Source organism: Frateuria sp. sgz306004, assembly GCF_057750885.1.
The window spans coordinates 394,079-503,848 of record NZ_JBYLFE010000005.1 but is presented as its reverse complement, the minus strand read 5'-3'; the positions used below and the strand labels follow the sequence as shown (position 1 = coordinate 503,848).

Below are 109,770 nucleotides of genomic sequence, written 5' to 3'. Positions count from 1 at the left end.
TCGTTAGCGAGGATGGCGGCGCCGCTTTCGGTGAGGCTGCCCGCCACGGCGAAGTTGTTGCTGCCGGGGCGGGCAGCGTCCAGCGCCGGCAGCAGGGCGGCGGTGACGGCGCTGTTGTCGGCGTGGGTGGTGGGTTGCGCCTGGCGCAGGTTGAATACATCTGCCGTGGGCACGACGGGCGGGCGCGAGAGGTCGCCCTTGAGGGGCGCCTCCCAATCCGGGTCGGGCGACAGCAGGAAATCCGCCACGGCGCCCGGCAGCACGGAGCGCAGTTCGGCGAGATGCAGCTCGCGTTCATTGCGGCCATCGCCGTTGAGGTCCAGGTACATCGCGGCGATCACCAGGAAGGTATCTTCCGGGCGCCAGGCCTGCGGCTTGGCATTCAGCAGCAGGTATTCCCAGGGCTTGACGTGCAGGTCGTTGAGGCCGGCGTTAACGCCCGCCGCGTACAGATCCAGCGTGTGCTTCTGCTCGGGCGAGAGCGCGGCATAGGCGGCCTCGGCGACGCTGCGCAGGCGCTGGCGGCGATGGTTGAGGTCGGTATCGAGCGCCTTGGCGCCGACCAGCTCGGATAGCTCGCCGGCCGGCAGGCGGCGCATGAGATCCATCGCGAAGAAGCGCTCCTGCGCGTGCACGTAGCCGAGCGCGTAGCTGATGTCATCGCGGCTCTTGCCTTCCAGTGTCACGGTGCCAAGCGCGTCGCGCGTCACGGATACCGGGTTCTTTAGATCGGCCGCGCGCACTTCGCCGTCCAGGCGGGCGCGGCTGCCAGCCAGCAGGAACCAGCCCGTGGCGAACAGGCCCAGCACGAGCACGAGCAAGGTGCCCAGGAGGTAGCGAAGCCAGCGGAAACGTCGTGGTGAAGTCATGGCGCGTGCTGCTCGATCCGTGGTTGGTCAGTAAGAGGGACCAAGGCCGGCGTATTGGCCGGACTTAGAGCGTGGGCTGGGTAAACACCGCGAAAATGCCGGCATAGGGCTTGACCATGAACGTGGGCGCGCCGGCGTAGCCTTCGCCATCCACGTAGAACTGCGAAATGGTGCCGTCCAGGTAGAGCGCGTCGCGACAGCCGAGTTCTTCCTTGAACAAACGCGCAAACGTGTGAAAGTTCACCGGCGCCTCGCTTACCGCGAACACCACCTGGTGCGGCGTTTTGGCGCAAACGCCGCTACGCCATTTGAGGCTGTTGGAGTCGTCGATGAACTGGTCGTTGAGTTTGCCGTCGATCACCAGCATGGGGCCCGACTGGGTGGCCCATTGCGCCGCCTTGCCCGCGGCTTTGAAAGCAGCGCTGGTCTGCACGGCGGCGTGCCCATCGGGGTAGATGGCGAATACGCCGTTGGGCAGCAGCGAAAAATTGCCGGAGGCTGGATTGCCATGGGCGAGGTTGAGCGGCACCACCGTCTTGCCGTTTTCCACGTGCAGGCCCAGCGGCGCGTACTGGCGATCGTAGATGCCTGCATTGGCGGCGAACAGCATGCGCCGGTTGTGGGTCATGCCCCATTGGCGCAGCGCGTTGATGGTGCCGAAGGGTTGGCCGCTTTCTGGGTCTTTCCAATGCAGGCTGAGCGACTCGCGCTTGAGGTCGATGCTCACCACGCGGAAATTCTGGCCTTCGAACACGCGCTCGCTGCCGTCCACCGCCTTGGCTTGGCGCGAACAGCCGGTGACACCGCCCAGTAACAGGAGCGGCGCGAGGAGGAGCCAGAACAGTTGGCCGGGCGGCAAACGGGTAGCCATACCCAGATGGTCGCCGGCCCGGTGCGATGGGCGCAAGCCCACAAAGCTCATGTTTTACACTTGGGTTTTCCCCGGTGCCGCCGATCATGCCCTACACCCCTATCGTCGCCACGCTTGGCTATGTGCTTTCGCCCGATCGCCAGCGCGTGCTGATGATCCATCGCAATGCCCGCTTGGACGACCTGCACCTGGGCAAGTACAACGGCCTGGGCGGCAAGATGGAGCCGGGCGAGGACATCGCTGCCTGCATGCGACGGGAGATCCTGGAAGAGGCGGGCATTACCTGCGAGTCCATGGCGTTGCGCGGTACGCTCAATTGGCCGGGTTTTGGCAAACATGGCGAGGACTGGCTCGGCTTTATCTTTGTGATCGAGCGCTACAGCGGCACGCCGCTTACCGCCAACCCCGAGGGCACGCTGGAGTGGGTGTCCCGAGATCGGCTAATGGAGCTGCCCATGTGGGAGGGGGACCGCCACTTTCTGCCGCTGGTGTTCGACGATGACCCGCGCCCGTTCCACGGCGTGATGCCGTACAAGGACGGGCGCATGCAGTCCTGGGCGTACTCGCGCCTGTGAGCGCGCCACGGCTGATCCGTATTGTGGCGGCGGTGATCCGCGATACGCAGGGGCGCGTGTTGATGGTGCGCAAGCGCGGTGCTCAGGTTTGGCAGCAGCCCGGCGGAAAGCGCGATGCGGAAGATAGTGATGATCTGCATACGCTCGCGCGCGAGTTGCACGAGGAACTGGGTTGCCACATGCGGCGCGAAGGCGCGCGCTGGCTGGGGCGCTTTCGCGCACCGGCAGCGAACGAGCCGGGCTGCGAGGTGGAGGCCGAGGTTTACGAGGTTATGGCCGATGGCCCGTTCGAGCCGCTGGCGGAGATTGAATCGGTGCGCTGGATCGACCCTCACGCCTCGGAGGATCTACCGATCGCGCGCTTAAGCCAGGAGCAGATTCTGCCCCGCCTGCGTTGATCCCCTGCGCGTTGTCGCGCGGTGGCGGGGCGGATCACCCGGCACCTTGCTTTGCGCGTCACTCCCCCGAGAAGAAGGGCGGAAACGGCTTCGGCGCAAAGGCTCGGCATCCCCGCGTTCGCGCGGATGCCGAGCCTGTTCAAGCCATCGTTAGCCGTATCGACGAATGGCGATGACGGCGTTCAAGCCGCCGAAGGCAAACGAGTTGCTGATGGCGGCGTTTACCTTCATCTCGCGCGCCTCGTTCGGGGCGTAATCGAGATCGCAGGCGGGATCGGGGCCGAGGTAGTTCAGCGTGGGCGGCACGATGCCATCGTGGATGGCGCCAATGGCCGCCACCAGCTCCAGCGCACCGCCGGCGCCCAGGGCGTGGCCATGCATGGGTTTGGTGGAGGTCACCACCAGCTCGCGCGCATGCGCGCCGAACACGCGGTGGATGGCGCGCGTTTCCGTGCTGTCGTTAGCCACCGTGCCGGTACCGTGGGCGTTGATGTAGTCCACTTCGCCCGGGGCCATGCCGCTATCGCGCAGGGCGGCGTTCATGGCCGCGGCAGCGCCGATGTCCGACGGCGCGGCGATGTCGCCTGCATCCGCGCTCATGCCGGTGCCAGCCAGTTCGCAGAGGATTTCCGCGCCGCGCTTCTGCGCCGACTCCAGCGTCTCGATCACGTACATGGCGGCGCCTTCACCCAGCACCAGTCCACGACGGCCCTGGCTGAAGGGGCGGCAGGTGTCCGGTGCCAGCACGCGCATGGCCTCCCAGGCGCGCAGTGTGCCCAAGGTAATGCAGGCTTCGGTGCCACCGACCACCGCGGCATCCACCAGACCCGAGCGGATCATCATGGCGGCCTGGGCAAAGGCGTGATTGGAAGAGGCACAAGCGCTGGCCACCACGAAGGAGGGGCCCGTGATGCCGTGCACCATGCTCACCTGGCTGGCCGGCGCGTTCATCATCATGCGCACGATGCCCAGCGGGTGGAACCGGCCCTGATGCTCGCCGTAGAGGCGCTCGTACAGGTCATCGCGGGTGGTCTCGCCGCCCGCGCCCGTGCCGATGACCACGGCGGTACGTGAGCTGGCTTCACCCTCGAACGAAATGCCCGATTGGGTGATGGCTTCGCGCGCGGCGATCAGCGCGTATTCGCTGAAGGGGTCCAGCAGGGTGCGGCGCGCGTCGTCGAAGAAGTTGGCAGGGTCGTAATCGGTCACTTCCGCCGCGATACCGCCGTTGCGCAGTTGGCCGGGCAGAATGTGGTGGATGGGGCCGATGCCGGAGCGCCCCTCGGTCATGGCTTTCCATACCGAGGGTGCGTCGTGGCCGAGCGCGCAGATCGCGCCCATGCCGGTGATCACGATGCGGCGCATGGAGTTACTCGGCCGGCTTCTGGGCGAGCTGACGCTCGATGGCTTGCACCAACTGGCCGACCGTGCCGTTCTCCAGGTCGGTATCCTCGTTGGGCAGGTTGATGTTGAAGTGCTCCTCGATGTCGAAGATCACCTCGATGGCATCCAGCGAGGCGATGCCGAGATCTTTCAGGGTCGACTCCGGCTTGATCGTGTCCAGCTCGATCTTGGCCTGTTTGGCGATGATGTCGAAGGTTTCCTGCTGCACTGTGCTCATGTCTGAGTTCCTGGATTCCATGGCGCCGGGGTCGTAGGCATCGTGACGATGCCATCGCCCAAGACTGACGAACCCACAAGGCAATGTCCAGAATGCGACGCCTTCGGGAGGGCGGGTTCGATCCTCCCCGGCGTGCCTTTCGCGAACCTTATGGGCGCATGAGCCTCGCCTGACCGTGCGGGTTGGGGGCTGTCGGTCGTATCCTATGGCCTTGTGTCTCATGGAAATGCCGCGTGCGGTACCTCAACCAGCTCGAGCCTGATGCGCTGATCGCCCAGTTCGCCGAGCATCCACCGATCGGTTTCAGCGTGACGGAGGCGGCGGGCACGCCGGCCTTCGTGGCGCCGTTCGATCTGCTTACCACCGCCGACGCGGATGTGCGTCAGAAGGTGACACAGGCCCCCGGTTACGGCTGGTGGGGGCGTTTGCTGCGCTGGCGTACCACGTTCGTGGGTACCACGGTGTCCGAGTACGCGCTGTTTCCACGCAATGCGCAGCCGGCCGCCTTGGCTGGAGCGCTGCGCGATGCGCTGGGTCGCCGCACCCGCCTGATGATCATCAAGGACATTCCCCAAGCCTCGCCCTTGTTCGATGCCGCCAGTGGCGCGTGGTGCAAGCAATTCGCCGATGCCTGCGCCGCGCAGGGCTTCGTGCTGCTGGAGGGCCAGGCGCTGGCTTATGTGCCGATCGACTTTGCCAGCGAGGAGGAATACCTTGCACGCCTTTCCTCCGGTCGCCGCAAAGACATCCGCCGCAAGCTGCGCAAGCGCGACGACGTGGCGGTGGAGGTGGTGCCCTGCGGCCACGCCATGTTCAACGACGATGCCGTGGTGGATGCGTATTACGCGCTCTACGAGAACGTCTACGCGCAAAGCGAGATCCATTTCGACAAGCTCAGTCGCGACTTTTTCGCGGCGGTGCTGCGCGACGGTAGCCACGGCGGCGTGGCCTTCGTCTATCGCCACGAAGGCGCCATGATCGGCTGGAACCTGTGTTTTGTGGTGGATGGCAAGTTGATCGACAAGTACGTGGGTTTTGCCTATCCGCAGGCACGCGAACAGAACCTGTACTTCACCAGCTGGTTCCACAACCTGGCCTATGCTCGCGAGCAAGGGCTGACCCATTACGTGGCGGGCTGGACGGACCCCGAGATCAAGTCCTACCTGGGCGCCCAGTTCACGCTCACACGGCACGCCATTTACCTGCGCAACCCGCTGCTGCGCATGCTGGCGCGCCGCCTGGGCAAGTTTTTCGAGAGCGACAGCAAATGGGCCAACCATGACAAGGCGTGATCCTTTCATCCTGGATTTCGATGGTTCGGTGGGCGAGATTCCCGGCGCCACCACACTGCCGTTGGGCGATTGGCAGGAGGCGATCCGCTTCGGCTGCACGCTGCGCACGTTCAATCGCCTGCGTACCTACCTGGATGAACGTATGCCGGCTCAGTACGGCACGGTGCTGATGGGCTCGGGCGACTATCACCACCTCACCTGGCCACTGGTGGAGCGCCAGCGCGCGCGCGGGCCGTTCCAACTGGTGGTGTTCGACAACCATCCGGACAACATGCGTTTCCCGTGGGGCATCCATTGCGGGTCGTGGGTACGCCGGGTGGCGATGCTGCCGTATGTCACGCATGTGCACGTAGTGGGTATTACCTCGGGCGACATCGGTGCCAAACATGCGTGGGAGAACTACCTGCGCCCGTTGCAGGCCGGCAAGCTCACCTACTGGTGCATGGACGTGAACGTGGACTGGGCGGCGCGGCTGGGTATCGCGGATGCGTTTCGCCGCTTCGATGATCCGGAGTCGCTCACCTGCGCCTTTGTGCGTCAACTTCGCCAGGCGCCGCAGCCGACCTATCTGTCGATCGACAAGGATGCCTTCAGCGTCGAAACCGCCCGCACCAATTGGGACCAGGGTCGCCTGGAGGCATCGCACGCCATGGCCATCATCGAAGCCCTGCGCGGCCGCATCATCGCCAGCGACATCAACGGCGAGGTGTCTGCTTATGCTTACCGCACCTGGTGGAAACGCATGCTCAGCGGCATGGATGGGCAGGAGCCGGTACTGCAGAGCGAGCTGGATGCCTGGCAGGCGCAGCAGCGTGCGTTCAATACCCAACTGTTGGCCGCCATCGCGGAAAGCAGCGTGTAAGCAGGTGCCTTGAACATTTACGCCTGATCGAGGGTTAGCGCTCGCTGGCCCGGGCCGGAGGTGACATGACCCGCTTCGCCGAACGTATGCATGTCAGCGCACGCGCCTTGTGGTTTCTGCTGGCGGCCTTCGTCATTACATGGTGCGCTTGGGGCGCTCTCGTCCCTCTTACCCTTGGGCATGCCACGTTCTACGGCGAACCACTCTTCATGGCGTTGTACGTGGTGGGTGGTCTAGGGCCAACCTTGGCGGCCTATTTGGCGGTGCGTATGACGCCGGCAGAGGCCCCCTTGCGCGAGTTCAATGCACGGGTGTTGCGCTGGCGCGTGCCACTACGCTGGTATGTGGTGGCGCTGGGCCTGCCGGTGGCGTTGGGGTTGATGGCCGTGGGTATTGCCGTGGCGTTGCGCCCGGCGGTGTCGACCCTGGTGGCGTTCAAGCGCTGGTACTGGTTTCTGCCCTTGTTCGCCATGACCATTGTTGGCGGTGGGCTGGAGGAGTTCGGTTGGCGCGGCATCCTGCAGGAGGAGTGGGAGGATGCGATGGGGCCAGGTCGGGCGGCCTTGTTGATTGGCCCGCTGTGGGCGCTATGGCACCTGCCGCTGTTCGCTCTGCCGGGCGTGGCGCAGTACCACGCGGCATTTGCGCCGTTCCTGGTGGGCGTGATCGGTAACGCGTTGTTGCTGGGGTGGCTGTACAGCCGCACGCGCAGCATTGCGTTGTGTGTGTTCATGCACGCCGCTGGTAATGCGGCAACGATGCTGGGCATCACGGTGCCGCGGGGGCAAGGCTTGTCGTTGGTCGGGCCTTGCCTGGGCCTCGCGGTGGGGGCGCTGCTGTTTCTGTCGACACCCAAAGCCACCGAGCACGTGTAGTCAGGCCTGCGCGGCTACCACTTCATGAAGGGTGGCGGTGAGAACGGGTGTCGGGCAAACCATCCACCCGCGGCCTTCATCAGCATCTTGTGGAAACCCGCATTCGGAAACTGTCGTTTGAGTTGTTGCATAAAGGCGCGGGGCACGCCGCCCCGGCACAGGCCCAGCGAGAAGTCGGCCAGGTCGGCGCGACGGAATACTTCTAGCAGCGGGTAGCGCGCGGCCTGCTCGCCGCGAATGGCGCGGACCTTGTGGTGCAGATCGATGAGCAGGGTGATCTCTTGTTCCCATACGTCGAGCTGGTGAGCTTTCAGGTAGCTGACCGCTTCGCGAATGGAGGGTGGGAGATAGTCGACGGTATGGTCCGACCACAGGCCGATGTCGTGATGACAGGCAGCGATGATGAGCTTGGTGCGATCTTGATCGCTGCAGGCATGCAAGGCAAAGCAGCAGTGCAGCATGCGGTACACGTGATGCTTGTATCCCGTGTAGTCAGGGCCGATCCGCTCTCGCCACGTTTCCAGAATCTCTTCCACAAGAGGAAGCGTGGGGTAAATCGTCAGATCGGCGGTCATGGTGGCGTTTCCCGAAAACGCGAATGAGTAGGAGCAAGAAGCTTGGCGAGGTGCGCGCGGAGTATGCCGATACGGGATGGCCGAAGCGGCCAGATTACTCCGATAGTGCCAAGGCGATGGTGCCCAGCGATCAGTGCGCCAGTACGCGTCGCAGTGCTTCGACGATGGAGTCGAAGCTCGCCTCGTCGAGCCACGGACTATTGGTGATGGTGAGCGAGCGCGCGGCGAAATCGCGGGCACGCGGCAGCGGCGTGTCGTTGACGATATCGCGCAAGTAGCCGTAGTCGGGCAGGGCGTGGATGAACAGGCGGCTGACGCCAAGGCCCGCTGTCCATAGCGACTTCAACGCGGCATCGCGCGCAGCCTCGTTCGGCAGGGTAAGCAGCAGGAAAGGCCACACGCCTTGCTGGCCGGGGGCGTCATCGAACACGGTTACGCCGGGCAGCTCGCGCAGTCGCGCCACATGCCGCAGCGCTTGCGCGCGGGTGACGTCGAGGAACGCGGGCAGGCGTTGCAGCGCGCGTGCGCCCACGGCTTGGCGCCAATCGCTCACGGTATGCAGCGGAATGTCGGGGCCGAAATCGTCGCCGACGGCGGCGACCGGGTCGTTCTCCGCCAGCGCTTTGCGCAGCGGGCGTCCGTAGGCCAACGTGAGCAGCGAAGGGCGATACACCAGCGCGTAGCCGATCAGCTCGAGTGCGCGTTGCCAGTCCATGCCGCGGTCACGATGGATGGTGTCGCGGTGGCTGGTGGCGAACGCGTCGCGCAGGGTGGCATCGCGCGTCAGCAGCAAGCCACCTTCGAACAGGGTGAGGCCCTTGCCCACGGCGAGGCTGAAAAAGCCCGCATCGCCCATCAGGCCCACGCTGCGGCCATCCTGCTGCGCGCCGAGCGCCTGGGCGGCATCTTCCAGCACGTAGGCACCCGCGCGGCGGGCGATATCGAGCGCCGTCGCCACATCGGCCACGCGGCCCGCCAAGTGCGTGGGCACGATGGCCAGGGTGCGTTCGCCAGCGAGCGCGGCAAGCTGTTGGTGATCGAGATCGAAATGATTGGGCGCCAGATCGCACAGGCGCAGCTTGAGCCCGGCGCGATGGATGGCGAGCGCGACCAGCGGGCAGGTCCACGCGGGCACGATCACTTCGTCGCGCTGCGGCCGCAGCGTGTGCATGGCACGCAGGGCCACCACCATCGCGGCGGTGCCGGAGCATTCCAGTTGCAGTTGCTCTACGCCAAGCCAGGCGGCTACCTGCGCCGCAAAGGGCGCACGGCCGGGCCGCAGGTCGGTGAGGCGAAGCGGCAGACCGGCAGTGGGCGGCAGCTCGCGAGCCATGTCAGTCGCCCGCAGTGACGCCCAGCGCACCCTTCGCTTCGGTGGGCGCGTCGTTCTCCGGATGCGCGCCGGTTTCGGCGAAGGCAAGGCAGATGATGCCGGCGACAATCACCAGCGCGCCGATCACGCGCGACCAGGTGAGCGGTTCGTTGAACAGCCACACGGAGAACAGCATCACGCTCACCACCTCAAGATGCGTCACCGCGAAGGCGGGGCCGATCGGTGCGTGCTTGAGCAAGGTCATCCAGGTGAAGAAATTGCCGACGTAACCAATGACCGCGATGTAGATCCATGGGTGGCCGAACACGCGCACGACCCAGGCCCAGTTGGCCTCGGGCGGAAAAGCGTGGTCGCCAGCGTATTTGAAGCTCAGCTGCACCAGGGTGTCGAACAGCACCAGGATGGTGAAGCCAATGGCGTAGAAACGAGCGTGCTTCATAGGTGTTCCTTCAGCCTGCGCCCGCCGCGCCGACGATGGCGACGCCCGCGGTAACCAGCAGCATGCCGGTGATACGCAAGGGCGTGAGCCGTTCGCGGAAAAGGATGCGGCCGGCGATCATCACCACCACGATATTGATCGAGCCCAGCAACACGCCTTCGGACAGGTCCACCAGCGAGAGGAAGGCGATCCACACCAGGAACTCGGCCACGTACGAAAGCACGCCTACCCAGATCCATGGGCGGGCGAACATGTACTTCCAGCGCGCCACGCCGTCGCCGGCTTCCGGGTCGCCGGCCGCCGCCTTGAAGGACAACTGGCCGACCGTATCGAGGGTGACGTTAAGCAGCCACAGCGCAACAACCAACGGAGTCACGCGGCGACCTCAGGCTGCGGCACGCGCGGCGGGTTCGTAGGTGGCGGCGATCTGCCGGAAAAACTCGGCCGAGCGATCGGTGAGCAAGCGGCGTTCACGATCCACCGTGATCATGTGGTAGCTGTCTTCCAGCCACAGCGTTTCCACCGGGCCGGATACACCGCGTTGCACCAGGTAAGCGTTCTCGATGCTGGCGATGTCGTCTTCGGTGGCGTGCGCGATCAGGCAGGGCGCGGTCACCTTGGGCAGGTCGCGCTTTACCACGGCGGCCATGTTGTACATCTCCGCCAGCGAGGGCCACGGGTTGCCGGGCAGGCCGGCCGCGGCGCTGTCGCCGCTCAGCATGGCGCCGCTGATCTGCGCGCGCAGACGCTCGTCGCGAATGCCGTATGGCTCGCCCTCGTGCACCATGCGGTGCTTGCCGATGCCCAGCTTGTGCAGCAGCGGCAGCAGGAAAGAGAACTTGCCGAACCACGGAATGGCCCAGCCGTCATAGCGGAAGGTGGCGCCGTAGACGCCCACGCCCTTGACCCACTCCGGTCGCTCGGCCGCCAGCTTGAGTGCCAGCACGGCGCCCATGGAGAGGCCCGCCACGAACAGGTGGTCCACTTCGTGGCGGAACTGCTCGGCGGCGCCTTCCACGCTGGCGTACCAATCGCGCCAACCGGTCTTGAGAAGATCATCCACGTCGCCGCAGTGACCGGCCAACTGCATGCCGTAGACGCTATAGCCGGCGCGGTTCAGGCCCTTGCCCAACAGGCGCATCTCGGTGGGCGTGCCGGTAAGGCCGTGAATAAGCAGCACACCGCTGCGACCGCCCTCGAGGCGAAACTCGACGTTCTGGATCACAGGGAGGCTCCGATGCAGCGGGGGGATACGGCGCAGCGCGGCTGGCGCAGGGAATGAGGACAGTTGACCATGCCGCCAGTCTGGCGGCTGAGCCTTTCCAAGAACTTTCGACCCTGCGCAAGGCAATCGGCGCGTTAGTCGCCTGTTCGAAGAAGTTCGCGCCGCCGAGGGCGCTTGAGGAGCTTGGCGGGCGCTAAGGCTTTCGCCCTCGTCTGCCCCGAGCGGCCACCGCATCAGCCGGCAGCGATGGCGATCCCTTGGGGCCGCCCCCATGAGCGATCTGGACTCAGTGGCCGAAATGACTCTGGGTGCCGCTGACCGAGATGCTCATGCCGCCGGTGGGATGCTCGCAGCTGCCGAAGGCCTGGCTCATGGTGACTGCACCGCCTGTGTAGCTGCCGCTGACGTGGTTGCCCGCCATCACGCCCATGCCCACGCTGCCATGCACTTGGGGCTGGTTATACGTGGCGTCATCGCACGCCACGGCTTGGCGACCGGCTAAGGCTTGGTCGTGCTCCGTCGATCCGGTGGTGTCGCCGTAATAGGTGCCCGGCGGGTCTTTGCTGTAGCTGGTGGTATTGCCGGTGGCGCTGGCCGTGGAAGGCGTGGCCTTGGAATCGGCGGGCTTGGTGGCGGTATCGGCGGTGTTCGCAGGTGCGGCAGCGGAGCTGCCAGGGGCCGGCGCGACGCCGGCAGGCAGCCTGAGATTCAACGGCTGCCCAGCGTTTTGCGCGATGGCGCCCGTCGCCACCAGGGCGAGGGCGAGAAAAACGGTGGGGCGGACGATCTTCATGAGAAAACTCCGGGGACGTGCTGCTGATAACGCATCACCGTCGCCGGTGTGCACACGTCCCCTTTGGAGGGCCCGCCGGGCGGCTTAGTTCCCGCCTCAGCCGGTGGTTTCGATACGCTCGACGCGACGCAGTCCCTGCGGCAGCAGACCGCCGCGGGTGGCGCGGTTGCCGCCGTACTCGACCAGGTTGGACCATTTCAGCGTGAGCTTGCGCTGGCCGGCGTAGAGCGTGACTTCGCCCTTGCCCTCGGCCACCACGGCAACACCGACCACCTTGATGCCTGCCGCCAGCTTGGCCTTGGGCACGTCGATGAGCTTGTTGCCCTTGCCCTTGTCCAGTTCGGGCAGCTCGGCCACCGAGAACATCAGCAGATGACCTTCGGAGGTGACCACCACGATGCGGTCGCGGGCCGGGTCGGCGCTTACCTGCGGGGCCAGCACCTTGGCGCCATCGCCGATGGTGAGGATCTGCTTGCCGGCCTTGTTACGCCCGGTGAGCGCCTCGAAGCGGGTCACGAAGCCGTAGCCGTGATCGGTCGCCAGGATGATGCGGGTGTCGTTGTCGCCAGCCACCAGCGCGTCGAAGCTGGCGCCCGACGGCGGGCTGAAGCGTCCGGTGAGCGGGTCGCCATTGCCGCGCGCGGAGGGCAGCGTGTGGGCCGGCGTGGAATAGCTGCGTCCGGTGGAGTCGATGATGGCGATCTGCTGGGTGCTGCGCGCCTTCACGGCCGCGAGCAGGCGATCGCCTTCGCGATAGTTGAGGCCTTCGGCGTCTACTTCGTGGCCCTTGGCCGCGCGAATCCAGCCCTTTTCGCTGAGCACCACGGTTACCGGTTCGCTGGCGACCAGGGCGCTTTCGTCCAGTGCCTGGGCGGCTTCGCGCTTTACCAGCGGCGAGCGGCGCTCGTCGCCGTACTTGGTGGCGTCGGCGCGAAGTTCGTCCTTGATCAGGCCCTTGAGCTTGGCCGGCGACTTGAGCAGCACGTTGATGCGCGCGCGCTCTTCTTCGAGCTGGTCGCGCTCGCCGTTGATCTTCATCTCTTCCAGGCGGGCCAACTGGCGCAGCCGGGTTTCGAGGATGTAGTCGGTCTGTTCCTCGCTGAGGCCAAAGCGCGCCATCAGCACCGACTTGGGTTCTTCCTCGGTGCGGATGATGTGGATCACTTCATCCAGGTTGAGGTAGGCGATGCGCAGGCCTTCCAACAGGTGCAGGCGGCGCTCGACCTTGGCCAGGCGATGGCTGAGGCGGCGCGTAACCGTATCGGTGCGGAACTGCAGCCACTCGGTGAGGATGCGCTTGAGATCCTTCACCTGCGGGCGGCCGTCCAGGCCGATCATGTTGAGGTTGATGCGGAAGCTCTTTTCCAGGTCCGTGGTGGCGAACAGGTGCTGCATCACCTCGGTGGCGTCCACGCGGTTGGAGCGCGGCACGACTACCAGGCGGATCGGGTTTTCGTGATCGGACTCGTCGCGCAGGTCTTCGACCATCGGCAGTTTCTTGGCGCGCATCTGCGCGGCGATCTGCTCGAGGATCTTGGACGGGCTCACCTGGTGCGGCAGCGCGGTGATCACGATGTTGCCTTCGTCCATGTGGTACACGGCGCGGGCTCGCACGGAGCCGGTGCCGTTCTGGTACATGGTCAGCAGTTCGCTGCGCGGCGTGATGATTTCCGCTTCGGTGGGGTAATCCGGGCCCTGGATGTGTTCGCACAGGTCGGCCACGGTGGCGTCCGGGTCATCCAGCAGGCGGATGCACGCGCTCACCACTTCGCGCAGGTTGTGCGGGGGAATGTCGGTGGCCATGCCCACCGCGATGCCCATGGAGCCGTTGAGCAGCACGTGAGGTACGCGCGCGGGCAGCCAGCTGGGTTCTTCCAGCGTGCCGTCGAAGTTGGGTACCCAGTCGACCGTGCCCTGGCCCAGCTCGCCCAGCAACGCCTCGGCGATGGGGCTCAGGCGCGACTCGGTGTAGCGCATCGCGGCGAAGCTCTTGGGGTCGTCGGGCGAGCCGAAGTTGCCCTGGCCATCCACCAGCGGGTAGCGGTACGAGAACGGCTGGGCCATCAGCACCATCGCCTCGTAGCACGAGGTATCGCCGTGCGGATGGAACTTGCCGATCACGTCGCCGATGGTGCGCGCGGATTTCTTGGGCTTGGACGATGCGGCCAGGCCCAGCTCGCTCATGGCGTACACGATGCGTCGCTGAACCGGCTTGAGGCCATCGCCCACAAAGGGCAGGGCGCGGTCGAGCACCACGTACATCGAATAATCGAGGTAGGCCCGCTCGGCATACTCCTTGAGCGGGATCTGTTCGAAATTAGCTTGCAGATTCATGGGGTTGCGTCGATGGACTGCGCGCAAGGGGCGCGCTTAACCGGGGGATGGTGCCAGAAACGGGGGAGTTGGGGCGAGGGGCAGCGCCGTGGGCGTGGTCGCGCGTCAGTGGTTCACGCGGGTGGTTTCGACGCCCAGCTTGCGCAGTTGCTCCTGCAGGCTATCCGGCCCGGCGAGGTGGCCGGCGCCCACGGCTACGAAGCTCACGCCCGGCTGCTGGAGCTGCTCGGCGATGACCTTGGCCCAGGCCTGGTTGCGTTTCACGATCAGGCGTTGATAAAGCAGCGGGCTCTCCTTGCGTAGTTCTTCGTCTTCCAGGTGAGAGATGGCGGCTACGTTGCCATCGCGCCAGGCGTCGACCAGCCCGCGCAACTTGGCGGGGCCATCGGCCACTTCCTTGAACGACTGGCGCAGGAAATCCAACTGCATGGCTTCGGGCAGGTCGGCCAGCATGCGGATCTGCTGCTCGGCGGTTTCCAGGCCTTCCACCGGCTTGCCGGCGCGCTGCATGCGGGCTTTGAGTTGCTTGTCCACGCCCAGATTCGGGTCCATGCCGGCTTGCACCAGCGGCGCCATGGTCAGGGTGAGCGCGGCCAGCCAGGGGCGCATCGGCTGCAAGGCATTGGCGCCGCCGGGGAGCTTGGCGGTGTCGGCGGCCTGTTGCAGGCGGTGCTGATCAGCGGCGTCCAGCTTGCTCGACAGCGGGTGGCCCAGGTCCAGCCCGAACTGCATCACCAGGCCCTGCATGGCGGCGCTGTCGTCATCGACGATCTCGATGCTGAGTCGGCTGCTTTCGTCCAGTGCCTTGTCCAGTTCGGGGGAGTTCCAGTTGGCGTCGGACGGTAGCAGGTGCACGGTGCCGAACAGGTACACAGTGGCATCCCCGTGGCGGGCGACCCACAGGGCGGGCTGCGCCAGCGCGGCCGTGACCAGCAGCAGGTTCAAGGCGAGGGCGGCGCCAAGGCGGGAAAACAGTTTCACTACGACTCCTGATGCGGGAGGGCTGGCGGCGGCGCGGGTGTCATTCACCCGTCATGATCGGCGCATCGTACATCGCTGCGCAGCCCGCATGGGTGTTAGCGCGCCACACGCAAGCCGCCGGGCACGCCCCGCGGGCTGAGCGTGAGTTGCCATAGCTGGTCGCGCCGACTGCGAAACACCGCGGCCGACACCCCCAGGTAGAAATGCCACATGCGGCGGAAGCGGTCGTCGTAGCGCTCGCGCAATTGGGGCCAGGCAGCATCGACATTGGCGCGCCAGGCGGTGAGGGTGCGGTCGTAGTCGGTGCCGAAGTTGTGCCAGTCCTCCACCACGAACAGGTCCTGCAGGGCGAGCGTGACCTGGGCGGCGGATGGAATCATGGAGTTGGGAAAGATGTACTTCTCGATCCATGGATCGGGCCGACTCGGGGCACCGTTGCTGCCGATGCTGTGCAGCAGGAACAGGCCGTCCTCGTGCAGGCAGCGACGCACCACCTCGAAGTACGTCCGGTAGTTGAGCGCGCCCACGTGCTCGAACATGCCGATGGAGAAAATCGCGTCGAACGGTTCATTGAGTTCGCGATAGTCCTGCAAGCGGATATCCACCGGAAGGCCATGGCACAGCGCGCGTGCAAACTCGGCCTGCTCTTGCGACACCGTCACGCCCACGCCTTCCACGCCGTAGGTTTCGGCGGCGTACTTGAGTGCCTCGCCCCAGCCGCAACCGATATCCAGCACGCGCTGGCCGGGTTTGAGTTGCAGCTTGCGGCAAATCAGATCGAGCTTGGCGACCTGCGCGTCGTCGAGGTTGTCGGCATGGGCCCAGTAACCGCACGAGTACACCAGCCGCTTGCCCAGCATGGCCTGGAACAAGTCGTTGCCCAGGTCGTAGTGGGCCTTGCCGATCTCGAAAGCGTTCTCGCCACGCTGCAGGTTGATGAAGCGTGCCTTGAGATGGGCGAGCAGGGTGTCGAGCGTCTTCAGCTCTTCATCCAGACGCGAGCGCAGCAGCAGGGTGAACATGCCGGCGAGGTCTTGGGTATCCCACCAGCCGTCCATGTAGCTTTCGCCCAGGCCCAGGGAGCCGTGGGCGAAGACCCGCGCATACAGGCGCTCGTCATGCACCTGCATGTCGGTAGGGGCGGGGCCGTCGAGCTGGATGCCGGCGTGTTCGAGCAGGGTGGTGGCGCGACCCTTGAGCGAATCCTGACTCATGCATTCCTCGTTTCATGTAGCCATAAAACGGGCGGCCCACACGGGTATCCGCGTGGGGCGCAAAGCCTCCCGCCGCATCCTAAGGCGCGGAGACGGGCTTGCCCAGAACGCCGAAGCTTGCGGGAGCGATTGCATACACCGCGTCGATGCCGCTGGCGCGCACGGCCTCCAGCAGCGTCTGCGCGTGTGCTTCGGATAGCAGAAACTCCACTTTCACAGCCAGGTCGTCCGCCAACTCGAAGAACTGTTCCTCGCGCAGCACACCGTGGCGACCATAGCCGCAGATGGCGCGAAACGCCGAGCCGCCGGCAATACCTTGCCGCTTGGCCAGCTCCAGCAGCCATTCGTAGGCCAGCATGCCGTCGTGACGGGCGCGGGTGTGGCAGTAGAAGGCCAAGTGCACACCCTGTTGAGCGTTGGGGATATTCATGGGCACTCCTAGCTGCGCAGTACGGCACGGGTGAGGGCAATGCCAGAAACGGTCATGGCGATCGAACCCACCAGATGCATGGCCAGGTGGCCGCCGAACCACAGGTATTGCTGGCGCAGCAGCAGGGTGGTCGATTCCGCGGAAAAGGTGGAAAAGGTGGTGAGGCCACCCAGGAAACCCGTGGCCGCGAACAGACGCAATTCGGGTGGCAATGTCTGGAAGTGGTCGAACACGCCCAGTACCACGCCCATCAGCAAGCCGCCGAGCAGGTTAGCGGCCAGCGTGCCCATGGGCACGGTGGGAAACAGCGGGTTGAACAGCACGCCAAGCGTCCAGCGAAGCCAGCAGCCCAGCGCGCCTCCTACGCCAACGGCAACAAATCCGGTAAAGCCCACGTTGTTGGTCTCCTCAAAAGTCGCTCGACTTCCTGGAAACAGGCACGCGCCTGCGCCCCGGAAGCTCCGGTGGTGCAGGCATCATCAACCCGAAGGTGGTTTGTCCAGCCGCCGCGTGCGTGCACGAGACGACGAGAACAGGAGGCATGCCATCTCCTGAATGCATGAATCAGGGAGCAGTGAAGTGGAAAGCGCTGCCGCGCCTGAGCGCCGAGCCTTTGCGACTCCCCATTCCCAAATCCCTACAAAAGCCATGCTAGCCGATGATTGGTCAATCGTCATGGCTCGGGTGGGCCGAGGGCGCCGCTATACTTGGCGTTCCTCGCCGCCGTGTTTTCGCCATGAGCCCATCCCCGCGCCCCGTCCGGCGCAGCCTGCCGTGGCTGCTCGCGGGCCTGTCCATGATCGGCCCGTTCTCCATTGATGCGGTGTTTCCGGCGTTTCCGTTGATCGGCGAGCGCTTTGGCGTGGACAGCACCCAGTTGCAGCAGATGATCAGCATGTACCTGATCACCTATGCGGCGATGAGCCTGTTCCATGGTGCCATTTCCGATGCCATCGGCCGCAAGCCGGTGATCGTGGCGGGCATCCTGGTGTATGCGCTGGCATCCGCTGGCGCGGCGCTATCCACGTCCTACCCCATGCTGCTGGCTTGCCGCGCGCTGCAAGGCGTGTGTGCTGGCGCCGGCCTGGTGGTGGGGCGTGCCATCGTGCGCGATAGCCTGGAGGGTGCAGCGGCCCAGCAGCTGATGTCACGCGTGATGATGATCTTCAGCGTGGCGCCGGTGATCGCGCCCATCGTCGGTGCGCAACTGCTGTTTCTCAACGGCTGGCATGGCATTTTCTGGGTGCTGATGGGCTTTACGCTGCTGCTGGCGCTGGCCTTGATGCTGTTTCTCGACGAAACCCATCCACCGGCGTCGCGAGTGCCGTTTCATCCCGGTAACCTGGTGCGCGGTTACGTGAGCTTTGGGCAGGATCGCCTGTTCTGGCCGCTGCTGATTTCCTGTTCGGTGAATTTCGCCGGCCTGTTCCTCTACATCTCGTCGGCGCCGCACATTGTTCGCGACCTGCTGCATTTGTCTGCGCAGGGCTTTCCCTGGTTGTTCTTGCCGGTGGTGCTCGGTCTCTTGGTGGGCGCGTGGTTCTCCGGCCGCATGGCGAACCGCCGCAGCGTGGCGTTCACCGTGAATGCTGGCTATGCCTCCATGTTGCTGGCCTGCGCACTGCACTTGTTGATGGCGTTGGTGACGCGCGAACCGGTGCTGCCGTGGTCGATGTTGCCGCTGGTGCTGCATGGCATTGGCGTGCAGTTGGCGTTCCCCACGTTGACGCTCTTGCTGCTCGATCGCTTTCCGCACCGTCGTGGCGGCGCCTCCTCGGTGCAGGCGTTCTCCAGCCTGTTGCTATGTGCGTTCGTGGCGGGCGTGATGTCGCCGTTGTTGTCGGGCCACATGCTCTACCTGGCGCTGGGCGCGACCGTGTTGACGGTGATCGGCTGCTTGTCCTGGCAGTGGTATCGACGCCTGCTGCGTCGACCGCCGGCGACGCTGCCGGGGGATGATGTGGCGGATACCGTGGTGCAGGAGGAGATCGCCGAGCGGCGCTGACGGTGTGGTTGGTCGGGGCGTCGACGCGATGCCTCGGGTGCCCTCAGTGAGGAAACCGCGGCAAGCCCTGTGCGTCCAGTAGTCCGTGCTGTTGCAGCCACTCACGCGCGTTCGCTGCATCTTGCTCGAACCACGCGCGGGCCGAGCCCAGTCGAAACGAATAGCCCCAGGCGTCCATATCCGATTGCAGGCGGGCACGCCCCACGCCAGGCAAAGCGTCCGCCAGCACGATCTGCAGGTAGCAGGTGGCGTCTTCTTCATCGATGGAATCGGTGGCGTCCGTGTGCACCTCGGCGCGCCGCTCGGGCGGCAGCACGATCAGGTGACCGGCCTCGTGCAGCAGGGAGTGCACCGGGGTGTCGTCGCGCGCATACACGGTGGTGCCGATAATGCCCGCCTCACTGTCGCCCCAGTAGCTGCCGGGGATGGCTTGCCCGGACTCCACGCGCTCCAGTTGCAGGCCGTAGCGGGCGAGCAGGGCGGCGGGGGCGTCAAAACCCAGTGCGGCCAAGCGCATGACGCTGGCTTCGTCGGGTGTGGGCGTGGTGTCGTACGGCATAGGCAAGAATGGTCGCCGCCGCGTGGCGGCGACCGGATGGTGGGTGGCACGGGCGAGCCGTGCCACCACGTCAGCCGGGCTTGGCCTCGGCGTGGTCGGGCAGCGCTACCGAAAGCTCGAGGATTTCGTGTCCGCTGTCGCGCTCGACGTTGATGTTGATGGCTTCGAGGTCGACGTGGACGTATTTCTTGATCACTTCGAGCAGCTCGTTGCGCAGCAACGGCAGGTAGTCGGGGGCGCCGCGGGTGGAGCGCTCCTGGGCCACAATGATGCGAAGACGCTCCTTGGCGACGGACGCGGTCGGTTCCGGCTTGCGCTTCAGGAAATCAAGAATACCCATCGCGATCAGCCTCCGAACACGCGCTGGAAGAAGCCCTTCTTGGGCGCGTCGAGGAAGCGCAGGGCGCGCTCCTCGCCGAGAATGCGGGCCACGGTATCGCTGTACGCCTGGCCGGCAAAGGAGTTCTCGTCCAGGATCACCGGTACGCCGGCGTTGGACGCCGCCAGCACGTTTTCCGATTCCGGGATGACGCCCACGACGTTGATGCCGAGGATTTCTTCGACGTCCTTGACGCTGAGCATTTCGCCCACGGCCACGCGCGCCGGGTTGTAGCGAGTGAGCAGCAGATGCTGCTTGATGGCGCCGTTGCCGAGTTCGGCGCGGCGCGTTTTGCTGGCGAGCAGGCCGAGGATGCGGTCGGAGTCACGCACCGAGGACACCTCGGGGTTCACCACCACGACGGCGTGATCGGCAAAGTACATGGCCAGGTGCGCGCCCTTTTCGATGCCAGCCGGGGAGTCGCAAATGACGAAGTCGAAACCCTCCTTGCCCAGTTCGTCGAGCACTTTCTCCACGCCTTCCTGGTTCAGCGCGTCTTTGTCGCGCGTCTGGCTGGCGGCGAGCACGTAGAGGTTCTCGTAGCGCTTGTCTTTGATCAGCGCCTGCTTGAGCGTGGCTTCGCCGTGCACGACATTGACGAAGTCGTACACCACGCGTCGCTCGCAGCCCATGATCAGATCGAGGTTGCGCAGGCCGACGTCGAAGTCGATCACTGCGACTTTCTTGCCGGCGATTGCCAGTCCGGTGGCCAGCGATGCGCTGGTAGTGGTCTTGCCGACGCCGCCCTTGCCCGAAGTGACAACGATAATCTCAGCAGTCAAGGCTCATCTCCGCATGATTCTTTGTTGTAGTAATGGTTGATCGTCAAAGCTTGGCGATCAGCAGTTTTTCACCGTCGAGCCAGCATTGCACAGACTGGCCCTCCAGGTCTTTTGGAATTTGTTCAAACACGCGGTAGTGACCAGCGATGGCCACCAGCTCCGCGCGAAAGTCGTGAATATAGATGCGCGCGTTCTCATTGCCCTGTGCGCCAGCCATCGCGCGACCGCGCAGGCTGCCATAGACATGGATGCTGCCGTCGGCGATGACCTCGGCGCCGTTCGCGATGGCGCCGGTGACGACCAGGTCGCGGTCGCGCGCATAAATCTGCTGGCCGGAGCGCACGGTACCGTCGAGGTGTTGCGCGCCCAGCCCGGCGGGAGGCGCGGGTTCGGCAGCGCGCGGCTCCGCACGACGCACGGGCTCGGCCGTTGCCGCGGGTGCAGGCGCCGATGCGGGCGGTGCGATGCTGCCTCCGTCGGCCGGCTCGTAAGCGGCACGAAACTTGGCGATCAGCGGCAGGCCCATGCGGCGAGACAGTGCTTCCACCTCGCTAGTGCCATAGGCCAGGCCCACCGGCAGCATGCCGGCGCTGCGGATGGCTTCCAGCAGGGCGTCCACGGTGCCGTCGTCGGGCAGCGTGAGTAGATGGCTCAGGTCCAGCACCACGGCGGCGCGGGAGAACAATTGCGGGGCGGCGCGCACGCGGCGCTCCAGCTCCTCGCAAAGGGCGGCCGCGTCGACGCGGCGTATGCGTACGTTGGCAATGCCGACCTGGCCGAAGCGCAGGTCGCAAGCGTCTTGAGTATCCATTCGGGCATTCACGGGCGCCGTTCTCCAGCGAGTCGGCGCGGGGTGGCATCGGTATGAAGGGGGCGCGGGCGCTCGGCCAGCCAGGGCTGGTCAGGCAGGCCGCCATGATCGAGATAGGTATCGCGTACATACGCGAAGCTGGGCAGGTCCTTGGCGAGCAGGCTCACCTGCGGGCCTTCATCGCCCATGCGCTGCTGCCCCACCTCTTGGAAACCATAAGTGCCGTGAAACAGCACCACCACGTCGTCGCGCGGCTCCAGGAACACCTCGCAGGTGAGCAGGGGTACGCGAACTTCGGCATAGCTGGTCACATCGCAATAAAAGATGCGGCCAAGACCGTGACGGCGGTAGGCGTTGGCGATAACGATGCGATCGATATAGGCGAACTCGGGATAGTGTTCGCCAAACCATTGGTAATTAGGGCTTTCGTAGCTGCCGCCGTGGCGCAGGGCGATCAGGAACCCCGCAAGGTGTCCGTCGATCTCGGCCACCCGGAAATAGTCCGCGTGGTCATAGAAGTAACGCAGTTGCACGGCGTCGAGGGCGAGGATGGTGCGGCCGGCGGCATTGTTGAGCGCCAGCACGGCATCCAGGTCGTGCTCTCGCACGTCGCGGATGGCAAGGGCCATTCGTTGCTCCGCAGTGTGTGGTTCGAGGACAAGACCGGTCATTCGGCCCCGCGTGACAGGCGGCATTATGACATGCGACCGGCGGCCGCACATATCACGGCGCACCATGTAAAACCTTTGTAAAGCGCCCACTGCCATGGCTTTTGGCATGGGAGGGGGAGTGACTTCTCACGCATTGCACCACGCTGGGGAGTAGCTAATGATGCGCGTATGGCCTGGTCCAACATCAATCACATCCGGCTCATTCGATACGCCGGTCTGTTCACCTACCTGTGCGTCGCGCTGCCGCTGCTGTCCGGTCCTGGCGGGCTGGCGCAGGTCAATGCGTGGTGGAGCAACCCCAATATCTCGGGGTGGATCCTTTCGTACCTGATCTTTGGCGTGACCTACCTGCTGCTGACACGCCGCTCAGGCATGACGCGACAGACCGGGTTCCCGTCCATCGCCCAATTGCTCGGCCTGGTGGTGCTTACCGGGTCGGCGGTGGCGATGGGCTGGTTCAGCCAGAGCGGCCTGTCGGCCATGCTGATGCTGGTGATCGCGGTGGTGCTGCCCTGGCAGTTGCCGGTGGGGGCGGGCCTGCTGTGGATGCTGCTGCAGAACCTGATGCTCATCCCGATCATCGCCAGCTACATGGGCTGGACCATCGTTACGGCCTTCCTCCAGGTATGTATGTACCTGGGCATTTCGGCGCTGGTGTTCTTCACCTCGATGATCGCCAGCCTGCAGGCCGAGGAACGCGAGGTGCAGCGCCGGCTCAACTCCGAGCTGCGCGCCACCCGGGCGCTGTTGGCCGAATCCACGCGTATTGCCGAGCGCATGCGCATCGCCCGCGACCTGCACGACCTGGTGGGGCATCACCTCACCGCGCTCAGCCTGAACCTGGAAGTGGCCAGCCACCTGGTGAATACGCAGGCAGCCGAGCATGTGCAGAAGGCCCAGGTGACCGCCAAGCACCTGTTATCGGATGTGCGCGAGGTGGTGAGTGAGCTGCGCCAGGACGATGCGATCGACCTGACGCAGGCGCTGCGTAGCCTCATCGAGGGTGTGCCAGGGCTGCGCGTGCATGTGGAGACGCCGCCGCGCTTTAGCGTGGAGGACCCGCGCCGGGCCCAGGTGTTGCTGCGTTGCGCGCAGGAGATCATCACCAATACCGCCCGCCATGCCGGCGCGCGCAACCTGTGGCTGCGTTTCGATTACATCAATGCCAATCTGTTGGAATTGTCCGCCCGCGACGATGGCCGCGGCGCCAGCAACTTCAAGCCGGGCAATGGCTTGTCCGGCATGCGCGAGCGCCTGGCCGAGTTCGAGGGCAGCGTGATGGTGGACCCGGCCATGAGCCAGGGCTTCGCGCTCACCGTGCGCTTGCCGCTGGGGGAGGTGCAGGAGCTGGCGCACACACCGTCACGGTTCGAGCCGCCGGCGCTGGGCATGCTGTAAGAATTCACGTGTGATCGATGGCTCATGTCAAAATGCGGTGATTGGATCTCCGCATCGTTCTTCCCGTAGCCTCCGGGCCTTGCCCGCAGGTCACTACTGTTTCGAGGATTCGCGATGATTTCCGTCTGTCTCGTCGACGACCAGAACCTGGTTCGCCAGGGTGTCCGCTCTCTGTTGGACTTGGCGGAGGACATCCGCGTGGTGGCCGAGTGCGCCGATGGCGCCCAGGCCGTGCAGGACATTCCCCGGGTCAAGCCCGATGTGGTGCTGCTGGACCTGCGCATGCCCAACATGAGCGGCCTGGAGGTGTTGCAGGCCCTTTCCGCCCGCAACGAACTGCCGCCGACCATCATCCTCACCACCTTCGATGACGACCAGTTGGTGCTCCAGGGCCTCAAGGCTGGTGCGCGCGGTTATCTGCTGAAAGACGTGTCGCTGGAACAACTGGTGGAGGCGGTGCGCACGGTCGCTGGTGGCGGCTCTCTGGTGGCGCCCATGGTCACCCAGCGCCTGCTGGCCGGTGTGGGTCGCATGCAGAACCAGTTCACCAGCCTGGAGCAGCCCGACCCCCTCACCGAGCGCGAAACCGAGATTCTGCGCCTGCTGTCCGGCGGCTACAGCAACAAGGAAATCGCCAACTCCCTGAAGGTGGCCGAGGGCACGGTCAAGAACCACGTGTCCAACATCCTCTCCAAGCTGGGCGTGCGTGACCGCACCCGCGCCGTGCTCAAGGCCCTGGAATTGGGCATCGTCTAAGCCCCGCGGGGCCTTGCCTGACGCCATTCGCGGGCGTCTGGAAGGCCCCTGTCAGGCCATCTTTACGGCCGGATGGCGTTCAGGCGCGCGAGCAAGTACCATCGGTGGCTTCGGCGCTGGCCGACCCCCGTCATGACGCGATTCTTCGGGAATCTCCCGTGGCGGCCTGGTCTCCGGCGACTGTCTTAGTGCCGTGTACAGAGAGACGTGCGGAGAACCCTGGAATGATGCGTGTTCTAGAATTTATTGTGGCCCTGATCATCGTCGCCGTGGTGGCGGTGGTGGTGGGCTTTGTGATGCCTGGCAGCGGCCATGTGGACCGGTCGTTGGTCGTCGGCAAGGACATGCGTCAGGTCTATGACGTGCTGAGCAACTTCCGTCGCTTCCCGGAATATTCCGTGCAGCGCGAGTTTGACCGCAACATCAAGTATGACCTTTCCGGCAAGGCCTATGGCCCGGGCGCCGAGATCAGCTGGACCAGCCAGGACGAGAAGGTTGGCAGCGGCAAGTTCACCATCGCTTCGGCCGATCCGAGCTTCGACAAGGTCGACTCCACCGCCAAGAAAGCCACCATCGTCTGGAACGTGGACAACGACTGGCGCGGTAACGACAAGCACTTCACGCTGGACCTGGAGCGCCAGGGCAGCCGCGGTCAGCTCACCAAGGTCACCTGGTCGTACGACGTCGACTACGGTATGAACCTGATCAACCGTTACTCGAGCCTGTACATCCATGGCGATCCGGATGCCTTCATCCAGTTCACCCTGAACAATCTGCAGAACGTGTTGGCGTCCGTGCAGAATGTGGACTACACCAAGCTGGTGCCGTCCATCGAGCAGACCCAGCCGACGCCGGTGCTGATGGTGTCCTCGTCGATCGAGCGCAAGGGTGGCCTCGAGGCCCTCAATGACGCTACCGACAAGGCCGTCAGCGAGATCCAGGCTGCCGCCAAGAAGCTGGGCGTGACCACCACCGGTCCGCGCATCATCTACACCACCAACTACGGCGATCAGACCTACACCTTCGACGTCGCCATGCCGATCAGCGCCACCAGCCTGAACGTGGGTGGCCAGACGGTGGAGCTGGCCGCAGCCAAGTCGCCTGACCTGAACGCCGCCGGTGCCAGCACCAGCGCCGCCACGTCGGACAACAACGCCGACACCAGCACCCCGGGTGGTCACGACCGCTTCGGTCGCCTGATCGTCGACAAGGACGTGCGCGCCTTCCTCGCCTTCGGTGGCCCGGCCCTCAAGGCCGTGTGGAACGGCACCGCTGCCGGTGTGCCGCAGACCCGCGATTTGATGAAGGCTTATGCCCAGACGCACGGCTACAAGTACGACGAAGTGGTCAACCGCTTCTACGACATCGAAGCCAAGCCGGAAGTGAAGCAGGGCGACGAAGTGAAGCAGTACGCCGAGTTCGACGTGTACCTGCCGCTGAGCAACGCACCGGACCAGACCCCGGAACAGGCTGCCGGCATCAAGCCGCCGTCGCTGGACGACAACGGTGACCAGGCTCCGGCGTCCTCCGGTACCGCCGCCGCTCCGGCCGCTGCCTCCAGCGCCGCGCAGTAAGCGGGTCGCTCGCAAGACCTCGAAAGGCCCTCCCGCGTGGAGGGCTTTTTTTTGGATGGAGAACACCCGCAGACCGGCAGGGGCGAACTTTTCGGTTACATTGCGGGTCGACCATCGCAACATTCCGGGCCGTGCGTCGCCGTCGATGCCGCCCCTTGCCCCGAGCGGACATGATCGAAACCGAACAGCTCACCCGGCGCTACGGCGCGTTGACCGCGGTCGACTCCCTGAGCATTCGCGCCGAACCCGGGCAGGTGCTTGGCCTGCTGGGGCCCAATGGCGCGGGCAAGACCACGGCGATGCGCATGATCGCGGGCTTTCTCGAACCCAGCTCCGGCACTGCGCGTGTGTGCGGCTATGACGTGCGCAAGGAGCCGCTCAAGGCCAAGCGCGCATTGGGTTACCTGCCGGAAGGCGCGCCAAGCTATGGCGAGCTGACCGTGCGCGAATTCCTCACCTTCATCATGCGCATGCGCGGACTGCAGCGCGACCAGGCGTACAGCCGCTTCGAACGCGTAGTGAGCGGCCTGCAGTTGGAGGGCGTGCTGGATCAGTGCATCGATACCTTGTCCAAAGGCTTGCGACGTCGGGTCGGCTTGGCGCAGGCGATCGTGCACAACCCGCAGGTGCTGATGCTGGACGAGCCTACCGACGGCCTGGACCCCAACCAAAAGCACACCGTGCGTCAGCTCATCGATGCCATGGCGCGCGACCGCACCATCCTCATCTCCACGCACTTGTTGGAAGAAGTGCATGCCCTGTGCAATCGCGTCGTGATCATCGCCAACGGCAAATTACTGGCCGATGCCACGCCGGCGGAGCTGGAAGCGCGTTCGCGCTATCACGGGGCGGTGTCCTTCAGTGCGCCAGGCAGCGGCGTTTCGCAGGAGATGCTCGGTCGCCTGCCGCAGGTGGCCTCGATTGAGGTGGACCCGCTGGATGGTCGCATTACGGTCTTCCCGCGAGCGGGCGAACGCATCCTGGAGCCGGTGGAGGCGCTATTGCGCCAGCAAGGTCTCGAAGTGTCGGAAATTCAGCTGGAACGCGGGCGCCTGGACGAGGTGTTTCGCCATATCACCACCGGCGCGGAGGGTGGCGCATGAGTCCGGTCGCGGCCGTGATGCGGCGCGAGCTGCGCAGTTACTTCGTGACGCCGGTAGCGTACGTTTTCCTGGTGATCTTCCTGGCGCTGGCGGGCATCCTCACCTTCTACGCGGGCGATTTCTACGAACGCGGCCAGGCCGACCTGCAACCATTCTTCGCCATGCACCCCTGGCTGTACCTGGTGCTGGTGCCGGCAGTGTCGATGAGCATGTGGGCGGAAGAGGCCAAGGGGGGCACGCTGGAGTTGCTGCTGAGCCTGCCGCTCAATCTGGCGCAGGCCATGATCGGCAAGTTCCTTGCGGCATGGCTGTTCATCGGGTTAGCACTTGTGCTGACCTTCCCGATCTGGATCACGGTGAACTACCTCGGTTCACCCGACAACGGTGCGATCCTCGCCGGCTATCTCGGTAGCTGGTTGATGGCCGGTGCCTTCCTCGCGATCGGCGCGTGCCTGTCCGCGGTAACCCAGAGCCAGGTGGTGGCCTTCGTGCTGACGCTGGTGGTGTGTTTTCTGCTGATACTGGCGGGCCAGCCGCAGGTGATGGAGTTCTTCCAGGGCACCTTGCCACGCCGGCTGGTGAACGGAGTGGCTCACCTGAGCATGTTGCGTCATTTCGAGGCCATATCGCGTGGCGTGCTGGATCTGCGTGACGTGTTGTACTTCCTGCTCAGCATGGCGGCCTGGCTCACCGCGGGCGTGCTGGTGCTCGACCTCAAGCGGACGCCCTGAACGATGAAGCCCTTTCGTTTCAGTCGTCGCGCCATCCTGTTGACCGCGCTCGCCGTTCTGGCGGTGGGGTACGTTACGCTGACCGTGGGCACCAGCCGCTGGCTGCGTGTTTCGCGCGTCGACCTCACCTCCGATCGTCTGTACACGCTCACCTCGGGCACCACGCACATCGTGGATGGCCTGCACGCGCCGCTCAAGCTCACCCTGTATTTCTCCGATCACGCGGCTCGCGATCTGCCGCAACTGCGCAGCTATCGCCAGCGCGTCAGTGAGATGTTGCAAGAAATGGTGGCGCGAGCGCACGGGCGCCTGCGCCTGCAGATTGTCGACCCGGTGCCTTACTCCGATGACGAGGCCAGCGCCGAAGGCTATGGCCTTACGCCGATCAGTGGTGGAACCAATGGCGAACGGGTGTTCTTTGGCCTGGTGGGCAGCACGCTCGCGCAGAGCGCCGATGGTGATGGGGAGGGCGATGACCGCCTGCCTGGCAAGACGTTGGCGATACCGCTGTTCGATCCCAGTCGCGAGAGCTTTCTGGAATACGACATCGCCAAGTTGGTGTACGAACTGGATCAGCCCGTCAAACCCAAGATCGGGCTGATCAGTAGCTTGCCGGTGGAAGGTAATCCCGTGATCGGCGAAGAGCCATGGACGGTGATGCGCCAGTTGGGTCAGCAGTTCGAGGTGAAAGCGCTCGATCCGTCCAAGCTTTCGCATGTGGGCGAGGACATCAAGGCGTTGCTGTTGATCCACCCCAAACACCTGCCGGCCGATGCGCTTTACGCCATCGATCAGTACGTGCTGCATGGTGGCCACCTGGTGGTGTTCGTCGATCCGGTGGCGGAAATGGATAACACGCCTTTCGTGGATAGCAGCGGCGCCACGGATGATCACAACTCCGACCTGCCCAGGTTGTTTGCAGCCTGGGGCGTGCAGTACGACCCGCAAAAGGTCGTGCTCGACCGCTCCCGAGCGCTGCGCATCGAGCTGGCCGACAGTAGCTCCATGAGTCATCCGGCCATGCTGGGCCTGGGTACGCAGGAGCTGAACCACAACGATGTGATTACGGCCAGCCTGCAGCGCATCAATGTTTCCAGCGCCGGCTTTTTCGATCTGGCGCCGGGCACGGCATCGCGGCTGCAACCGCTGATGCAGTCCTCCAACGATGCCGAAGTGGTGCCCGCGCAGCGGGTGCGTGAATCGATCAACAACCCGGGCGGCCTGCTGGATGGTTATCGACCGGACAACCAGCGCTACGTCATCGCGGCGCGCGTGCGTGGCGTATTCGATAGCGCCTTTCCGGAGCGGGCGAAGCAGGCGGGGCATTTGGCGCACGCGGCCGATGGCGTCGAGGTGATTCTGGTGGCAGACACCGATCTGCTCAGCGATCGCCTCTGGGTGTCCTATACGCAAAGCTTGCTCGGCCAGCCGCAGCTCAGTGCCATTGCCAACAACGGCGACTTGATGACCAACATCGCCGATAACCTCAGCGGCTCGTCGGCGCTGCTTTCGATTCACGGCCGGGTGAGTTCGCAGCGGCCATTCACGCGAGTGCAGGCGCTGCAGAGTGCCGCCGACCAGAAGTTCCTGGCCAAGAAGCAGGAGCTGCAGCGCGAACTGGCGGTGACTCGCTCGCGCCTGAGTGAGCTGCAGCCGGCCAAGGGTGGGCGCGGCGACAGTGTGAGCACGGAGCAGCGCGCCGAGATCGAGCAGTTCCTGCAGCGTCAGTTGTCCATCAACAAGGAGCTGCGCGACGTGCAACACCAGTTCAATGCGGAGATCGATGCATTGGGCTTGCGATTGAAGTTCATCAACATCGTGCTCGTGCCGTCTTTGGTGACGCTGGCCGGTTTGCTGTACGGCTGGCGGCGCTCGCGTCGCAGCCGCCGGCGGGTGTGAGCGGTAGGTGCGGGCGTGACGATGCGTCGCGGTGTCGGCGGCCCTGGCGGTTTCTGCATCAGGGCTATGATGCAGCATCGCTGCCGCGCTGACCGCCCCGGATTCGATCGATGATGGCAAGCCTGCTCAAATGGATCGTGCCCTGGGAGTTCTCCTGGGTATTTCTGCTGACCTTTGTCGCCTGCAGCGTGCTGTATGCGCGTGGCAGTCGCCGGCTGGGCGTGGGCCTGGGGCGTCAGCTGGCCTTTTGGGTCGGCATGGCCATGCTGTACGTATCGCTGCATACCTATCTGGATTACTACTTCGAGCATGAGTTCTTCATGCATCGCATCCAGCAGGTGCTGCTGCATCACCTCGCGCCGCTGTTGATCATGGCGTCCTATCCGGGGTCGGTGCTGCGCAAGGGCATGCCGTTTGCGTTGCGCCTTCGACTGCTTCGGCCCTTGCTTCGCGCCTGGCCATGGCGGCTGGTTCGCGCGGTACTGCTCAACCCGGCGGTGGCGACGGTGTTGTTCGTCGGCATGATCATCATCTGGCTGATACCCAGCATGCAGACGCTGGCCATGCTGGATTGGCGCATTTACCGATTTATGAACTGGTCGATGCTGGTGAGTGGTTTCAGCTATTGGTGGTTGGTGCTCGATCACCGGCCGCGTCCGCCAGGGCGCATGACGCCGGGCATTCGCGTGCTGTCGCCGGCCATCACCATGACGCCGCAAATACTGGCGGGTGCCATCGTCACCTTCTCCAAGACCGACCTCTATCCGATCTTCGAGATCTGTGGGCGTGCGTTTACCTTCGATGTACTCACGGCACAGTTGGTCGGCGGGGTGATCATGTGGGTGCCGGCCGCCATCATCGAATCCATCGGTGGCCTGCTCGCATTGCGCCAATGGCTGAGCCTCTCTCGGCGCGGTCGCATTCGTCGCAAACCTTGGCCGGCCCGCCGTCCCTTGCCAAGCAGGCCAGCGGCACAGGACGCGCAAAGCCCCTCCGCCTAGCGCGGCTCCATTAGCGCTGCGCGACCAACCGTGTCAGGGCGCGGTACCGCCCAGGCTCAACAGCAGGTGCAGGTCATGCACCAGATCGTCTTGAGGGTTCGCCGGTGTGGCCAGCAAGCGGGCGCGCCCATCGCGATCGAACACGTAGATGGCGGAGCTATGGCTCACCTCGTACTGGCCATCACCCCGATCGGGCTCGCGCGTATAGGCCGAACGGTAGCGTTTGCTCAGGCTCTCGATCTGGCGCGGTTCGCCGGTGAGGCCAACGGCGCGCGGGTCGAAGGCGTTGACGTAGGCATGCATGATCGGTGCCGTGTCACGCGCGGGGTCCACGCTCACGAAGAGAATGCGCGCACCATCGGCCAGCGGGCCAAGGCGCTGCATCACCACGTGCAATTGCGCCAGGGTAAGGGGGCATACGTCTGGGCAATGCGTGTACCCGAAGTAGAGCAACACGACCTTTCCGCGATAGTCCTTGCCGCTGACTGCCTTGCCTTGGTCGTCCGTCAGGCGGAAATCGAGATCGGGCATGTGGCCGGTGACGTTGGTGAGGCGCCAGGGAATGTCTTCCCCGCGCTGGCACGCCGCCAGCAGCAGCGTGCTCAAGGCCAGCGCCAACACCAGCGCCAAACGCCAGATGCCACGAAAGGTCATGCGAGAATGGGTGCGGATCATCCGCGCAGCATACGACACCGCTCACGTCGCCGGCACGCGCCGGTGGGAGGAATGACTGGATGCGACAAACCGCCCTCATGCCCGGACTGTGCCTGGGTTTGGCTGGCGCCAGTGCCGTGGCGCTTGGCGCCTTCGGTGCGCATGCGTTGCGCGACGTGTTCGATGCGCGTAGCGCCGAGTTGTGGCACACCGCCGTGAGCTATCACTTCTGGCACGCGTTGGCCTTGGGGCTGGCGATGTTCGCGCTGCCCGGGCGAGCCCGTCGCGTGTCGGCCGTTGCGTTCGGCGTCGGCATCGTGCTGTTCAGCGGCAGCTTGTATGCCCTGGCGCTGGGCGCACCGCGCTGGTTCGGCGCCATCACACCACTGGGCGGCGTCGCCTTCATCGCCGGCTGGATCGCGCTCGGCTTCGCGTTTACATCGCGCCGCGCGGACTAAACGCGATCGACTCGCGCCGCATAGCATCCAAAGCGTGCAAAGTGGATGTGCAGGTATAGAACCTGCGGATCATCGAACAATCGTTCGATAAGCTTCTCCAGCGCGGTACCCGGTGTGACGTCGGCATTGCGCAGCCAGTGCTTTTCATCGAAGCCGCGCACAGATAGCAGCCGGCGCCGTAGCTGGTCCGGCACCGCGTCGCAGGCGTCGTATTGCTGCTCGCCTTGGCGAATATAGATGGCGTGGCTGGAGCGGTAGGGGGAGTCGGCCGGCTGGTGCTCGTAATTGAGCAGGATAACGCTCTCTCCCGGCTCGGCATCGGTAAGGCTGATGCGACAGGGGAAGGCGTTGGGGCGGTCGGCGACCACGCGCGATGCATGGCGGGCGACGAGCTCGTCATCGCTGAGGGTGAACCAATGGGCAAAGTGCTGGGCCGGCAGGCCGCGCAAGCGAAAATTCATGAGTGAGGCTCCGATGTCCTTGGGCCTCATCGTGCGGCGTCAGGTCATCAGTAACCATCCGATTCTTGCGCGCCGTCGAAGGGTCGCCGCGTGCGCCTCAGTCGACGCGAAACACCTGCACGCTTTCGCACTCGGGGCAGCGATAGCTCTGGAGGCCTTCGTCGTCGTGCTTGCGACGGAGCTCCTGGGTCAATTCGTCTTCGGGTTCCATGGACACTTTCTCGCCGGCGCGTGCGCAGGTTTCGCAGAACACGGCACCTTGGGGCAGGGGAGGGAATGCCTGTGTCATGGAAAGGCTCCGCGGAGGCGATGCGATGCATCGCGAAACACCGGGAACTTAGTCCGGCTCGCGTGCAGGGCGCGTCGAAAGTGGGTCAATCTTCGTCATCAGCCACCGGGGCCGCATGTTCGCGCTTCATGCGTCCGTTCTTGCGGAGCGCTTCGCGTAGCACGAATTCGATCTGCGCGTTGACGCTGCGCAGATCGTCGTCGGCCCAGCGCTGCATGGCTTCCAGCACGGCAGCGCTGATGCGTAGCGGGTAGGCTTTTTTATCAGCCGCCATAGAGCGTGCCGGTGTTCACCACCGGTTGGGTGGCGCGATCGCCGCACAGCACCACCAGCAGGTTGCTCACCATGGCGGCCTTGCGCTCCTCGTCCAGTTCCACCACGCCTTGCTCGCGCAGCTTGTCCAGCGCCATGGCAACCATGCCTACGGCGCCTTCCACAATGCGCTCGCGCGCCGCAACGATGGCGTTGGCTTGCTGGCGCTGCAGCATGGCCTGGGCGATTTCCTGGGCGTAAGCGAGGTGGCTGATGCGCGATTCGATGACCTTGACACCCGCCTTGTCCAGGCGCGCCTGGATCTCGTCGCGCAGGTGGTTGTTAATCACCTCGCCATGGCTGCGCAAGGAGGGCTTGGCGTCGTCGTGCGCATCGTAGGGGTAGTTCTGCGCCATCTGGCGCAAGGCGGATTCGCTCTGGATCTGCACGAAGTTCTCGTAGTCGTCCACGCAGAATACGGCTTCGGCGGTGTCGATCACCTGCCACACCACGATGGCGGCGATTTCGATGGGGTTGCCGTCGCTGTCGTTCACCTTGAGCTTGCTGCTCTCGAAGTTGCGCACGCGCAGTGAGACGCGGCGGCGGCTGTAGAACGGGTTGGTCCAGCGCAGGCCTTCCTGACGCACGGTGCCGGCGTACTTGCCGAACAACTGCTGCACCTGGCCCTCATTGGGAGCGACCTGGAACAAACCCTTGAGCAGGAACAGCGTAAAGGCGTGGATGAGGATGCCCACCAGACCCAGCCAGGCATGGCCCTCCTGGCCCATGCCGAGGTAACAGGCGACGCCCAGCAGCGCCAGCAGCAGGCAGAACACGACGGTGGGGATGCCGGCGAGCGAAAAACCCTGACGTTCGTTCATGGTGACTCCTCCCTAGATGGGAAGAGTAGATATCAATTTGATATCAATCTCAAGTGCCACCCTATCGGCCATTGCCATCGCCAGGCGCGGCATCGCGCGCGGCGGATGGGGGCACGTTGCCGGCCAGTTCCGCGGTCGGGGTGATTTCCTCGATATGGATCTGTCCGAACAGGTTGGCGCCGCTGAAAAAGTGCCAGGGGTCGCCGTCGGCCGCGTCGAAAGCAATGTGGGTGCTATCGAAGCGCCGGAGCGCCGCGTCGAAACTCTGCCAGCGCCCGTTGACCCAGGCCTGTACCCAAGCGTGCGGTACGAACACACGCGACTGGCCGGCGAAGCGATCGGCGTAGACCATGCCGGTGACCACGCGGGTGGGAATCTGCTGGGCGCGGGCCAGGGCGGCGAGCAGCACGGCGTACTCGGTGCAGTCCCCTTCGCGCGTGTGCAGCACTTCCAGGGCGGAGGCGTAGCCCACGTCCAGCCCGTGCTGGCTGATGTAGTCACTGACGAAGCTGCGCAGGCGACGCATCTTCTGCAGGTCGTCCGTGGCATCGCCCACGGCCTTGGCCGCCAAGTCGCGGATTTCTGGTGCGTCCGATTGCACCCATGGATTGGGCAGGGTGTCCTCCGGTACGGGGGGAGCCTCGCCACCGGGTGTGGGGTTGCCTACGTCCACCATCCAGTAGCCGTGGCCCAGGTCGGCGACATGTTGTTCGTCAGTGCCGATCAAGGGCTGCGGGCTACCCTCCGGCACGCGGATGCGGTAACGCAGAAAGTCGCTGCGCAGGTGCGCGGGAAGAAGGCGAGGAGAATCGACCATGGCGGCGCGGAACATGTCGACGTTCTGTGCGGGCGCCATGGCGCAGGCCTGGCTGCAGGCGATCATTTCCAGCTCGCGGCCGAGCATGCTGAGCGTGCCTTTCAGTGCAATGCCCTGATTGTCCAGCCATAGATCCATGGTCTGCGTGCCGCGTGTGGTATGCAGCACCTGGCGCTGGTGATTGAGCACCATCCATCCGTCGGGCAGGGCCACGCGCTCGTCGCCGATCACCTGCATATCCACCTTGGCCACCGACTGGCTGGCCGGGTCGAACATCACCATCGTGTATTGCCGACCCTGATGCGCGGCTGCCTGGACCAGGGCCAGGCGCTGCCCTTCGCTGAGCACGGCGCCAGGCGGCCAGCTCAGGGTGATCTCCCGGCTGCTGCCGCCCACGGTCGTGGTAACCGCGAAATTGCCTTCGGAAATGCGCTTGCCCTCCACCGTGCTGTCGGAGTTGGACAGCGTGCTGCGCGCGTAGAAGGCCAGTGGCTGGCCTGTGGCGCTTTCGGTGCTGCGCGTGACCACGCCCATCGGCACGTCACTACCACGACGATTGAGCTCGATCACCAGGGTTTGCGTGGTGGTGACCATGTCGCCGGCTCGTTGGTGCTCCACCTCCAGGTGGCCGATCTTGCGACCGCCCAGCAGCACGGTCATCCAGGTCGTGCCGGTGGGCACGTCCTCGGCCCAGCTTGTGGACAAGGGGCACAGCGAAAACACCAGCAACAGCAGGGCAGTCCGGTTGCGCATGTTCGCTCCGCGGGGACGGTGGCCCCTACAGTCAATGCCGCTCGGGAGCCGCCGTCAATGGGACTTCCGGCAGGTAGGCTTGGGTTGCGGTCGCCGCCGCTTACAATGGCGCTTTGACATCCGCGGAGACCCCCGATGAAGCCGTTTGGCACGCCTTATTCCGACCATGCCCTGAGGGTGTTGCTGCTGGGCTCGGGCGAGCTGGGCAAGGAGGTCGCGATCGAGCTGCAGCGCTACGCGGTCGAGGTGATCGCCGTGGATCGCTACGCCCATGCACCGGCCATGCAGGTGGCACATCGCAGCCATGTGATCGACATGCTCGACGGCCAGGCGCTGCGTGCCCTGATCGAGCAGGAGAAGCCCGACCTGGTGGTGCCGGAAATCGAGGCCATCCACACGCCCACGTTGATCGAGCTGGAGAAGGAAGGCTTGCGCGTGATTCCCACCGCTCGCGCCGCCTGGCTCACCATGGATCGCGAAGGCATTCGCCGCCTGGCTGCCGAAGAGCTGCAGTTGCCGACCTCGCGCTATCGCTTCTGCGAAACGCCGGCGGAGTACCGCGATGCGGTGGCGGCCATCGGCCTGCCGTTCGTCATCAAGCCGGTGATGAGCTCCTCCGGTAAGGGGCAGAGCGTGGTCCGCCAGGAAAGCGAGCTGCAGGCAGCCTGGGACTATGCCCAGTCGGGCGGTCGCGCCGGCAAGGGGCGGGTGATCGTCGAAGGCTTCGTCGATTTCGATTACGAAATCACCCTGCTCACCGTGCGCCACAAGGATGGCGTGAGCTTCTGCGCACCCATCGGCCATCGCCAGGAAGATGGCGACTATCGCGAATCCTGGCAGCCGCAGCCGATGAGCGAGGTGGCGCTGGCCGAGGCGCAGCGTCAGGCGGCAGCAATCACCGGCGCCCTGGGTGGTTGGGGCGTGTTCGGCGTGGAGTTCTTCGTCAAGGGCGACGCGGTGATCTTCTCGGAAGTGAGCCCGCGCCCGCACGACACCGGTCTGGTCACGCTCATTTCGCAGGATCTCTCCGAGTTCGCGCTGCATGCGCGCGCCATCCTGGGGTTGCCGATTCCGGCCACTCGCCAGCTGGGGCCATCGGCGTCGTGCGCAGTGCTGGTGGAAGGCGAGGGCGATGCGCCGCGCTACTTCCACGTGGCCGACGCCCTCGCGCAGCCCGATACGCAGTTGCGTATCTTCGGCAAGCCTACGGTGAAGGGGCGCCGCCGCATGGCGGTGACCCTGGCGCGCGACGAAAGCATCGAGGCGGCCAAGGCCAAGGCCATTCACGCGGCCAAGGCCCTGCGCGTGGAACTGTAAGTAAGCTGCCCGCGCGTCGTGGACGCGCGGGCTCTTCATGACGGCAATCGGAGGAAGCGATGGAATCGTCGGGTTTTGCGCATTGGCTGGTCGTGTTGGTGGAAACCTTCGCTGCCTTGTTCCTGGTATTGCTCGCGCTGCTGGTGGTAGTGGTGTTGGTGGTTTGGCTGGTGGATCGCAACCAGACCACCAACTCGGTGTTGCGCAACTTTCCTGTGATCGGCCACTTCCGCTATTGGTTCCTGCACCTTGGCGAGTTCTTTCGCCAGTACCTGTACTCCAGCGATCGCGAGGAACTGCCGTTCAACCGCGCGCAGCGCACCTGGGTGTATCGCGCGGCCAAGAACGTGGACAACACCAACGCGTTCGGCTCCACCCGCGATCTGCGCGCCGAGGGCGTGCCGTTCTTCGTCAATGCCCCGTTCCCGTCGCTGGGCGAAAAACACGTGGAACCCCGCCCCGTCACCTTGGGGCCGTATGCGCGCGAGCCGTATAGCCACAGCGCGTTCTTCAATATTTCGGCGATGAGCTTTGGTGCGTTGTCGGCGCCGGCGGTGCGTGCGTTGTCTTTTGGCGCAGCCAAGGCCGGCATCTGGCTGGATACCGGTGAAGGTGGCCTGGCGCCGTATCACCTGGAAGGCGGCTGCGACATCATTTTCGAGATCGGCACCGCCAAGTACGGTGTACGCACGCCCGATGGCAAGCTCGACGACGACAAGCTGCTGGCGATCTGCGCGCACCCGGAGGTGAAGATGGTGAGCATCAAGCTGGGGCAGGGCGCCAAGCCCGGCATGGGCGGTTTGTTGCCAGGCGCAAAGGTGACGCCCGAGATCGCGGCCATTCGCGGCATTCCGGTGGGCGAAGATTCGCAAAGCCCCAACCGCCACCTGGACATCGGCAACGTGCAGCAGTTGATGGATGCCATTCATCACATCCGAGAGCTCACCGGCAAGCCCACGGGTTTCAAGGCGGTGCTCGGCGGCGTCGACTGGATCGGTGAGCTGTGCGACGAAGTGCGCAAGCGCGGCATAGAGAGCGCGCCGGATTTCATCATCGTGGATGGCTCCGAAGGTGGCACCGGCGCGGCGCCGCAAACCCTCATGGATGGCGTGGGCCTGCCGTTGCACGAATCGTTGCCGGCGCTGGTGGACATGCTCATCGTCAAGGGCTTGCGCGAGCGCATCAAGGTGATCTGCTCGGGCAAATGCATCACCGCCTACGACGTGGCCTGGGCGTTGTCCATGGGCGCGGATTTCGTCAACTCCGCGCGCGGCTTCATGCTCGCGCTGGGCTGCATCCAGTCGCTGCAATGCAATCGCAACACGTGCCCAACCGGTGTCACCACGCAGAACCCGAAGTTGCAGCGTGGCCTTGTGGTCAGCGACAAGAGCGAACGCGTGGCGCACTACGCCACCAACGTGATGCACGAGGTAGGCATCATCGCGCATAGCTGCGGTGTGGAAGAGCCGCGCCAGCTCAATCGCACGCATTGCCGCGTTACCGGTGACGATGGCATTTCGGTGCCATTGGTGAAACTGCATCCCTATCCGGTGGTACCGCGCGCGACAGCGTCGTCAACGTCGCCATCATCAACGCCGCATTGAATTGATCCTGGTCACTTGCTCATCACGCGATGGGCGGCATCTTCCTAAGGTCACGTTTTGCCTTGCCAGCGGCTCGCGCATCCGCGCGCCGCTGGCGACGTATCGACCCGATAGGAGATCACTGTATGGCCCCCAAAACGATGAAGGCCGCGGTTGCCCACCGCTTCGGCGAACCGCTGCGCATCGAGGAAGTGCCTGTGCCGGCACCCGCGCGTGGCGAGGTGCTGGTGAAAATCGTATGCAGCGGTGTATGCCACACCGACGTGCACGCGGTGGATGGGGATTGGCCGGTCAAGCCGCAGCCACCATTTATTCCCGGTCACGAGGGCGTGGGTGTCGTGGCGGCGCTGGGCGAAGGTGTGGACAACCTCAAGGTGGGTGACCCGGTGGGTATCGCCTGGCTGCACGATGCGTGCGGGCATTGCGAGTACTGCATCACCGGTTGGGAAACGTTGTGCGAAACGCAGCACGACAGCGGTTACAGCGTTAACGGCAGTTTCGCCGAGTACGCCATCGGCAATGCCGCTTACGTTGCCCGATTGCCCAGGGACGTGGACTTCGCCGCGATGGCGCCCATCCTGTGTGCTGGCGTAACCACCTATAAGGGTATTCGCGAAACCGAAGCACGCCCCGGTGAATGGTTGGTGGTGTCGGGCATTGGTGGTCTGGGTCATCTCGCTGTGCAGTACGGCAAGGCGATGGGTTTGCAGGTGGTGGCCGTGGATGTGGCCGAGGACAAGTTGGCGCTCGCACGCAAACTGGGTGCAACGGCAGCGGTGGACGCGCGTCGGCCCAACGCGGTGGAAGAAGTGCTGGATATCACCCGTGGCGGTGCCCACGGTGTGCTGGTGACGGCGGTGTCGCCGCCGGCCTTCTCGCAAGCGCTTCGTTTCACGCGTCGTCGCGGCACCATGAGCCTGGTCGGCTTGCCGCCGGGCGATTTCGCCACGCCGATTTTCGATGTGGTGCTCAAGCGCTTGACCATTCGTGGCTCCATCGTGGGTACGCGCAAGGACTTGGCCGAGGCGGTCGATTTTGCGTCGGCGGGCAAGGTAGTCGCGACCATCGAGCGGCGCACGCTGGACGATGTGAACGGTGTTCTGCAGGGGCTGCGCGAGGGGCATATCCAGGGGCGCGTGGTGCTGGATATCGGTAGTGCTTGAGCGCCACATCAAGGCATGCCGAGATGACTGGTGAGCTTAGTGCCTTGATGTCGCTCCACTCGGCAGGCGCGTCGCGTTGGCGCGACGACCTCATTTGGTGCCCAGGTGACATGCAGGCGGTTTATCTGGTGTTGACCGTGAAGCATGGTTGCCCTCGGGGGCTTGAACACGCCGTGGGGTTTGATCCATTGCAAGTGGTTAGTGCGTTCCTCCCGTTTGGGCGTGCATGAAAGATACTCAGGCCAAGATGTTTCGTTCATCGCTTACCGACGCAGCGCGGGCGCGGCTGCGGCGCCTCAAGCGGCATCCCCTCGAAGGGCTGGGTCCGGGCTGGATCACCGGTGTTGCCGACGACGATCCGAGCGGCATCGCGACCTATTCCCAGGCAGGGGCGCAGTTTGGCCTGAACATGCTGTGGACGATGCCGCTGGCCTTTCCCTTGATGGCCGCGATTCAATCCATGTGCGCGCGCATTGGCCGCGTGACCGGGCAAGGACTGGCGGCCAACATCAAGCATGCGTTTCCGCGCGGCGTGCTACTCGCGGTGGTATGGCTGCTGCTGGTGGCCAATACCCTCAATATCGCGGCGGACGTAGCTGCCATGGGCGAGGTGGCTGAGTTGGTCACCGGTGTCGATCGCCACGCCATGACCGCGCTGTTCGTGTTTCTGACACTGCTGCTTCAGATGTTGGTTCCCTACCACCGTTACGTGTTTTTCCTGAAGTGGCTCACGCTATCGTTGCTGGCCTATGCAGCGGTGTTGTTCATGGTGCACGTTCCTTGGGGCGAGGTGGTCGCGCGCACGGTGTGGCCACGGCTTTCGTGGGACGCGCGGACGGCTGCGGTTGTGGTGGCGGTGTTCGGCACCACCATCAGTCCCTATCTGTTCTTCTGGCAAGCCTCGGAAGAGGTGGAGGATATGAAGGCCACACCCGGTGCCGTTCCGCTGGTGAGCGACCCGGCGGCAGCCGGCGCTGAACTTCGCCGCATTCGATGGGATACCTGGAGCGGCATGCTGTACTCCGATATAGCCGCCTATTTCATCATCCTGGTCACTGCCGTCACGCTTCATGTCCAAGGCATCACCAACATCGAGACGGCGGCGCAAGCAGCCAGCGCATTGAAGCCGCTGGCAGGCGAGTTTGCCTATGTGCTCTTTGCGCTCGGCATTCTTGGCGTGGGCCTTATCGGCGTGCCCGTGCTGGCGGCTTCGGCGGCCTATGCGCTTGCCGAGGCGATGAATTGGGACGCTGGTCTGGAGCGGCGGGTGCGCGATGCGCGGGGCTTCTACAGCATCATCGCGATCAGCGTGCTTGCCGGGTTGGGCATCGAGTACTCACCGCTGAGCCCCATGAAAGCCTTGTTCTGGAGTGCGGTCATCAACGGCGTAGTCGCGGTACCGCTGATGGTGGTGTTGATCCTGCTGGTCACCAAACCATCCGTTATGGGGCGGTTCGTCGCCAACCGGTGGATTGTGATGCTCGGCTGGATAGCAACCGCCGTGATGGGCGCCGCCGCGGTGCGCATGTTCCTTCCCGGCTAGCGGCGATTTGATCCATCGACACGTTGCTCCTCATGCCGGCGAAAGCCGAAGTGCAGAGTTTTGCGCTTCTAAATTCACGCATCACGGGATGACCGGTCTGTGGTCGTTGAATAGCCCCTCCAGCATTCGCAGGAATGACCCTCAACATCAAAGCATCCCAAGAAGAAGGCGGGCGGCTGCGCGCATCCGCAGGTTCCGCTCAATCCTCCGGCATCTCCACCCAGCCCTCGGTGGTGCGGATCTGCAGCGGTCGAAAGCGTTTCTTGTAATCCATCTTCGGATGCCCGGCGATCCAGAAACCCAGGTACACCCACGGCAGGCCACGCCGCTGGGCAAGCGCGACCTGCTGCAGGATGGCGTAGGTGCCGAGGCTGCGCTCGGTTTCGTCCGGGTCGTAGAAGGTATAGACCGCCGACAGCCCTTGCAGGCACACATCCGTCACGGCCACGGCAAGCAGACGCGAGCGATCGCGGATCTCAAGGAACAGCGTAGGGCTCCACGGCGCGGTGAGGAATCGCCGGAAGTCACTGGCATCGGCTTCGTCCATGCCGCCTCCGGGGTGCCGCTGGCGCAGGTAGCGCTCATACAGCGCGTGGCGCTCGGCGTTGTAGCCGGCCATGGACTCCACGACCTGCAGGTCGTCGTTGCGCTTGAGGCAGCGGCGCTGCGAGCGATCCGGCGTGAAGCCAGCCACGTCAATGCGGCATGGCGTGCAGGCACGGCAGCTCGTGCAATACGGGTAATACAGGTGACCACCCGCGCGACGAAAGCCGCGTTCGAGCGCGGGGCCGTACAACTGGTCGAGTTGAGGGGCCGCCGGATCGATCACCAGGTTCTGCGCCGTGCGCTCGGCAAAGTAGCCGCAGGTGTGCGGCAGGGTTTGGAACAGGCGGACGCGGTCGGAGCGCATGGGGCGATTCTATGTCCGCTTTGGCGCTACACGCGAGTAGGTGAAATCCGACAGATAATGTCGGATCAGGGGCCTCGGTCAGACGGGGCCTGGGGTCAGATCACGCCCATGTAGCGGAGCATCAGCACCACGAAGGCGCCGGCCACGGCCAGCATGACGATGCGGCGCACCCGGGTGGCGACACCCTGCCGGCGCGTGTCCGGGCTGGGGTTGCGGGCCAGGGCGAGTTCTTCGGCGTGGCGGATTACCGGCTCGATGCCCAGCTCCTTCAACAGGGTGCGGGCCCGGGCGTAGTCGTCGGCCCGGCTCACCCACACCTGGGGCCAGTTGTCCCGGCTCTCGTTTCGCTGCGAATAGCTAAATCGTTGATAACTAGGGCGATTCCAGTTGGAGCGATTTTCCACTGTGCACTCGATGCCCTGTTCGGTAAGCAGGGAAACGACGCGTTCGATGTTTTCCGGGCGGGGCGAGGTATAGAGCTGGCGCATGGGAAAGCCTGGGTTCGGCGCCGGAACGATGCGATCCGGCGGGACGGCCCACCTGGCCACGAAAGCGCGGCGGGCCCGATGCGGATTTTAGGACGACTCCACCGTCCAGGAGTTCAGCTGCGCAGGCGGATCAGGCCTTCCTGGGCGGTCGATGCCACCAGGCGACCATCGCGGCTGAAGATCTGGCCGCGCGCCAAGCCGCGGGCACCCTGGGCGGTGGGGCTGTCGAAGGAGTACAGCAGCCATTCGTCCACCCGGAACGGGCGGTGGAACCACAGGGCATGGTCCAGGCTCGCCATCTGCACATTGTGCGTGTAGTAGGAGATGCCGTGGGGCAGGGTGGCCGTGCCGATCAGGTTGAAGTCCGAGGCATAGGCCAGCAACGAGCGGTGCAGGGCCGGGGAATCCTCCACCGGCGCCGTCAGGCGGAACCAGATGTGCTGGATCGGCGGGCGCTTCACCGGGTGCAGCTTGTCCTGCGGCCACACATGGCGGAACTCAAAGGGCGCATCCACGCCCAGCCAGCGCTGGAGTTTCTCCGGCAACTTGGCCAGCCGCTCGGGCGGTATCGGGTTCATCGGCTCGATGTCCTCCGGCTTGGGCACCTCGGGCATCGAGGATTGGTGCTCGAACCCGGTTTCCGGTACCTGGAAGGAAATGGAGCCATTGAGGATGGGCTGGCCGTGCTGGATCGCCACCACCCGGCGCGAGGAGAACGTTCCGCCGTCGCGGGTGCGCTCCACGTTGTAGACGATGGGCGCATTGATGTCGCCCGCGCGCAGGAAATACGCGTGCAGCGAATGGGCCTCGCGCCCATCGTCCACCGTGCGCTGGGCCGCGGACAGGGCCTGCCCCAGCACCTGGCCGCCGAACACGAAATGCGTGCCGATATCGCGGCTCTGGCCACGGAACAGGTTGTCCTCCAGGCGCTCGAGTTCGAGCAGGTCGACCAGTTCGCGGACGTTGGTTTCCGTCATGGGGCGGGCTCAGCGGGTAAGTGACCGGCGATTATAGCGGGACTGCCCCAGGCTGCCGTCCGGGGCCTTGGCCCAATGTAGCCGGAGCGGCTATAAGCGAGGTTTGCCGGAGTCGCCCCATGGACGGATTTCCCGCTGCCGAACGGCGGCAATTGCTGGCCCTCAAGGGCGTCGGCCCCACGGTCATCGATCGTCTGGAACAGATTGGCTTCCGCTCGCTGGCGCAGTTGGCCCTCGCCGAGCCAGCCGACCTCTCCGCCCAGATCAGCGCCATGCTGGGCGCCACGTGCTGGCGTAACAGCCCCCAAGCTCGCGCGGCCATGGTCGCCGTGGTGGCTCTGGCCCGCTCTGGGGCAGCCGACTAGCGGCTTGAAGCCCGCTCACGGTCTCAGCGGGCCACGCGGAATGTGTGAACAGGCTCTCAGGGCTGGCTCTGCGTCGTTCGCTCCAGCCCGCTGCCCTCCAGCACCTCGTTCCAGGGGAAAAGGGGGCCGGGGTCGAGCTTGCGCGGCACGTCGACGGATGGGGCATCGGTGGCCGGCAGCCGGGCCGTATCCAGGTCCTCATGGCCGGCAATCCAGTGCAGGTTCGGGAAGGCCTGGCGCAGCTGGGCCAGCAAGGTGCGCAGCGCGGCGATCTGGGCGGCGGTATAGGGCTCGGTCATGGTCTGGCGCTTGGAATTCCACCAGTCCGGATAGCGGCCCAGGTTCACCAGCTCGATGCCGATGGTGTGGGCGTTGTGGCCGCGCACGTGGTTGGCCACCCGTGTGCCGGGCACGTAGCGGTAGATGCTGCCATCCCGGTCGATGTAGTAGTGGCCGCTGGCGCCGGCGCCGCTTTCGTACTGCACACGCTCGCCGTATTCACGGGCGGTGGCCAGATCCGGCAGCTCGGTGCAATGGATCACCACCGTCGTCACGGCGCTGGCCGGGCGCTCGGGCAGCAGGTCGACATAGGGCAGCGGCTGGTCGTGGATGGTGATCGGCATCGGGCCAGTCTCGCATGGGCTCGGGGTCGGGCGGAACGCCGCCTGTTACGATGCGCGGCCTGAGACGTTGTTTTGGAGACCGCGATGCGCGGCCAGATTATTCTTTCGCACGGCTCGGACTCCGGTCCGGACGCCACCAAGGTCAGTGTGCTGGCCGCTTTTGCCCAGAACCTGGGCTGGCAGACCCAGCGCCCCGACTACCGCGAGGACGACCGCAAGGGCCACGCCGGCTCGGTCGACCCGCGCCTCGAACGCCTGGTGGGGGCCATCGATGCCCTGTCGGCGCCGCCCGTACTGGTGGGGTCGAGCATGGGCTCGTTCGTGTCCGGCCTGGCTTCGCTGCAGCGCCCGGTGGCGGGCCTGTTCCTGCTGGCCACGCCCAGCGAGATTCCCGGCTACCGCCAGGCCTTCGATACGGCCGACGGCGTGCCCACCGTGCTCTACCACGGCTGGCGCGACGACGTGTGCCCGGTGGAGGGCGTGTACGCCTTCGCCGGTCGCCGCCGCCTGCCACTGATTGTGGTGGACGACGACCATCGCCTGAGCGACAGCCTCGACCGCATTGTCGAGCAGTTCGGCTTGTTTCTCGCCCAGTGGAACGCGGCATGAGCGCCTTCTTCGCCACTTGCCCGAAGGGCCTGGAATACCTGCTGCGCGACGAATTGGTCGCGCTGGGCGCCGAGGACGTACGCGAATCGCTGGCCGGCGTGCATTTCGCCGGCACGCTGGAAATGGCCTACCGCGCCTGCTTGTGGTCGCGTCTGGCCAGTCGCGTGCTGATGCCCCTGGCCGAGTTCGATGCCGCTACCGACGACGCGCTTTATACGGGCGTGCAATCCATCGACTGGTCGCGTCACCTCGCGCCGCGCGCCACGCTGGCGGTGGACGCCAATGCCTCGCAGAGCAAGCTCACCCATACCCAGTTCATCGCCCAGCGCGTGAAAGACGCGGTGGTGGATCAGTTCCGCCAACGCGATGGCTCGCGTCCGGACGTAGACCCCGATGAGCCGGACGTGCGCATCAACCTGCGCTTGCGCCGCGATCGCGCCACGCTGTCGCTGGACCTGGCTGGCGCGCCGCTGCATCGCCGCGGCTGGCGCGAGCTGCAGGGCGAAGCCCCGCTGAAGGAAAACCTGGCTGCCGCCATGTTGCTGCGTGCGCGCTGGCCGGAGATCTACGCCGAAGGCGGCGCGCTGCTCGATCCCATGTGCGGCTCGGGCACCTTGCTGATCGAAGGTGCCTGGATGGCGGCGGATGTCGCGCCGGGTCTGCATCGTGAGTACTACGGTTTCCTCGGCTGGGCGCAACATGACATCGCCGTGTGGCGCAGCCTGCTGGACGAAGCGCGTCAGCGCGCCGAAACCGGTCTGCGTGCGTTGCGCAGCTGCTTCTTCGGCAGCGACGCCGACCCGCGCATGGTGCAGACGGCCAAGCGCAACGCGCAGGAGGCGGGCGTATCTGGCTTCCTCACGCTGGACAAGCACGACGCCACCCACGTCTCGCCGCCGCCCGGTTTCACGCGCGGCCTGGTCATCACCAATCCGCCGTATGGCGAGCGCCTGGGCGATCGTGTCGAGATGCCGCGCCTGTACCGTGCGCTGGGCGAATCCCTGCGCGAGCGCTTCGCCGGTTGGCGCGCTGCCGTGCTGGCGGGCGATGCCGAGCTGGGTCAGGCCATTCCGTTGCGTGCGGAAAAGAAATACGCGCTCTACAACGGCGCACTCGAAACCCAGTTGCTGATCTTCGAACTGCATACCCGCAGCGAAGCACCGCGTGAAGCCAAGCCACTCTCCGAAGGCGCGCAGATGCTGCGCAATCGCCTGGAGAAGAATCTGCGCCACTTGCGCAAGCGCCTGGAGCGCGAGGGCATTCACTGCTGGCGCGCCTACGATCAGGATTTGCCCGAATACGCCGCCGCCATCGACGTGTACACCACCGTCGCCGGTGTGCCGTGGCTACACATCCAGGAATACCGCGCACCGGCGGAGATTCCCGCCGAGACCGCCCGTCACCGTCTGCGCGAGATCGTGCGCGTGGCCGGTGAAGTACTGGACGTGCCGCGCGAACGCATCGCGCTGAAAACGCGCGAGCGCGGCAAGGGTGGCTCCAAGTACGGCCAGTTCGACCAGCGCGGCGAGTTCATCAACGTGGACGAGGGCGGTCTGACCTTCCAGGTCAATCTCACCGACTACCTCGATACCGGCTTGTTCCTTGACCATCGCCTGGTGCGCGCCAAGTTGCGCGAGCTGGCCAAGGGGCGCCGCTTCCTGAATCTGTTCGCCTATACCGCGACGGCCAGCGTCTATGCCGCCGCTGGCGGCGCGCGTGACACCACCAGCGTGGACTTGTCCGCCACCTATCTGGAATGGGCATCGCGCAACTTGGCTTTGAATGGATTCACCGGCGCCAAGCACCGCCTGGTGCAGGCCGATGCGGTGAGCTTTCTCAAGCAGGATCGCGAACGCTACGGCCTGATCTACGTCGATCCGCCGACGTTCTCCAACTCCAAGCGCGCCGACGACTTCGATGTGCAGCGCGACCACGTGGCGCTGTTGCTGGCCTGTGCCGAACGCCTGGCACCGGGCGGCGTGCTGGTGTTCTCGAACAATTTCCGACGCTTCAAACTGGATCGTGAGGCGCTGAATGAACGGTTCAGGATCGAGGAGTGGACCGTGCCCAGCATTCCCTTCGACTTCACCCGCCGTTCGGACATTCACGGCTGTTGGCTGCTGCACTCCCCCGAGCCCAAGGCACCGCAGGAATCGCCCTGGGGCGGCAGTGTGAACCACGTCCGAAATCAGGGTAGGCGATAGGCCGGTTCACGCGTTTTACTCAGTGCGGATTCAGCGCGAAAGTCACAGCATTGATCCCGGCAAAGAGCGATGGGGGAGCCTACCAACCCGCCATCGGAATCAAGCCTCCCTTGGGAGACAAACTATGAATAAGTCCAAGCTTTCCACCGTCAAGCGCGTTGCGCTGGCTTCCGTCATGCTCGTCGGCTGCGCCGCTGTGGCGCCGGCATTTGCGGGTCATGTGAGCCTGAACGTGGGCATCGGCCTGCCGGTGGTCGGCGTTGGCTATTACGCCCCGGCCCCGGTGGTCTATGCACCGCCGCCGCCGCCGCCGCCGCCGGTCTACTACGCCCCGGCTCCGGTGGTGTACGGCCCGCCGGCTCCCGTGTACTACGGCCCGGCCGTGGGCGCGACCGTCGTGGTGGGTGGCCGTCCGGGTTACTACCATCACGGTGGCTATTACTACCGCGACGGCTATCGTCGTTACGGCCACTAAGCCGCAACGTTCGCAGCAGCGCATTGAAAAAGCCCGGCCTTGGCCGGGCTTTTTCGTTCTCTGTGTGAGCGTTACGGTTGTGTGCCGTGCTGCGTGGCCTTGGCGCCAAGCGCCTGGAATCGCGACTTGTCGATCTTCATGATGGATTGCACGGCGCAAGGCGGCTGGCTGCGTGAAGACACGCTCTCGCCAGCCTCGCCGCATAACGCGCCCATGCCGGCCGCCATATTGGATTGGTTGGCGTGAAAGCGCAGGCTCTGACCTATTCCCAGTTGCGGACATTTGGCCTGGAGCTTCACCTCGTAATGATCGGGGCCCGTGCGTGCGATCACCGTCTGCGCGTCTACCACGTACCACTCATTGATGCGGTCGGGGCGCAGGCACTCGCTGATGGGGCGCAGCGGGGTATAGGCGGGAGTCTGCTCGGCGGCCCATGCGCCGAAGGATGCGGCGGCCAGCGCACCGGCAAGCAGCAGGGAAGTCCTGGTTTTCATACGGTCACCTCACTGTGGGAAGGGACGCCCTTCGGATAACGCGCGGCGAGATATCCGGCGTACAGGCTTGTAAAGACTCTGCCATCGGCGCATCACGCAATGTGAACGGTTGGTTGGGCAAGGTGCGCGAATGTTCCGAACCGATGGTCTGGCGGTGAAGCTTATCTTGAGTCATATGAGCAATAAGCGTGCTTTCGCAGGGAGCGGGAGGCCAACATGACCTTGGCACCGTCGGCCTTGAAAGCCGAGGCCCTTCTACAGCGTTTTCGCCATATTCGCGCACGCAGCGCGGCCTTGTGCGCCCCCTTGAGCGCCGAGGACATGATGGTGCAGTCCATGCCCGACGCCAGCCCGGCCAAGTGGCACCTGGCGCACACAACCTGGTTCTTCGAACAGTTTGTGCTGGAGCGCGAGGGGGATTACCGCTCGCCACACGCGGAGTGGCATTACCTGTTCAATTCCTACTACCAGTCGGTGGGGCCGATGCATGCGCGGCCTCGTCGCGGGCTGCTCTCCCGTCCGAGCGTGCAGCAGATAATGGACTATCGCGAGCACGTGGATGATGCCGTGTGCGAGCGACTGCAGCGCGGCATGGGTAGTGCGTTGCTGGCGGCACTGGAGTTGGGGCTGCATCACGAGCAACAACATCAGGAACTGTTGCTCACCGACATCAAGCATGCGTTCTCGATCAATCCCTTGCAGCCGGCCTATGTGTCGCGTCTGGCTGCGTCCACCAGCGTGTCCGCGACGGCATTGGACTTCGTCGAGGGACAGTGCGGTATCGGTGAGATGGGTCACGATGGTGCGGGTTTTGCCTTTGACAACGAGTCGCCGCGCCATCCGGTGCTGTTGGCACCGCATGCGCTGGCCAACCGGCTGGTGACGAATGCGGAATACGCCGCGTTCGTTCATGACGGCGGTTATCGCGAGCCTTCGTTGTGGCTGTCCGACGGCTGGGACACGGTGTGTCGAGAGCAGTGGTCGCGTCCGCTCTATTGGCATGACGATTTGGCGAGCGAGTTCACTCTCGCTGGTGTTCAGGCCATCGACCCGCACGCGCCGGTCAGTCATGTCAGTTATTACGAGGCGGATGCCTTTGCCCGTTGGGCGGGGGCGCGCCTGCCGACCGAGGCTGAGTGGGAAAGTGCGGCCCAGAAGCTGCCGGTGCGCGGCAATCTGCTCGACGAGCAGTGCTTTCATCCTCGCGCCGCGTCGCCGGAGGGCGGCTTGCTACAGATGTTCGGCGATGTGTGGGAATGGACCGCCTCGCCATACATCAGCTATCCCGGCTTCCGCCCGCTGGCGGGCTCGCTGGGCGAATACAACGGCAAGTTCATGTGCGGCCAATGGGTATTGCGCGGCGGTTCCTGCGTAACGCCACGTGACCATGTGCGCGCGAGCTACCGGAATTTCTTCCCACCCCATGCACGTTGGCAGTTCATGGGCATTCGATTGGGGCAAGACCGATGACCATGCAAGCCTTCGACCTCCGTGACGACGACCGTCGTCCGCCCGTCGACGACCTTACCGGAATCGTGCAGCGTGGTTTGCGCGCGCAGCCCAAGCGATTGCCGTCCTGGCTGTTTTACGACGAGCGAGGCTCGCAGTTGTTCGAAGCCATCTGCGAGCAGCCGGAGTATTACCTGACACGTTGCGAAATCGCGCTGATGCAGGCCCATGCGGCGGAGATGGCCGAGGTGCTGGGCGATAACGTGCGCCTGGTTGAATACGGCAGCGGCCATGCGATCAAAACGCGCATGCTGCTGCAACATCTGCGCTCGCCGGTGTCCTACGTGCCGGTGGAGATTTCGGCCGAGCCGTTGCGTGCCTGTGTGGAGGTGCTTGGGGAGCAATTCCCGGCGCTTCCCGTGCAGCCCCTGTCAGGCGACTTCACCCGTGCCCTGCGCCTGCCGATTCCGCCGAGAGCGCCGCGTCGTACAGTGCTGTACTTCCCGGGCTCCACCATCGGCAATTTCGAAGCACGCGATGCGGCGGACTTGCTGCGCAAGATGCGCAGCGAGATGGGCGACAACGGCGGCATACTCATTGGCGCCGACTTGAAGAAGGACACGGCGACGCTCGAAGCCGCCTATAACGATCGTGCCGGGGTCACCGCCGAGTTCACCCTCAACATGCTGGTGCGGCTCAATCGCGAGATCGGTTGCAACTTCGACCTGGCTGCGTTTCGCCATCGCGCGCACTACAACGCCATGGCGGGGCGCATCGAGACCTTCCTGGTCAGTGCGCGCGAGCAGCGCGTGCGGGTGGGGCGCCAGCAGGTGAATTTTGGCGCTGAAGAGGCCATGCAGGTGGAGTACAGCTGCAAGTACTCACCTGCTGACTTTGCGGCGCTGGCCGCGCGCGCCGGTTTACAGGTAACGCATGCCTGGAACGACCCCCAGCGCATGTTCGCGGTGTACTACCTGGAGCGTGCCAGTGTGGTCGCTCCGGCGCTGGACTGAACACGTTCGATATGGGATCGATCCGGCACGGGGCCTGAAGCCCCGGCCGGGTCGCATTCGTCATCGGCGGGTCTAGGGGCTGAACACCAGCACCAGGAATACCGCGAACATCGACAAGTGCACCGCACCTTCCAGCATGGTGGTTCGCCAGCCAGAGAAGGTGTTGCTGCTGAGGATCAGTGTGGAGGCCAGCAACACGATGCTGGCGGGCGGAAGCCCCAGCACCACGGGTTTGCCGGTGAACAGGCCGATGGCCAATACCGCCGGCACCGTCAGGCCGACTGTGGAAGCTGCGCCGCCCAGGCACAGATTGATCGCTCGGGTGAGCTGGTCGCGTCGGATCGCGATGAGCGCTGAAAGGCCTTCCGGCGTAAACACGAGCATGGCGATGATGATGCCGCCCAGCGAAGGCGGGGCGCCGGTGGCGGCAATGCCGTAGTCCAGCACCTTGGCCAAGCTCTTGGACAGGATGACGATGGGCAGGATGTTCACCAGCAGCAACACCACGTGCATGGCCATCTCGCCCTTGCGCGGCTTGCGTGGTGGCGGCGGCAGCTCTTCCGGCACGTTGGCGTCGGTGTCCGAGCGGGGCGCGACGAAGTAGCCCTTATGGCGACCAGTCTGCAGCCACAGAAACACGCCGTACATGGCGATGGTGAGAATGGAGAAGCTCACCGCCTGGATGGGTGTGAGCGTGCCGTCGGGTGTGGATGCGGTGAAGTTGGGCAGCACCAGCGCGATGGTCGCGAGCGGGATGATCACGGCCAGATACGCGGTGGCGCCATGCAGGTTGAACGCCTGCTCATGGTGGCGCATGCCGCCGATCAGCAGGCCCAGGCCCACCACGCCGTTGAGCACGATCATGAGCACCGCGAACATGGTGTCGCGCGCCAGCGTGGAGGTATCGCCCGCGCCCAGCATCACCGCCGAGATCAACACCACCTCGATAATCACGATGGATAGCGTGAGTACCAGCGTACCCACGGGCTCGCCCAGCAGGCCGGCCAGTTCCTCCGCCTCGTGCACCACGCCGAAGGACACCCACACGATCACGAAGAACAACCACGCGAACAGCGACAGGCCGATCTCGTGGCGGCTCAGGTGCGCCATCCAGTCCGAGCCGAACACCAGGAACAGGGCGACGGTGATCCAGGCGATGGCTGGGCGTATCAGCATCTTGGGGGTGAAGATCGGCGGGTCTTGTCCGGCGAGGGACGCTTCGTGGGCCATGGTGACTCCGGCTCTATGAGTTGTTGTTCGATGTGCCACATTGCCATGAAGGGCGTGTGGCCGGGCGAGCGGCGCAACGCAGGCGTGCCTGCCTCTCTCCCCATGGTATGCCGTTTTACGTTGCCGTTCGCAGCATCGTCAGTCGGTGATGGTCATTTCATGCGCTCAGCCGGCGTCCCGAGCCTGGCCGAGGGATTTCCTTCGGCCACCCATTCGGCCTCCGATTCGCGGCCACGCGCGCGCCAACGCGCCCCGGACAAAGCCGGGGTGCGAGGAAACGAGGGTTGAGGGGGCGGCACCCGAGCGACCGCCCGTAGGAAAGCAAGATCGAGAACGGGCCCTTAGGCCGGACGGCGGGCACCGAGTTGGATAAGCACTTCCTGCGCGGCGCGGATGCGCTCGGTGGCGCCCGGCAACTCCAGGTTCGCCTTGAGCTTGTCCTGGCCGTCGAGCTTGTACACGCGCGGCTGGCCCTGGATCAGGCGGATGATCGCCATGGGGTCCACTTCCGGCTTGTCGCGGAAGGTAATGCGGCCGCCGTTGGCGCCGAAATCCAGCTTGCGGATGCCCAGCGGCGTAGCCATGAGCTTGAGCGTGGCGACTGCAAACAACTGCTTCGCCGCATCGGGCAGCAGGCCGAAGCGGTCGATCATCTCCACCTGCAAGTCGCGCAGGTGCTCGTCGGTGCGTGCGCTGGCGATGCGTTTGTACAGCGTCAGGCGGGTATGCACGTCGGGCAGGTAGTCGTCGGGAATCAGCGCCGGAAGATGCAGCTCCACTTCCGTCTCGTGCTCGCTGCTCAGGTCGAAATCAGGCACCTTGCCGGACTTGAGTGCACGCACCGCGCGCTCCAGCAGTTCGGTGTAGAGGCCAAAACCGATTTCCTGGATCTGGCCGGATTGTTCGTCGCCCAGCAGTTCGCCCGCGCCGCGGATTTCCAGGTCGTGCGTGGCGAGGGTAAAGCCCGCGCCAAGCTCTTCCAGCGAAGCGATAGCCTCCAGGCGCTTTTCCGCGTCGGCCGTCATGGCCTTGCGGTCAGGTACCACGAGGTAGGCATACGCGCGGTGGTGCGATCGACCCACGCGGCCGCGCAACTGGTGCAGCTGCGCCAGGCCGAAGCGGTCGGCGCGGTTGATGACGATGGTGTTGGCGGTGGGAATGTCGATGCCGGTTTCGATGATGGTGGTGCACACCAACACGTTGAAGCGCTGGCGATGGAAGTCGGCCATCACGCGTTCCAACTCGCGCTCGGGCATCTGGCCGTGCGCGATGCCGATGCGCGCCTCGGGAATGAGTTCCTCCACCTCGCGCGCGGCGCGCTCGATGGTGTCCACCTCGTTGTGCAGGAAATACACCTGGCCGCCGCGTTGCAGCTCGCGCTGGAAGGCTTCGCGAATCAGTGCCGGTTCCCACGGTGAAATGAAGGTGCGTACCGCCATGCGATGCGCCGGCGGCGTGGCGATCAGCGACAGGTCGCGCAGGCCGCTCATCGCCATGTTGAGCGTGCGGGGGATCGGCGTGGCCGTCATGGTGAGCAGGTCCACTTCGGCGCGCAGCTTCTTCAGCTGCTCCTTCTGGCGCACGCCGAAGCGTTGTTCTTCGTCCACCACTACCAAGCCAAGGCTCTTGAATTTGATCTCTGGCGCGAGCAGCTTGTGCGTGCCTACGATCACGTCGATCTGTCCTTCGGCCAGGCGCTTGAGTGCCTCGTTCACTTCCTTGGTGGACTTGAAGCGCGAGAGCACGTCCACACGCACCGGCCAGTCGGCAAAGCGGTCGGCGAAGTTGCGGTAATGCTGCTGGGCCAGCAGGGTGGTAGGCACCAGCACGGCCACCTGCCTGCCGGCCGTGGCGGCGGCGAACGCGGCGCGCAGCGCCACCTCGGTCTTGCCGAAGCCTACGTCGCCACAAATCACGCGATCCATGGCGCGCGGAGCGGCCAGGTCGCCGAGCACCGCATCGATGGCCTGCAATTGGTCCGGGGTTTCCTCGAAGGGGAAACTGGCGCCGAATTCCTCCACCAGTTGGCGATCGATCGGCATGGATTCGCCGCCGCGCGCCTCGCGTTGTGCATAGATGGCGAGCAGTTCGGCCGCCACGTCACGCACCTTCTCCGCGGCCTTGCGGCGAGCGCGCTCCCAGGCATCGCCGCCCAGCGAGTGCAGCGGCGCGAGATCGGGCGAGGTGCCGGTGTAGCGACTCACCAGCCCCAGTTGCGCCACCGGCACATAGAGCTTGTCGCCCTTGGCGTATTCGATGGTGAGGAACTCGCCCTCCATGCCGCCCAGTTCCATGGAGACCAGGCCCTGGTACCGGCCCACGCCATGATCGACATGCACGATCGGCGCGCCGATGGTGAGCTCGGTCAGATCGCGGATGATGCTGTCCGGATCGCGCGCGGCGCCACGGCGGCGCTTGCGGTCGGTGCGCACACGCTCGCCGAACAGCTCGCGCTCGGTAAGCACGGTGAGCGCCGGCTCGTTCAGCGCAAAGCCCTGCTCCAGACTGGCGATGGTGATGGCCAGGCGCAGCGTGTCGCGGCCCTGCGCAAAGGCTTGCCAGCCGTCGATGGTGTCGGGTTTAAGACCAGCGCTGGCGAGTTGTTCGATCAGCGCTTCGCGTCGGCCGGCCGAGTCGGCGGCAATCAGCACGCGGCCCGGGTAGTTGGCCAGGAAGTGGCGCAACGAGGTGCCCGGTTCCTCGCCTTTGCGGTTGAGCGGCAGCTCGGGCGCCGGCTGGGTACCGCTGGGCAGCGCATGTTCGTGGCTGCTTTCCACCAGCTCCACGCGCAGGCGTTTGTTGAGTTGCTCGCGGAGTTGTTCGGGTGCCAGGTACAGCTCGGCCGGAGGCAGCACGGGGCGCTCGATGTCGTGCGCGCGCTGATCGTAGCGCTCTCCCGTCTGCGTCCAGAACTGTTCGGCCGCGTCGAGCGCGTTCTCGCCCAACAGGAACACCGCGTTGTCGGCAAGGTAATCGAACAGGGTCGCAGTCTGTTCGAAGAACAGCGGCAGGTAGTACTCGATGCCGCCCGGCGTCACGCCTTCCTTCATGTCCTGATAGAGCGGACAGCGGCGCACGTCGATGGGGAAGCGCTCGCGCAGGCGAGTGCGGAAATCCTTGGCAGCGCCCTCGGTGAGCGGGAACTCGCGTGCGGGCAGCAGCTTGATGTCATCTACCGGCTGCTGGGAGCGCTGGGTTTCCGGGTCGAAGCTGCGGATGGATTCCACCTCGTCATCGAACAGCTCGATGCGATACGGCTCGACGGCGCCCATCGGGAAAATGTCGATCAACGCGCCACGCACGGCGAAATCGCCGGGTTCGGCCACCTGCGGCACGTTGCGGTAGCCGGCCGCCTCCAGGCGGCGCTGCTCGGTGGCCAGGTCCATCTTCTGGCCCTTCTTCACCACCAGCCCGGCGCCCGTGATGTGACTCAGCGGTGCGATGCGCTGCATCAGGGTGGCGATGGGTACCACCAGCACGCCGCGCTGGGTATGCGGGAGCTGGAACAGCGTGGCGATGCGCTGGGAGACGATGTCCGGGTGCGGGCTGAACACGTCGTAGGGCAGGGTTTCCCAGTCGGGGAAATGCAGCACCGGCAGGTTGCCGGCAAAGATGCGCAGCTCGTCCTCCAACGCATGCGCGCGCTGCGTGTCACGAGTCACGGCCACCAGCAGGCCCTGGTGCGAGCGCGCGGCTTCGGCCACCAGCAGGGCGCGCGAGGAGCCTTGCGGCGATGCCCAGAAGCGGCGCTGCTTGGGCGTGGTGGGCAGGGAGGGGTGCGGAATCGTGTTCGCCATGCGTACGCCAAGGTTCGAGGGGCGCCGCCAGCGAGCCGCGCCAGGAAAGCGGGCAAGTGTAACGCGACCGCCCCGGCATGCCGGGGCGGTGCTTCACATCAGGGAGAGTGAGGGATCAGAGCTGCAGGGCGATCTGCGTGGTGCCCGGCTCGTCGGGGCTCAGGCGTCGCACGAAGCCCAGCTCCTTGCACAGCTGCAGCATCGGGCGGTTCTCCAGCAGCACGTAGCCCCAGATCTCGCTCAGGCCGCGGCGGCGGCAATCGTCCACCAGCCGCTGCATGAGCAGGGCGCCCAGGCCCTGGCGGGTCCAGTCGTGCTCCACCAGCACGGAGAACTCCGCGCTGTTGGCGGTTACGTCCACGTAGATGCGGCCCACGCCACGCAGCTCGGCGGGCTTGACCGTCTCGTCCATCAGCACGAAGGCGGTTTCCACTGTGGGGTCGATGCGGCACAGCCGCTGCGCCATGGGGTCGGGCAGCTCGGACATGCAATGCAGGAACCGGCGCCGGATGTCCTCAGGGGACAACCGGCCAAACTGGCGCTTGAGCGCCGCCACGTCGCCTGGCTCGATATCGCGCAGACGCAGTTCGCGGCCATCATGGGTGTGCACTACCTCGCCTTTGGGGGCCGGAACCAACTGCGGGCGGGCGTAGCGGTCACGACTGCGCGGCGGCGGGGTCGCGTGCCGGGGATGGGAAAGGTCGATGGCGGGGCTCATGGCCATACTTTACCGTATTGTGTGCAGTGCAACATGAACAAATTCCCTTCGTCAGCACGTTATTGGGCGGCGCTATGTCGCAGCGCATTGCGTTTTCTGCCGTTGGGATGACGTTGGGCTAGTTCTTCCCCTGCGTCACAATGCGGTATCGGGAACGCCGAGGCGTGGATGGAGAGTGAAGGGCATGGCTGCAGCGAAGAAAGGCATCACCCCGGACCAACTGGAGGCCCTGTGCGGGCACTGGCCGGGCGTCACGCGCGACATCAAGTGGGGCGAGGACTTGGTGTTTAGTGTCGGCGGCAAGATGTTCGTGGTGATGCCGGTATATGGCGGCCGCTTGTCGTTCAAGGTGGAAGACGATCGCTTCCTGGAGTTGAGTGACCAACCAGGTATGATCGCCGCCCCCTACCTGGCGCGCGCGCGCTGGATTTCGGTGGTCGAGCCGCAACGCTTCACCACGGCCGAACTATCCACGTTGATCGGCACGGCTTATGGCCTGATCCGCGCCAAGCTCACCAAAAAGATGCAGGCGGCCCTGGGCCCCTGGCCGCAGGAGTAACCAGTGAAGCAGTATCTCGGAAGCATCGCCCTGGTCGTGGCCGACTACGACGAGGCCATTGCCTGGTACACCCGCGTGCTGGGTTTTCAGTTGCTGGAAGACACCGACATGGGTGGCGGCAAGCGTTGGGTGGTCGTGCAGCCGCCAGGAGCAACCGAAACGCGCCTGCTGTTGGCCAAGGCCAGCACGGATGAGCAGCGCGCCCGCGTGGGCGATCAAACCGGCGGACGCGTATTCCTGCTGTTGCACACCGACGACTTCTGGCGCGATTACCAGCGCATGAGTGCAGCGGGCGCCGTGTTCTGCGAAGAGCCACGCGAAGAGGCTTATGGCACCGTGGTGGTGTTCCAGGACTTGTACGGCAACAAGTGGGATCTCTTGCAGCTCAAGTCGAGCTGAGCGCCACGGCGCCTAGTCCGTCACGTCCGGCTCGAAGAAACTCCAGCGGATATCCGGGAACTGGGCCTTCATGGCGCGCTCCACGTTGTTGATGCCCTCGATCAGCGTGCGTTGGTCGGGCGCGGGCGACATGCGTGCTTTTACCGCCACCATCACGTCCTGGCCCATCTGCAGGGTGATCAGGTTGAGCACCGCGTCTACCTCGGGACGTGCGTTGACGAAGGCGATGATCTGCTCGCGGCGTTTGGGTTCCACGCCTTGGCCGATGAGCAGGTCTTTCACTTCGCTCGCCACAGCAATGGCGACGATCACCAGCAGCACGCCGATAACGATGGTGCCCACCGCGTCATACAGCAGGTTGCCGGTGAGCATGGTGGCGACGACTGCCACCAGCGCCACCATCAGGCCGAGTAGCGCGGCGAGGTCCTCGCCGAAGATCACCAGCAGTTCGCTTGAGCGGGTCTCGCGGAACCAGCGCCACAGGCTGCGACCTTCGCGCGCCTTGTTCACTTCCTTGAGGCATCCGTGCATGGAAATGGACTCGGCCACCACGCCAAAGGCCAGCACGCCGATAGCCAGCCACGGCCATTTCAGCGGTTCCGGTTGGCTGAGCTTATGGATGCCTTCGTAGATGGAAAACATGCCGCCCACGCTGAACAGCAGTATCGCCACCAGGAACGACCAGAAATACAGGGCGCGGCCCCAGCCGAGCGGGTATTCGTCGGAAGGGGGGCGGCCGGCTTGGCGCATGCCGAACAGCAGCAGGCCCTGGTTGCCGCAATCGGCCAGCGAATGCACGGCCTCGGCCAGCATGGCCCCTGAGCCGGTCACCAACGCAGCCACCAACTTGCTGACGAAAATAGCGAAGTTCGCGCCGAGCGCGAGCAAGATAGCCCTGAGCGAATTGGCCTGACTGGACATCGCGCCTTCCCCTGGAACGAAGGCGGCAGTGTACCGGCTGAGAGGCCGGTGTCGATGCGCTTGCCGTGTCTTGTTATCCGAACGGCGCGAGGCCGTTCGGATGATGGTGGATCAGCGGATGCCCACGCCCAGGCCCAGGCCGAAGCTCACGTTGGATCGGCCGCTTTGCATTTCGGCCGCCGTCCAAACATGCGATTGCGCCACGCTCACCAGCGGGAACACATAGTTGGCTTGGCCCACGTTGCCGGCGCGGTTGCCGGTAAGGCGGCCAGCCAGCGTCACCAGCGAGCCGGAAGGATAGTTGTACGGTTCGACGTAGCCCGGCATCACGGCAATGAAGCGGCCCCAGCCACCGTTGTCGTCGACCTTGGGGCGCTGCGAGTTATCCAGTGGATAACCCACAATCTCCACTTCGCTATGGTCGGGCAGGTTGCGCACTTCGACCACGCGGCCACCCCAGATGACATCGGCGTTGGCGTAGCGCTCAGGCGTTTGCGCCACCATGTTGGGCGCCACTGCCACAGTGCTGGTCGTGGGCTTGTAGATAGGCGCCGGTGCACAAGCCGACAGGGCAAGCAGACTGGCCGGAAGGAGACCTTGGCGAATCAGTTTGGCGAGGCGAAGGGACATGGCGGTCTCCGGCAAACGGGTAGCGATATGTCCAGCTTAACGGGCCACACCGGTCGCCGGTAGACAGCCGTGCCTGAGGATGCGGTGGGTTCAGCTGGCGGTGTCTTCCACCAGCCAGTCCAGGCGCCATTGGGCGGGGCGCTCCTGCGACAGCAACTTCGCCATCGCCCTCAGGGGCTCGCGCAGCGCATCGTCCAGCTTCCAAGGCGCGTTGAGTACCACCATGCCCGAGCCGTTGAGCCGCAGCGGCGAGTCGTCGCCATGCACCAGCAACTCGGCGCGAAGCACGCGTCGGGCGCCGCAGCGTTCCAGCCAGCGATGGAAGGGTTGCACCTGACTGCGCAGCTTGATCGGATACCACACCGCGTAGACGCCGGTGGGCCAACGCTCCAACGCCGCTTTCAGTGCCTGCTCGATCACGCGGTACTCCGCCTCCTGGGCTTCATACGGCGGGTCGATCAGCACCAGTCCGCGCTTTTCTTTGGGCGGCAGCAGAGCCTTCAGAGCTTCGTAGCCATTGCGCTGGTGCACGTGCACGCGTTTGTCGTGATGAAAGAGTTCACGCAAGCGCACGGCTTCCTCCGGATGCAGTTCGCACAGATGCGCGCTATCACCCTCGCGCATGGTGCGTGCGGCCTGCAGCGGCGAGCCGGGATACAACTTGAGCCCATGCTCGTTGCCAGGCAGCTTGAGAATGCTGTCCAGCCAGCGGCGCAGCAGCGGCGGTAGCGGCCCGGCATGGCCGTTGCCGGCATGCAGGTCGGGAAACAGCAGTCGCGCGATGCCGTCCTTGTACTCGCCGGTCTTGCCCGCTTCGGCGCTATCCAGTGCATAGCAGCCACTGCCCGCATGCGTGTCGATGTACGCGAGCGGCGTCGCTTTGGCCTGCAGTGACTCGATGAGGGCGAGCTGCACGGTGTGCTTGAGAACGTCGGCAAAGTTGCCGGCGTGATAGGCGTGGCGGTAGTTCATGAAGACGGGACGCGGCGATATGTGATGCTCGAGTATAGGGTAGGGCGAGGCCCGGCTCGTCGGATGCGCCTGGTCAACGGCAGCTTTGAGCGCTTCCCAACCTTGGTGCGGCGCTGGCTTGAGCCACCAGGCCGGTGTGCGACAGGGCCTGCCCGGCGCCGGTGACCGGCTGAGGCCCCGTGGACCCTCCTCAAGAGTTGAGCCACCTCTTTCGCGCGACTATCCTCCGGGCATGACCCGCTCTCCATTCCGCCACCTTCGCCACTGCCGCGCGCTGTTCGCGCTGGCGTTGTGCGCGTGGCTTGCGCTGGCCAGTGCGGTCTGGGCTCAGCAAACCGACTGTTGTGCATCCATGGATTCCGTTGCCGGCATGGTCGGCATGTCGCATGGCACGAGCGGTCACCACCACGACGCAGGGCAGACCGACACGGTCATGCCTGACAACTGCTGCTCGCACGCTGCGCTGTACGCGCCCGTCATCGCGGCGACCAAGCTGCCGCAGGCAGCTCCGGCTCAAGCCATTTGGCGGGTTTATCGCCAGGTGCCGCCGCAGCCCGCCGACGAACCACCTTTGCGACCACCGCTCGTCTAGATCGCCATCCAAGGTAAGCAACCGACCAGTCGGTGGATTCGACGCGCCCTTTGCAAAGGGTGCGAATGACGGAGCAAGAACATGAGCAAGCAAGTCACGCGCGGCTTCGAGCCGTCGCGACGACGTTTCGTGCAGGGTTTGGCGCTGGGCGGCGTAGCTGCCGGGCTGGGGCTATGGCGCACCGATGCGTTGGCCCGGGCCCTGGCACCACGTGCCGAGCTGAGCGGCACGCAATTTGAGTTGGAAGTGGGCGAGTTGCCGGTGAGTTTCACCGGGCGCCGCCGCGTCGCCACCGTGGTGAATGGACAGTTGCCCGCGCCGCTGTTGCGCTGGCGGCAGGGCGATACGGTGACCTTGCGCGTGCGCAATCGCCTCAAGGTATCCAGCTCCATTCATTGGCACGGCATTGTGCTTCCCGCGGATATGGATGGCGTGCCCGGCCTGAGCTTCGACGGCATTCCGGCGGGTGGCGAATACGTCTATCGGTTCACGGTGAACCAGGCGGGCACGTACTGGTATCACAGCCATTCGCGCTTCCAGGAGCAGACCGGCCTGTACGGCCCCATCATCGTGGAGCCACGTGGTGGCGAGCGACATGCGGCGCAGCGCGACTACGTGGTGATGCTCAACGACTGGACCGATCTCGACCCCGAAACCATCTACGGCAACCTCAAGAAGCAGAGCGACTACTACAACGTCGGCAAGCGCACCGTGGGCGATTTTCTGAGCGATACCAGCCGGGAGGGCGTGGCGCGCGCATTGGCCGATCGGCGCATGTGGAACCAGATGCGCATGGACCCGACCGACCTGGCCGACGTGTCTGCGGTTGCCTATACCTACCTGGTCAATGGCCGCACGCCCGCCGGCAACTGGACCGGCTTGTTCGATGCAGGCGACAAGGTGCGCCTGCGCTTCATCAACGGCTCGTCGATGACGTTCTTCGATGTGCGCATTCCGGGGCTGAAAATGACCGTGGTGGCCGCCGACGGGCAGCCGGTGGAGCCGATCAGCGTGGATGAGTTCCGCATTGGCACGGCGGAAACCTATGACGTGATCGTGCAACCCAGCGCCGATCGCGCATGGACCATTTTTGCGCAGAGCATGGACCGCACCGGCTACGCCCGAGCGACCCTGGCACCACGGCCGGGCATGAGCGCCGATGTGCCGTCGCTCGATCCGCGCCCGCTGCTGAGCATGGGCGACATGATGGGCAGCATGGATCATGGTGCGATGGACCACGGCGGGATGAATCACGACAGGCACCACGACATGAGCGGCATGGCGATGGGTGCCATGCCTGGCATGGCTGGCATGTCGATGCCAACGCCAGCGGCATCGGTACCCCTGCCCACCGGGCTGGAGGTGGATATGCGCGTACCCACGCCCCGCAGCAACCTGGACGATCCGGGCGTCGGCTTGCGCGACAACGGCCGGCGCGTGCTGAGCTATGCAGACCTTCATGCCGTCGACGCGCCCATTTCGCCCGCGGTGGATCGGGAGATCCAGCTTCGACTCACGGGCAACATGGAGCGCTATCTGTGGTCGTTCGACGCCACGCGATACTCCAAGGCCGAGCCGCTGCGCCTGCGTCACGGCCAACATGTGCGCATCGTGCTGAACAACGACACCATGATGACGCACCCGATTCACCTGCACGGCATGTGGAGCGAGCTGGAGGCACCGGACGGCAGCTTCCAGGCGCGCAAGCACACGCTGGTGGTGCAGCCCGCGCAGCGCGTGAGCTATCGCGTCAGCGCCGATGCACTGGGGCGCTGGGCTTACCATTGCCATCTGCTCTATCACATGGAAGCGGGCATGTTCCGCGAAGTGGTGGTGGCATGAAGGCGAAGCGTTACATGTGGGGCCTTGTCGCCTGGCTGCCGCTGGCGGCCTGGGCGCAGGACATGCCCACGAATGCCGCGCAGGATGCCCATGCGGCGCACGGCGCGTCGACATCGAGTGATGCAACACCGATGGATCTCAGCACCAAGCAACATGCGGCAGTGAGTCATGACGACATGAATCACGACGACATGAGCCACAGCGACATGAGCCACAGCGACATGAGTCACGCGACGATGGGGCACGACACGCCGAGCAGGGACGCCAGCGCCTTGCCGCCCAACGATCACGTGCCGCCGCCACCGCCGGGGCAGGTCATGCACGACATGTCGCCATCGGCGATGGCCGACATCATGCAGATGGATGACGCGGCGCCCACCGGCATGTGGTTGTTCGATCGCCTGGAACGCACGCGCAGCACCGGAGGCAACTACGCCAACGCCTGGGAGGCGCAAGGCTGGTGGGGTGGCCCCATCGACCGTTTGTGGCTCAAGACGGAAGGCGAGCGAGACGGAGGTGGCACCCAGGATGCTCGAGCAGAAGCGCTGTGGGGCCACGCCTGGACGAGTTTTTGGGATACCCAGCTCGGCGTGCGCCACGACGTTGGCCAAGGCCCCAGTCGCACCTGGCTGGCGGCTGGTGTGCAGGGTCTGGCGCCGTATTGGTTCGATACGCAGGCCACGCTCTATGTGGGCGAGCAGGGCCGCACCGCCTTGCGCGTGGAAACCAGCGACGAGCTGCTGTTCACCCAGCGGCTGATTCTGGAACCCAAGGTGGAGGTGAACTTCTACGGCAAGGACGATCCGCAGCGTGGCGTGTCGTCCGGTCTATCGAACCTGGAAGCCGGGTTGCGGTTGCGCTACGAGTTCAGCCGCAAGTTCGCGCCCTATGTAGGCGTGAACTGGACGCGCCGTTTCGGCTCGCTTTCGGGCTTACCCGGTGAATCCGCGTGGCATGCCCGCGAAACCACGTGGGTCGCGGGCGTGCGGATGTGGTTCTGAGCGCGGGGCGGCGCATGCCGCCCTGCGTTATCCGTCAGTAGGCCACGGTAATGCGCTGGCGGCGCACGTCGTTCTTCTCGATGCGATCGAGCAGGGCCACCGCGTAGTCAGCCACTGTGATGTGGCTCTTGCCGTTGGCGTCCAACAGCAGCTGGTCGCCGCCCACGCGGTAGTGACCCGTGCGGGCGCCGTCGTCGATCAGTGCGGCCGGGCTCACGTAGGTCCAGTCCACATCGGACTGGCTGGCGCGGAAGGTGTCGAGCGCCTCGCCCTGCACGGTGGCTTCGGTCTTCCAGGCCGCGGGGAAGTTGGGGTCGTCCATCACGCGCACGCCCGGCGCGGTTTCCAGCGAACCCGCGCCACCCACCCACAACAGGCGCTTCACGCCAGCGCGCGGCAGGTTGTCCAGCAGCACGGCGGCATGGGCCGGAATGCTTTGGGGGTTGCTGTCGCGACGCGGCGACAGGCTCGCCACCACGGCGTCGGCACCGCGCACGGCATCCAGCCAGGTGTCGGGCTTGGCGACGTCGCCCGTCACCACGGTGAGCTTGGCGTTCTGGGTGGAGAGGCGCGAGGCATCACGCACGATGGCAGTGACCTGGTAGCCACGGGAAAGCGCTTCATCGAGGATGCCGTGGCCGATATGACCGGTGGCGCCGAACAGGGCGATCTTCATGCGGTAATGCTCCAAAAGGGGATGGGGAAAGCCGCCAGACCATGACGCGCTCGGTGTGAACGCACCGCCTTGGCGACCGGCGAGGTGCATGATGCGCCGCTGGACCGTCCAGATAAACGCACCAACGTGGAATTCACTGTAAAGTTTGACTTGACAGTGAGGTGCACCATGGCGGGCGACATCAATCTCAATCGACTGGCGGTGTTCGTGGCGCTGGTGCGCGCGGGCTCATTTACCGCTGCCGCCGAAGTGTTGGGGATGACCAAGGCCATGGTCAGCCAGCACATCGCGCGGCTGGAGCAGGAACTGGGTGTCACGCTGCTGCTGCGCAGCACCCGGCGGATGACCCTCACCGAAGCCGGTGTCGCCTTTCATGCCGATTGCGCGCGCATTCTGGAAGAGACGGAGGCGGCCATTGCCCAGGTGGGTCGCAGCCAGGACAAACCCAGTGGCACCTTGCGCCTCACCGCCACCGGCGACTACGGCACGGCGGTGGTGGCACCGGCGCTTGCCGAATTCATGCGCGCCAACCCGCAGCTTCAGGTAGACCTGGCCCTGGCCGATCACGTGAGCGACTTGATTGCCGAACGCTTCGACCTCGCCATCCGCATGGGACGCCTGCGCGATTCCAACCTGCGTTCCGCGCGGCTGGATGGGTTTCGTCAGCTGGTGGTGGCCTCGCCCGCTTATCTCGCCCGCATGGGCGAGCCGCGTACCTTGCAGGAGCTGTCGGCGCTGGATTGGGTGGCGCTGGCGCTGTTGTCCTCGCCGCTACGCTGGACCTTTACCGCACCCGATGGCTCGCGCCGCACGGTGCGCATGCGCCAGGCCGCGCAGGCCAATAACGTGGCCGCCGCGCACGCATTGGTGATGCATGGCGCGGGCGTCAGCATCCTGCCCGATTACCTTGTCACCGACGATGTACGCGAAGGCCGCCTGGTGGTGTTGCTGGCGCAATACACGCTGCCCGAATGCGGCATCTATGCGGTCTACCCGGGGCGCCAACCGCCCGCCAAGGTGCGCGCTTTCATCGATCACCTGCGCGCCTGGCTGAGCAAGGTCGGCGCTTAAGGAAACGCTGATTTTGATCGTCATCCCAGCGAAGCTGGAAGCGCCTTTCAACAGCCGAAGGGCTGGTCATCCAGTGCCTGTAAATCGCTGAATGTAACGGCACTGGATTCCTGCTTCCGCAGGAATGACGGACAAGAAGTCGATTTCCGCAGGAATGACGGACAAGAAGTCGATTAATCAGACCTTCCTTAAGCGGTTTACCCTTGGAAGATAAAGAACAGATAGGCCGCGAACAGGATCAGGTGCACCGCGCCTTGCAGCACGTTGGTGTGGCCGCTGGAGAAGGTCACCAGGCACAGCATGAGGGTGAGCACGAACAGGGCAAGATCGGTGTGCTGCAGGCCCAGTACGATCGGATGGGCCGTGAGGTGGCTGATCAGGAGGATGGCCGGAATGGTCAGGCCGATGGTGGAAAGCACCGAGCCCAGGAAAATGTTCACCGAGCGCTGCATGTGATTGCGCCGGGCGGCGCGCACGGCGCCCACGGCTTCGGGCGTGGCAACCAGTACCGCCATGCTCAAGCCGGCCAGCGCGGCGGGCTTGCGCAAGGTCTCCACCACGTAATCCACCGGGTGGGCGAGCTTCTCCGCCAGGTACACCACCGGCACCATGTAGGCGATCAGCAGGGCCGCATGCATCAGCGTGGCGGCCACACCCCGCGAGCGCGGCTCGGATGGGTCGTGATCGTGCAGCGTGCCGGCAAAGTACGAGCGATGACGCCGTGTCTGCAGGCCAAGAAAGGCGACATAGAGGCCGACCGAAACCACGGCGACGAATGTTTCCTGCGCAAACGAAAGCGTCGGGCCGGGCGTAGTGGTGGTGAAGTTCGGCATCACCAGGGCGAGCACGCCCAGCGGAATCACCACGCCGAGGTAAGCATTGGCGCCTTGCAGGTTGTAGTGCTGTTCGCGGTGCCGCCAGCCGCCGGTCAACAAGGATAGCCCCACCATGCCGTTGAGGATGATCATGGTGACGGCGAACAAGGTGTCACGCGCGAGGGTGGGGTTGTTGTCCCCGTGCAGCATGATCGCGGTGATGCTGATGACCTCGATCGCGGTGATGGACAGCGTGAGTACGAGCGTGCCGTAGGGTTCGCCCAGCAGTTCGCCCAAGTGTTCGGCATGACGCACCACGGCGAGCGCGGAACCCAGGATCACCGCGAACAGCCAGGCGAAGATCACGACCAGCCAAGCCGGTCGATCCAGCCCCGCGAGCAGGCGCGGCCCGTACAGCAGGAACGCCGCCATGGTGGCGGCGCTGATCGCAAGAAACCACTCGACCCGCCACCGGGTCGACCAACGGCTGGCTGTCATCGCTGGCCCCCTCGGCCACCTGGAACGCGCCCGAACAACCCCTGAGCGCAGGCTAGCCCAGTCAGGTTCAACGCGAGGTGTTTTGGAGGGCTGGCGTGCCCTGCGCCAGTCGCTAGTCGACCATGCCGTGGCTTTCGGCCGTGCCAACCAACTCCGGTTGGCTGGGCGGATTCTGGCGGCGGGTCAGCAGCGGGTGGATGAACACGGCCGCGAGGATCACCGCCACGCCGGCATAGAACCAGCCATCCAGTTCGCGTTGCTCACCCAGCAGAAGGATGGCGAGCACGATGGCGTAGACCGGCTCCAGGTTGGTCACCATCTGGGTTCCGAAGGCGCTCATGTGGCGCAGCGCCACCAGGGCCAGCGCGAAGGGCAGCAAGGTGCAGCCGAACGCAAGCAGGGTGAGCAGGGCACCGTCGTGCAGGCTGGGCAGCACGAAGGCGGGTCCGGCATGCGGCAGCAGCGGCGCCAGTGCGGTGAGGAACAAGGTGCCCGTGCCCAGCTCAAGGCAGGTGACGGTGAGCGGATCACCGTGCTCCACCAGCCGCTTGTTGAAGGCGCCGAACAGCGCCACCAGCAGTGCGGACAGGGCGCCCACCGCGATGCCGGCGCGCATGTCCACCGGCACGCCGCCCACCACCATCGCCACGCCGGGCACCACCGCGACGCCGATCAGCAGCTCGCGCGGGTCGAACTTGCGCTTGGCGATCCATGGCTCCACCAGCGAGAGGAACACCGGCCCCAGCGCGATGCAGGTGGCGCCTACCGAGGCGTTCGCCAGTTTGATGGCGGCGTAGAAGGTCAGCCAATGCAAGGACACCAGCACGCCAATGCCCGCATAGGCCCAGCGCAGGCGCGTCGGCATCGCCTTGAGCCCACGCCACACCTTGGGCACCAGCAGCAGGGCGGCGGTGACCATCAGCATGCGCCACCACACGAGCGGCAACGCCGGCAGGGTGATGAGCTTGCCGAGGATGGCGGTGAAGCCCCAGAGCAGAACGCAGAAGTGAATCTGCCAGCGGGCCTTGGTAACGGGTTGCATGTACGGACATCGGCGGGGAACGGGGAGGGCCGCATTTTAGGCGAGCCCGCGGGGCCCGTCATGCGCGCGAACGTTGTCGCCTTCGGTCGGGTGACGGATGGCCGGCCGCGCCGCGGTGGTTGAATGGTTCAACGCGATGACGGATATCGAGCGGCGCTGCCTGCCGGGCAGTGGAGCTTTGCACTGGCGGTCAGCGGCGTGTCGCCTTGGGAACAGGCTTGGCCTTGGCCGGGCTGCGCATCTCCTCCAGCACGCCCGCGCAAGCGTTGTCGGGCGCGGAGCGGCTGGTCGCCACCAGGGGCAGCAAGGCAGCGGCAGGCGCGGCGAACACGCCCAGCGCCAGTGCGCCGCCGCCGCGCAGGATCAGCGGGCCGGGCTGCACACCCACGTCGGGGTTCTTGAGCGTGCCCTTGACGTAAAGCGGCGAACGCAGGGAAAGAATGCGCACACCCTTGGAGTCCGGTCGCACGTCCAGGTCCAGTTTCTCGTCGGCAAAGTTCACCGATCCATTGACGCGGATGACCGCATCCTCGGTGTCGAACACAAACAGTCGCGTCTGGAACAAGCCGTTGCTAGCGGCCAGGTCAGCGGCCGCACAGTTGATCTTCACGGTCTTGTCGCCGAACAGCTTGCCAATGACGATGTTGCCCACGTTGAGGCCAGCCGTTTCCAGCAGCGTCTTGCTGATCGCGCCATCGTTCATCAGCAACTTCACTTCACCCGTGGAGGTACCCAGCAGCGCGCTCACCGAGTTGCCGCGTGCATCCAGTGCCACGTCGCCGTTGATCTCGCCGAAGCTGGTGCGCATGGGGTCGAAGGTGGGGAACAGTTGCTTGAGTTTGAGATGGCGCGCGCCGAGGCGGATCACGCCGTTCATGGGTGTGGCGCTGCCATCGAGTTTCAGGCGGCCGTTGATCTGGCCGCCGGCTATGCCAAAGGTGAGCGGGTCCAGTTGAAGCACACCGTCGTCCATCACGACATGCGTGGAGAGCGCGTCGATGGGTAACTCCGCGTCGCGCTCGATGCGCGCGGCGCTAAAGATGACATCCGCGTCCATCGCGCGCCATCGGTCCGTGCGGAACGGTTCTACCGGCAACACCTTGTCGGTTGGTTGCGGCGTGGTATCGCCGCGTTGCTGACGAGTGGGTCCGCTGTCGGCGCCGATCAGCGGTGCCAAGTCGCTGAAGCGCAGCCATTGCGAATTCACTTTGCCGCTCAGTTTGTGGCGCGGCGCGCCGGTATCGAAAGCGAGATCGCCGGCAAGATCGCTACCACCCACGCGTCCGCGAAAGTCCTGATAGCTGAAATGACTGCGTCCGCGTTGCAGGTTGGCTTGCAGATGTCCCTCGGTGGCATAGGGCGGCGTATCGGGCAGCGTCACGCCGGTGAGCGGATAGAGCTTGGCCATGCTGCTGCCGGAGAACCACAGGCGAATGTCGAGCGCCGCCAGGTGCAGTGGATCGGTCAGCGTGCCCACGAAAGCGATGCGCGTATCGCCAAACGCCACCTTGGCCTGCACCGGAAACGGCGTGTCGGTTTGCTGCAAGGCCAGCACCGCGCCAATCTTTCCCTGGCCCTGTGCCGGCACGCCTTGGTACTTGCCCTCGGCCTGCCAGGCGAACTGATAGCTGGCGCGCGTGGCGCGCGGCTGCGCCTGTGCAGCGGCGGAGGCCTTGGCCAGCGCCTTGCTGCCCGCGGCGCCCACGGTATGCCCGGCCTGCTCGCGTGCCTCGGCCGATTGCTGAGCCACGATGTCGTCGTAGGCGACGGCCTTTTCCAGCGGCTCCACCGCGATCTGCAACTGCGTCTTGTTGATGGCATCGTCCAGGGCGATGTGGCCGCGATCAAAACCGATGGCGCCCAGTTGAAGCGACCAGGGTGAGGGTTCGCCCGTGCTGGCCAGGGTCAGCTCCCAATTGGCGCGGTTCTGCACGTCGCGTTCGAGATCGATGCGCGGATGGATCAGATAAAGCGTGGGAATGTCCACGTGGTGAGTCAGCAAGGGCAGTGGCGCAAGGCGAAAGCGCACGCCATCGAGCTGCGCAAACTGCGGTTGCTGGGCCCAGTCGGGGTTGCCGATGCTGATGTCGTGCGCCTCGAACGTCGGCCAGGGTATCCAGTGCGCCAGCCCGCCGGCCTCGAGTTCGCGCGTCCAGTGCACGCTCAAGTCGCCGTTGATCGCGAAGGGACGACCGATGCTGGCGCTGACGCGCTGATTGATGGTGGGCTTGAAGCGATTCCAGTCGAGCGTAGCCACCACCACCAGCAACAGCACGAACAGAAGTAGCACCGCGCCGAGTGGCACGTACACGAACCAGGTCAGCTTGCTTCGGCGCCATGCCATCGCGTGCTCCCGTCATGGCCACGGTGGTGGCCGGGGTGTCAGTGATAGCGGTGCGGGCGGCAAATTTTCGTTGTTGCCCGCTTGTCGCGCTCAGCGGGAGTTCATCGCTTTCACTCTTCCTCTACGCTGCCCGGGGCCTTCCAGTAACCCGTGGCGCGAATCCACTCCTTGGGCACGCCCAGTTCATCGGTGAGGTATTGGCGCATCCGCCGCGCGCGCGAGGATTCGGCGGCGATCCACCAGAAGGTGTCGCCGCGCGGTTCGGGCAGGCGTCGCAGCGCGTCCTCCAGCAAGCCGCTGGCGGCCGGATCGAGGTTGTCGCGCTCCAGCCAGGTCAGCTCGATCTGGGCGCGGGAGCTCAGTGCCTGGCGATCGGCGCTTCCAGGGATTTCCACCAGCACCGTGGCCTGCGCACCGTAGGGCAGCTCCTCCAGCCAGCGGCCGATCGCGGGCAGGGCGGTTTCGTCGCCGATCATCACGTACTGGTCGAAATCATTGGCGACGATGAATGAGCCGCGCGGCCCGCCTGCACCGATGCGCTGGCCGGGCTGCGCCTGTGCCGCCCAGGTGGCAGCGGGGCCATCGCCATGCAGTACGAAGTCGACAGTGAGTTCGTTGAACTCGTCGTCGTAGCGGCGTGGTGTGTAATCGCGCATCGGCGAGGGCTCGTGGCCTTCGGGAAATTCCAGGCGTCCACCGCCGGCGCTGGGCAGTACCAGCTCGCCGGCGCTGTTGGGAAAGAACAGCTTGACGTGATCGTCCGGCGAGGCACTGAGAAAGCCGCGCAGGGCAGGGCCGCCCAGTATCACCCGCTGCATGTGCGGGGTGAGGCGCTCCACGCGAAGCACTTCCAGCTCGCGCATGACGACGGTGTGGCGCTGCATCTGATGGGCATGTCGGGTCATGGAAGTACTCGATGGCGTGGGGTCAGGATTGGGATGGGTCGGTGATGTCTGCCGCGGCGCGCTCCAGCAGAGCGGCCACGCGCCGCGCTTCGGTGGCATTCCATGCCTTGCCATGCGTGATCAACGCGTGTTTCACCGCTTCCATGGCCTGTCGCACGGCGGGCGGCAGGGTCATCTTGGCGGCGGTGCGGGCAGCATGGCGTGTGCGCAGCCACATGGCCTCCACCGCGTCGGCGTGATCGGCCAGGAAACGCTTGCCGGCCGCCGCGAGCGCATAACTCTTGCGGCCACCCGGCTCCTCGGTTGCCCGCAGCAGCGACTGTTCTTCCAGCAGGGTGAGCGTGGGATAGATGGCACCCGGGCTCGGCGTGTAGTGGCCATGGAACATGTCGGTGATGAGCCGGATCAGCTCATAGCCGTGCCGTGGCTGCTGTTCAATCAGTACCAGCAGCAGCAGGCGGAGATCGCCGTGGCCGAGCAGGCGGCCGGGGGAGGAAGTGGCACGCATCGTTTAGTCCGATATATCGAAATAAAACGATATATCGAATCATGACGTCACACAAGTGACCCCATGCCAGGGCGAAAAGCAAAACGCCGGCAAATGCCGGCGTTTGCTGGGGTGGCGATGCCTTAGCACCTAGAGGGGTGACTGAGCGCCATTTAGCTCGTCATTCCTGCGAAAGTAGGAATCGAGCGTCCTTTTGCTCCATACCTTAAAAACGCTGGATGACCGACCCTTCGGCTGTTGAAGAGCAACTCCAGCTTTCGCTGGGGTGACGATCAAGACGAGTGCATCTTTAGTGGGCCGCCTTTGCCTCGCGCACCGGAATAGTGATGCTGCACAAGTCGATCTTGCCCGCGGGGTTGCGATAGAAGTCGTCGCGGCGGTTGCGCTTGGCGTCGATCAGTGCGGCGAAGGTGGCGCTATCGGTGCGCAGCACTTCGAGCTTGGGGCGCTGGGCGGGCGGCAGCTCCGATGCTAGTTGCACCGTGCCGATGGCCAGGCGCTGCTCGGGCTTTTCATAAAAGCCGAGCGGGCCGGTGCCGCGCGGCAGGCCCGACAGATACTCCATGCCTTGCAGCACACGGCCGGCGATGGCGAGGTTGCGATCCAGTCCGCGCGGCGCCTGGCCAATCACGGCGTAGAGCGAGCTGCCGCTGCCGGTTTCCGGATCGATGTCGCGCGCCACGCCCACCATGCCGTAGCAATGGGTGAGCCATTGCTGGCCGCTGGCCTTATCGCGAGCCACCGGAAAGCCTTCGGAAAAGCCGACTTCCGGCGCGTAGACGTCGCCATCGGGCAGTGGCGTAAACGGCAGCTTGGCATCGATGGGGCGGGTGTACTCGGGCGGCAGCTTGGCCTTGGCCGATCCCAGCGGCTTGAGCTTGGCCTTGTCGCCCTTGTCGTCGTCTTCCGGGTCGCCCCATTGGGTGACGAAGTTGTCCTGCACGCGCACCACGGCGAGGTTGTCGAAATAGTGCTCGCGCACCAGCGTGCGAATGTTGGCCGCGTGCAGCGGTGTGAAGTCGGGTGCCAGCTCGATCACCACCTTGCCCTGCGGCAGCTGCATCACCAGCAGGTTCTGCGGGTCGGGCGCGCGCCATTCCTGTGCCGTGGACTTGTCCAGCAACTCCTTGGGCGTGGGCGTGTGGGCCGGTGTGTCGGCATGCAACGCGGGCGCGCCGAGCAGGGTGAGGCCAAACAGGGCGGCGGCAAGACGGGTCGGTCGTTCCATGGGCGTCCGTTCGAGGCAAAGGAAGGGGCAACTTAGCAGAGCCGCCGCCGTCCTGGCGTGGGCCCATCGACAGGGGCGGGCATTCGCGGGCGGGGTTCTCTACAATGCCCGGCCCCGTTCCACCCTGGCTGTGCAGAAAGACCCCATGGACATCGTCGTCAACGAAGAACTTAAGGCCTATATCGACCCGCTGACCCCGGACGAACACGACGCGTTGGAGCGCAGTCTGTTGGCCGAAGGCTGCCGCGATGCGCTGGTGCTGTGGGGCAATATCCTGGTGGACGGCCACAACCGCTATGGCATCTGCAAGAAGCACGACCTGCCCTTCCAGACGGTGCAGAACACGCGCTTCAAATCCATGGAAGACGTGCACCTGTGGATGATCGAGCAGCACCTGGGGCGGCGTAGCGTCTCCGACTTCCAGCGCGGCGTGCTGGCGCTGCGCAAGCGGGAGATCCTCGCCTCGCGTCGTGAGCGTGCCAAGGCGGAGAAGGTGGTTGAGCCTGCGCCCGCCGATGTCGTGGACACAGCAAGTGATGCCGAGGCCGTCACCGATGCGCCGGCACCGGCCGCGACCAAGCGCAAGGAACCGTTGCCCAGCCGCCAGGATCTCGCGCGCGAGGCGCGCCTGAGCAGCAGCCAGGTCACCGCGATCGAAAAGATCCAGAAGCAGGCCGCGCCCGAAGTGGTGGCCGCGGTGAAGTCGGGCACGTTGTCGATCAACGCGGCAGCGGCCGTGGCCATGCTGCCGGAAGACGAGCAACGTGCCGCCGCGAAGGCCGGTGGCGATGAGCTCAAGCAGGCCGCCAAGCGCGTGCGTGAGGCAAAGCGCAAGGTGCCCAAGGCACAGGAAGTCGGCGCCGAAGGTGGCGAGGACGATCTACCGACGTTGCGCCGCCGCGTTGCCGAGCTCACTCACGAAGTGGCCGAGCTCAAGGCCGAGAACGATGCGCTGCAACAACAGTTGGAACGTTGGCAGCGCTCGGCGTCGTAAACCGCTCCACTGCGTTGCGTCACTTCAACGCGAGTTGTGACGCTGTGCTCCATCACCTCACGCGCAAGCACGTCGTATCAATGAATACGTATGCAGCCGCTGGTTGCTGCATTGCGATGCTTCCTACCATGCGCCGCACTGTCGGTCTCGATGTCGCGGCGCATGGGGAAGCATGCGCGCGTGGCGCAGATAACGTCTCCGCAGTTCACGTTGGTCCCGCCAGTGGCGGCAGGGAAGCGCTTGTTGGCGTCAATGCTGTTCGACCTGATCGTTCACGAAGCAGGATGGAGGCTGACCCCGATGAAGTGCCCGAAGATTCTTGCGGTGCTGCTGGCCTGTGCAGGCCTTGCCATGGCACCGCTCACGCCCACGCACGCCGCTATCAACAGTATGAGCCTGGGTGCGAGCTATGACGCCCAACAGGCCAACATCACCTTTCGCGTGTACTCGTCGCAGGCCACACGCATGGTGCTTTACCTCTACGCGAGTGGTTACGGTGCTCAGGAATCGGCCACCTATGTGTTGAGCCCGGCGGGTAGTGGCGTATGGGCGGTGACCGTGCCTGTGTCGGCGATCAAGGCCGCGGGTATCACCGGCTCGGTGTACTACGGCTATCGCGCGTGGGGCCCGAACTGGCCGTACAACGCCAGTTGGGGCAAGGGCTCGCAGTCCGGTTTCGTGTCGGACGTGGACGCCAACGGCAATCGCTTCAACCCAAACAAACTGCTGCTTGACCCCTATGCGCAGGAAGTGAGTCAGGACCCGCTCAACCCTTCCAACCAGAACGGCAACGTGTTCGCCTCAGGCGCGAGCTATCGAACCATCGACAGTGGCACGTATGCGCCCAAGGGCATCGTGTTGCTGCCCAGCTCCCAAAGCACGGGTACCAAGCCCACGCGTGCGCAGAAAGACGACGTGATCTATGAAGTGCACGTGCGCGGCTTTACGGAACAGGACACGAGCATTCCCGCGCAATACCGCGGCACCTATTACGGCGCTGGGCTCAAGGCGTCGTACCTGGCGAGCCTGGGCGTGACGGCCGTGGAGTTCCTGCCGGTGCAGGAAACGCAGAACGATGCGAACGACGTGGTGCCCAACTCCGATGCCAACCAGAACTACTGGGGCTACATGACGGAGAACTACTTCTCGCCGGATCGCCGCTACGCGTACAACAAGGCGCCGGGTGGCCCCACCGCCGAGTTCCAGGCGATGGTGCAGGCGTTCCACAACGCCGGCATCAAGGTATACATGGACGTGGTGTACAACCACACGGCCGAAGGTGGCACCTGGACCAGCAACGACCCGACCACGGCCACCATTTACTCCTGGCGTGGCCTGGACAACGCCACCTATTACGAGCTCACCTCCGGCAACCAGTACTTCTACGACAACACTGGCACGGGCGCGAACTTCAACACGTACAACCCCGTCGCGCAGAACCTGATTGTCGATTCGCTGGCCTATTGGACCAATACGATGGGCGTGGACGGGTTCCGCTTTGACCTGGCCTCGGTGCTCGGCAACAGCTGCCTCAACGGCGCATACACTTCGGCGGCACCCAATTGCCCCTCGGGTGGTTTCAATTTCAACGCGTCGGACGCCAACGTGGCGATCAACCGCATCCTGCGCGAGTTCACGGTGCGTCCGGCCGCGGGTGGCAGTGGGCTCGATCTGTTCGCCGAACCATGGGCCATCGGCGGCAACTCCTATCAGCTTGGTGGTTTTCCGGTGGGCTGGTCGGAGTGGAATGGCTTGTTCCGCGACAGCATGCGCCAAGCCCAGAACGAACTGGGGAACATGACCATCTACATCACCCAGGACGCGAACGACTTCAGCGGCTCGTCCAACCTGTTCCAGGCCAATGGCCGTTCGCCCTGGAACTCGGTGAACTTCATCGATGTGCACGACGGCATGACGCTCAAGGACGTCTATTCCTGCAACGGCTCCAGCAACAACCAGGCGTGGCCGTGGGGGCCATCCGATGGCGGCACCAGCACCAACTACAGTTGGGATCAGGGCATGTCGGCCGGTACCGGTACGGCCTTTGACCAGCGCCGCGCGGCACGCACGGGCATGGCCTTCGAGATGCTATCGGCGGGTACGCCGCTGATGCAGGGCGGCGATGAGTTCCTGCGCACGCTTCAGTGCAACAACAACGCCTACAACCTCGATTCCAGCGGCAACTGGCTCAACTACAGCTGGAGCACCGACCAGTCCAACTTCTACACTTTTGCGCAGCGCCTTATTGCGTTCCGCAAGGCGCATCCGGCGTTGCGCCCGGCAAGCTGGTACAGCGGCAGCCAGCTGGTGTGGTACCAGCCCAGCGGCGCGGTGGCCAACAGCAGTTACTGGAACAACACCAGCAACTACGCCATTGCCTACACCATCAACGGGCCCAGCCTGGGCGATGCCAACTCGATCTACGTGGCATATAACGGTTGGTCGGGCAGTGTCACCTTTACGCTGCCGGCGCCGCCCTCGGGCACCAACTGGTATCGCGTCACTGATACCTGCAACTGGAACGATGGCGCCAATACGTTCGTCACGCCAGGCAACGAAACCCTGATCGGCGGGGCGGGCACGACCTACGGGCAGTGCGGCCAGTCGTTGCTGTTGCTGATTTCCAAGTGAGAAACCACGATGCCCCGGCGTTCGCCGGGGCATCGTCTTTCCGAAGGCATTCAGTCCAGCGTGCCGGCGCCGAGTCTGTCGTCGTCGGTACGGGACACGGCAACTCTCAGTGCGGCGAGCAGTCCACGGATCACATCGTCACGGGCCATGCTCGGCGCTTGCGGCAACGCGGCGGCCTGTGCCGGCAGGTAAGGTATGTGGACAAAACCGGCGCGTGCGCCCACGCGCTTTGCGGCGTGGTGCAGCATGAGATAGGCCACGTGATTGCATACATAGGTGCCCGCCGTGTTGGAAATCTCAACGGGGACACCTTCGGCCTGCACGGCGGCCAGCATGGCCTTGATGGGCAGCGTGCTGAAGTAAGCCGCCGGGCCACCACTCAGCACGGGTTCGTCGATGGGCTGTGCGCCGGCATTGTCAGGAATGCGTGCATCCTGCACGTTGATGGCCACGCGTTCGATCGACAACTTGCTGCGTCCACCGGCCTGGCCCACTCCGAGCAGGATGTCGGGAGCCAGTTCCCTTTCGAGTCGAGCCAGTTCGGTACGCGCATCGTCGAAAGCGGTCGGCAATACACGAGCTGCGATGACATGGTCACCGATGCGCTGCCCATCGAGGGTACGCACGGCCTCCCATGAAGGGTTGACGATCTCGTTGCCAAACGGCGTGAAGCCGGTGAGCAGGATGTGGTGTTGCTTGCGCATGCGGTACGACCCGGCGGAGACGGTCAACGAAACAGCAATAGCCACATCATGGTGAACGTGGCAATGAAGATACCCACGGCACTCCACAGTTGGGCGCGGATAACACCGTAAGGGTTGCGCAGTTCCAGCAGCGCGGCGGGAACCAGGTTGTAATCGGCGGCCATGGGCGTGAGCAAGGTGCCACAGTAGCCGCACAGCATGCCCATGGCACCCAGAATGGTGGGGTGAGCGCCGTACTGCTGCACCAGCAGCGGCAGGCCGATACCGGCCATCATCACCGGGAAGGCCGCAAAGGCATTGCCCATGATCACGGTGAACAGCACCATGCCCAGCGCGAATACCAGCAGGCCCGCGAAGGCGCTGCCGCTGGGCAGCACCGCATTGGCGAGCGCCGCCACCGCCGCGCCGACACCGCTCTGCGTGAACACTTCGCCCAGCGCGGCGAGGAGCAGAGGCAGCAAGGCGGCCCAGCCAATGGCATCCAGTAGACGGCTACCCTGGGCCAAGCCTTCGTGCGGCGTCTGGCGCGTGATGCGCGCGGCGACGAGCCAAGCCAGCACGCAAGCCAGTACCAGACCCATCAAGGTGATTTGCGTGCCAACGAACAGCGGGCGCCCGGCGATCGCGAGGTGTTCGCCCGCCAACGCGATAACCAGCGTGATCAGGGGAATCAGCAAGGCCGGAACAAACAGGCGATGGCCCAGGCGCGTGGCGGACGCCACGCGTTGCTGGGCATTGGCGCTTTCCGCGTGAGGCAAGCGACGCAGGCGCGGCGCCAGCAGGGCCAGCATGATCACGCCCACGCCCGCGAGTTGTGCGGGTAACACGTGCCCCATCTTCTGTTGGGCAAGCACGTAGTCGCCGCTGGCAAACAATAGCCCCAACAGTAGCCAGAAGGCGCCACGCTCGTAGTGGCGCACTCGCAGGTTGCTCCATGCGGTGTAGAGCAGAAACGCCGCGATCAACCAGTAACCATATTCGATACGCAGCATGCTCAGCGGCCCTCCGCCACGCGTGTAGCTGCGCGGCGCAGCAGGCGGCGCTGGTAGAGCCAGATGCGAGTGGAATGGATGATGAAGGCAGCCACCGCCGTGGGTGCGGCCCACAGTGCGATGGAAAGCGGCGTCAACTCGATGCCGTGTTGCGCATAGAAGTTCTGGATCAATAGCACCGCGCCCATGGCGAGGAATACGTCTTCGCCGAAAAATCGCCCGATGTTGTCGGTGGCGGCAGCCATGGCGCGCAATTCGTCGCGATCCTGTGCGGTGAGGGCGGGCAGCATCTTCTCGGCGGCCGCCTCACTCATGGGGGCGAGCAAGGGGCGCACGGTCTGAGCGTGCCCAGCCACGCCGTAAAGGCCCACGGTCGCCAGTGCCTCGCGCACGAACAGATAGCCAATCAGCAGGCGCGCCAGCGTGAAGCCGCGTAGTCGCGACATCCATTGCTGCGCGTGCTCGCGCAGGCCCACATGTTCCAGCAGGCCGATGGCCGGCAGGGTCAGCACGAACAGCAACAGCATACGGCTGGAGACAAAGCTCTTGCCGAGGAGAGTGAGCAGGTCGGGTACGGTGAACCCGGCCAGCAGGCCACTTACCAAAGCTGCGCCTACCACGACGGGCACGGCGTTGAAGCGCAGCGCAAAGCCGACCACGATCACCGCCACACCGAGCAATGGCCAGTAGTTCATGCGTCGGCTCCCGGCGCGGCAATGCCGATGTCAGCCGCTTCCAGCGCGGCGCGAAGATTTCGTGCAAAGGCCACCGCGTGTGCGCCGTCGCCATGCACGCACAAGGTGTCGGCGACCAGTTCGACCACGCTGCCATCCACGGCGCGTACCTTGCCTTCGCGCGCCATGGCCATCGCCTGCGCGATGGCAAGATCGTTCTCGGTGATGACCGCACCGGGTTCGCGGCGAGGTTGCAGGGAGCCGTCGGCGCGATAGCCGCGATCGGCGAACGCTTCCGAAGCCACCGGCAGGCCGGCGGCACGCCCGGCCTCGATCAACTGCGAGTTGGCGAGGCCGAACAGGCGCAGCGCGGGGTCGAAATCGCGCATCGCGGCGGCGATGGCATCGGCCAGTGCGCGATCGCGCGCAGCCATGTTGTAGAGCGCGCCGTGCGGCTTTACGTGGCGCAGTCGCGCGCCGGCGGCCTGTGCGAAGGCGTGCAGGGCACCGACCTGGTACAGCGTCATCGCATAGGCTTCGTTCGCGGTGACGGCGAATTCGCGGCGGCCGAAACCTTGTAGATCCGGCAGCGATACGTGTGCGCCAATCGCGACACCGTGAGCGACGGCAAGCGTTACAGTGCGGCGCATGATGTCCGGGTCACCGGCATGAAACCCGCAGGCGATATTGGCCGAACTCACCACGGCGAGCAGGGCCTCGTCGTCACCCATACGCCAGGCACCGAACGATTCGCCCAGGTCGCTGTTGATATCGATGGTCTTGGTAGCGGTCATGCGTGTTCCAGTCGTTGCGCAAGGGCGTGGAGCAAGCGTTGCAGGCGTTGCCGGTGTTGCATCAGGCGATCGAAGGCGGCGTCCAGCGAGGTTTCGACGAAGCATACGGCATGCCCCGGCGCGCGCTGGGCGAGCCGGGGAAGATCCACGGCGGCCACCTGGCCGATGCGCGGATAGCCGCCGGTAACCGGCGCCTCCACCTGAAGCACGATGGGTTGGCCCGAAGGCGGCAACTGCACGGTGCCGGGCAAGGTGGCTTCGGAAATCAGCTCCATCGGCGCGCGCAGCGCCAGGCGGATGCCGTCGAGTCGGCTGGCAGTGCGGTTGCTATCCGTGCTCACCACCAGGTGCGATTGCAAAAGGGCGTGCTGGGATACCGGTTCCAGAGCATCAAAATGATGGCCTCGCATCAGGGCGATGGGCGATTCCTGAAAGTCGAACCATGGGCGTGGGTCCAGCCCCCAGGGTAGGTGGCGGATTGTCGTTGTCGAGGGCACGCCGCTGGGGTGCTCGCCAACGCGCAGCATGTCGCCCGCCCGCAGCGCTCGACCGTCGTTGGGCCCGATGTGGGCGTGCAGATCGGTACTGCGACTGCCCATGACCACTTCAACCTCGAACCCGCCGCGCACCGCGAGATAACCACGGCAGCCCTGGGGCATGCCGCCCACCTGCAACACGGTTCCGGCGGGCAGCAGACATTGTGTCCAGGTGGGCAGGCGTTGTCCGTCCGCGCGTGCGTCGACGGGAGCGCCGGCAAGGGCAATGACAGCCGCTCGTTCGAAACGCAGCGTCGGGCCGATCAGCGTGAACTCCAGCGCGGCTTCGTCATGCGTGTTGCCGACGAGCGCGTTGGCGAGTTGCCATGCAGGCAGGTCGATGGCCCCCGCGCGGCCCACGCCGAGCGCGGCGTAACCGGGCCGCCCGCCATCCTGCAGGCTGGTCAGCAGGCCGGGCTTGAGCACGGTGATGCTCATGGGCGCGCTCCCCGCGAGGCCGCCAGGCGCGCAAACGTTTCGGCATCAATGGGTCGAAAGCGCACACGATCGCCGGCGCGAAGCAGTGAAGGTTCCTGTGCGTGCACGTCGAATAAGGCCAGTGGCGTGCGGCCAATAAGATGCCAGCCACCCGGCAGGGCTTGGGGATACACGCCGGTCTGTTGTCCGCCGATAGCGACACTGCCGGCCGGCACGCTGAGTCGTGGATCGGCGCGTCGAGGCATGGCGAGGCCGGAAGGCAGGCCCAGCAAGTAAGGAAAGCCGGGCGCGAAGCCCAGCATCGCCACGCGGTAGCAGGCCTGGCTATGAAGCGCGATCACTTCCGCCTCGTCGAGGCCGGCATGGGCGGCAACATGGGCGAGATCCGGCCCGGCCTCGCCACCGTAGAGCACGGGCAGTTCCACTTCCCGAGCCACGGTTTGTCGCTGTGTGGTGGCCCGCAGCGCGGTGAGCGCGGCCTCGGCGGCCCGCTGCCAAGGTCTGGCCTCATGCGTGCCCGGCCACATGGCCAGATCCAGCCGCAGCAGCAGGCTGGCGTAGGCGGGAACCACTTCCACGCCAACAAGATGGCGTTTCACCACGGCTGCCGCCGCGTGCACTTGATCGTTCAAGGCGGCGTCGATGTGGTCGCCAAAGCGCAGCAGCACGGCGTCTTCGGCCAAGGGCTCCACGCGGGGCAGTGGCGGCATCGACGTCATGCCGAAAGTCTCGTTGGCGTGCCATGCGCCAAGGCAGGGGAGGTGGCGTGCATGAAGACAATTCGTGGGGGCGTGCCGCCCCATCATGCACCGGCCCCGTCGTTTACCGCCAGCAGGCATGCGAAGATCGCCTGGCCACGGCGTTCGCGTACAACAAGGGGTTGTGCTCGCCGCTGTTCGGACAAGCCAGGGAGGGAGTAGTGCATGCGTGCGACCAAAGGGCCTCTGGAGGACACGCCGGTGCCGATCAAGTTCAAGCTTTCGGCGCTGTGGGCCAGCCTGATGTTTTGCTACATCTACGGTGACTATTTCGGTTTGTATCGGCCTGGCACCCTGAAGGACATGCTCGCCGGGCAGATGGGGCCACTGGGCCCGACCACGCAAGGCGTTTTGGTGGGCACGTCCATCCTCATGGCCGTGCCGAGCTTGATGGTGTTCCTGTGCCTGGTGTTGCCGCCTCGGATCAATCGCGTGGCCAATATCGTGCTCGGCCTGGCTTACACCGCGATCATGGCGATGTCCATGCCGGGCGCCTGGCAGTTCTATCGGCTGCTTGGCGCTATCGAGATAGCGCTCTCCCTGTTGACTGTGTGGTACGCGGTGCGCTGGCCCAGGTCGGGCCTGCCCTGAGGGGCCTGGTCTGTAGTCCCGGCGTCTAAGCCGTGTCGCTAAAGGCCCGCGTGGCGGTACTGGGTGCGCCCACATTCAGGCAAGTGCTCTGTTGATTGTCGGCGGAGGCCGGTGATGCGGAGACTTGTCGAATAGTTCGCACAGGTGGGAAGGTCGTTGTATGAAGCGGCATGCGTTACGGGTAAGGGTCTGGCTAGCGCTGGGCCTATTCGTCATGGCCGCGGTGTTGCTGGCGAGGACGTGGGATACGCCGCCGCCGCCGATTGTTCAGGATTCCGGAAATTTTGTGCCGCTTCCGCTGGAAGAAACGGCCGTCGTGCAGCGCTTCGCGGGAGCGGTGCGGCTACCTACCGTATCGATGAGAGGGCTCCCGCCTTCGATTGACGAGCTTCACGCGCTCCACCAGTACCTGGCGGATCAGTTTCCACGCGTACACCGCTCGCTGGTCAGGGAGGAGATGGGGCATGGCGCCTTGTTGTACACCTGGAAGGGCAGTGATGAGACGCTCGCGCCGATCATCCTGCTGGCACACCAGGATACGGCCCCCGTCGATCCGGCCGACCTCGCGCGCTGGACCCGCGACCCGTGGTCGGGCGAGGTCGCGGACGGCACGGTCTGGGGGCGAGGCGCGTTGGACAACAAGGCCGGCCTGATGGCCATCATGGAGGCGACGGAGCATTTGTTGCAGAAGGGCTTCGTACCTCGCCGTACCTTGTACTTCGCGTTTGGGTCCGATGAAGAGGTGGGCGGCAAGCAGGGCGCACGCGTGCTTGCAGGCGCGCTTCGAGAGCGTGGCGTGCATGCATGGTTGGTACTCGGCGAAGGCGGCGAGATTTCCCACGGGCTGCTGCCCACGGTAAAGCGCGAGGTGGCCCTGGTAGGCATGGCAGAGAAAGGCTATGCGAGCGTGCACCTCGCCGTTGAGTCGCCCGGTGGGCATTCCTCGCAGCCGGACGGCGAGTCGGCCATCGGCATTCTGAGCCGCGCCATCGTTACGCTCGAGGCCAATCAGATGCGGGCGCGCCTTACGCCGCTTACCTCCTCGTCGCTGGATTTGGCCACTCCGTTGCTGCCGTTCTCCACGCGAATGATCAACCGCAATCGCTGGCTCCTGGAGCCGATGCTGATCAACAGGATGATCAAGACGCCCATGGGTAACGCTTATGTGCGTACAACCGCCGTCGCCACGAACTTCCACGGTGGCGTGACGGACAATGTACTCGCTGCGCGGGCTTCGGCTACGGTGAACTATCGCGTGCTGCCGGGCGACACGGTGGCGGACGTGATGGCGCACGTGCGCAGCGCGATCACCAACCCAAGGGTGGAGATATCGTTGGCGCCTGAGGTGGACGAGCCTACTCCGGTATCCCCCGTGCAAGGTTATGGCCAGCGCTTGCTCATGCGTACCATCGACCAGCTCTTTCCTGGCATGCCGGTGCTCCCGTCGCTTGTGGTGTCGAGCACGGATGCGCGCCACTACGTTCCCATCTCCGACGAGCAACTGCGTTTTCTTCCCTATCGCATGACGCCTGGGCGCGTACGCCGCATTCATGGTGTCGACGAAGGCATTCCCGTTTCCGACTACCTCGACTGCGTGCAATTCATGGCGCAGTTCATGCGTAACTCCGCTGAATAGTCAGCGATGCACGGATGAATGGCGGTGGGTGCCCTGGGGTTTGAGCGTTGCCATGGATGCCCAGGGAAGGCCGGATTCAACGGTTTCCTGCTCGTCGTTCGAGCGGTCGCCGGGTTGGCGAGCAACATCGGAACATCCCTAGGGTGCGTCGGCGGCGAGGGCGGCACTCACGGCGCGCAGGCTGTCCTCGCCGACATTGATGAAACCCGACACCGGAGAGCTGAGATCGGACAACAGGCTAAAGGCCGTGGCGATCATCAGCACGGGTATGAAGGTCACCAACGCCATGCGGCGCTCCTGCCCGTAACCCACGAGTCCGGTCACCATGATGGCGAGCACGGACAACAGCATCCAGATATCCGTGGGCACGCGGTCGTCGTTGGCGGAGGCTTGCTCGGCTTCTTTGGCAACGATCTGACCTAGTGCGTCGGTGTAGCTGGTGAGCACGGGCGATGGGGTGGTGGCGGCTTCGGCGCTGGCTTGCTTCCAAAGGGTGCGTTGCAGTGTCTTGGTGTGCAGAACGGCCTGGTCGCGTGCGGTGTTGGCATGCTGCCGCTCAAGCACGGCAATTCGGGCGTTCACGTACTCGCGCAGCACGGGTGGTGCGGACGTGCGGACATCCCCGGTCTGCAAGCCCGCGCGGAGATAAGCCAGTTGAATGGCATTGGCCTCGTCCACGATCAGTTGGCCGCGTTGGGTGTACATCGACAGGGCCATCGACATGGCAAAGCCAAGTAGCAGGCTAAGCAGTAGACCGATCTGGTTGCGGGTGTCGCGGATCAGGCGCTCCCACGACTCTGTTTTGTGCTCTTTGGTGAAAGCGCGCGCGCGATAGCCAAGCTCGTGCACGAGTAACAGCGCGGCTATGCAGCAAAAGAACAGCGCTACCGGATAATCGAAAAGCGACACGGTATTCCCCCTGGGCAGCCGCCAACTCGCCAGGGCTGCCTACGCATGGCAAGGCGGCATGGGCCGCCTTGGTGGCTACGCTGAGACGGGCGAGGTGAATGCACCGTCAAGCCGGTGCGTCTACGGCTCAGGCAAGCGGCGCGCTTTCCACGCGATCGCGGCCACCTTCCTTGGCCTGGTAGAGCAGGGTGTCGGCGTGGCGCAACAGTGCTTCGAGTTCGGGCTGGCCCGCGTGCGGTGCGTAGCTCACCCCAAAGCTCACGGTCATGGAGAACACCTGTCCGTCAATGGCCGTAATGTGTTCCTGGTGCAGGCGTACCCGTAAGCGTTCGGCGGACACCGCCGCTTCGTCCGGGCTGGCAACCACCGTGAGCGTGGCGAATTCCTCGCCGCCGATGCGACCGACCACGTCGCCCCCGCGCCAGGTTTCCCGGCACAGTTCCGCCAGGCGTTGCAGCGCACGGTCGCCCGTTTCATGGCCGTAGGTATCGTTGATGCGTTTGAACCGGTCGATGTCAAAGGCAATCAGCGCCACCGTAGCGGGTGGATTTCGGCGCTCGGCCAGCAACGCGGAGGCCTTGGCCTCGAACGAGCGACGATTGTTCAGGCCGGTAAGCGGGTCGGTATTGGCCATGGTCTGGAGTTCGGCGATCAAGTGGTCGCGTTCCTTCTCCAGCTTGAGTCGTTCCTCCTTGCTCTGCCTCAACACGAACAGTGCGGCGAATAACTCCTTGATCTCGCCTTGGTAGTCGCGTCGCGGCGGTTCGTGGGCAAAATCGCCTGCAGCGATGGCGGCGACGAAAGCTCGCGCCTCGACGAAGGGGCGAATGACGCGGCGGTGAAACTGGCGGACCATCGCCAAAACCACCAGCGTGAGTATCGAGCCAATCAAGATCGTGCCGATCAGCGCTGCCCGCCGTTGCACCAGATTGCTCTGCAGCCCTTGTTCGGCAAGGTGTAGCGACTGGTCCCGCAGGCTGGTCACCGCTTGCATGGGCGGCAGCATGCGGTCGATGAACTCGCCAACGGTGACGCCCGGGTCGCCTTGCTGTTTGGCCTTGCCGAGCATGTCGTTGATCAGACGAACGCCGTCGTCGAAATAGTTGGTCTGCGCGTCGCTGGGTGCATTATTGGAAAGGCTGCGCAAGCGCAACACTGAGGCGTGCACCAGCGTCTGGAGCTGATCCACATTGCCCAGCGCGCGCTCGATCGCGAGCGTCTCCGTGTGGTTCAGCGGCCGGTGAGCGGTGAGCGCGGGAGTGAAATAAGTGGCAGCCAGGCCGGCGCGCTCGCGCAGCATGGTGGCAAAGGCCGCGGTATAGAGATAGGTGACCACCTTGGGGTTGCCTTCCAGCGCACCGATCACGCTGGTGACGGCAATGGATTGAAGGCTGGGGATCATGCTCCCCGCGCGCTGGATGGCAGCGTCGATGCGTTCGTCGCCACGCTCGACGCGGGGCATGGCGGCCAGGGCATCCACCTCTCGGCGAGCGCCATCCAACTGGGCGCGGACGACGCCGAGTGCGTGCAGCTCGTCGGTGCATCGGTCGCAGTGCGACGATTCAAGCTGCGCTTGCAGCTGTTGCAGGCTCGCGTCCGTCACGTGGCGGGCCTGGGTGAGTGCGGTCTCGCGATGGGGCGGCAGCGGAAGCTCTTCACCCAGCACGGCGCCCGTAGGGCCACGTTCGGCGGACAGCTGAGTGACCGTATCCAGCGCGGAGCGATACGTGTCGAAGTTGCTCAGGGCCGAAACGGCGGCGCTATAGGCCTGCCATTGATGGAGGAAGATCCATACCACGAGCGCCAGAATCGATACGTAGACAGCCGCAATGATGGAGCGGAACCGAGCTTCTACCGAAACGTCCGGCAAGGTTCGCGGCATGGGGTGTCCGTAGGTGGCCAGTTGCCCCGCATTATGGCTTAGCCGCCGTAGCCTTCAACGGGGAAAGGCCTGTAACAGAACTGCATCACCGATGGCGCCTGGCGGCGCTGACGTCATGCTGACGAGCCGGCCAGGTATTCCTCGTCGGTGACTTTTTCGAGCCACTCCACCGCCTTGCCGTCCAGTGCTTCCTGGATGGCGATATGCGTCATGGCCGTGGTCGGTGTGGCGCCGTGCCAGTGCTTGTGCCCTGGTGGGCACCACAGGATGTCGCCTGCGTTGATCTCCACGATCGGCCCGCCTTCGCATTGGGTCCAGCCCTTGCCGGCGGTGACGATGAGGGTTTGCCCCAGCGGATGCGTATGCCACGCGCTGCGAGCGCCGGGCTCGAAAGTGACGATGGCGCCGCCCACGCGGGAGGTGCCGGAACGCTGGAAGCCCATGTCGATGCGCACGTTGCCGGTAAAGAATTCCGCGGGTCCCTTGATGGAGGGCTGCGAGCCGTTGCGGGAAATTTGCATGTTGTTGTCCTTTCGCCGGAGGGGTGTTGCGCTGTCAGCAGCGCATACCGCCAGTGTGGCCTGGATGGTAGGCCTGGATTAGATGTCGCGACGTGAATGCTTCATTGAATAAAATTCATCAAATGGGGCGGCCCATGGCGCGTGAGAACTACAACGAATTGCTCGCTTTTTTGGTGGTGGCGCGCGAGCGCAGTTTTACTCTCGCGGCAGCGCAACTAGGTGTGTCCCCATCGGTGCTCAGTCATGGCATGCGGGGTCTGGAGGAAAGACTCGGCTTGCGTCTTTCGCCTGCGTTCTCGTTGCTGCGGGAGGCCTTGCGCTATCGCTGAGGGGATGCTGATCGCAGCAATGGCGTCACCACCTCTTCCAGACGATCACGCGTGAATTCCGGTTGCTTGTCGTGCCAACCGTCATGCACGAGTCGACCTTCGCGGTCGATGACGAAGGTGACGGGCAGGCGCCAGATGCGTCCGTAACCGGGCAGGTGAGGGTTGCCGAGCAATCCCACGGGAAAGCTCAAATCACTGGCGACACGACGGACCTCGGGAAGGGTGTCGGGCGTATCCAGGCTGAAGGAAAGCACCGCGACGCCTTGCTCGCGGTGTGCCTGCTCGTAGCGGGAAAGCAGGGGAAGTTCTTCCTGGCAGGGTGCACACCAGGTCGCCCAGAACGTCAGGATCACGACCTTGCCGCGCAGTTGTTCCAGCGTAATGTGCTGGCCATCCAGCGTGTCCAGGGCGATAGGCGGCGCAGGTTGGCCAAGCCGCAGTTCGTTGGCAAAGGCATGGGCTATGGGTAACGCCAGCAAGGCCATGGCGAGCGCGTAGCGATGCAGTGAGTGAAGGCGAAACATGTAGGCCTCTCTTGGGAGTCCCGCGCCGCATGCGCGTGCGGCGCGGGGCGGGGGTTACAACTTCATGCTGATGCCGACGGTGCCGGTCCAGTGTGGAAACAGTTGATAACCATCGAGATGGCTATACACCGGCACCTGCACGAAGGCGTACATCTGTACGTTGCTGCTGAAGCTGGCGCTGATACCTGGGCTGAGATAAACCACGGTGCCGGCGGTGTCCGGCGTATCGGCGAACGCGCCCTGGTCGGCGCTGCGATGGATCAGGTTGAGCTGCAATTGCGGCACCCAGTTGGCGTGCGCCTCGTAACGAAGGCCCAGGCTGGCCGAAGCTTGGTTACCGGGGCGGAAGTTGGCGCCGGGCCGATCCATGCGTTCGTTGATGGCTGCCTGGAATTGCCCGTTGGCAAACATGTCGAAATTCTGGCTGACGGGTTGGTAATAGTACGCGCCGACGATCAGGTCGGTACTGCCGGTGCCGGCTTGCAGGCTGCTGTCCAGTGATTGCCCGAGTCCCGGGCCGGAATGGAACGTGGTGGGGTGGCCGACAAAGTCGCCATCGTCCGTTTGCCCGCCGTAATGACCGGTGGGCAGTTTGACGCCGAACTGGATGCCCAGGTTGTGCTGCGGCAGAAACCCCTGATAGCTGCCGATTAACTTTACGTCGCCCAGCCCAGCTACGTGTGCATTGCTCACCTGGTCCGCCGCGGTGGCGGCAGACGTGTAGGGAGCCAGTTGCGTGCCGTAGGTGTCGTGGTCGCGAATCACGTAGGGCACGACAAAGCTCAGGCCCCAGTCGGCGTTGAAGCGATACGTGGCCGCCAGGTTGATATAGCGGTTGACGGTTTGTTTCTCGATTTCGCCACCACCCAGTGACGGGTCGGAGGGTTGGTTTACGACTTGGGCCGGCGATGCCTTGCTGGTGCCATGGCGTAGTTGGTTCTGGTCGATGAATGTGTAGTCGAGGTTGATGCGCCAGCCACTGGCGGTGGAGTAGCCGGTGGCCGCATCGGTACTGAGCGTGCAGCCGCAGGTAGCGCATGCCTGGGCGGCCTGGGGCGTGGCAACGAGGGTCAGCAGGATAGCGGTGGCTGTTGCGGTATACCGTCGGCGTTGGCGTGCGGTCGTAAAGGTTTGCAAAGGCATGACGTCGTCGCTTGTGACGAGGGCGAGCCCAAACGGGCGCGCAGGAAAAGGGGCACATGCACGCGAGCTCCCCACCAGCGGATGCGTGCGGATGGAGGCGGCGGATGACCGGGGCAGTGGGTGCGCGTGGATGGATCGCGCGTGTTAAACGAGCGAAGGTGGTCCGCGCGGGGTTGCGCTGAGCAGGGGCGTGCTCGCCATCGCGGGCGGCCGCACCAGCGGCGCGATCGGCGCTGTCGGCAGCCATGGCAACTGCATGGGTACGCCGGCCGACTGCAGCAGTGACTGCTGATCCAGCAGTACGCAGTAGCCGCAGCGGTCGGTGGCGTCAGGTGGCTGATCCGGATGACCGCCGTGCTCAACCATCGCCATGGCGTGGGGGCAGTCGCCGCCCATGGCCATCATGGCGTGCATCGATGCCGGCATCGGCATCACGCGTGAAATGGCAGGCGCCACCACGATCAGCGCGATGGCCAGCCAAGCCAGCCAGGCAGCGTATCGTTGGTGATGGGGCCTGTGTCGCAACACGCAATCGACCGAAGCGGCGAATGAAGGCTGTAAATTTAGCACGCACCTCTCGCGGCCTCACGGTACGTGACGCCGCAGTCGGTTCGCAAGAACATGCGGCCCGACCCGGGGCGCCGGCCGGGTCGGGTCGCTCGGGCTCAGAACGTGGCGTCCAACTTGATCCAGAGCGTGCGGCCGGGTTCATTCACTCGCAGCGTATTCACATAGCCCGCCAGGCCCACGACGGCGGCATTCACGTGCTCGGCATAGGTCTTGTCGAATACGTTATCCACGCCCGCGCTGAGACTCAGGCGCGGGTCGAGGCGATAGGCCGCGTTGAGCGAGAACACGCCAAAGCCGGCGCTGGGGCCCAGATCCTGCCCCACGATGTTGCCTTCGCCCTTGGCCACGCGTCGTTGCGCCGTGACCAGACGCCACAGAGCGCCGGCAGACCATTGCGAGGACTCGTACGAGAGGCCAAGTCGAGCGTCCCAGGGCGGCATCTGCGGGAGTGCACGGTGTTCCGTGCGGTTCTCTCCCCATGCGTAGGACAACGTGACATCGGTTTTCCAGTGCGCATCGATGGCGTAGCTGGCACCGGCCTCGCCGCCCGCGATGCGCGCCTGCACGTTGTTGGCATAGCCGGTTTCCATGGCGCTCGACGGGTAGTGCATCAGGATGAAATCGTTGACGACACCCGCGTATGCCGATACCCAGGCCTTGAGACGATCACTGCGGTATTGCATACCCATGTCCCATTGCGTGGTGCGCTCAGGCTGCAGTGCGTTGAAGCTCGCCAGCGTGCCCTGTACGTGCTGGCCGAACAGTTCCCAGTAATCGGGAAAGCGCTCAACATGGCCGATACCGGCATAGAACGTGGCCGGCAGGTTGCTCATATCCCGCTCGTAGCGCACGAAACCAGAGGGCAAGGTATCGCTGCGATTGGCGGCCACCTGGGGCGTACTCATGTTCATGCCCATGGAGCCCATGCCGCTGCCGCTGTCCAATGCGTAGCCGCGTGCTTGCGCGCGATCGGCACGCGCGCCGGCGACCACACGCTGGGCCGGGGCAAAGGTCCAGCGCGCCTCGCCGAACATGCCGATGTCCTGCATGCGCGCATCACGCACGCGTGGCTCGTCCTTGTAGTAGCCCATCATGCTGCCCGGCGGGCCACCCATGCGGCTGGTGTGCACACTGGTGGAGCCGTCCACACCGGCCTTGAGCTCCCATGCATCGTCCCAGCGCCAGGTGCCCACGGCGCGCCCGCCGGAAGTGCGCCTATCCACGTCGGCAGCCATGGCCATCGGCATCATGCTGTTGGGATCGGGGTGGCGCAGGGTGTAGTTGTCCATCACATGGTCGGCGTAGTTGGTGTACGCCTGAACTTCCAACGTGTCCCAGTGTGCGGTGAGGTGTTCCTGCGTCCATTTGAGCGCGGTGCTTTCGCGCAGGAACTGTGCGCCGTCCATGCCGCTGAAAGCATAGGCCGCCGTGCCATTGCCCTTGCCGGCGGTCAGCTCGACACGCGTGTCGTCGTTGGGCGTCCAGCCCACCGTGGCATCGGCATTCCAGCGGTCATAGCGCGAATGCACACGATGGCCGTCACCGTCCTCGTAATCCTGTGCATGGGTATGATTGGCGCTCACACCGACGTAACCCGCGCTGTCGCCGGCGCGCAAGTCCAGATTCTGATCGTTGCGTCCTGCCGAACCGAACAGTGCGCTGGCACTCCCTTCCAGCGTGGGCTTGGCGTAACGCGCGTACTCGCGATCGAACAGTACGACGCCGGCCGAATTTCCCGGTCCATACAGAACGGTCTCCGGCCCCTTGATGATCGTGACGCGGTCGAACAGCTGCGGCGCAATGTATGCGGTGGGCGGGTCCATGCGCGATGGGCAGCCACCTGCGATCTGCCCGCCATCGATGAGTATGTTGAGGCGCGAACCGCTCATGCCGCGTAACAACGGGTCGCCGTTGCTGCCGCCTTTGCGGATGGTGGAGAAGCCTGGAATGCTCTTGAGGAAATCCGCGCCATCGCTGGCCGGTACAGGTTGGCGTGGCTGCTTGGGATCGGTGACGACAGTAAGCGGGCTGTCCTGCATGGTGGCGGTAACCACCACGGGCGTGAGTGTTTTGGAGTCGGTGATGCTGGACGCGTCAGCCAGGGCGGTACCGGCCAAGGCAAGGCTCACCGCCATGGCGAGCGTGCGCCGGGCGGTAGTGGAGTGGAGGGCAGTGGTCATGGATGTGTTCCTTGAAAAGGGCAGCGCAAGTGCGCTGCGCCGCGCAGCCGCATGCAGCGCGTTCGCACCGTGGGCACGCGCAGGCACCGGACTGCCGGTAGCGTCAAAGGGCTGGGAAATGAATGCGCGAGGCAACGCCGGCCGAAGGGCGAGCGCGTGCTAGTTCAATGGAGGGCCGCGTGCCGGCGGCCGATGCAGAATCGCCACGGCGTCTTGGCGTGGGCTGGGCGATACCAGGGCTGGAGCGGAGGGGAGGGCGGCAACGACGAAAGTGACGCCGCTGTCGAGCGCCGGATGGTGCGCGGCGAAGGCGCAGTATCCGCAGGCGTTGAGCGAATCGCCATGGTGCGGATCACCTCCGTGGTCGGCGCCGGCATGGTGGCCGCACATGGCGCCCATGTCCGCGGCCATGCTTGTTGCCATGGCGATGCGCGACACATTGGGCGATACCGCCAACAGGCACCATGCAAGCATGGCGAGCCAGGCGATCGCTCTGGTTTGATGGCGGGCGCGTCGCATGCCTGTCTCGAGCAAAAACTTGCGAAATGGTGCCATGCCGAGAAGGGCCGCAGACATTCTTCGTGCTGTGACAAATCGACGCGTCCACCATCGTCGCTGGCGTTCGCTACCGACGGCTGCATGTGCCGCGGCATCAAGGTGGTTTTAGAATGGCGCTTACCCTCTATGTCAACCTGGCGTGTCGCATGAAGAGCGAAGGCAAGTATTGGTTCGGACGCAAGCGCATCGGCTTCGGCTTTGGTCCGCGAACGTGGCAGGGCTGGTTGGTCACGTTGGTGTATGCGTTGGCGATGCTCACGATTCCGCGCTTGATGGCGCCGGCCGGTCATCACGATGTGTATGTTGCCAGTATGGTTGGCTTGACCGTGGTGTTCTTCGTGATCTTCTTCTGGAAGCTCGATACCCGCAGTGGTGCCTGATCAGGCCACGCAGGTCGCCAAGGGCGAACCTTGGCGATTTGATCGTCATCGACAAGGAGTTGTGCCATGGGTTCCAGCTATGACGGCATCAACCTGGACGCGGAACCCAGCGGTTCGGGTTGCGTGGAATGTCTCAAGACGGGCGGCTGGTGGTTTCATCTGCGCCGTTGTGCGCAATGCGGCCATATCGGATGCTGTGACAGTTCGCCCAATCAACACGCCTCCCGACATTTCCACGATACCGGGCATCCGGTGATCAGCAATTTCGAGCCTGACGAGCGCTGGTTCTACGACTTCCGCACTGACGCGCTGTTCGATGGGCCGGCCTTGAAGCCACCGTTGTTCCACCCGCTCGATCAACCCGTGCCGGGCCCCAGCGGCCACGTGCCGCCCAACTGGGAGTTGCTGCTGCACGACTGAGCCGCGGTGATCCCATACCGATTTGCGCGAACACGTCGGTTGTTGGGTAGAGCATGGGTGCGCATGGCGCGGGTGTCTGCAGGCAAGGGCGTCTCTTGGCCCTGGCGCCACATGGGGTGCCTGGTGTTAAGTAACGGCTCTGTCCACCTGCTCGTCGGAGCCCTTCATGTCCCGTGTGTCGTTCGCCGCCTTGCCGCCTGTCGCGCATCGCAGGTTCTCGCGCCTTGCACTCGCCATTGCCTTGTCGTGCGCGGGTGGCGCATACGCGCAGGATGCCGTGCCCGAGCCCAAGGACACGCCCTACGTTGGCACTGTCACCATCAAGGTGGATGCGAGCGACAAGGTACAGGGCATCTTCCGCGTGCACGAAAGCATTCCCGTGCAGGAGGGTGAGCTCACGCTGCTGTATCCGCAGTGGATTCCCGGCGACCACTCACCGACGGGCCCGATCAACATGCTGGCCGGGCTCACGCTCAGCGCTAACGGAAAGCCGCTGGCGTGGAAGCGCGACAAGTACAACGTCTATGCGTTTCATGTGGATGTGCCGCCGGGCGTGACCACGCTGGAGGCTGAGTTCCAGTATCTGTCGGGACGCACCGAGAGCGAAGGCTACGAGATCACCGACACCATGATGGACATGGAGTGGAGCAAGGTGACGCTCTATCCTGCCGGCCATTTCTCGCGCCGCATCACGTTCGCGCCAACGGTTACCTTTCCCAAGGGTTGGCAGTTCGGTACCGCGCTGGAGACGGCCGCTACCTCGGGCGATACCGTCACCTTCAAGCCGGTGACACTGAACAACCTGATTGATTCGCCCATCTATGCGGGCCAGTACTTCAAGCGCGTGGAACTGAGCCAGGGTAGTGAAGCGCCGGTATACCTGGACGTGTTCGCCGATGCGCCCAAGTATCTGGAGATGACTCAGGAGCAGTTGCGCGTACACCGCAACCTGGTCACGCAGGCAACCACGTTGTTTGGTTCGCACCATTACGATCACTACGACTTTCTGTTCTCCCTGTCGGAGCAAATGGGCGGCAATGGCACCGAGCACCATCAGTCCAGCGAAGACGGCCTGGGTGCGGATTATTTCACCGCGTGGGACGAAGCCGCGCCGGACCGCGACCTGCTTGCGCATGAGTACGTTCACTCGTGGAACGGCAAGTTCCGTCGCCCCGCGGATTTGTGGACGCCCAACTTCAACGTGCCCATGGGCGATTCGCTGCTGTGGGTCTACGAAGGGCAGACCCAATATTGGGGGTTTGTGCTCACGGCGCGGTCAGGTATGTGGACGCCCCAGCAGTTCCGCGATGCGCTGGCCATGGTGGCCGCCAACTACGATCGCAACCGCGGCGGCTTCCAGTGGCGCACGCTGGAGGACACCACGAATGATCCTACCGTGGCGCGTCGCTCCAGCTTGCCATATCGCAGTTGGCAGATGAGCGAGGAGTACTACAGTGCCGGCCAGATGATGTGGCTGGAGGTGGATGGCAAGCTGCGTGAGCTGACCAAGAATCGTAAGTCGCTGGACGATTTCGCGCGCGGCTTTTTCGGGGTGGATAACGGCAGCTACGTCACCAAGACGTACACCTTCGATGATGTCGTAGCCGCGCTCAATGCCGTAGCGCCGTTCGATTGGGCTGGTTTCCTGCGCCACCGTGTCGACACGCTCAATCCTCCGCTGCTCGAAGGGTTGGCCGCCACCGGCTGGAAGCTGGTCTACACCGATCAGGAGAGCGCTTATGAAAAGCAGTACAACACGCGTCCGCAGCCTTCGCGTCACCTGTACAACTTTGCCTGGTCTATCGGCCTGACCATGAACGACAAGGGTCAGGTCAACGACGTTCGCTGGAATGGCCCCGCCTTCAAGGCCGGCGTGACCACGGGGGCAACCCTGGTGGCGGTGAACGGGCAGAACTATTCCGCCGATGCGCTCAAGGGTGCCATCAGCGCTGCCAAAACCAGCAAGGCGCCCATCCAGCTGCTGCTGCAGTACCAAGGGGCGTTCCGTACGGTAAACGTCGATTATCACGACGGTTTGCAATACCCGCACCTGGTGCGCGTGGAAGGCACGCCCGACTACTTGAGCGACATCATCGCCGCGCGCAAGTAGTGGGTGACAACGGGCTCTCGCGCTATTTGGCCGATCAATAAAGGCCGTTTCGTCCTTCGCCGCCCGGCGCTATGCCGCCGGGCGCAGCGCCTCATCGCTGGCCGCTACCGCCAAGCCGGACACCACGCCGAGCGATGGGTCGCCATGCACGAGAGGAACATCGGGGAAGCACGCGGCCACGCGTGCTTTGACCTGCGGTGAGCGCGACGTGCCGCCGGTGAGAAAGACACTGGCCGGTAGCGCCGCAAGGTCGCCGCGTACCGTGCCCAGCGTGCGTTCCAGTTGCAGCAGGAAGGGCTCGATGGCCGCATCCAGGTCGTCGCGGGCCGCCTGCACGGCGAGGCCCGGCTCGATGAAGTCCAGCTCGGCGCTGTGCTTGTCGGCGTCGCTCAGCATGATCTTGGTGCGCTCGGCGGCCTGATTGAGGCGCGTCGTGGCGCCCAGTTCCTGCAAAGCGCGCAGGCGCGGTCCATAGGGCGCGGCAACCAGGCGATAGTTCTGTTTGCGGAACTCGCGTTGCTTGGGCAGGTTGTACACGCTGGCAGCTTCCACAAACTGGTGCTGCGGTACGCGCACGATGTCCTTGCCCAGCAGCGGCATGAAACTGTGCAAACTCACGCCCACGTCGAGATCCGTGCCACCTTTGGGCAAGCCCCAGTTACGCGCGATGGACGGCAGCGCATTGCCGCCCAGCTCCGCGTGCGTCACGTCGGTGGTGCCACCGCCGATATCGACGATCAGGGCGTGCTGCCGTTGGGCGAGACTCCGGTGGTAGTGCATTGCAGCCGCCGCAGGCTCCTCGAGAAAACTCACCTCGTCGAAGCCTGCCGTCGCCGCCGCCTCGCGCAGAATCGCGATGGCCTGCTCGGAGCCGGCTGCGCCCATGGAGCTGCGGAACTCGACCGGACGACCAATCACCGCGCCGCGCACCGGCGTGCCGAACTGGCGGCTGGCAGTAAGCCGAATGTGTTCGAGGATGTGCGTGGCGATATGCACAATCACCTTGCGCACTTGCGGATCGAGTCGGTAACCGAACAGGGACTTGGGCGATTCGATCAGGTTGCCGCCGCCGCTTTCCAGGTAGCCCTCCACCGCATCCTCGCCGAACAGCGCATGCTGCACGCTGGCGACCGAGGTGGTGGTGGCGCGGGCTTGCTCTTCCATCCACTGGCGACGCACCACGCGCAGGGCGTCCCGGCGGAGTTCTTCGTCGCTGCGGGTAACAGGTGCCTGTCCGCGCGCGGTCGCCGCCGCGGCCTGTTGGCGCAGGTCGTTGCGGGCCGAGCGAATGTGCGTTTCCAACTGGGCTTCCAGTTCCGGGGTCAGCGTAAAGTCGCTGGGATCGGGTACCAGTTCGGGAAAGTACACGGCCGTGCGGAACTGCTCCGCGTTGCCGAAGCGGACCAGGGTGAGCTCACCGTCGATGATGGCGGCCGCAGCCGAATAGCTGGTGCCGAAGTCGATGCCGATATGCATGGGAGGCGCGCGTGCGAAAGGGCAATCGGCGATTATCTCAGGTCTGGCCCTGGCGTGCTTGGGGCGGGTGCATGAGTGGTGCGTGGCGATGCGCCCGCCTGCTGGTCAGGCCAGGCCGCGCGCCTACCTTCAATGGGCTCAGAGCTCCCGCTGGCACACCCGGTTGCGGCCCGCGCGCTTGGCCTCGTACAGCGCCGCGTCGGCAGCGTCCACTAGCGCCTGCGGCTCCCGCCCCGAGGGTGCCGCTACCCTTGCCAGGCCGATGCTTGCGGTCAGCGTGCCAAGCGGTGGGGGCATGGGCAGTCGGCGTTCGGCGATGGCGGCACGAACGGCTTCGGCGAGGCTGGCGGCGCCCTCCGTCGTGGTGGCGGGAAGCAGCACCGCGAACTCCTCGCCGCCGTAGCGGGCCACCAGGTCATCGTTGCGCCGGATCGTCGTTGCGATCGTGTCCGCCACGGCGCGCAGGTAGGCATCACCTGCCGGGTGCCCCAGGCCATCGTTCAATTGCTTGAAGTGATCCACGTCGATCAGCAGCAGGGCAATGCCTTGTGCGTGCCGGGAGGCGAGTGCCCACTCGCGTGTCAGCGTTTCGTCGAACTGGCGGCGATTGGCAATGCCCGTGAGCGGATCGCTACGCGACAACTTGGCGAGCTGATCGCGCACTTCCAGGCTGCGCACCTGCGTCAGCACGCTGCGCACGCCGTATCCGAGCATGGCCATGACAAAGCCCGCCAAGGCCAGCGTAGGGTGCGCGCGCAGGATCAGCCCGGAGATCACCAGCAAGGTCACTGGCATCATCAAAGGGCTGGCGGCCAGCACGACGTGACTAAGGCGTCGTGGCGGCTCCACGGCGCCGCCACGGCTCCACGCACTCAGTGCCATCGACACCAGCAGCAGGAACGGCACGTCGATCGCCAGATCGGTGCTGCCGCCGTAGTCGGTGTTCTGTGCGAAATGATTGATGTAGCCAGCCGCCACCAGGTAGGTGGCCGCGAAAAACGTGAGCGTGCGAAAGAACGCGCGCCGCTCGGCGTCGCCGGTCGCCACCCAGCGCAACAGCGCAAAGCTGGCGATGAACACATTCTCGATGTCGAACATCATGCGCAGGTGTGCGACCCCTTCATCGCTGGCATTGTCGATGGAGGCGAACGAAAACGTGTGCACGAAGAACAGACACCCAATGGCGAGCGCTAGCAAGGCGTCGATACTCTGTACGATGCGGCTCTCGCGCGTGGGGGTGGCCATGGCGTAGGTGAGCGGTACACCGTAGAGCACGTAGCACAGCATGCTCAGGCCAGGCGTGGCGTTGTCGTTGTGCAGCATGATCTCCATCACCATGCTGGAGGCCATGCCCGCCGCCCACAGGAACATGCCCAGGGCCAGCGCGCGCCAACCGCTGGCCGCCGGGTCGTTGCGGCCACGCCATAGGCACGCCAACCCGGCGCTCAACGGCGCCCCGACGAGGAAGGCGTACGAGATCGTCAGCGCGTGCCGTGGCAGCAGCCACAACGCCAAGGCGTGGCAGATGAGAAACGCGATCGCCGGCAACACCTGCACGAAGCTGTCTCTCCTCGGGGAACCGCCCCGACGATACGGGAGTATTTCAACGCCAGGCAAGCGCGGCGGGTACACGTTTTCGGCGACCCTTCGCCACGCGATGGCGATACGTTCAAGCCTCCATGTCTGCCGGCACTTGTTTTGTGCGGTCGATCACGCCGTGCCTGCGGCGCGCCGTGTCATGGGCTTGGTCGGGTCGCGGCAATAGGCAGAACGGCAGGTGCGGCGTCTTCACGGCATCTCCATGATCGCTCGATCATCGCCGCCAAGGACTGCCATGCGTCACCGCCACGTACTCTCCCTCGCGCTGGTCGCGCTGCTTTCGGCGTGCGCTGCGCCTGTGGCCAAGGTGCCCGCGAACGATTCCGCGCCGCGCGTGTTGTTGGTGTCCATTGACGGCTTTCGTGCCGACTATGCCGATCGTGGCTACAGCCCCACACTCTCTGCATTGGCGGCCGAGGGCGTGCAGGCGCAGGGTATGCAGCCGTCCTTTCCTTCGCTGACGTTCCCCAATCACTACACGCTGGTCACCGGCAAATACCCCGACCATCACGGTTTGGTCGATAACGCCATGTTCGTGCCGGAGTTGGGTCGCTTCACACTGAGCAAGCGCGATGCGGTGGGCGATGGACGCTGGTGGGAGCAGGCCGATCCGATCTGGGTCACCGCCGAACGGCAGGGTGTGCGCACGGCCACGTTGTTCTGGCCAGGCTCCGAGGCCAGCATCCACGGTGTACGCCCGAGCGAATGGCGCCTCTACGATGGTGACCTGAGCTACGACGCCCGGGTGGATCAAGTGTTGCAGTGGCTGGATCGACCGGCGGAGCAGCGACCGCGTTTCATGACGTTGTATTTCGAAGCAGTGGATACGGCCGGTCACTACGACGGGCCCGACTCACCGGAGACCAACCAGGCCATTGCCCAGGTGGATGCCGCGCTGGCGCGGCTGGTGGCGGGCATGAAGGCGCATGGGCAGTACGACAACGTGAACCTGATTGTTCTGGCCGATCACGGTATGGCGAGCACGCCGGCGGAGCAGCGCATTCTGCTCGACAAGCTGTTCGATCCCGCCTACGCCAACATCGTCTCCACCGGGGCCATCAGCGGCATCATTCCAGCGCCGGGGCACGAGCGCGACGTGGAAAAGGCGCTGCTCCGCACGCACGAGCACATGCAGTGCTGGCGCAAGCAGGCATTGCCCGCCGCGTTGCACTACGGTGGCAACGATCGCGTGCCGCCGCTGTTCTGCATGGCGCAGGTGGGTTGGTTGATCGAGCGCAATGCCGCCTCCGCGCTGCACCATGGCAAGCCGCTGCTGGGCGAGCATGGCTTTGACAATGCCGACCCCGCCATGCGTGCGCTATTCGTGGCGCATGGGCCCGCGTTCAAGCGAGGCGTAACGGTTCCCGTGTTCCCCAACGTCGATGTCTATCCGCTGATGACCCACGTGCTGGGCATTCAGGGCGAGCCCGGCGATGGCCGGTTGGACGACGTGAAAGACATGCTCCGGCGCTAAGCGCCGGAGTAGAGGTCAGCGCGCGCCACCCACGGCAGCGCGCAAGCGTGTGGCGATGCGGGGCAGGGCACGCCATTGCTGCGACCACCAACCTTCACCGTAGTTGCGTGCTAGTCCTTGCGGGGCAGGCAGCTGGTCGCGAATGCCGGTGGGCTCCGGCGTCGCGTCCCAGGAGGCGGTGCGGAACAACATGTCCCACCACGGCAACAGCACGCCAAAGTTGCAGCCATAGCGGGTGCCTTCGTGGCCATAGCCGATGGCGTGATGGCGGCGGTGGAAGCTTGGGCTCACCACCAGGCGCTCCAGCACCGGGCCGAAGGGCAGGCGCGCGTTGACGTGCTGCACGCTCTGCATCAGGTTGCTCACCGCCACCAACACCACGTACTGGCCCGGCTCCACGCCGATCAGCAGTGACAGCGTCGCGAAAAACGCTGCCTCGATCACCGTATCCAGCACATGGTTGCGGTCATCCGTCCACAGCGACATCTGGCGCTGGCTATGGTGCACCGCATGCAGCTCCCACCACGCGCCAAAGCGGTGCTGCCAGCGGTGGTACCAGTAGCCGGCGAAATCCAGCACCACCAGGTAGATCAGAAAGGACACCAGCGGCCGGTCGGTCACGCCTGGCCATAGCGCATCCACTTCCAGGTTGGGAATGCCATGGAGCGCCATCAGGCTCTGCAGATGATTGAACCAAGGTTGCAGCAGCACGAAGAACAGCACGTTGAACAGACCGAGCTTCGCGATCCAGGTGTAGATTACGTCCACGCGCGTGGCTTTGCGGTTCTGCCACTGCTCCACCGGGCGTAGTGCTTCCAGCGGCCGCAGCACGGCGTACATCACCACGATTTGCAGCAGGCCGATGATCACCCAGTAGAGGGCGTCGTAGGTTTCCTCGTCATAGCCCATCAGGCCGAGGGCGTAGAGCAGAGGCTGGGCGACATCGACGTACAGCCACGTTTGCAGCTGCGCGATACCGTCCTGGAGCAGGTCGATGAGGTTGATCATGGAGAGTAGCCGGCCCGATCAGTCCGGGTTCGGGCCGAGTACCGGCGCGCGGTTGGCGAAATAGATGCCGTGCGGCGAGCGACCGACGCGAATGGTGTCCACCAGCTTGTAGGTCTGCATGTCGATCACGCCGACGTTGCGCGCAAAGCGGAAGGTAACCCACAGATAACGACCGTCGGCGGTCAGCTCCATGTCGTCCGGGCCTGGCAGCAAGCCGGTGATGTCGCGCGTCTTGGTGAGTGTGGTGTAGTCGATGATGCTGATGGTGTTGGATACGCGGTTGCTGGCGGCCACATGGCGGCCGTCGCTGAGTGCGCGGAAGTTGTGCGCTCCACGCCCGGTGGGAATGCGCTTGATCACCTTTTGCTTGCGCCAGTCCACCACGGCCACGTTGTCTTCGCCGGTCATACCGACCAGCAGGTACTGGTCGTTGGGCGTCATCCACAGGCCGGCTGGCGCATTGCCCACGGGCATGCGCCAGGCGATGGTTTGAGTGGAAAGGTCGATGGCCGCCAGTTCACCCGTGTCCTGCAGGGTGACGAACACGTATTTGCTGTCGGACGTGAAGTTCAGGTGGCTGGGCGTCTTGCCGATGGGTATGCGCTTGGCCACGGTGAAGTTCTTGCCGTCGAAACGGTAGATGTCCACGCGATTCAGGCGCAGCGCGGCGGTTACGAACCAATGGCGATCGGGGGAGAAGCCCAGTTGATAAGGATCGTCCACGCCTTCCAGCTTGCGTTGCAGCTGGCCGGTGCGCGGGTCCACGAACAACAGGCTGTTGGAGACCGAATTGGCCACGATCAGCGAATTGCGATCGGGCGTGATCATCAAGTGGTGCGGTTCCTTGCCGGTGGGCATGGTGCCCACCACCTTGCGCGTGACCGGATCGATCAGGCTCAACTGTGCCTCGGCGGAATCGAGCACGATCACGCGCTCGGCGGCACGGGCCAGACAGGGCACCGCCATCACGGCGGCGAGAATAAGCGCGGCCCAGGCGCGTGGTCGGCGCGGGGAAGGGGTGGGGCCAACAGCGGAATGTTTCATGTACGTAACCTGGTGTTGCAGTAAATAAGGGCAGGCGCGGATCAATGCGCCGTGCGTGAATGCGTGGTGGTGCCGAGCAGGCCTAGCGGCACGGCCTCGGCCATGGCGGCATAGCCGGCGTCGCTGGGGTGAATATGGTCGCCGCTGTCGTAGTTCTTGCGCAGGCTGGCGGGGCGCGCAGGATCGCGCAGCGCCGCGTCGAAATCCACGACGCCGTCGCTTTCCCGGGTGCTGCGAATCCACTGGTTCACGGCGGTGCGCAACGCTTCGCGTGCCGGTGGCAGGCCGGCCGGGGTCAAGGTGCCCAACAGTACACGTACGTGGTGGCGGCGCGCGGTGTCGATCACACGTCGATAGCCTGCGATGAGGCTGTCGGCGCTCACCGCAGTATGCGGTTCGTCGCAATCGAGCCCGCTGTGCGGCGGCATGGCGGCAAAGTTGATGTCGTTGATGCCGATGAGCACGATCACGGTGTGCACGCCAGGTTGGTTCTCCAACTCGTGCTCAACGCGAGTCACCAGTCGCTCGCCGTAGCAGGGCGAATCCGACAGCAGTCGGTTACCGCTGATACCGGCGTTGAGCACCGCCGGCGGCTGCGCTACCGACGTGCCGAGCCGGCGCGACAACGCGTCGGGCCAACGTCGATTGCTGCCCGGCGTGGAGCGCATGCCGTCCGTGATCGAGTCGCCGATGGCCAGTACGGCGCCCGCACTGGTTTGCGGAACGGCCAGCGACGTCACCCAGGCGAACTGGGTAAAGCGCGTGCGGAAGGCGTCTGCCGCGGTGTCCTGTGTGTGGTCGCCGGGCGCGGATACATAGCTCGTCTGGCTGGCCACGCGATGCCAGGCCTGCAAACGCTGCTGCGGCCCCATCTGCGTGCTGATCGCGTACGGTTGGTGCGCGGTGACCGCCAGCGAGATGGGGTCGCTGTCCGCCTCGCCGCCGGGCGGCAGGCGCAGTTGAGCGTGGCCGGCGAACGTGACGGCAATGCCTGCGCCAGTGGTGGCGCCGGTTGTCCCACGCGCCGGCGCCACGCGCATATGCGTGATGTCCAGCGGCGTGGTGGCATACCGGTTGCTCACATGCAGGCGCACCGTGCCGCCGCTCAGCGTGGGGTACACGATCTGGCGCACGGTGCGGCCGCCCACCTCGGGCGCCTGGTACAGCGGCGGCAGCACGGCTCGCTGGGGAATGGCCTGCAATGAAGTCATCCACGCGGACGTCCACGGTGCAGACTGCGCCTGGGCCAGGCAGGGGAGTAATGCGAGGGCGGCGAGGCGCATGCCATGCAGGGCTGCGCGACGCGGATCGAACAAAGACGACAAACGCACGAATTAACCTTTAATCCAGCAACGACAAAGCATGCCTGTGGTCGGCTTTCGCCAGCCTGTACCGCAGCACGATGCCAAGCAAAAGAACCATATACGCACTGGCCCAGCCTTGGGCTAGCAGGTTGATGGCAGGAATCGGGGGCATAACGGGCAATCTCCGGGCGAGTTTAGTTCTGAGGTCCCAGCGCATTCGCCGGGCGCACCACGAAATCGCCACTTATGGCGCTGCCGTCGCCGAACTCCACGCGCACTGGCACTTTGTCGCCAACCGTCAGCGCGCCCTGCACGCCACCGAACATGATGTGGTTGCCGCCGGGCGCAAGGAGCACCTGGCCGTGCGCAGGCACCACCAGTTGATCGAGCATGCTCATGCGGCTCATGCCGCCCGCGCTGCTGCTCTGGTGCAGCATGCTGCTGGCAAAGCGCGGCGAACTCACGGCGCGGATCACGGCGGGCTGGTCGCCGTCATTGCGGATGCTGGCATAGCCGCCCGCCGGCAGGTCGCCGGGCAGCAGACGAATCCAGCCCTGCTGGACATGGACATGGTCGGCGGCGCTGGCGAGCGCCGCATCGAGTGGAACGATGGAGAACAGCAAAGCGAGAAGCACAGTGCGAAACATGGTGACGATCTCCCCTCGGGCGGTTGTTCAACGTGTCGATGAGCTGGGCCGAAAGCCCCGCGGGTGACCCTGGTTGGGCCACATCGCGACGCGTCGTGCATGGCGTAATGAAAGCCCCGGGGCGCATGGCCGGCATAGGCCTTGGCCCCGTGAGCGGGCGAATGGCGCGGCGCCGAACACCCGTTTGGCGCGTGCCCGAGATTGCCGTCAGGCGATGGGCGGGCCGCGAGGATGGTGTGGCAGCGTGCTGCCGTAGACGGCGGAGATTGGCGGCGATGCCTGGTGCGTCGCCGATGGCGGACGAGGTAAGAGCAACATCGCGGCCGTCGAGGTCAGCGCGGGGCTATGACCCAGCAACGCGCAGTAACCGCAGGTGTCGCCGGTGTCGGCGTGCCCGGGCGAGGCTGGCGCGCCATGCGAGTGACCATAGCCATGCCCCGTGCACCAGGCGCCCAGGTCCAGCGTTGGGGTCATGGCGGTGAGCGTGCGCGACACCGTCGGGGCGGCCAACATCAGGCCCATGGCAACCAGGGCCAGCCAGTGAGTGAACCGGCGGCGGACACTTCGGCGATGCAAGAGGGAACCTGGCGGCTAAGACCTTGAGCAAACTGGGGAGATCATGCCACAACCGCCCCCGCCTAGGGCACGGTGCGATGAGGCATAACGCCGCCCTGCCACCCGGGCTATGCACGGATCGCGAACAGGCTCTCAGGCCTCCACCAGGCCGTCGCTCTCCATTTCGGTGACCACGCAGTTGCGGCCGCTGCGCTTGGCGCGATAGAGCGCAGCATCCGCGTCGCGGCAAAGGCGCTTCAGGTCGTAGCCGGCGCGGCTGGCGGTGGCCAGGCCCACGCTGGCGGAGAACGACACCATGCCCTCGTCGATCTCGATGGAGGTGGCCTCGATAGCGCGGCGGATGCGATTGGCCACCACTAGGCCCTGGTCGCGCGTGCAATCGAACAAAAGGATCGCGAACTCCTCGCCACCGAGGCGACCGAACAGATCCGTGGGGCGCAGATGCAGCTGACAAATGGCTACGGTGCGGCGGAGTACCGCGTCGCCCGTGGCATGACCGTGTGTGTCGTTGACCTGCTTGAAGTGATCCAGGTCGATGAACACCAGACAAGCGTTGCCCGACTTGCGTTCCAGGTGACGCACGGCCCGATCCGCGGCACCGATGAAATGCTGGTGATTGAGGATGCCGGTGAGGCCATCCAGCGACGACAGTTTCTTGAACCGCAATTGCGAGCGTTTCAGGCGCAGCAGCCAGAACACCGCCGATGCCAGGATCACCAGCAACAGCGCGATGTACAGGCGGCTGGTTTCCACGGCCTTGGTATCCAGGGCGCGTTGCAGCTTGAGAATATTGTTTTGCCGGCTGAGCTTTTCCGTTTCCAGCTTCTGCGCCAGCACGTGCTGCTGGGCCACCGCATAGGCGAGCGCGCGGGCGCGTACGTCGTCGAGATAGCCCACGTCCTGGGCGACGTACTTTTCGTGATGCGCCAGCGCCGACGCCATGTCGCCGCGCTTCTTGTCCAGGCGATACAGCAGCAGATAGGTATCGCGCAGGGTTTCGTTGAGGTCGTCCGGGTCGCTCAGCGCAATGGTGGCAAGGGCCTCCTTGCGCGCGGCAACGTCATCGCCCAGCTTCCAATAGGCTTCGGCCAACTCGGCGTGCGCCGCCAGTGTGTTGGAGTAGTACTGGCCCGCCAGGATGCTCGGCAGAATGCGTTGCACCAGGGCCAGCGCCCTGGCAGGCTGGTTCTCGTCCAGATAGAGGCTGCCCCGGGTGAGCTCGATGGTGTTGGTGAACACCGACTCGCCAGCGGCCTGGCAATCGTCGATACCCTGCTGGAGCAGCGGGCTGTTGGAGGTGATCTTGCGCCCTTCGTACAGCGCGCTCAGCAATATCGTCTGCGGCTTGCACGCGGTTTCGCCCGGCGGCAGATCCTGCGCCATGTCGTGCGCGTACTGCGCGGCAAGGTCGTATTGGCCGGCCGAGCGCAGCAACTGGGCAAGATAAGAGAGCGCCATGAAGCGCGCGAGCCGATCATCGGCGCGGGGCAGTTCCGCCACCAGCCGGTTCGCGAGTTCAAAAGCATCGCCATAGCGCTTGTTGCGCGCCATGTCGCCCATCAGCACGGCCGTCGCCTTGGTTGCGAGGGCGGGGCTGCCGGAGTGGTCGATCACGTCGAGGAAACGCGGTTCGGCATTGGCGTAATCGGCCTGGAAGGAGGCTTCCCAGGCTTCCAGATAACGCAGGTGCCAATACTGGCGGGGCACCATGGTGGATGCGTGCCGGCGCAGATCCTGCAGCTCGTCGAGAAAGCGCGAGTGATCGGCAGTGCGCAGGCTTTCGACGTGGTTGAGTCGAGCGGCGAGATCGGGCTCCTGCGCCCACGCATGCGTGGGCAGCAGGAGCACGCAAACGGCCATGGCCGCGACAGCGGGCCATGGCGAGTGCCGGCGCCACCAACGCAGCTGCATGCCGAAAAGCCGGTCAGGTGAGCAAGGTATCGCTTGGCGCGGGGGACGAGGGCTGGCGTGGCTCGTCCTGGTCGTCCTGGTGATCGGGCTCTTCTTCTTCGTGGCCGCCCGTATGCGAGTCGTGGTTCACGCGCATGGGCTTATGGCCAAGCTCGGCGGCCAACAGCGAGCTATCGCCGGCCTTCACGGCCGCTTGCAATGCGTCGGAGGCCTGAGCCTGCGCCAGTACCTGGGCCAGGTCTTCGGCATTGGCGTGACGCAGCGACGCGTCCTTGCCGATGGCTTCCAGCAAATCGATCGTATCAGTCATGTTTTCCCCCTGTTTCCATTGAAATACTCGCATCCGCCAGATGCTTTCCTCTCGCGGATACTAAGCGCTAACACACCTTATAAGACACTAATACGACAGCTATTAGTGCCTATTTTTCTGGTCTTTCCCGGGTGTTGCCTGATGGCTGGCTGAGTAACGCGAGGCCCGCCAGCGAGGGCCCTTGCTGGCTATTACGCCTGCGTCTGGCCTTTGTCCAGCATTTCCAGGCGCTTACGGATCGCCACATTGGGCTTGAGGGGGCCTGCCGGGGGCAACACCAGCGTGTCCTCCGCTGTCATGGCGGTATGGGGCAGGTCGCGCAGGGGCACCCGGCGAATCTGCGGCTTGTCGATGGGCAAGGTGGCCGCGCGGTACACGATCACCTCGTGATCGAGGGGGTAGCTTTCGCCGAGCACGTCCACCAGCACCTGGCGATACGCCGGCCCTGTCTCAAAACGGGTCAGCGACCAATCGCCCACCAGCGCGGCCTGCCACAGCACCAGGTAGCCCGCGGCGTCGATGCGACGTTCGTAGAACAGCAGCTGGCTAGCCTCGAAGTGCTGGCAGCCATAGCGGCCGGGGTCGATGCCCAGGTCGGCATACAGGCAATCCTCGGCGGAAATGCCCGGTTCAAGGTGAGCCTCGTAGCCCTCCGCGCGAGCCTGCTCCACCGCATTGCGAGGCGACCAGGCGAAGATGCACGGGTGTCCATAAAACACGCCGCACACCCGCTTGCCGGCGCGCACCTCGGTGAGCATCAGTTCGACCCACTCGCGGTAGGTTTTCTGTCGCGATTTACCCTCGGCGTAGTAGGGCTGCAGGCTGTGCACATTCGCGTTCATCCGGCGCAGCCACATTTCGCTGGCGCCGGTGGAGAGTGCCGCGAAAACCACGTCGGCCTGCTCGATATGGCTACGCGCCAGCGGGGTGAGGTGGGAGCCCAGGGTCATGCCCAGGCCGACACAGGCCAGGGTGCCACGGGGTGCGGTAGGTGAAAGATGTGCGAGTGAAATGGTCATCGCCCGATAGTAGGGCAAGCCACGTGGCGAATGTACGCGCTCAACGGGAGACCTGACGAAGCGTCGTTTCACGCGTCAATCCTACGAAAGCAGGACGCGCTTTTTTGCCGCCGAGGGGTGGCTCAACCGGCGCCTTTACGTTCAACGATTTATTGGCGATGGATGACCAGCCCTTCGGCTGTTGAAAGGCGACTCCGGCGCTTGCCCGTCGTTGGGGGCGCCGGGACGACGATCAACACCGGAGCATCCCTAGAGATAGGATGCCGCCGACCCCGGCGGAACCCTCGCACGCCACTGGGTCAACTGGTCCGCGATGGCCGCGCGATAGTCGAAATCGGGTTGCTCACGCTCGGTTTCCGTATGCAGCACCTCGAACACGAACTGCGCCTCGCCCAAGGCGCGCCAATCATCCATCAACGCCTTGTTGCGATGCGTACCAAGGCGCAGCTCGGTTCGGTGGCGATTGATGCTGCCTTCAAGGTGCAGGCTCTGGTCGATCAGCGCCTTGCCGGTTACCAGGTTGCGTATCGCATAGATGCCCATCGCCGGAAACGCCAGGCGATAGCTTTGTTTGAGCGCCTTGCGCGTCGCGCGATCCATCACGGCGACTCCGTTGCTGCGCCCATGCCACCGCCATCAAGCAGTTCGCGCACACGCGCTTGAATGTGCATGGGCCATGCGGCGATCTCGCCTTGCAGGCGTGAGGCGTCGTCGGCGAACAGGGCGCGCACGGCTTCTTCAAAGTGCGGGCGATCGCCAGCGGCGTCACGCATATAGAGGTAGCAGGCTTCCTTGGCGGCGGCTCGGCGATAGAGGCCGTGCTTGTCGCGACAGGCCTCCTCCACCAACGCACGCAGGCTGGCGCTGGCGCTTCGGGGTTGGGCATCGAGCCAGGCCCAATGGCGATCCAGCAAGCGGATGTGGCGCTCGCCTTGGCGCGTGGGCGGTGTGTGTGCGGGCGTTGTATTGAACTCACTCATGGCAGGCACTCTGGCGCAGCAGCGCCGTGCAGTCGGTAATGGGCAGTAATCGCGCGTCTTCCAGCGCGGCAAGGCGGTGCCCCAGGCCGGCGAGGTAAGGGGCATGCGAGGCAAATCCGAGAAACGTGGCTGCGTCGCGATGGCGGATCAGCATGGTCATGTCCCAGCGCTCCTCGGCCGGGCCAACCAGCAGCGCATCGCCTTCGCCCGCAAACAGCAACTCGCCGCCCGATGCGTGGAGAAAGGGCAGCGTGTGCGCCACATACCGCTCAAAGGCGGCCCTGCCGCTAATAGGCGACGGCGGCGCCAGCTCGGGCCATGCGCTGTAGTCAGCCAGCGCGCGAAAGCGCAGCAGGTTGAGCATGACCACCGGGCCAGCCCACTGCCGTGCCACGAACGCACGGCCGGCTGCCTGGCTGGGTTCCAGAAAGCGTGGTGATGACGATGGGTGAGGCATGACGCCGGGTCCTGTGACTTGAGCGGGTGCGATGTGCGCTCGCTACATATACCCGGATAAAAATATTCAGGTCAATAACACCCGGGTAAATATATCGACCAAGGCAATTCGCCCAGGAGTGCGCTCTTGCGCTTGGTTACTTTTTGAAAAAAATATGCATGCATATTAAGTAGGGCATCAACATGTGGACCGTTGAAGTTTCGGGAGAGTGCGCCGCGACACCCGCTCAGGTGTTCAGCGTGTTGGCGGTGCCGGAGAAGTGGCACGAGTGGAACAAGGGCGTACTGCGTATCGACATGAACGGGCCATTCAAGGCGGGCACCACTGCCGTGATGGTCTTGCCCGACGCGACTACGTTGCCGTTCCACTTCGCGTGGGTAGAGGCCGCCAAAGGCTTCGAAGACGTCACGCGGGTGACCGACATGGGCGTGGTCGTTCGCGTGCGTCACGAGCTAGCGCCGAGCGCGCGTGGTACACGGATCACCTATCGCTGTGAGGTCGACGGCCCCGACTCGATCGCCAGCGAAGTCGGCGCTGCCGTTACGTCGGATTTCGCCGAAGTGATTGCTGCGCTCGGCGAGCGTGCGGAGCAGTGCGGTGAGTGAGTCGCCCAAACCCGGCAAAAGCCCTGGGCTGCTCTTATGGCGCGCGACGCTTGCCTGGCAGCGTCGCGTTACTGCGGCACTCAAACCACTGGATCTCACGCATGTTCAGTTCGTACTACTGGTCAGTACGTGGTGGATGACGCGTGTTGCCGGGGAAACGCCGAGTCAACGTCGCATCGCTGAGCACGCCAATACCGATCCGATGATGACCTCGCAGGTTCTCCGTGTGCTCGCTGAGCGAGGGCTGCTGACGCGAACCCAGGATCCGCTCGATTCGCGAGCGTTGCTTATCGACGTAACCCCCGAAGGGGCGGATATTGCTGTCCGTGCGGTAAAGATAGTCGAAGACACCGACCGCACGTTCTTCAAGGTTGTTGAGGACCAGCGAGCGCTGATGTCCGTGCTAAGCGCGCTGAGTCAGTAAACCCCGTCGACGTGGCCGGCCATGCCATCGCAAGGTGTCCGTGGGCGCGTGTTGTCCATGGAGAACCGGGTACACCCGCCTGAGTCTCAGGCGCTACCGTTCGCCTTGAGCGCATCGCCAATCGCATAGAACTGTCCGCCGGCGATGTAGTGCAAGCTGCGCCACGCCGCGTCCGCGTGCTCGAACTGCCAGTGGCCGTTGGCAAACGCGCGCGTGTCCGCCCAGGCGCCAACCACCTCGCCAATAAACAGGTCGTAGGCCTCCTGGTTATGCGCCTCGGGCAGCAAGCGGCAGGCCAGCCAGCCCGCGCAGCCACTGACAAAGGGCAAATCCATGCCGTCGATGCCGAACCACGACACCGCGGTGCGTTCGAGTTTGTCGGGGGTATCGCTGCGACTGATCGAACCGACCTCGTAAGTAAGTTGCAGTTGCGCCGCCGTGGGCACCTGGATCACAAAGCGGCCGCTGTGTTCGATAAGCGCACGCGTGCGCGTAGCCTTGTCCAGCACCACCGTGAGCTTGGGCGGGTTGAAGTCCAGCGCGCAACACCACGCGGCGGCCATCACATTGTCCTCGCCGTTGTGACGCGCCGACACCAACACGGTAGGCCCGTGATTGATCAGCCGATAGGCCTTTTCCAGTGGAACGGGGGCAACGTGGCTATCCATGGCGAACTCATGTGCGTGGCAAGGGGCGCATTCTGCCAGTTCCTTGGGGCGCTTGAACCTTCGCCGCGCACAGCGAGCGTCGCGTGCCCGG

General features: G+C 64.7%; 112 protein-coding genes, 1 pseudogene and 1 riboswitch (1 of these 114 running past the window's edge). Of the genes and pseudogenes, 41 read left to right on the top strand and 72 right to left on the bottom strand.

From position 1 onward, the window contains the following. Positions 1 to 869, bottom strand: the start of a protein-coding gene (locus AC3G2C_RS13745; protein ID WP_488385183.1) for a penicillin acylase family protein. 1,552 nt of this gene lie to the left of the window's left edge; 869 of the gene's 2,421 nt are visible here — the first part of the coding sequence; the start codon lies at positions 867 to 869; its stop codon lies beyond the left edge, outside the window. Positions 870 to 933: 64 nt separating this feature from the next. Next, positions 934 to 1,740, bottom strand: coding sequence for a phosphodiester glycosidase family protein (locus AC3G2C_RS13740; protein ID WP_488385182.1), 807 nt, complete (start codon positions 1,738 to 1,740; stop codon positions 934 to 936). An 86-nt stretch (positions 1,741 to 1,826) separates the two neighbouring features. Between AC3G2C_RS13740 and AC3G2C_RS13735 the strand changes: the two genes are divergently transcribed. Together AC3G2C_RS13735 and AC3G2C_RS13730 are read left to right on the top strand one after the other, a co-directional pair. Continuing rightward, a complete protein-coding gene (locus AC3G2C_RS13735) occupies positions 1,827 to 2,315 on the top strand; it encodes an NUDIX hydrolase (protein WP_488385181.1) in 489 nt (162 codons plus the stop codon). Further along, positions 2,312 to 2,713: an NUDIX hydrolase gene (locus AC3G2C_RS13730; RefSeq protein ID WP_488385180.1), complete on the top strand. Its 402-nt coding sequence runs from the start codon at positions 2,312 to 2,314 to the stop codon at positions 2,711 to 2,713. Before AC3G2C_RS13735 ends, AC3G2C_RS13730 begins: the two co-directional genes overlap by 4 nt. 150 nt (positions 2,714 to 2,863) lie before the next feature. Here AC3G2C_RS13730 and AC3G2C_RS13725 read toward each other — a convergent pair whose 3' ends face one another. Continuing rightward, positions 2,864 to 4,078 carry a beta-ketoacyl-[acyl-carrier-protein] synthase family protein gene (locus tag AC3G2C_RS13725; RefSeq protein WP_488385179.1) on the bottom strand — a complete coding sequence of 405 codons (1,215 nt, stop codon included), beginning with the start codon at positions 4,076 to 4,078 and terminating at the stop codon, positions 2,864 to 2,866. A 4-nt stretch (positions 4,079 to 4,082) separates the two neighbouring features. Continuing rightward, positions 4,083 to 4,334 carry an acyl carrier protein gene (locus AC3G2C_RS13720; protein ID WP_488385178.1) on the bottom strand — a complete coding sequence of 84 codons (252 nt, stop codon included), beginning with the start codon at positions 4,332 to 4,334 and terminating at the stop codon, positions 4,083 to 4,085. Between the two features lie 233 nt (positions 4,335 to 4,567). Between AC3G2C_RS13720 and AC3G2C_RS13715 the strand changes: the two genes are divergently transcribed. The 3 genes from AC3G2C_RS13715 (at position 4,568) to AC3G2C_RS13705 (ending at position 7,363) form a co-directional block, all read left to right on the top strand. Next, positions 4,568 to 5,626, top strand: a complete 1,059-nt coding sequence (locus AC3G2C_RS13715) for a GNAT family N-acetyltransferase (RefSeq protein WP_488385177.1) — start codon at positions 4,568 to 4,570, stop codon at positions 5,624 to 5,626. Continuing rightward, a complete protein-coding gene (locus AC3G2C_RS13710; RefSeq protein ID WP_488385176.1) occupies positions 5,613 to 6,488 on the top strand; it encodes an arginase family protein in 876 nt (291 codons plus the stop codon). The genes AC3G2C_RS13715 and AC3G2C_RS13710 overlap by 14 nt, the downstream gene beginning before the upstream one ends. Positions 6,489 to 6,553: 65 nt before the next feature. Continuing rightward, entirely contained in the window at positions 6,554 to 7,363 is an 810-nt protein-coding gene (locus AC3G2C_RS13705; protein WP_488385175.1) for a CPBP family glutamic-type intramembrane protease, read from the top strand. 14 nt (positions 7,364 to 7,377) lie between these two features. Here the strand turns inward: AC3G2C_RS13705 and AC3G2C_RS13700 are convergent, their stop codons facing one another. The 11 genes from AC3G2C_RS13700 to crcB all read right to left on the bottom strand — a co-directional run bounded on the left by AC3G2C_RS13700 (position 7,378) and on the right by crcB (position 17,082). Next, positions 7,378 to 7,938, bottom strand: coding sequence for a hypothetical protein (locus tag AC3G2C_RS13700; RefSeq protein ID WP_488385174.1), 561 nt, complete (start codon positions 7,936 to 7,938; stop codon positions 7,378 to 7,380). A gap of 130 nt (positions 7,939 to 8,068) precedes the next feature. Beyond that, positions 8,069 to 9,271 carry a DegT/DnrJ/EryC1/StrS family aminotransferase gene (locus AC3G2C_RS13695; protein WP_488385173.1) on the bottom strand — a complete coding sequence of 401 codons (1,203 nt, stop codon included), beginning with the start codon at positions 9,269 to 9,271 and terminating at the stop codon, positions 8,069 to 8,071. Between the two features lies 1 nt (position 9,272). Beyond that, positions 9,273 to 9,710, bottom strand: a complete 438-nt coding sequence (locus AC3G2C_RS13690) for a DMT family transporter (protein WP_488385172.1) — start codon at positions 9,708 to 9,710, stop codon at positions 9,273 to 9,275. 10 nt (positions 9,711 to 9,720) lie between these two features. Further along, positions 9,721 to 10,086 (bottom strand): EamA family transporter, encoded by a 366-nt coding sequence (locus AC3G2C_RS13685; RefSeq protein WP_488385171.1) that lies wholly within the window; start codon positions 10,084 to 10,086, stop codon positions 9,721 to 9,723. Between the two features lie 9 nt (positions 10,087 to 10,095). Beyond that, the gene (locus AC3G2C_RS13680; protein ID WP_488385170.1) at positions 10,096 to 10,935 is read right to left on the bottom strand and encodes an alpha/beta hydrolase; all 840 of its coding nucleotides are present in this window, start codon (positions 10,933 to 10,935) and stop codon (positions 10,096 to 10,098) included. A gap of 286 nt (positions 10,936 to 11,221) precedes the next feature. Beyond that, complete coding sequence (locus AC3G2C_RS13675) at positions 11,222 to 11,728, bottom strand: hypothetical protein (protein WP_488385169.1); 507 nt, start codon at positions 11,726 to 11,728, stop codon at positions 11,222 to 11,224. Positions 11,729 to 11,824: 96 nt separating this feature from the next. After that, positions 11,825 to 14,062, bottom strand: a complete 2,238-nt coding sequence (gene parC, locus AC3G2C_RS13670) for a DNA topoisomerase IV subunit A (RefSeq protein WP_488385168.1) — start codon at positions 14,060 to 14,062, stop codon at positions 11,825 to 11,827. Between the two features lie 105 nt (positions 14,063 to 14,167). Continuing rightward, positions 14,168 to 15,043: a TraB/GumN family protein gene (locus AC3G2C_RS13665; RefSeq protein WP_488385167.1), complete on the bottom strand. Its 876-nt coding sequence runs from the start codon at positions 15,041 to 15,043 to the stop codon at positions 14,168 to 14,170. Positions 15,044 to 15,138: 95 nt separating this feature from the next. Continuing rightward, positions 15,139 to 16,257 carry a cyclopropane fatty acyl phospholipid synthase gene (cfa, locus tag AC3G2C_RS13660; protein ID WP_488385166.1) on the bottom strand — a complete coding sequence of 373 codons (1,119 nt, stop codon included), beginning with the start codon at positions 16,255 to 16,257 and terminating at the stop codon, positions 15,139 to 15,141. A gap of 79 nt (positions 16,258 to 16,336) precedes the next feature. Beyond that, positions 16,337 to 16,687: a DUF190 domain-containing protein gene (locus AC3G2C_RS13655; protein WP_488385165.1), complete on the bottom strand. Its 351-nt coding sequence runs from the start codon at positions 16,685 to 16,687 to the stop codon at positions 16,337 to 16,339. A gap of 8 nt (positions 16,688 to 16,695) precedes the next feature. Beyond that, entirely contained in the window at positions 16,696 to 17,082 is a 387-nt protein-coding gene (gene crcB / locus AC3G2C_RS13650) for a fluoride efflux transporter CrcB (protein ID WP_488385164.1), read from the bottom strand. Between the two features lie 68 nt (positions 17,083 to 17,150). Continuing rightward, positions 17,151 to 17,248: riboswitch (Fluoride riboswitch) on the bottom strand. 175 nt (positions 17,249 to 17,423) lie between these two features. Between crcB and AC3G2C_RS13645 the strand changes: the two genes are divergently transcribed. Next, complete coding sequence (locus AC3G2C_RS13645) at positions 17,424 to 18,692, top strand: multidrug effflux MFS transporter (RefSeq protein ID WP_488385163.1); 1,269 nt, start codon at positions 17,424 to 17,426, stop codon at positions 18,690 to 18,692. A gap of 43 nt (positions 18,693 to 18,735) precedes the next feature. On the opposite strand, the gene AC3G2C_RS13640 is transcribed toward AC3G2C_RS13645, so the two are convergent. The 5 genes from AC3G2C_RS13640 to AC3G2C_RS13620 all read right to left on the bottom strand — a co-directional run bounded on the left by AC3G2C_RS13640 (position 18,736) and on the right by AC3G2C_RS13620 (position 21,852). Beyond that, positions 18,736 to 19,251, bottom strand: a complete 516-nt coding sequence (locus AC3G2C_RS13640) for a hypothetical protein (RefSeq protein WP_488385162.1) — start codon at positions 19,249 to 19,251, stop codon at positions 18,736 to 18,738. Positions 19,252 to 19,321: 70 nt separating this feature from the next. Further along, positions 19,322 to 19,591 carry a cell division topological specificity factor MinE gene (gene minE, locus AC3G2C_RS13635; RefSeq protein WP_488385161.1) on the bottom strand — a complete coding sequence of 90 codons (270 nt, stop codon included), beginning with the start codon at positions 19,589 to 19,591 and terminating at the stop codon, positions 19,322 to 19,324. Positions 19,592 to 19,596: 5 nt separating this feature from the next. Then, complete coding sequence (gene minD / locus AC3G2C_RS13630) at positions 19,597 to 20,412, bottom strand: septum site-determining protein MinD (RefSeq protein ID WP_488385160.1); 816 nt, start codon at positions 20,410 to 20,412, stop codon at positions 19,597 to 19,599. Between the two features lie 43 nt (positions 20,413 to 20,455). Further along, positions 20,456 to 21,223: a septum site-determining protein MinC gene (gene minC, locus AC3G2C_RS13625; protein ID WP_488385159.1), complete on the bottom strand. Its 768-nt coding sequence runs from the start codon at positions 21,221 to 21,223 to the stop codon at positions 20,456 to 20,458. An 8-nt stretch (positions 21,224 to 21,231) separates the two neighbouring features. Beyond that, positions 21,232 to 21,852 carry a GNAT family N-acetyltransferase gene (locus AC3G2C_RS13620; protein WP_488385158.1) on the bottom strand — a complete coding sequence of 207 codons (621 nt, stop codon included), beginning with the start codon at positions 21,850 to 21,852 and terminating at the stop codon, positions 21,232 to 21,234. A 210-nt stretch (positions 21,853 to 22,062) separates the two neighbouring features. Between AC3G2C_RS13620 and AC3G2C_RS13615 the strand changes: the two genes are divergently transcribed. The 7 genes from AC3G2C_RS13615 (at position 22,063) to AC3G2C_RS13585 (ending at position 30,356) form a co-directional block, all read left to right on the top strand. Continuing rightward, positions 22,063 to 23,292, top strand: coding sequence for a sensor histidine kinase (locus AC3G2C_RS13615; RefSeq protein WP_488385157.1), 1,230 nt, complete (start codon positions 22,063 to 22,065; stop codon positions 23,290 to 23,292). Positions 23,293 to 23,406: 114 nt separating this feature from the next. Beyond that, a complete protein-coding gene (locus AC3G2C_RS13610; RefSeq protein WP_488385156.1) occupies positions 23,407 to 24,048 on the top strand; it encodes a response regulator in 642 nt (213 codons plus the stop codon). Positions 24,049 to 24,272: 224 nt separating this feature from the next. Beyond that, positions 24,273 to 25,622 carry an SRPBCC family protein gene (locus tag AC3G2C_RS13605; RefSeq protein WP_488385155.1) on the top strand — a complete coding sequence of 450 codons (1,350 nt, stop codon included), beginning with the start codon at positions 24,273 to 24,275 and terminating at the stop codon, positions 25,620 to 25,622. A 170-nt stretch (positions 25,623 to 25,792) separates the two neighbouring features. Continuing rightward, on the top strand, positions 25,793 to 26,725 hold the full coding sequence (locus AC3G2C_RS13600) for an ABC transporter ATP-binding protein (RefSeq protein ID WP_488385154.1): 933 nt from the start codon (positions 25,793 to 25,795) through the stop codon (positions 26,723 to 26,725). Then, entirely contained in the window at positions 26,722 to 27,456 is a 735-nt protein-coding gene (locus tag AC3G2C_RS13595) for an ABC transporter permease subunit (protein WP_488385153.1), read from the top strand. Before AC3G2C_RS13600 ends, AC3G2C_RS13595 begins: the two co-directional genes overlap by 4 nt. A gap of 3 nt (positions 27,457 to 27,459) precedes the next feature. Next, on the top strand, positions 27,460 to 29,355 hold the full coding sequence (locus AC3G2C_RS13590; RefSeq protein ID WP_488385152.1) for a GldG family protein: 1,896 nt from the start codon (positions 27,460 to 27,462) through the stop codon (positions 29,353 to 29,355). A gap of 110 nt (positions 29,356 to 29,465) precedes the next feature. After that, positions 29,466 to 30,356, top strand: a complete 891-nt coding sequence (locus AC3G2C_RS13585) for a cytochrome c oxidase assembly protein (protein WP_488385151.1) — start codon at positions 29,466 to 29,468, stop codon at positions 30,354 to 30,356. Between the two features lie 33 nt (positions 30,357 to 30,389). Here the strand turns inward: AC3G2C_RS13585 and AC3G2C_RS13580 are convergent, their stop codons facing one another. Next, positions 30,390 to 31,010: an SCO family protein gene (locus AC3G2C_RS13580; RefSeq protein ID WP_488385150.1), complete on the bottom strand. Its 621-nt coding sequence runs from the start codon at positions 31,008 to 31,010 to the stop codon at positions 30,390 to 30,392. An 80-nt stretch (positions 31,011 to 31,090) separates the two neighbouring features. Between AC3G2C_RS13580 and AC3G2C_RS13575 the strand changes: the two genes are divergently transcribed. Continuing rightward, complete coding sequence (locus AC3G2C_RS13575; RefSeq protein ID WP_488385149.1) at positions 31,091 to 31,468, top strand: DUF423 domain-containing protein; 378 nt, start codon at positions 31,091 to 31,093, stop codon at positions 31,466 to 31,468. On the opposite strand, the gene AC3G2C_RS13570 is transcribed toward AC3G2C_RS13575, so the two are convergent. From AC3G2C_RS13570 to AC3G2C_RS13550, 5 genes are all read right to left on the bottom strand, one after another. Beyond that, positions 31,465 to 31,929, bottom strand: coding sequence for a DUF1203 domain-containing protein (locus tag AC3G2C_RS13570; RefSeq protein WP_488385148.1), 465 nt, complete (start codon positions 31,927 to 31,929; stop codon positions 31,465 to 31,467). The two genes, AC3G2C_RS13575 and AC3G2C_RS13570, sit on opposite strands and share 4 nt — an antisense overlap. A gap of 97 nt (positions 31,930 to 32,026) precedes the next feature. Beyond that, positions 32,027 to 32,218 carry a hypothetical protein gene (locus AC3G2C_RS13565; protein WP_488385147.1) on the bottom strand — a complete coding sequence of 64 codons (192 nt, stop codon included), beginning with the start codon at positions 32,216 to 32,218 and terminating at the stop codon, positions 32,027 to 32,029. An 85-nt stretch (positions 32,219 to 32,303) separates the two neighbouring features. Continuing rightward, the gene (locus AC3G2C_RS13560; protein WP_488385146.1) at positions 32,304 to 32,492 is read right to left on the bottom strand and encodes a type II toxin-antitoxin system antitoxin; all 189 of its coding nucleotides are present in this window, start codon (positions 32,490 to 32,492) and stop codon (positions 32,304 to 32,306) included. Beyond that, positions 32,482 to 33,351 (bottom strand): SPFH domain-containing protein, encoded by an 870-nt coding sequence (locus tag AC3G2C_RS13555; RefSeq protein ID WP_488385145.1) that lies wholly within the window; start codon positions 33,349 to 33,351, stop codon positions 32,482 to 32,484. The genes AC3G2C_RS13560 and AC3G2C_RS13555 overlap by 11 nt, the downstream gene beginning before the upstream one ends. Before the next feature lie 61 nt (positions 33,352 to 33,412). After that, on the bottom strand, positions 33,413 to 34,921 hold the full coding sequence (locus AC3G2C_RS13550; RefSeq protein ID WP_488385144.1) for a transglutaminase-like domain-containing protein: 1,509 nt from the start codon (positions 34,919 to 34,921) through the stop codon (positions 33,413 to 33,415). Between the two features lie 135 nt (positions 34,922 to 35,056). Here AC3G2C_RS13550 and purT point away from each other — a divergent pair, with 135 nt between their 5' ends. The 4 genes from purT (at position 35,057) to AC3G2C_RS13530 (ending at position 40,548) form a co-directional block, all read left to right on the top strand. Then, a complete protein-coding gene (purT, locus tag AC3G2C_RS13545; RefSeq protein ID WP_488385143.1) occupies positions 35,057 to 36,238 on the top strand; it encodes a formate-dependent phosphoribosylglycinamide formyltransferase in 1,182 nt (393 codons plus the stop codon). A gap of 59 nt (positions 36,239 to 36,297) precedes the next feature. After that, positions 36,298 to 37,842 (top strand): FMN-binding glutamate synthase family protein, encoded by a 1,545-nt coding sequence (locus tag AC3G2C_RS13540; RefSeq protein ID WP_488385142.1) that lies wholly within the window; start codon positions 36,298 to 36,300, stop codon positions 37,840 to 37,842. A gap of 125 nt (positions 37,843 to 37,967) precedes the next feature. Beyond that, positions 37,968 to 39,005, top strand: a complete 1,038-nt coding sequence (gene adhP / locus AC3G2C_RS13535) for an alcohol dehydrogenase AdhP (protein ID WP_488385141.1) — start codon at positions 37,968 to 37,970, stop codon at positions 39,003 to 39,005. A gap of 226 nt (positions 39,006 to 39,231) precedes the next feature. After that, positions 39,232 to 40,548 carry an NRAMP family divalent metal transporter gene (locus AC3G2C_RS13530; protein WP_488385140.1) on the top strand — a complete coding sequence of 439 codons (1,317 nt, stop codon included), beginning with the start codon at positions 39,232 to 39,234 and terminating at the stop codon, positions 40,546 to 40,548. A gap of 199 nt (positions 40,549 to 40,747) precedes the next feature. Here the strand turns inward: AC3G2C_RS13530 and AC3G2C_RS13525 are convergent, their stop codons facing one another. The 3 genes from AC3G2C_RS13525 to tesB form a co-directional block, all read right to left on the bottom strand. Then, the gene (locus AC3G2C_RS13525; RefSeq protein ID WP_488385139.1) at positions 40,748 to 41,458 is read right to left on the bottom strand and encodes an arginyltransferase; all 711 of its coding nucleotides are present in this window, start codon (positions 41,456 to 41,458) and stop codon (positions 40,748 to 40,750) included. A 95-nt stretch (positions 41,459 to 41,553) separates the two neighbouring features. Further along, a complete protein-coding gene (locus AC3G2C_RS13520; protein WP_488385138.1) occupies positions 41,554 to 41,946 on the bottom strand; it encodes a putative signal transducing protein in 393 nt (130 codons plus the stop codon). A 113-nt stretch (positions 41,947 to 42,059) separates the two neighbouring features. Continuing rightward, positions 42,060 to 42,923 (bottom strand): acyl-CoA thioesterase II, encoded by an 864-nt coding sequence (tesB, locus tag AC3G2C_RS13515; protein WP_488385137.1) that lies wholly within the window; start codon positions 42,921 to 42,923, stop codon positions 42,060 to 42,062. Between the two features lie 119 nt (positions 42,924 to 43,042). Here tesB and AC3G2C_RS13510 point away from each other — a divergent pair, with 119 nt between their 5' ends. Further along, the gene (locus AC3G2C_RS13510; protein WP_488385136.1) at positions 43,043 to 43,288 is read left to right on the top strand and encodes a helix-hairpin-helix domain-containing protein; all 246 of its coding nucleotides are present in this window, start codon (positions 43,043 to 43,045) and stop codon (positions 43,286 to 43,288) included. A 56-nt stretch (positions 43,289 to 43,344) separates the two neighbouring features. Here AC3G2C_RS13510 and AC3G2C_RS13505 read toward each other — a convergent pair whose 3' ends face one another. Beyond that, positions 43,345 to 43,911 (bottom strand): N-acetylmuramoyl-L-alanine amidase, encoded by a 567-nt coding sequence (locus AC3G2C_RS13505; RefSeq protein WP_488385135.1) that lies wholly within the window; start codon positions 43,909 to 43,911, stop codon positions 43,345 to 43,347. 84 nt (positions 43,912 to 43,995) lie between these two features. Between AC3G2C_RS13505 and AC3G2C_RS13500 the strand changes: the two genes are divergently transcribed. The 3 genes from AC3G2C_RS13500 (at position 43,996) to AC3G2C_RS13490 (ending at position 47,199) form a co-directional block, all read left to right on the top strand. Further along, complete coding sequence (locus AC3G2C_RS13500) at positions 43,996 to 44,520, top strand: alpha/beta hydrolase (protein ID WP_488385134.1); 525 nt, start codon at positions 43,996 to 43,998, stop codon at positions 44,518 to 44,520. Further along, positions 44,517 to 46,724: a bifunctional 23S rRNA (guanine(2069)-N(7))-methyltransferase RlmK/23S rRNA (guanine(2445)-N(2))-methyltransferase RlmL gene (rlmKL, locus tag AC3G2C_RS13495; RefSeq protein ID WP_488385133.1), complete on the top strand. Its 2,208-nt coding sequence runs from the start codon at positions 44,517 to 44,519 to the stop codon at positions 46,722 to 46,724. Before AC3G2C_RS13500 ends, rlmKL begins: the two co-directional genes overlap by 4 nt. Before the next feature lie 124 nt (positions 46,725 to 46,848). Then, the gene (locus AC3G2C_RS13490) at positions 46,849 to 47,199 is read left to right on the top strand and encodes a hypothetical protein (protein WP_488385132.1); all 351 of its coding nucleotides are present in this window, start codon (positions 46,849 to 46,851) and stop codon (positions 47,197 to 47,199) included. 71 nt (positions 47,200 to 47,270) lie between these two features. Here AC3G2C_RS13490 and AC3G2C_RS13485 read toward each other — a convergent pair whose 3' ends face one another. Beyond that, the gene (locus tag AC3G2C_RS13485; protein WP_488385131.1) at positions 47,271 to 47,693 is read right to left on the bottom strand and encodes a DUF6491 family protein; all 423 of its coding nucleotides are present in this window, start codon (positions 47,691 to 47,693) and stop codon (positions 47,271 to 47,273) included. A gap of 216 nt (positions 47,694 to 47,909) precedes the next feature. Here AC3G2C_RS13485 and egtB point away from each other — a divergent pair, with 216 nt between their 5' ends. Beyond that, positions 47,910 to 49,163: an ergothioneine biosynthesis protein EgtB gene (gene egtB / locus AC3G2C_RS13480; protein WP_488385130.1), complete on the top strand. Its 1,254-nt coding sequence runs from the start codon at positions 47,910 to 47,912 to the stop codon at positions 49,161 to 49,163. After that, positions 49,160 to 50,155, top strand: a complete 996-nt coding sequence (gene egtD / locus AC3G2C_RS13475; RefSeq protein ID WP_488385129.1) for an L-histidine N(alpha)-methyltransferase — start codon at positions 49,160 to 49,162, stop codon at positions 50,153 to 50,155. Before egtB ends, egtD begins: the two co-directional genes overlap by 4 nt. A 72-nt stretch (positions 50,156 to 50,227) precedes the next feature. Here egtD and AC3G2C_RS13470 read toward each other — a convergent pair whose 3' ends face one another. From AC3G2C_RS13470 to AC3G2C_RS13460, 3 genes are all read right to left on the bottom strand, one after another. Next, positions 50,228 to 51,385, bottom strand: a complete 1,158-nt coding sequence (locus tag AC3G2C_RS13470) for a calcium:cation antiporter (protein WP_488385128.1) — start codon at positions 51,383 to 51,385, stop codon at positions 50,228 to 50,230. Positions 51,386 to 51,726: 341 nt separating this feature from the next. Beyond that, positions 51,727 to 55,182, bottom strand: coding sequence for a transcription-repair coupling factor (gene mfd / locus AC3G2C_RS13465; protein WP_488385127.1), 3,456 nt, complete (start codon positions 55,180 to 55,182; stop codon positions 51,727 to 51,729). A 115-nt stretch (positions 55,183 to 55,297) separates the two neighbouring features. Continuing rightward, positions 55,298 to 55,900 carry a GNAT family N-acetyltransferase gene (locus tag AC3G2C_RS13460; protein WP_488385126.1) on the bottom strand — a complete coding sequence of 201 codons (603 nt, stop codon included), beginning with the start codon at positions 55,898 to 55,900 and terminating at the stop codon, positions 55,298 to 55,300. Positions 55,901 to 56,084: 184 nt separating this feature from the next. On the opposite strand from AC3G2C_RS13460, the gene AC3G2C_RS13455 reads away from it, so the two are divergent. Both AC3G2C_RS13455 and AC3G2C_RS13450 read left to right on the top strand, forming a co-directional pair. Next, positions 56,085 to 56,459, top strand: a complete 375-nt coding sequence (locus AC3G2C_RS13455) for an MmcQ/YjbR family DNA-binding protein (protein WP_488385125.1) — start codon at positions 56,085 to 56,087, stop codon at positions 56,457 to 56,459. 3 nt (positions 56,460 to 56,462) lie between these two features. Then, the gene (locus tag AC3G2C_RS13450; RefSeq protein WP_488385124.1) at positions 56,463 to 56,858 is read left to right on the top strand and encodes a VOC family protein; all 396 of its coding nucleotides are present in this window, start codon (positions 56,463 to 56,465) and stop codon (positions 56,856 to 56,858) included. A 12-nt stretch (positions 56,859 to 56,870) separates the two neighbouring features. Here the strand turns inward: AC3G2C_RS13450 and AC3G2C_RS13445 are convergent, their stop codons facing one another. The 3 genes from AC3G2C_RS13445 to AC3G2C_RS13435 form a co-directional block, all read right to left on the bottom strand. After that, positions 56,871 to 57,779, bottom strand: coding sequence for a cation diffusion facilitator family transporter (locus tag AC3G2C_RS13445; protein WP_488385123.1), 909 nt, complete (start codon positions 57,777 to 57,779; stop codon positions 56,871 to 56,873). A 111-nt stretch (positions 57,780 to 57,890) separates the two neighbouring features. After that, positions 57,891 to 58,409, bottom strand: coding sequence for a Slp family lipoprotein (locus AC3G2C_RS13440; protein ID WP_488385122.1), 519 nt, complete (start codon positions 58,407 to 58,409; stop codon positions 57,891 to 57,893). A gap of 90 nt (positions 58,410 to 58,499) precedes the next feature. After that, the gene (locus AC3G2C_RS13435; RefSeq protein ID WP_488385121.1) at positions 58,500 to 59,381 is read right to left on the bottom strand and encodes a 23S rRNA (adenine(2030)-N(6))-methyltransferase RlmJ; all 882 of its coding nucleotides are present in this window, start codon (positions 59,379 to 59,381) and stop codon (positions 58,500 to 58,502) included. A 352-nt stretch (positions 59,382 to 59,733) separates the two neighbouring features. On the opposite strand from AC3G2C_RS13435, the gene AC3G2C_RS13430 reads away from it, so the two are divergent. From AC3G2C_RS13430 to AC3G2C_RS13420, 3 genes are all read left to right on the top strand, one after another. Further along, on the top strand, positions 59,734 to 59,973 hold the full coding sequence (locus AC3G2C_RS13430) for a hypothetical protein (RefSeq protein WP_488385120.1): 240 nt from the start codon (positions 59,734 to 59,736) through the stop codon (positions 59,971 to 59,973). Between the two features lie 81 nt (positions 59,974 to 60,054). Beyond that, the gene (locus tag AC3G2C_RS13425) at positions 60,055 to 61,815 is read left to right on the top strand and encodes a copper resistance system multicopper oxidase (RefSeq protein ID WP_488385119.1); all 1,761 of its coding nucleotides are present in this window, start codon (positions 60,055 to 60,057) and stop codon (positions 61,813 to 61,815) included. Continuing rightward, on the top strand, positions 61,812 to 62,816 hold the full coding sequence (locus AC3G2C_RS13420) for a copper resistance protein B (protein WP_488385118.1): 1,005 nt from the start codon (positions 61,812 to 61,814) through the stop codon (positions 62,814 to 62,816). Before AC3G2C_RS13425 ends, AC3G2C_RS13420 begins: the two co-directional genes overlap by 4 nt. A gap of 34 nt (positions 62,817 to 62,850) precedes the next feature. On the opposite strand, the gene AC3G2C_RS13415 is transcribed toward AC3G2C_RS13420, so the two are convergent. Next, positions 62,851 to 63,492, bottom strand: a complete 642-nt coding sequence (locus AC3G2C_RS13415) for an NAD(P)-dependent oxidoreductase (protein ID WP_488385117.1) — start codon at positions 63,490 to 63,492, stop codon at positions 62,851 to 62,853. Positions 63,493 to 63,660: 168 nt separating this feature from the next. Between AC3G2C_RS13415 and AC3G2C_RS13410 the strand changes: the two genes are divergently transcribed. Next, positions 63,661 to 64,563 carry a LysR family transcriptional regulator gene (locus AC3G2C_RS13410; protein WP_488385116.1) on the top strand — a complete coding sequence of 301 codons (903 nt, stop codon included), beginning with the start codon at positions 63,661 to 63,663 and terminating at the stop codon, positions 64,561 to 64,563. 197 nt (positions 64,564 to 64,760) lie between these two features. On the opposite strand, the gene AC3G2C_RS13405 is transcribed toward AC3G2C_RS13410, so the two are convergent. The 6 genes from AC3G2C_RS13405 to AC3G2C_RS13380 all read right to left on the bottom strand — a co-directional run bounded on the left by AC3G2C_RS13405 (position 64,761) and on the right by AC3G2C_RS13380 (position 71,903). Beyond that, positions 64,761 to 65,876, bottom strand: coding sequence for a calcium:cation antiporter (locus AC3G2C_RS13405; RefSeq protein WP_488385115.1), 1,116 nt, complete (start codon positions 65,874 to 65,876; stop codon positions 64,761 to 64,763). 112 nt (positions 65,877 to 65,988) lie between these two features. Continuing rightward, entirely contained in the window at positions 65,989 to 66,918 is a 930-nt protein-coding gene (locus AC3G2C_RS13400) for a DMT family transporter (RefSeq protein WP_488385114.1), read from the bottom strand. A gap of 190 nt (positions 66,919 to 67,108) precedes the next feature. Continuing rightward, positions 67,109 to 69,262: an AsmA family protein gene (locus AC3G2C_RS13395; protein ID WP_488385113.1), complete on the bottom strand. Its 2,154-nt coding sequence runs from the start codon at positions 69,260 to 69,262 to the stop codon at positions 67,109 to 67,111. Positions 69,263 to 69,372: 110 nt separating this feature from the next. Beyond that, positions 69,373 to 70,167: a siderophore-interacting protein gene (locus AC3G2C_RS13390; protein WP_488385112.1), complete on the bottom strand. Its 795-nt coding sequence runs from the start codon at positions 70,165 to 70,167 to the stop codon at positions 69,373 to 69,375. Between the two features lie 22 nt (positions 70,168 to 70,189). Beyond that, a complete protein-coding gene (locus tag AC3G2C_RS13385; protein WP_488385111.1) occupies positions 70,190 to 70,675 on the bottom strand; it encodes a PadR family transcriptional regulator in 486 nt (161 codons plus the stop codon). Positions 70,676 to 70,964: 289 nt separating this feature from the next. Continuing rightward, positions 70,965 to 71,903, bottom strand: coding sequence for a peptidylprolyl isomerase (locus tag AC3G2C_RS13380; protein ID WP_488385110.1), 939 nt, complete (start codon positions 71,901 to 71,903; stop codon positions 70,965 to 70,967). Positions 71,904 to 72,048: 145 nt separating this feature from the next. Between AC3G2C_RS13380 and AC3G2C_RS13375 the strand changes: the two genes are divergently transcribed. After that, the gene (locus AC3G2C_RS13375) at positions 72,049 to 72,897 is read left to right on the top strand and encodes a plasmid replication/partition related protein (RefSeq protein WP_488385109.1); all 849 of its coding nucleotides are present in this window, start codon (positions 72,049 to 72,051) and stop codon (positions 72,895 to 72,897) included. 300 nt (positions 72,898 to 73,197) lie between these two features. Further along, positions 73,198 to 75,528, top strand: coding sequence for an alpha-amylase family glycosyl hydrolase (locus tag AC3G2C_RS13370; protein WP_488385108.1), 2,331 nt, complete (start codon positions 73,198 to 73,200; stop codon positions 75,526 to 75,528). 50 nt (positions 75,529 to 75,578) lie between these two features. Here the strand turns inward: AC3G2C_RS13370 and pcp are convergent, their stop codons facing one another. The 6 genes from pcp to pxpB are packed head-to-tail and all read right to left on the bottom strand — an operon-like array spanning position 75,579 to position 80,385. After that, positions 75,579 to 76,232 carry a pyroglutamyl-peptidase I gene (gene pcp, locus AC3G2C_RS13365; protein ID WP_488385107.1) on the bottom strand — a complete coding sequence of 218 codons (654 nt, stop codon included), beginning with the start codon at positions 76,230 to 76,232 and terminating at the stop codon, positions 75,579 to 75,581. A gap of 23 nt (positions 76,233 to 76,255) precedes the next feature. Next, positions 76,256 to 77,224 (bottom strand): 5-oxoproline transporter, DUF979 family subunit, encoded by a 969-nt coding sequence (locus AC3G2C_RS13360; protein ID WP_488385106.1) that lies wholly within the window; start codon positions 77,222 to 77,224, stop codon positions 76,256 to 76,258. A gap of 2 nt (positions 77,225 to 77,226) precedes the next feature. After that, a complete protein-coding gene (locus AC3G2C_RS13355) occupies positions 77,227 to 77,919 on the bottom strand; it encodes a DUF969 domain-containing protein (protein ID WP_488385105.1) in 693 nt (230 codons plus the stop codon). Next, the gene (locus tag AC3G2C_RS13350; protein ID WP_488385104.1) at positions 77,916 to 78,692 is read right to left on the bottom strand and encodes a LamB/YcsF family protein; all 777 of its coding nucleotides are present in this window, start codon (positions 78,690 to 78,692) and stop codon (positions 77,916 to 77,918) included. Before AC3G2C_RS13350 ends, AC3G2C_RS13355 begins: the two co-directional genes overlap by 4 nt. Further along, positions 78,689 to 79,666, bottom strand: a complete 978-nt coding sequence (locus AC3G2C_RS13345) for a 5-oxoprolinase subunit C family protein (protein ID WP_488385103.1) — start codon at positions 79,664 to 79,666, stop codon at positions 78,689 to 78,691. Before AC3G2C_RS13345 ends, AC3G2C_RS13350 begins: the two co-directional genes overlap by 4 nt. Then, positions 79,663 to 80,385, bottom strand: coding sequence for a 5-oxoprolinase subunit PxpB (pxpB, locus tag AC3G2C_RS13340; RefSeq protein ID WP_488385102.1), 723 nt, complete (start codon positions 80,383 to 80,385; stop codon positions 79,663 to 79,665). Before pxpB ends, AC3G2C_RS13345 begins: the two co-directional genes overlap by 4 nt. 204 nt (positions 80,386 to 80,589) lie before the next feature. Here pxpB and AC3G2C_RS13335 point away from each other — a divergent pair, with 204 nt between their 5' ends. Both AC3G2C_RS13335 and AC3G2C_RS13330 read left to right on the top strand, forming a co-directional pair. Beyond that, complete coding sequence (locus AC3G2C_RS13335; protein WP_488385101.1) at positions 80,590 to 81,015, top strand: DUF6326 family protein; 426 nt, start codon at positions 80,590 to 80,592, stop codon at positions 81,013 to 81,015. 160 nt (positions 81,016 to 81,175) lie between these two features. Further along, entirely contained in the window at positions 81,176 to 82,651 is a 1,476-nt protein-coding gene (locus AC3G2C_RS13330) for a M20/M25/M40 family metallo-hydrolase (RefSeq protein ID WP_488385100.1), read from the top strand. A 138-nt stretch (positions 82,652 to 82,789) separates the two neighbouring features. Here the strand turns inward: AC3G2C_RS13330 and AC3G2C_RS13325 are convergent, their stop codons facing one another. The 3 genes from AC3G2C_RS13325 to AC3G2C_RS13315 form a co-directional block, all read right to left on the bottom strand. After that, complete coding sequence (locus AC3G2C_RS13325) at positions 82,790 to 83,560, bottom strand: bestrophin-like domain (RefSeq protein ID WP_488385099.1); 771 nt, start codon at positions 83,558 to 83,560, stop codon at positions 82,790 to 82,792. Between the two features lie 127 nt (positions 83,561 to 83,687). Beyond that, positions 83,688 to 85,442 carry a GGDEF domain-containing protein gene (locus tag AC3G2C_RS13320; protein ID WP_488385098.1) on the bottom strand — a complete coding sequence of 585 codons (1,755 nt, stop codon included), beginning with the start codon at positions 85,440 to 85,442 and terminating at the stop codon, positions 83,688 to 83,690. Between the two features lie 113 nt (positions 85,443 to 85,555). Beyond that, positions 85,556 to 85,963 (bottom strand): (R)-mandelonitrile lyase, encoded by a 408-nt coding sequence (locus tag AC3G2C_RS13315; protein WP_488385097.1) that lies wholly within the window; start codon positions 85,961 to 85,963, stop codon positions 85,556 to 85,558. Positions 85,964 to 86,097: 134 nt separating this feature from the next. Between AC3G2C_RS13315 and AC3G2C_RS13310 the strand changes: the two are divergent. After that, a pseudogene (locus AC3G2C_RS13310) lies at positions 86,098 to 86,247 on the top strand (helix-turn-helix domain-containing protein); the annotation flags it as partial. Positions 86,248 to 86,282: 35 nt separating this feature from the next. Here AC3G2C_RS13310 and AC3G2C_RS13305 read toward each other — a convergent pair. The 5 genes from AC3G2C_RS13305 to AC3G2C_RS13285 all read right to left on the bottom strand — a co-directional run bounded on the left by AC3G2C_RS13305 (position 86,283) and on the right by AC3G2C_RS13285 (position 91,228). Further along, complete coding sequence (locus AC3G2C_RS13305; protein WP_488385096.1) at positions 86,283 to 86,816, bottom strand: TlpA family protein disulfide reductase; 534 nt, start codon at positions 86,814 to 86,816, stop codon at positions 86,283 to 86,285. Positions 86,817 to 86,870: 54 nt separating this feature from the next. After that, on the bottom strand, positions 86,871 to 87,959 hold the full coding sequence (locus AC3G2C_RS13300; RefSeq protein ID WP_488385095.1) for a transporter: 1,089 nt from the start codon (positions 87,957 to 87,959) through the stop codon (positions 86,871 to 86,873). A gap of 144 nt (positions 87,960 to 88,103) precedes the next feature. After that, positions 88,104 to 88,484, bottom strand: coding sequence for a DUF2946 family protein (locus tag AC3G2C_RS13295; protein ID WP_488385094.1), 381 nt, complete (start codon positions 88,482 to 88,484; stop codon positions 88,104 to 88,106). Positions 88,485 to 88,624: 140 nt separating this feature from the next. Next, entirely contained in the window at positions 88,625 to 90,709 is a 2,085-nt protein-coding gene (locus AC3G2C_RS13290) for a TonB-dependent copper receptor (protein ID WP_488385093.1), read from the bottom strand. 159 nt (positions 90,710 to 90,868) lie between these two features. Next, positions 90,869 to 91,228, bottom strand: coding sequence for a DUF2946 domain-containing protein (locus tag AC3G2C_RS13285; RefSeq protein ID WP_488385092.1), 360 nt, complete (start codon positions 91,226 to 91,228; stop codon positions 90,869 to 90,871). A gap of 149 nt (positions 91,229 to 91,377) precedes the next feature. On the opposite strand from AC3G2C_RS13285, the gene AC3G2C_RS13280 reads away from it, so the two are divergent. From AC3G2C_RS13280 to AC3G2C_RS13270, 3 genes are all read left to right on the top strand, one after another. Continuing rightward, the gene (locus tag AC3G2C_RS13280) at positions 91,378 to 91,647 is read left to right on the top strand and encodes a hypothetical protein (protein ID WP_488385091.1); all 270 of its coding nucleotides are present in this window, start codon (positions 91,378 to 91,380) and stop codon (positions 91,645 to 91,647) included. A gap of 66 nt (positions 91,648 to 91,713) precedes the next feature. Then, positions 91,714 to 92,067, top strand: a complete 354-nt coding sequence (locus AC3G2C_RS13275; protein ID WP_488385090.1) for a UBP-type zinc finger domain-containing protein — start codon at positions 91,714 to 91,716, stop codon at positions 92,065 to 92,067. Between the two features lie 166 nt (positions 92,068 to 92,233). After that, positions 92,234 to 94,177 (top strand): M61 family metallopeptidase, encoded by a 1,944-nt coding sequence (locus tag AC3G2C_RS13270; protein ID WP_488385089.1) that lies wholly within the window; start codon positions 92,234 to 92,236, stop codon positions 94,175 to 94,177. A 69-nt stretch (positions 94,178 to 94,246) separates the two neighbouring features. On the opposite strand, the gene AC3G2C_RS13265 is transcribed toward AC3G2C_RS13270, so the two are convergent. Further along, complete coding sequence (locus AC3G2C_RS13265) at positions 94,247 to 95,653, bottom strand: Hsp70 family protein (RefSeq protein WP_488385088.1); 1,407 nt, start codon at positions 95,651 to 95,653, stop codon at positions 94,247 to 94,249. A 138-nt stretch (positions 95,654 to 95,791) separates the two neighbouring features. Further along, entirely contained in the window at positions 95,792 to 97,210 is a 1,419-nt protein-coding gene (locus tag AC3G2C_RS13260; RefSeq protein ID WP_488385087.1) for a GGDEF domain-containing protein, read from the bottom strand. Positions 97,211 to 97,487: 277 nt separating this feature from the next. Between AC3G2C_RS13260 and AC3G2C_RS13255 the strand changes: the two genes are divergently transcribed. Then, on the top strand, positions 97,488 to 98,726 hold the full coding sequence (locus tag AC3G2C_RS13255; protein ID WP_488385086.1) for an alkaline phosphatase family protein: 1,239 nt from the start codon (positions 97,488 to 97,490) through the stop codon (positions 98,724 to 98,726). Positions 98,727 to 98,741: 15 nt separating this feature from the next. Here AC3G2C_RS13255 and AC3G2C_RS13250 read toward each other — a convergent pair whose 3' ends face one another. The 11 genes from AC3G2C_RS13250 to AC3G2C_RS13200 form a co-directional block, all read right to left on the bottom strand. Beyond that, entirely contained in the window at positions 98,742 to 99,734 is a 993-nt protein-coding gene (locus tag AC3G2C_RS13250; RefSeq protein WP_488385085.1) for a sterol desaturase family protein, read from the bottom strand. Positions 99,735 to 99,752: 18 nt separating this feature from the next. Then, positions 99,753 to 100,778, bottom strand: a complete 1,026-nt coding sequence (locus tag AC3G2C_RS13245) for a YVTN family beta-propeller repeat protein (RefSeq protein ID WP_488385084.1) — start codon at positions 100,776 to 100,778, stop codon at positions 99,753 to 99,755. Positions 100,779 to 100,819: 41 nt separating this feature from the next. Then, a complete protein-coding gene (locus AC3G2C_RS13240; protein ID WP_488385083.1) occupies positions 100,820 to 102,109 on the bottom strand; it encodes an SGNH/GDSL hydrolase family protein in 1,290 nt (429 codons plus the stop codon). Between the two features lie 167 nt (positions 102,110 to 102,276). Next, a complete protein-coding gene (locus AC3G2C_RS13235) occupies positions 102,277 to 102,729 on the bottom strand; it encodes a copper chaperone PCu(A)C (RefSeq protein WP_488385082.1) in 453 nt (150 codons plus the stop codon). A gap of 207 nt (positions 102,730 to 102,936) precedes the next feature. Beyond that, the gene (locus AC3G2C_RS13230; protein ID WP_488385081.1) at positions 102,937 to 103,305 is read right to left on the bottom strand and encodes a DUF2946 domain-containing protein; all 369 of its coding nucleotides are present in this window, start codon (positions 103,303 to 103,305) and stop codon (positions 102,937 to 102,939) included. 132 nt (positions 103,306 to 103,437) lie between these two features. Further along, positions 103,438 to 105,216 carry a tetratricopeptide repeat-containing diguanylate cyclase gene (locus AC3G2C_RS13225; protein ID WP_488385080.1) on the bottom strand — a complete coding sequence of 593 codons (1,779 nt, stop codon included), beginning with the start codon at positions 105,214 to 105,216 and terminating at the stop codon, positions 103,438 to 103,440. A gap of 13 nt (positions 105,217 to 105,229) precedes the next feature. Further along, on the bottom strand, positions 105,230 to 105,526 hold the full coding sequence (locus tag AC3G2C_RS13220) for a hypothetical protein (RefSeq protein ID WP_488385079.1): 297 nt from the start codon (positions 105,524 to 105,526) through the stop codon (positions 105,230 to 105,232). 191 nt (positions 105,527 to 105,717) lie between these two features. Then, entirely contained in the window at positions 105,718 to 106,545 is an 828-nt protein-coding gene (locus tag AC3G2C_RS13215; RefSeq protein ID WP_488385078.1) for an SAM-dependent methyltransferase, read from the bottom strand. A 249-nt stretch (positions 106,546 to 106,794) separates the two neighbouring features. After that, positions 106,795 to 107,145 carry a GIY-YIG nuclease family protein gene (locus tag AC3G2C_RS13210; protein ID WP_488385077.1) on the bottom strand — a complete coding sequence of 117 codons (351 nt, stop codon included), beginning with the start codon at positions 107,143 to 107,145 and terminating at the stop codon, positions 106,795 to 106,797. Next, entirely contained in the window at positions 107,145 to 107,525 is a 381-nt protein-coding gene (locus AC3G2C_RS13205; protein ID WP_488385076.1) for a DUF2239 family protein, read from the bottom strand. Before AC3G2C_RS13205 ends, AC3G2C_RS13210 begins: the two co-directional genes overlap by 1 nt. Further along, a complete protein-coding gene (locus tag AC3G2C_RS13200) occupies positions 107,518 to 107,982 on the bottom strand; it encodes a DUF1330 domain-containing protein (RefSeq protein WP_488385075.1) in 465 nt (154 codons plus the stop codon). The genes AC3G2C_RS13205 and AC3G2C_RS13200 overlap by 8 nt, the downstream gene beginning before the upstream one ends. 182 nt (positions 107,983 to 108,164) lie before the next feature. Here AC3G2C_RS13200 and AC3G2C_RS13195 point away from each other — a divergent pair, with 182 nt between their 5' ends. Both AC3G2C_RS13195 and AC3G2C_RS13190 read left to right on the top strand, forming a co-directional pair. After that, entirely contained in the window at positions 108,165 to 108,587 is a 423-nt protein-coding gene (locus AC3G2C_RS13195) for an SRPBCC family protein (protein ID WP_488385074.1), read from the top strand. Continuing rightward, entirely contained in the window at positions 108,580 to 109,011 is a 432-nt protein-coding gene (locus AC3G2C_RS13190) for a MarR family winged helix-turn-helix transcriptional regulator (RefSeq protein WP_488385073.1), read from the top strand. Before AC3G2C_RS13195 ends, AC3G2C_RS13190 begins: the two co-directional genes overlap by 8 nt. 86 nt (positions 109,012 to 109,097) lie before the next feature. Here AC3G2C_RS13190 and AC3G2C_RS13185 read toward each other — a convergent pair whose 3' ends face one another. After that, a complete protein-coding gene (locus AC3G2C_RS13185; protein ID WP_488385072.1) occupies positions 109,098 to 109,679 on the bottom strand; it encodes a flavin reductase family protein in 582 nt (193 codons plus the stop codon). Positions 109,680 to 109,770: the final 91 nt, after the last annotated feature.

Excerpts from the sequence above, each read along its gene's own strand:
- AC3G2C_RS13740 (WP_488385182.1), bottom strand. The coding sequence starts at position 1,740 with ATGGCTACCCGTTTGCCGCCCGGCCAACTGTTCTGGCTCCTCCTCGCG.
- AC3G2C_RS13735 (WP_488385181.1), top strand. The coding sequence starts at position 1,827 with ATGCCCTACACCCCTATCGTCGCCACGCTTGGCTATGTGCTTTCGCCC.
- AC3G2C_RS13725 (WP_488385179.1), bottom strand. The coding sequence starts at position 4,078 with ATGCGCCGCATCGTGATCACCGGCATGGGCGCGATCTGCGCGCTCGGC.
- AC3G2C_RS13720 (WP_488385178.1), bottom strand. The coding sequence starts at position 4,334 with ATGAGCACAGTGCAGCAGGAAACCTTCGACATCATCGCCAAACAGGCC.
- AC3G2C_RS13710 (WP_488385176.1), top strand. The coding sequence starts at position 5,613 with ATGACAAGGCGTGATCCTTTCATCCTGGATTTCGATGGTTCGGTGGGC.
- AC3G2C_RS13705 (WP_488385175.1), top strand. The coding sequence starts at position 6,554 with ATGACCCGCTTCGCCGAACGTATGCATGTCAGCGCACGCGCCTTGTGG.
- AC3G2C_RS13700 (WP_488385174.1), bottom strand. The coding sequence starts at position 7,938 with ATGACCGCCGATCTGACGATTTACCCCACGCTTCCTCTTGTGGAAGAG.
- AC3G2C_RS13695 (WP_488385173.1), bottom strand. The coding sequence starts at position 9,271 with ATGGCTCGCGAGCTGCCGCCCACTGCCGGTCTGCCGCTTCGCCTCACC.
- AC3G2C_RS13690 (WP_488385172.1), bottom strand. The coding sequence starts at position 9,710 with ATGAAGCACGCTCGTTTCTACGCCATTGGCTTCACCATCCTGGTGCTG.
- AC3G2C_RS13675 (WP_488385169.1), bottom strand. The coding sequence starts at position 11,728 with ATGAAGATCGTCCGCCCCACCGTTTTTCTCGCCCTCGCCCTGGTGGCG.
- parC (WP_488385168.1), bottom strand. The coding sequence starts at position 14,062 with ATGAATCTGCAAGCTAATTTCGAACAGATCCCGCTCAAGGAGTATGCC.
- cfa (WP_488385166.1), bottom strand. The coding sequence starts at position 16,257 with ATGAGTCAGGATTCGCTCAAGGGTCGCGCCACCACCCTGCTCGAACAC.
- AC3G2C_RS13655 (WP_488385165.1), bottom strand. The coding sequence starts at position 16,687 with ATGAATATCCCCAACGCTCAACAGGGTGTGCACTTGGCCTTCTACTGC.
- AC3G2C_RS13645 (WP_488385163.1), top strand. The coding sequence starts at position 17,424 with ATGAGCCCATCCCCGCGCCCCGTCCGGCGCAGCCTGCCGTGGCTGCTC.
- AC3G2C_RS13640 (WP_488385162.1), bottom strand. The coding sequence starts at position 19,251 with ATGCCGTACGACACCACGCCCACACCCGACGAAGCCAGCGTCATGCGC.
- minE (WP_488385161.1), bottom strand. The coding sequence starts at position 19,591 with ATGGGTATTCTTGATTTCCTGAAGCGCAAGCCGGAACCGACCGCGTCC.
- minC (WP_488385159.1), bottom strand. The coding sequence starts at position 21,223 with ATGGATACTCAAGACGCTTGCGACCTGCGCTTCGGCCAGGTCGGCATT.
- AC3G2C_RS13620 (WP_488385158.1), bottom strand. The coding sequence starts at position 21,852 with ATGGCCCTTGCCATCCGCGACGTGCGAGAGCACGACCTGGATGCCGTG.
- AC3G2C_RS13615 (WP_488385157.1), top strand. The coding sequence starts at position 22,063 with ATGGCCTGGTCCAACATCAATCACATCCGGCTCATTCGATACGCCGGT.
- AC3G2C_RS13610 (WP_488385156.1), top strand. The coding sequence starts at position 23,407 with ATGATTTCCGTCTGTCTCGTCGACGACCAGAACCTGGTTCGCCAGGGT.
- AC3G2C_RS13605 (WP_488385155.1), top strand. The coding sequence starts at position 24,273 with ATGATGCGTGTTCTAGAATTTATTGTGGCCCTGATCATCGTCGCCGTG.
- AC3G2C_RS13600 (WP_488385154.1), top strand. The coding sequence starts at position 25,793 with ATGATCGAAACCGAACAGCTCACCCGGCGCTACGGCGCGTTGACCGCG.
- AC3G2C_RS13595 (WP_488385153.1), top strand. The coding sequence starts at position 26,722 with ATGAGTCCGGTCGCGGCCGTGATGCGGCGCGAGCTGCGCAGTTACTTC.
- AC3G2C_RS13590 (WP_488385152.1), top strand. The coding sequence starts at position 27,460 with ATGAAGCCCTTTCGTTTCAGTCGTCGCGCCATCCTGTTGACCGCGCTC.
- AC3G2C_RS13585 (WP_488385151.1), top strand. The coding sequence starts at position 29,466 with ATGATGGCAAGCCTGCTCAAATGGATCGTGCCCTGGGAGTTCTCCTGG.
- AC3G2C_RS13580 (WP_488385150.1), bottom strand. The coding sequence starts at position 31,010 with ATGACCTTTCGTGGCATCTGGCGTTTGGCGCTGGTGTTGGCGCTGGCC.
- AC3G2C_RS13575 (WP_488385149.1), top strand. The coding sequence starts at position 31,091 with ATGCGACAAACCGCCCTCATGCCCGGACTGTGCCTGGGTTTGGCTGGC.
- AC3G2C_RS13570 (WP_488385148.1), bottom strand. The coding sequence starts at position 31,929 with ATGAATTTTCGCTTGCGCGGCCTGCCGGCCCAGCACTTTGCCCATTGG.
- AC3G2C_RS13565 (WP_488385147.1), bottom strand. The coding sequence starts at position 32,218 with ATGACACAGGCATTCCCTCCCCTGCCCCAAGGTGCCGTGTTCTGCGAA.
- AC3G2C_RS13560 (WP_488385146.1), bottom strand. The coding sequence starts at position 32,492 with ATGGCGGCTGATAAAAAAGCCTACCCGCTACGCATCAGCGCTGCCGTG.
- AC3G2C_RS13555 (WP_488385145.1), bottom strand. The coding sequence starts at position 33,351 with ATGAACGAACGTCAGGGTTTTTCGCTCGCCGGCATCCCCACCGTCGTG.
- AC3G2C_RS13550 (WP_488385144.1), bottom strand. The coding sequence starts at position 34,921 with ATGCGCAACCGGACTGCCCTGCTGTTGCTGGTGTTTTCGCTGTGCCCC.
- purT (WP_488385143.1), top strand. The coding sequence starts at position 35,057 with ATGAAGCCGTTTGGCACGCCTTATTCCGACCATGCCCTGAGGGTGTTG.
- AC3G2C_RS13540 (WP_488385142.1), top strand. The coding sequence starts at position 36,298 with ATGGAATCGTCGGGTTTTGCGCATTGGCTGGTCGTGTTGGTGGAAACC.
- adhP (WP_488385141.1), top strand. The coding sequence starts at position 37,968 with ATGGCCCCCAAAACGATGAAGGCCGCGGTTGCCCACCGCTTCGGCGAA.
- AC3G2C_RS13530 (WP_488385140.1), top strand. The coding sequence starts at position 39,232 with ATGAAAGATACTCAGGCCAAGATGTTTCGTTCATCGCTTACCGACGCA.
- AC3G2C_RS13525 (WP_488385139.1), bottom strand. The coding sequence starts at position 41,458 with ATGCGCTCCGACCGCGTCCGCCTGTTCCAAACCCTGCCGCACACCTGC.
- AC3G2C_RS13520 (WP_488385138.1), bottom strand. The coding sequence starts at position 41,946 with ATGCGCCAGCTCTATACCTCGCCCCGCCCGGAAAACATCGAACGCGTC.
- tesB (WP_488385137.1), bottom strand. The coding sequence starts at position 42,923 with ATGACGGAAACCAACGTCCGCGAACTGGTCGACCTGCTCGAACTCGAG.
- AC3G2C_RS13510 (WP_488385136.1), top strand. The coding sequence starts at position 43,043 with ATGGACGGATTTCCCGCTGCCGAACGGCGGCAATTGCTGGCCCTCAAG.
- AC3G2C_RS13505 (WP_488385135.1), bottom strand. The coding sequence starts at position 43,911 with ATGCCGATCACCATCCACGACCAGCCGCTGCCCTATGTCGACCTGCTG.
- AC3G2C_RS13500 (WP_488385134.1), top strand. The coding sequence starts at position 43,996 with ATGCGCGGCCAGATTATTCTTTCGCACGGCTCGGACTCCGGTCCGGAC.
- rlmKL (WP_488385133.1), top strand. The coding sequence starts at position 44,517 with ATGAGCGCCTTCTTCGCCACTTGCCCGAAGGGCCTGGAATACCTGCTG.
- AC3G2C_RS13490 (WP_488385132.1), top strand. The coding sequence starts at position 46,849 with ATGAATAAGTCCAAGCTTTCCACCGTCAAGCGCGTTGCGCTGGCTTCC.
- AC3G2C_RS13485 (WP_488385131.1), bottom strand. The coding sequence starts at position 47,693 with ATGAAAACCAGGACTTCCCTGCTGCTTGCCGGTGCGCTGGCCGCCGCA.
- egtB (WP_488385130.1), top strand. The coding sequence starts at position 47,910 with ATGACCTTGGCACCGTCGGCCTTGAAAGCCGAGGCCCTTCTACAGCGT.
- egtD (WP_488385129.1), top strand. The coding sequence starts at position 49,160 with ATGACCATGCAAGCCTTCGACCTCCGTGACGACGACCGTCGTCCGCCC.
- AC3G2C_RS13470 (WP_488385128.1), bottom strand. The coding sequence starts at position 51,385 with ATGGCCCACGAAGCGTCCCTCGCCGGACAAGACCCGCCGATCTTCACC.
- mfd (WP_488385127.1), bottom strand. The coding sequence starts at position 55,182 with ATGGCGAACACGATTCCGCACCCCTCCCTGCCCACCACGCCCAAGCAG.
- AC3G2C_RS13460 (WP_488385126.1), bottom strand. The coding sequence starts at position 55,900 with ATGAGCCCCGCCATCGACCTTTCCCATCCCCGGCACGCGACCCCGCCG.
- AC3G2C_RS13455 (WP_488385125.1), top strand. The coding sequence starts at position 56,085 with ATGGCTGCAGCGAAGAAAGGCATCACCCCGGACCAACTGGAGGCCCTG.
- AC3G2C_RS13445 (WP_488385123.1), bottom strand. The coding sequence starts at position 57,779 with ATGTCCAGTCAGGCCAATTCGCTCAGGGCTATCTTGCTCGCGCTCGGC.
- AC3G2C_RS13440 (WP_488385122.1), bottom strand. The coding sequence starts at position 58,409 with ATGTCCCTTCGCCTCGCCAAACTGATTCGCCAAGGTCTCCTTCCGGCC.
- AC3G2C_RS13435 (WP_488385121.1), bottom strand. The coding sequence starts at position 59,381 with ATGAACTACCGCCACGCCTATCACGCCGGCAACTTTGCCGACGTTCTC.
- AC3G2C_RS13430 (WP_488385120.1), top strand. The coding sequence starts at position 59,734 with ATGGATTCCGTTGCCGGCATGGTCGGCATGTCGCATGGCACGAGCGGT.
- AC3G2C_RS13425 (WP_488385119.1), top strand. The coding sequence starts at position 60,055 with ATGAGCAAGCAAGTCACGCGCGGCTTCGAGCCGTCGCGACGACGTTTC.
- AC3G2C_RS13420 (WP_488385118.1), top strand. The coding sequence starts at position 61,812 with ATGAAGGCGAAGCGTTACATGTGGGGCCTTGTCGCCTGGCTGCCGCTG.
- AC3G2C_RS13415 (WP_488385117.1), bottom strand. The coding sequence starts at position 63,492 with ATGAAGATCGCCCTGTTCGGCGCCACCGGTCATATCGGCCACGGCATC.
- AC3G2C_RS13410 (WP_488385116.1), top strand. The coding sequence starts at position 63,661 with ATGGCGGGCGACATCAATCTCAATCGACTGGCGGTGTTCGTGGCGCTG.
- AC3G2C_RS13405 (WP_488385115.1), bottom strand. The coding sequence starts at position 65,876 with ATGACAGCCAGCCGTTGGTCGACCCGGTGGCGGGTCGAGTGGTTTCTT.
- AC3G2C_RS13400 (WP_488385114.1), bottom strand. The coding sequence starts at position 66,918 with ATGCAACCCGTTACCAAGGCCCGCTGGCAGATTCACTTCTGCGTTCTG.
- AC3G2C_RS13395 (WP_488385113.1), bottom strand. The coding sequence starts at position 69,262 with ATGGCATGGCGCCGAAGCAAGCTGACCTGGTTCGTGTACGTGCCACTC.
- AC3G2C_RS13390 (WP_488385112.1), bottom strand. The coding sequence starts at position 70,167 with ATGACCCGACATGCCCATCAGATGCAGCGCCACACCGTCGTCATGCGC.
- AC3G2C_RS13385 (WP_488385111.1), bottom strand. The coding sequence starts at position 70,675 with ATGCGTGCCACTTCCTCCCCCGGCCGCCTGCTCGGCCACGGCGATCTC.
- AC3G2C_RS13380 (WP_488385110.1), bottom strand. The coding sequence starts at position 71,903 with ATGGAACGACCGACCCGTCTTGCCGCCGCCCTGTTTGGCCTCACCCTG.
- AC3G2C_RS13375 (WP_488385109.1), top strand. The coding sequence starts at position 72,049 with ATGGACATCGTCGTCAACGAAGAACTTAAGGCCTATATCGACCCGCTG.
- AC3G2C_RS13370 (WP_488385108.1), top strand. The coding sequence starts at position 73,198 with ATGAAGTGCCCGAAGATTCTTGCGGTGCTGCTGGCCTGTGCAGGCCTT.
- pcp (WP_488385107.1), bottom strand. The coding sequence starts at position 76,232 with ATGCGCAAGCAACACCACATCCTGCTCACCGGCTTCACGCCGTTTGGC.
- AC3G2C_RS13360 (WP_488385106.1), bottom strand. The coding sequence starts at position 77,224 with ATGCTGCGTATCGAATATGGTTACTGGTTGATCGCGGCGTTTCTGCTC.
- AC3G2C_RS13355 (WP_488385105.1), bottom strand. The coding sequence starts at position 77,919 with ATGAACTACTGGCCATTGCTCGGTGTGGCGGTGATCGTGGTCGGCTTT.
- AC3G2C_RS13350 (WP_488385104.1), bottom strand. The coding sequence starts at position 78,692 with ATGACCGCTACCAAGACCATCGATATCAACAGCGACCTGGGCGAATCG.
- AC3G2C_RS13345 (WP_488385103.1), bottom strand. The coding sequence starts at position 79,666 with ATGAGCATCACCGTGCTCAAGCCCGGCCTGCTGACCAGCCTGCAGGAT.
- pxpB (WP_488385102.1), bottom strand. The coding sequence starts at position 80,385 with ATGACGTCGATGCCGCCACTGCCCCGCGTGGAGCCCTTGGCCGAAGAC.
- AC3G2C_RS13335 (WP_488385101.1), top strand. The coding sequence starts at position 80,590 with ATGCGTGCGACCAAAGGGCCTCTGGAGGACACGCCGGTGCCGATCAAG.
- AC3G2C_RS13330 (WP_488385100.1), top strand. The coding sequence starts at position 81,176 with ATGAAGCGGCATGCGTTACGGGTAAGGGTCTGGCTAGCGCTGGGCCTA.
- AC3G2C_RS13320 (WP_488385098.1), bottom strand. The coding sequence starts at position 85,442 with ATGCCGCGAACCTTGCCGGACGTTTCGGTAGAAGCTCGGTTCCGCTCC.
- AC3G2C_RS13315 (WP_488385097.1), bottom strand. The coding sequence starts at position 85,963 with ATGCAAATTTCCCGCAACGGCTCGCAGCCCTCCATCAAGGGACCCGCG.
- AC3G2C_RS13305 (WP_488385096.1), bottom strand. The coding sequence starts at position 86,816 with ATGTTTCGCCTTCACTCACTGCATCGCTACGCGCTCGCCATGGCCTTG.
- AC3G2C_RS13300 (WP_488385095.1), bottom strand. The coding sequence starts at position 87,959 with ATGCCTTTGCAAACCTTTACGACCGCACGCCAACGCCGACGGTATACC.
- AC3G2C_RS13290 (WP_488385093.1), bottom strand. The coding sequence starts at position 90,709 with ATGACCACTGCCCTCCACTCCACTACCGCCCGGCGCACGCTCGCCATG.
- AC3G2C_RS13285 (WP_488385092.1), bottom strand. The coding sequence starts at position 91,228 with ATGCGACGCGCCCGCCATCAAACCAGAGCGATCGCCTGGCTCGCCATG.
- AC3G2C_RS13280 (WP_488385091.1), top strand. The coding sequence starts at position 91,378 with ATGGCGCTTACCCTCTATGTCAACCTGGCGTGTCGCATGAAGAGCGAA.
- AC3G2C_RS13275 (WP_488385090.1), top strand. The coding sequence starts at position 91,714 with ATGGGTTCCAGCTATGACGGCATCAACCTGGACGCGGAACCCAGCGGT.
- AC3G2C_RS13270 (WP_488385089.1), top strand. The coding sequence starts at position 92,234 with ATGTCCCGTGTGTCGTTCGCCGCCTTGCCGCCTGTCGCGCATCGCAGG.
- AC3G2C_RS13265 (WP_488385088.1), bottom strand. The coding sequence starts at position 95,653 with ATGCATATCGGCATCGACTTCGGCACCAGCTATTCGGCTGCGGCCGCC.
- AC3G2C_RS13255 (WP_488385086.1), top strand. The coding sequence starts at position 97,488 with ATGCGTCACCGCCACGTACTCTCCCTCGCGCTGGTCGCGCTGCTTTCG.
- AC3G2C_RS13250 (WP_488385085.1), bottom strand. The coding sequence starts at position 99,734 with ATGATCAACCTCATCGACCTGCTCCAGGACGGTATCGCGCAGCTGCAA.
- AC3G2C_RS13245 (WP_488385084.1), bottom strand. The coding sequence starts at position 100,778 with ATGAAACATTCCGCTGTTGGCCCCACCCCTTCCCCGCGCCGACCACGC.
- AC3G2C_RS13235 (WP_488385082.1), bottom strand. The coding sequence starts at position 102,729 with ATGTTTCGCACTGTGCTTCTCGCTTTGCTGTTCTCCATCGTTCCACTC.
- AC3G2C_RS13225 (WP_488385080.1), bottom strand. The coding sequence starts at position 105,216 with ATGCAGCTGCGTTGGTGGCGCCGGCACTCGCCATGGCCCGCTGTCGCG.
- AC3G2C_RS13220 (WP_488385079.1), bottom strand. The coding sequence starts at position 105,526 with ATGACTGATACGATCGATTTGCTGGAAGCCATCGGCAAGGACGCGTCG.
- AC3G2C_RS13215 (WP_488385078.1), bottom strand. The coding sequence starts at position 106,545 with ATGACCATTTCACTCGCACATCTTTCACCTACCGCACCCCGTGGCACC.
- AC3G2C_RS13210 (WP_488385077.1), bottom strand. The coding sequence starts at position 107,145 with ATGGATCGCGCGACGCGCAAGGCGCTCAAACAAAGCTATCGCCTGGCG.
- AC3G2C_RS13205 (WP_488385076.1), bottom strand. The coding sequence starts at position 107,525 with ATGAGTGAGTTCAATACAACGCCCGCACACACACCGCCCACGCGCCAA.
- AC3G2C_RS13200 (WP_488385075.1), bottom strand. The coding sequence starts at position 107,982 with ATGCCTCACCCATCGTCATCACCACGCTTTCTGGAACCCAGCCAGGCA.
- AC3G2C_RS13195 (WP_488385074.1), top strand. The coding sequence starts at position 108,165 with ATGTGGACCGTTGAAGTTTCGGGAGAGTGCGCCGCGACACCCGCTCAG.
- AC3G2C_RS13185 (WP_488385072.1), bottom strand. The coding sequence starts at position 109,679 with ATGGATAGCCACGTTGCCCCCGTTCCACTGGAAAAGGCCTATCGGCTG.